108 protein-coding genes, 1 tRNA gene and 4 pseudogenes (1 of these 113 running past the window's edge) are annotated in these 115,343 nt (G+C 37.8%); 79 read left to right on the top strand and 34 right to left on the bottom strand.

Annotation, left to right across the window (positions count from 1 at the left end; genetic code table 11):
* Positions 1-1,661: the 5' portion of a two-component sensor histidine kinase BarA gene (gene barA / locus L647_RS0107540; RefSeq protein WP_024610632.1), read on the bottom strand. The gene continues 1,132 nt to the left of window position 1, outside the view; 1,661 of the gene's 2,793 nt are visible here — the first part of the coding sequence; the start codon lies at positions 1,659-1,661; its stop codon lies off the left edge, out of view.
* Between the two features lie 124 nt (positions 1,662-1,785).
* Between barA and rlmD the strand changes: the two genes are divergently transcribed.
* The 5 genes from rlmD (at position 1,786) to eno (ending at position 9,718) form a co-directional block, all read left to right on the top strand.
* Positions 1,786-3,111, top strand: coding sequence for a 23S rRNA (uracil(1939)-C(5))-methyltransferase RlmD (gene rlmD / locus L647_RS0107535; RefSeq protein ID WP_024610631.1), 1,326 nt, complete (start codon positions 1,786-1,788; stop codon positions 3,109-3,111).
* Positions 3,112-3,119: 8 nt separating this feature from the next.
* Complete coding sequence (gene relA / locus L647_RS0107530; protein WP_024610630.1) at positions 3,120-5,276, top strand: GTP diphosphokinase; 2,157 nt, start codon at positions 3,120-3,122, stop codon at positions 5,274-5,276.
* A gap of 2 nt (positions 5,277-5,278) precedes the next feature.
* The gene (gene mazG, locus L647_RS0107525; RefSeq protein ID WP_024610629.1) at positions 5,279-6,073 is read left to right on the top strand and encodes a nucleoside triphosphate pyrophosphohydrolase; all 795 of its coding nucleotides are present in this window, start codon (positions 5,279-5,281) and stop codon (positions 6,071-6,073) included.
* A gap of 637 nt (positions 6,074-6,710) precedes the next feature.
* Positions 6,711-8,306 carry a CTP synthase gene (locus L647_RS0107520; protein ID WP_024610628.1) on the top strand — a complete coding sequence of 532 codons (1,596 nt, stop codon included), beginning with the start codon at positions 6,711-6,713 and terminating at the stop codon, positions 8,304-8,306.
* Between the two features lie 113 nt (positions 8,307-8,419).
* On the top strand, positions 8,420-9,718 hold the full coding sequence (gene eno / locus L647_RS0107515; protein WP_024610627.1) for a phosphopyruvate hydratase: 1,299 nt from the start codon (positions 8,420-8,422) through the stop codon (positions 9,716-9,718).
* 198 nt (positions 9,719-9,916) lie between these two features.
* Here the strand turns inward: eno and mutH are convergent, their stop codons facing one another.
* Positions 9,917-10,588 carry a DNA mismatch repair endonuclease MutH gene (gene mutH, locus L647_RS0107510; RefSeq protein WP_024610626.1) on the bottom strand — a complete coding sequence of 224 codons (672 nt, stop codon included), beginning with the start codon at positions 10,586-10,588 and terminating at the stop codon, positions 9,917-9,919.
* 563 nt (positions 10,589-11,151) lie between these two features.
* Between mutH and rppH the strand changes: the two genes are divergently transcribed.
* The 12 genes from rppH (at position 11,152) to L647_RS0107450 (ending at position 21,380) form a co-directional block, all read left to right on the top strand.
* Positions 11,152-11,670, top strand: coding sequence for an RNA pyrophosphohydrolase (rppH, locus tag L647_RS0107505; protein ID WP_024610625.1), 519 nt, complete (start codon positions 11,152-11,154; stop codon positions 11,668-11,670).
* 30 nt (positions 11,671-11,700) lie between these two features.
* A complete protein-coding gene (gene ptsP / locus L647_RS0107500) occupies positions 11,701-13,965 on the top strand; it encodes a phosphoenolpyruvate--protein phosphotransferase (RefSeq protein WP_024610624.1) in 2,265 nt (754 codons plus the stop codon).
* An 87-nt stretch (positions 13,966-14,052) separates the two neighbouring features.
* Positions 14,053-14,862: a sulfite exporter TauE/SafE family protein gene (locus tag L647_RS0107495; protein ID WP_024610623.1), complete on the top strand. Its 810-nt coding sequence runs from the start codon at positions 14,053-14,055 to the stop codon at positions 14,860-14,862.
* Between the two features lie 13 nt (positions 14,863-14,875).
* On the top strand, positions 14,876-15,679 hold the full coding sequence (lgt, locus tag L647_RS0107490; protein ID WP_024610622.1) for a prolipoprotein diacylglyceryl transferase: 804 nt from the start codon (positions 14,876-14,878) through the stop codon (positions 15,677-15,679).
* A 13-nt stretch (positions 15,680-15,692) separates the two neighbouring features.
* On the top strand, positions 15,693-16,544 hold the full coding sequence (locus tag L647_RS0107485; protein ID WP_024610621.1) for a thymidylate synthase: 852 nt from the start codon (positions 15,693-15,695) through the stop codon (positions 16,542-16,544).
* A 25-nt stretch (positions 16,545-16,569) separates the two neighbouring features.
* The gene (gene galU / locus L647_RS0107480; protein ID WP_024610620.1) at positions 16,570-17,448 is read left to right on the top strand and encodes a UTP--glucose-1-phosphate uridylyltransferase GalU; all 879 of its coding nucleotides are present in this window, start codon (positions 16,570-16,572) and stop codon (positions 17,446-17,448) included.
* A gap of 341 nt (positions 17,449-17,789) precedes the next feature.
* Positions 17,790-18,470, top strand: coding sequence for an SPOR domain-containing protein (locus L647_RS0107475; RefSeq protein ID WP_024610619.1), 681 nt, complete (start codon positions 17,790-17,792; stop codon positions 18,468-18,470).
* 125 nt (positions 18,471-18,595) lie between these two features.
* Positions 18,596-19,186 carry an SPOR domain-containing protein gene (locus tag L647_RS0107470; RefSeq protein ID WP_024610618.1) on the top strand — a complete coding sequence of 197 codons (591 nt, stop codon included), beginning with the start codon at positions 18,596-18,598 and terminating at the stop codon, positions 19,184-19,186.
* 59 nt (positions 19,187-19,245) lie between these two features.
* The gene (locus L647_RS0107465; RefSeq protein WP_024610617.1) at positions 19,246-19,839 is read left to right on the top strand and encodes a FlgO family outer membrane protein; all 594 of its coding nucleotides are present in this window, start codon (positions 19,246-19,248) and stop codon (positions 19,837-19,839) included.
* Between the two features lie 13 nt (positions 19,840-19,852).
* Complete coding sequence (locus L647_RS0107460) at positions 19,853-20,551, top strand: FlgO family outer membrane protein (protein ID WP_024610616.1); 699 nt, start codon at positions 19,853-19,855, stop codon at positions 20,549-20,551.
* A gap of 7 nt (positions 20,552-20,558) precedes the next feature.
* Positions 20,559-21,236 (top strand): FlgO family outer membrane protein, encoded by a 678-nt coding sequence (locus L647_RS0107455; protein WP_024610615.1) that lies wholly within the window; start codon positions 20,559-20,561, stop codon positions 21,234-21,236.
* Between the two features lie 69 nt (positions 21,237-21,305).
* Positions 21,306-21,380, top strand: a tRNA-Arg gene (locus L647_RS0107450).
* Positions 21,381-21,688: 308 nt separating this feature from the next.
* Here the strand turns inward: L647_RS0107450 and L647_RS1000000125595 are convergent.
* The 8 genes from L647_RS1000000125595 to L647_RS0107410 form a co-directional block, all read right to left on the bottom strand.
* Positions 21,689-21,850 carry a transposase gene (locus L647_RS1000000125595; protein ID WP_081706970.1) on the bottom strand — a complete coding sequence of 54 codons (162 nt, stop codon included), beginning with the start codon at positions 21,848-21,850 and terminating at the stop codon, positions 21,689-21,691.
* A gap of 290 nt (positions 21,851-22,140) precedes the next feature.
* On the bottom strand, positions 22,141-23,505 hold the full coding sequence (gene pelG / locus L647_RS0107440) for an exopolysaccharide Pel transporter PelG (protein ID WP_024610614.1): 1,365 nt from the start codon (positions 23,503-23,505) through the stop codon (positions 22,141-22,143).
* A complete protein-coding gene (gene pelF / locus L647_RS0107435) occupies positions 23,493-25,010 on the bottom strand; it encodes a GT4 family glycosyltransferase PelF (protein WP_024610613.1) in 1,518 nt (505 codons plus the stop codon). Before pelF ends, pelG begins: the two co-directional genes overlap by 13 nt.
* Complete coding sequence (locus L647_RS0107430) at positions 25,003-25,986, bottom strand: hypothetical protein (protein WP_024610612.1); 984 nt, start codon at positions 25,984-25,986, stop codon at positions 25,003-25,005. The genes pelF and L647_RS0107430 overlap by 8 nt, the downstream gene beginning before the upstream one ends.
* The gene (locus tag L647_RS0107425) at positions 25,983-27,281 is read right to left on the bottom strand and encodes a PelD GGDEF domain-containing protein (protein WP_024610611.1); all 1,299 of its coding nucleotides are present in this window, start codon (positions 27,279-27,281) and stop codon (positions 25,983-25,985) included. Before L647_RS0107425 ends, L647_RS0107430 begins: the two co-directional genes overlap by 4 nt.
* On the bottom strand, positions 27,278-27,793 hold the full coding sequence (locus L647_RS0107420; protein ID WP_024610610.1) for a hypothetical protein: 516 nt from the start codon (positions 27,791-27,793) through the stop codon (positions 27,278-27,280). Before L647_RS0107420 ends, L647_RS0107425 begins: the two co-directional genes overlap by 4 nt.
* A gap of 14 nt (positions 27,794-27,807) precedes the next feature.
* Positions 27,808-31,092, bottom strand: coding sequence for a tetratricopeptide repeat protein (locus tag L647_RS0107415; protein WP_024610609.1), 3,285 nt, complete (start codon positions 31,090-31,092; stop codon positions 27,808-27,810).
* Complete coding sequence (locus tag L647_RS0107410) at positions 31,092-33,803, bottom strand: endo alpha-1,4 polygalactosaminidase (RefSeq protein ID WP_024610608.1); 2,712 nt, start codon at positions 33,801-33,803, stop codon at positions 31,092-31,094. Before L647_RS0107410 ends, L647_RS0107415 begins: the two co-directional genes overlap by 1 nt.
* Before the next feature lie 613 nt (positions 33,804-34,416).
* Here L647_RS0107410 and L647_RS0107405 point away from each other — a divergent pair.
* The 6 genes from L647_RS0107405 (at position 34,417) to L647_RS1000000126350 (ending at position 41,589) form a co-directional block, all read left to right on the top strand.
* A complete protein-coding gene (locus tag L647_RS0107405; RefSeq protein ID WP_024610607.1) occupies positions 34,417-36,084 on the top strand; it encodes a methyl-accepting chemotaxis protein in 1,668 nt (555 codons plus the stop codon).
* Positions 36,085-36,225: 141 nt separating this feature from the next.
* Positions 36,226-36,690, top strand: a complete 465-nt coding sequence (locus L647_RS0107400; RefSeq protein WP_024610606.1) for a MarR family transcriptional regulator — start codon at positions 36,226-36,228, stop codon at positions 36,688-36,690.
* 153 nt (positions 36,691-36,843) lie between these two features.
* A complete protein-coding gene (locus tag L647_RS0107395; RefSeq protein WP_024610605.1) occupies positions 36,844-37,593 on the top strand; it encodes a serine/threonine protein kinase in 750 nt (249 codons plus the stop codon).
* A gap of 301 nt (positions 37,594-37,894) precedes the next feature.
* Positions 37,895-39,247, top strand: a complete 1,353-nt coding sequence (locus L647_RS0107390; protein ID WP_024610604.1) for a magnesium transporter — start codon at positions 37,895-37,897, stop codon at positions 39,245-39,247.
* Positions 39,248-39,269: 22 nt separating this feature from the next.
* The gene (locus L647_RS0107385) at positions 39,270-40,319 is read left to right on the top strand and encodes a CNNM domain-containing protein (RefSeq protein ID WP_024610603.1); all 1,050 of its coding nucleotides are present in this window, start codon (positions 39,270-39,272) and stop codon (positions 40,317-40,319) included.
* 994 nt (positions 40,320-41,313) lie between these two features.
* Positions 41,314-41,589, top strand: coding sequence for a hypothetical protein (locus tag L647_RS1000000126350; protein WP_253948841.1), 276 nt, complete (start codon positions 41,314-41,316; stop codon positions 41,587-41,589).
* Positions 41,590-41,769: 180 nt separating this feature from the next.
* Here the strand turns inward: L647_RS1000000126350 and L647_RS01000000123820 are convergent.
* From L647_RS01000000123820 to L647_RS0107365, 4 genes and pseudogenes are all read right to left on the bottom strand, one after another.
* A pseudogene (locus L647_RS01000000123820) lies at positions 41,770-42,599 on the bottom strand (mechanosensitive ion channel family protein).
* Between the two features lie 37 nt (positions 42,600-42,636).
* On the bottom strand, positions 42,637-43,380 hold the full coding sequence (locus tag L647_RS0107375; RefSeq protein WP_024610602.1) for an LrgB family protein: 744 nt from the start codon (positions 43,378-43,380) through the stop codon (positions 42,637-42,639).
* Complete coding sequence (locus tag L647_RS0107370; protein WP_024610601.1) at positions 43,373-43,726, bottom strand: CidA/LrgA family protein; 354 nt, start codon at positions 43,724-43,726, stop codon at positions 43,373-43,375. The genes L647_RS0107375 and L647_RS0107370 overlap by 8 nt, the downstream gene beginning before the upstream one ends.
* A 72-nt stretch (positions 43,727-43,798) precedes the next feature.
* Positions 43,799-44,590, bottom strand: coding sequence for a crotonase/enoyl-CoA hydratase family protein (locus tag L647_RS0107365; RefSeq protein WP_024610600.1), 792 nt, complete (start codon positions 44,588-44,590; stop codon positions 43,799-43,801).
* Between the two features lie 254 nt (positions 44,591-44,844).
* Here L647_RS0107365 and L647_RS0107360 point away from each other — a divergent pair, with 254 nt between their 5' ends.
* The 3 genes from L647_RS0107360 to L647_RS0107350 are packed head-to-tail and all read left to right on the top strand — an operon-like array spanning position 44,845 to position 46,535.
* Positions 44,845-45,165, top strand: a complete 321-nt coding sequence (locus L647_RS0107360; protein ID WP_024610599.1) for an HI1450 family dsDNA-mimic protein — start codon at positions 44,845-44,847, stop codon at positions 45,163-45,165.
* A gap of 42 nt (positions 45,166-45,207) precedes the next feature.
* Positions 45,208-46,020, top strand: coding sequence for a DUF481 domain-containing protein (locus L647_RS0107355; protein WP_024610598.1), 813 nt, complete (start codon positions 45,208-45,210; stop codon positions 46,018-46,020).
* Between the two features lie 26 nt (positions 46,021-46,046).
* Complete coding sequence (locus L647_RS0107350) at positions 46,047-46,535, top strand: hypothetical protein (protein ID WP_024610597.1); 489 nt, start codon at positions 46,047-46,049, stop codon at positions 46,533-46,535.
* Between the two features lie 42 nt (positions 46,536-46,577).
* Here the strand turns inward: L647_RS0107350 and L647_RS0107345 are convergent, their stop codons facing one another.
* The gene (locus L647_RS0107345) at positions 46,578-47,063 is read right to left on the bottom strand and encodes a peptidylprolyl isomerase (protein WP_024610596.1); all 486 of its coding nucleotides are present in this window, start codon (positions 47,061-47,063) and stop codon (positions 46,578-46,580) included.
* Positions 47,064-47,075: 12 nt separating this feature from the next.
* Positions 47,076-47,987: a tRNA-modifying protein YgfZ gene (ygfZ, locus tag L647_RS0107340; RefSeq protein ID WP_024610595.1), complete on the bottom strand. Its 912-nt coding sequence runs from the start codon at positions 47,985-47,987 to the stop codon at positions 47,076-47,078.
* 164 nt (positions 47,988-48,151) lie between these two features.
* Here ygfZ and L647_RS0107335 point away from each other — a divergent pair, with 164 nt between their 5' ends.
* The gene (locus tag L647_RS0107335; RefSeq protein ID WP_024610594.1) at positions 48,152-48,403 is read left to right on the top strand and encodes a succinate dehydrogenase assembly factor 2; all 252 of its coding nucleotides are present in this window, start codon (positions 48,152-48,154) and stop codon (positions 48,401-48,403) included.
* 55 nt (positions 48,404-48,458) lie between these two features.
* Positions 48,459-48,800: a hypothetical protein gene (locus tag L647_RS0107330; protein WP_024610593.1), complete on the top strand. Its 342-nt coding sequence runs from the start codon at positions 48,459-48,461 to the stop codon at positions 48,798-48,800.
* Here the strand turns inward: L647_RS0107330 and nadB are convergent.
* Positions 48,781-50,388 carry an L-aspartate oxidase gene (gene nadB, locus L647_RS0107325; protein ID WP_024610592.1) on the bottom strand — a complete coding sequence of 536 codons (1,608 nt, stop codon included), beginning with the start codon at positions 50,386-50,388 and terminating at the stop codon, positions 48,781-48,783. The genes L647_RS0107330 and nadB overlap by 20 nt on opposite strands.
* Before the next feature lie 246 nt (positions 50,389-50,634).
* On the opposite strand from nadB, the gene rpoE reads away from it, so the two are divergent.
* The 10 genes from rpoE to pdxJ all read left to right on the top strand — a co-directional run bounded on the left by rpoE (position 50,635) and on the right by pdxJ (position 59,345).
* Entirely contained in the window at positions 50,635-51,216 is a 582-nt protein-coding gene (rpoE, locus tag L647_RS0107320; protein ID WP_024610591.1) for an RNA polymerase sigma factor RpoE, read from the top strand.
* Position 51,217: 1 nt separating this feature from the next.
* Positions 51,218-51,835: an RseA family anti-sigma factor gene (locus L647_RS0107315; protein WP_024610590.1), complete on the top strand. Its 618-nt coding sequence runs from the start codon at positions 51,218-51,220 to the stop codon at positions 51,833-51,835.
* A gap of 4 nt (positions 51,836-51,839) precedes the next feature.
* The gene (locus L647_RS0107310) at positions 51,840-52,790 is read left to right on the top strand and encodes a MucB/RseB C-terminal domain-containing protein (RefSeq protein WP_024610589.1); all 951 of its coding nucleotides are present in this window, start codon (positions 51,840-51,842) and stop codon (positions 52,788-52,790) included.
* 19 nt (positions 52,791-52,809) lie between these two features.
* Positions 52,810-53,262, top strand: a complete 453-nt coding sequence (locus L647_RS0107305; protein ID WP_024610588.1) for a SoxR reducing system RseC family protein — start codon at positions 52,810-52,812, stop codon at positions 53,260-53,262.
* Positions 53,263-53,537: 275 nt separating this feature from the next.
* Entirely contained in the window at positions 53,538-55,325 is a 1,788-nt protein-coding gene (gene lepA / locus L647_RS0107300) for a translation elongation factor 4 (protein WP_024610587.1), read from the top strand.
* Between the two features lie 15 nt (positions 55,326-55,340).
* Complete coding sequence (gene lepB, locus L647_RS0107295; RefSeq protein ID WP_024610586.1) at positions 55,341-56,276, top strand: signal peptidase I; 936 nt, start codon at positions 55,341-55,343, stop codon at positions 56,274-56,276.
* Between the two features lie 2 nt (positions 56,277-56,278).
* Positions 56,279-56,956: a ribonuclease III gene (gene rnc / locus L647_RS0107290; RefSeq protein WP_024610585.1), complete on the top strand. Its 678-nt coding sequence runs from the start codon at positions 56,279-56,281 to the stop codon at positions 56,954-56,956.
* Positions 56,946-57,878 carry a GTPase Era gene (era, locus tag L647_RS0107285; protein ID WP_024610584.1) on the top strand — a complete coding sequence of 311 codons (933 nt, stop codon included), beginning with the start codon at positions 56,946-56,948 and terminating at the stop codon, positions 57,876-57,878. The genes rnc and era overlap by 11 nt, the downstream gene beginning before the upstream one ends.
* A gap of 20 nt (positions 57,879-57,898) precedes the next feature.
* Entirely contained in the window at positions 57,899-58,591 is a 693-nt protein-coding gene (recO, locus tag L647_RS0107280; RefSeq protein ID WP_024610583.1) for a DNA repair protein RecO, read from the top strand.
* Between the two features lie 22 nt (positions 58,592-58,613).
* On the top strand, positions 58,614-59,345 hold the full coding sequence (gene pdxJ, locus L647_RS0107275; RefSeq protein WP_024610582.1) for a pyridoxine 5'-phosphate synthase: 732 nt from the start codon (positions 58,614-58,616) through the stop codon (positions 59,343-59,345).
* 472 nt (positions 59,346-59,817) lie between these two features.
* On the opposite strand, the gene L647_RS0107270 is transcribed toward pdxJ, so the two are convergent.
* From L647_RS0107270 to pseB, 13 genes and pseudogenes are all read right to left on the bottom strand, one after another.
* Positions 59,818-60,989, bottom strand: a protein-coding gene (locus L647_RS0107270) for an IS3 family transposase (protein WP_139015426.1) whose coding sequence is annotated in 2 segments (ribosomal slippage) — positions 59,818-60,731 and positions 60,731-60,989 — 1,173 coding nt in all. Because the reading frame shifts where the segments join, the coding sequence is not laid out codon by codon here.
* Between the two features lie 535 nt (positions 60,990-61,524).
* Positions 61,525-62,058 carry a GNAT family protein gene (locus L647_RS0107260; RefSeq protein WP_024610579.1) on the bottom strand — a complete coding sequence of 178 codons (534 nt, stop codon included), beginning with the start codon at positions 62,056-62,058 and terminating at the stop codon, positions 61,525-61,527.
* Between the two features lie 24 nt (positions 62,059-62,082).
* Entirely contained in the window at positions 62,083-62,763 is a 681-nt protein-coding gene (locus L647_RS0107255; RefSeq protein WP_024610578.1) for a PIG-L deacetylase family protein, read from the bottom strand.
* Entirely contained in the window at positions 62,756-62,965 is a 210-nt protein-coding gene (locus L647_RS1000000126760) for an SAF domain-containing protein (RefSeq protein WP_343223040.1), read from the bottom strand. The genes L647_RS0107255 and L647_RS1000000126760 overlap by 8 nt, the downstream gene beginning before the upstream one ends.
* Positions 62,966-63,058: 93 nt before the next feature.
* Positions 63,059-63,804 (bottom strand): annotated as a pseudogene (gene pseI / locus L647_RS01000000123815) (pseudaminic acid synthase); the annotation flags it as partial.
* The gene (locus L647_RS0107245) at positions 63,794-64,522 is read right to left on the bottom strand and encodes a methionyl-tRNA formyltransferase (protein WP_024610577.1); all 729 of its coding nucleotides are present in this window, start codon (positions 64,520-64,522) and stop codon (positions 63,794-63,796) included. The pseudogene pseI and the gene L647_RS0107245, both read right to left, overlap by 11 nt.
* Complete coding sequence (locus tag L647_RS0107240) at positions 64,515-65,165, bottom strand: formyltransferase family protein (protein ID WP_024610576.1); 651 nt, start codon at positions 65,163-65,165, stop codon at positions 64,515-64,517. The genes L647_RS0107245 and L647_RS0107240 overlap by 8 nt, the downstream gene beginning before the upstream one ends.
* Positions 65,166-66,293, bottom strand: a complete 1,128-nt coding sequence (gene pseG / locus L647_RS0107235) for a UDP-2,4-diacetamido-2,4,6-trideoxy-beta-L-altropyranose hydrolase (RefSeq protein ID WP_024610575.1) — start codon at positions 66,291-66,293, stop codon at positions 65,166-65,168.
* A 64-nt stretch (positions 66,294-66,357) separates the two neighbouring features.
* The gene (locus tag L647_RS0107230) at positions 66,358-67,647 is read right to left on the bottom strand and encodes an aminotransferase class III-fold pyridoxal phosphate-dependent enzyme (RefSeq protein WP_024610574.1); all 1,290 of its coding nucleotides are present in this window, start codon (positions 67,645-67,647) and stop codon (positions 66,358-66,360) included.
* A complete protein-coding gene (locus tag L647_RS0107225) occupies positions 67,647-68,468 on the bottom strand; it encodes a glycosyltransferase family protein (RefSeq protein WP_024610573.1) in 822 nt (273 codons plus the stop codon). Before L647_RS0107225 ends, L647_RS0107230 begins: the two co-directional genes overlap by 1 nt.
* A 57-nt stretch (positions 68,469-68,525) precedes the next feature.
* A complete protein-coding gene (locus L647_RS0107220; protein WP_024610572.1) occupies positions 68,526-69,515 on the bottom strand; it encodes an aldo/keto reductase in 990 nt (329 codons plus the stop codon).
* 2 nt (positions 69,516-69,517) lie between these two features.
* The gene (pseC, locus tag L647_RS0107215; RefSeq protein WP_024610571.1) at positions 69,518-70,726 is read right to left on the bottom strand and encodes a UDP-4-amino-4,6-dideoxy-N-acetyl-beta-L-altrosamine transaminase; all 1,209 of its coding nucleotides are present in this window, start codon (positions 70,724-70,726) and stop codon (positions 69,518-69,520) included.
* A complete protein-coding gene (gene pseB / locus L647_RS0107210; protein ID WP_024610570.1) occupies positions 70,723-71,724 on the bottom strand; it encodes a UDP-N-acetylglucosamine 4,6-dehydratase (inverting) in 1,002 nt (333 codons plus the stop codon). The genes pseC and pseB overlap by 4 nt, the downstream gene beginning before the upstream one ends.
* A 459-nt stretch (positions 71,725-72,183) precedes the next feature.
* On the opposite strand from pseB, the gene L647_RS0107205 reads away from it, so the two are divergent.
* On the top strand, positions 72,184-73,620 hold the full coding sequence (locus tag L647_RS0107205; RefSeq protein ID WP_024610569.1) for a sigma-54-dependent Fis family transcriptional regulator: 1,437 nt from the start codon (positions 72,184-72,186) through the stop codon (positions 73,618-73,620).
* Between the two features lie 174 nt (positions 73,621-73,794).
* Here L647_RS0107205 and L647_RS0107200 read toward each other — a convergent pair whose 3' ends face one another.
* Positions 73,795-75,891, bottom strand: coding sequence for a GSCFA domain-containing protein (locus tag L647_RS0107200; RefSeq protein ID WP_024610568.1), 2,097 nt, complete (start codon positions 75,889-75,891; stop codon positions 73,795-73,797).
* A gap of 190 nt (positions 75,892-76,081) precedes the next feature.
* Positions 76,082-76,690 (bottom strand): DNA-3-methyladenine glycosylase I, encoded by a 609-nt coding sequence (locus L647_RS0107195; RefSeq protein WP_024610567.1) that lies wholly within the window; start codon positions 76,688-76,690, stop codon positions 76,082-76,084.
* Positions 76,691-76,821: 131 nt separating this feature from the next.
* Here L647_RS0107195 and L647_RS0107190 point away from each other — a divergent pair, with 131 nt between their 5' ends.
* The 31 genes and pseudogenes from L647_RS0107190 (at position 76,822) to L647_RS0107040 (ending at position 106,627) form a co-directional block, all read left to right on the top strand.
* On the top strand, positions 76,822-77,934 hold the full coding sequence (locus L647_RS0107190; RefSeq protein WP_024610566.1) for an ATP-binding protein: 1,113 nt from the start codon (positions 76,822-76,824) through the stop codon (positions 77,932-77,934).
* The gene (locus L647_RS0107185) at positions 77,931-79,400 is read left to right on the top strand and encodes a sigma-54 dependent transcriptional regulator (RefSeq protein ID WP_024610565.1); all 1,470 of its coding nucleotides are present in this window, start codon (positions 77,931-77,933) and stop codon (positions 79,398-79,400) included. Before L647_RS0107190 ends, L647_RS0107185 begins: the two co-directional genes overlap by 4 nt.
* 157 nt (positions 79,401-79,557) lie before the next feature.
* Positions 79,558-79,890, top strand: a complete 333-nt coding sequence (gene fliE / locus L647_RS0107180) for a flagellar hook-basal body complex protein FliE (protein WP_024610564.1) — start codon at positions 79,558-79,560, stop codon at positions 79,888-79,890.
* A 20-nt stretch (positions 79,891-79,910) separates the two neighbouring features.
* Positions 79,911-81,626 (top strand): flagellar basal-body MS-ring/collar protein FliF, encoded by a 1,716-nt coding sequence (fliF, locus tag L647_RS0107175; protein ID WP_024610563.1) that lies wholly within the window; start codon positions 79,911-79,913, stop codon positions 81,624-81,626.
* Positions 81,619-82,659, top strand: a complete 1,041-nt coding sequence (gene fliG / locus L647_RS0107170) for a flagellar motor switch protein FliG (RefSeq protein WP_024610562.1) — start codon at positions 81,619-81,621, stop codon at positions 82,657-82,659. The genes fliF and fliG overlap by 8 nt, the downstream gene beginning before the upstream one ends.
* 3 nt (positions 82,660-82,662) lie before the next feature.
* Positions 82,663-83,472, top strand: a complete 810-nt coding sequence (gene fliH / locus L647_RS0107165) for a flagellar assembly protein FliH (RefSeq protein WP_024610561.1) — start codon at positions 82,663-82,665, stop codon at positions 83,470-83,472.
* A gap of 18 nt (positions 83,473-83,490) precedes the next feature.
* Positions 83,491-84,820 (top strand): annotated as a pseudogene (gene fliI / locus L647_RS01000000123810) (flagellar protein export ATPase FliI).
* Positions 84,820-85,266 (top strand): flagellar export protein FliJ, encoded by a 447-nt coding sequence (gene fliJ / locus L647_RS0107155; protein WP_024610560.1) that lies wholly within the window; start codon positions 84,820-84,822, stop codon positions 85,264-85,266. The pseudogene fliI and the gene fliJ overlap by 1 nt, the downstream one beginning before the upstream one ends.
* An 88-nt stretch (positions 85,267-85,354) precedes the next feature.
* Complete coding sequence (locus tag L647_RS0107150) at positions 85,355-86,947, top strand: flagellar hook-length control protein FliK (protein WP_024610559.1); 1,593 nt, start codon at positions 85,355-85,357, stop codon at positions 86,945-86,947.
* Positions 86,948-87,004: 57 nt separating this feature from the next.
* A complete protein-coding gene (gene fliL / locus L647_RS0107145) occupies positions 87,005-87,538 on the top strand; it encodes a flagellar basal body-associated protein FliL (protein WP_024610558.1) in 534 nt (177 codons plus the stop codon).
* Positions 87,539-87,547: 9 nt separating this feature from the next.
* Positions 87,548-88,639, top strand: a complete 1,092-nt coding sequence (fliM, locus tag L647_RS0107140; RefSeq protein ID WP_024610557.1) for a flagellar motor switch protein FliM — start codon at positions 87,548-87,550, stop codon at positions 88,637-88,639.
* Between the two features lie 20 nt (positions 88,640-88,659).
* A complete protein-coding gene (fliN, locus tag L647_RS0107135; protein ID WP_024610556.1) occupies positions 88,660-89,058 on the top strand; it encodes a flagellar motor switch protein FliN in 399 nt (132 codons plus the stop codon).
* Positions 89,055-89,438, top strand: a complete 384-nt coding sequence (gene fliO, locus L647_RS0107130; RefSeq protein ID WP_024610555.1) for a flagellar biosynthetic protein FliO — start codon at positions 89,055-89,057, stop codon at positions 89,436-89,438. Before fliN ends, fliO begins: the two co-directional genes overlap by 4 nt.
* Positions 89,439-89,442: 4 nt before the next feature.
* Positions 89,443-90,183, top strand: a complete 741-nt coding sequence (fliP, locus tag L647_RS0107125; protein WP_024610554.1) for a flagellar type III secretion system pore protein FliP — start codon at positions 89,443-89,445, stop codon at positions 90,181-90,183.
* A 41-nt stretch (positions 90,184-90,224) separates the two neighbouring features.
* A pseudogene (locus tag L647_RS01000000123805) lies at positions 90,225-90,490 on the top strand (flagellar biosynthetic protein FliQ).
* Positions 90,491-90,492: 2 nt separating this feature from the next.
* Positions 90,493-91,272, top strand: coding sequence for a flagellar biosynthetic protein FliR (fliR, locus tag L647_RS0107115; RefSeq protein ID WP_024610553.1), 780 nt, complete (start codon positions 90,493-90,495; stop codon positions 91,270-91,272).
* A gap of 9 nt (positions 91,273-91,281) precedes the next feature.
* Positions 91,282-92,412 (top strand): flagellar biosynthesis protein FlhB, encoded by a 1,131-nt coding sequence (gene flhB, locus L647_RS0107110; RefSeq protein ID WP_024610552.1) that lies wholly within the window; start codon positions 91,282-91,284, stop codon positions 92,410-92,412.
* A gap of 81 nt (positions 92,413-92,493) precedes the next feature.
* A complete protein-coding gene (flhA, locus tag L647_RS0107105; protein WP_024610551.1) occupies positions 92,494-94,605 on the top strand; it encodes a flagellar biosynthesis protein FlhA in 2,112 nt (703 codons plus the stop codon).
* Between the two features lie 21 nt (positions 94,606-94,626).
* Entirely contained in the window at positions 94,627-96,117 is a 1,491-nt protein-coding gene (gene flhF / locus L647_RS0107100; protein ID WP_024610550.1) for a flagellar biosynthesis protein FlhF, read from the top strand.
* Entirely contained in the window at positions 96,110-96,970 is an 861-nt protein-coding gene (locus tag L647_RS0107095; RefSeq protein WP_024610549.1) for a MinD/ParA family protein, read from the top strand. Before flhF ends, L647_RS0107095 begins: the two co-directional genes overlap by 8 nt.
* A 26-nt stretch (positions 96,971-96,996) precedes the next feature.
* Positions 96,997-97,707 carry an RNA polymerase sigma factor FliA gene (locus L647_RS0107090; RefSeq protein WP_024610548.1) on the top strand — a complete coding sequence of 237 codons (711 nt, stop codon included), beginning with the start codon at positions 96,997-96,999 and terminating at the stop codon, positions 97,705-97,707.
* Positions 97,708-97,746: 39 nt separating this feature from the next.
* Entirely contained in the window at positions 97,747-98,130 is a 384-nt protein-coding gene (gene cheY / locus L647_RS0107085) for a chemotaxis response regulator CheY (protein WP_024610547.1), read from the top strand.
* A gap of 16 nt (positions 98,131-98,146) precedes the next feature.
* Entirely contained in the window at positions 98,147-98,914 is a 768-nt protein-coding gene (locus L647_RS0107080) for a protein phosphatase CheZ (RefSeq protein WP_024610546.1), read from the top strand.
* Positions 98,915-98,929: 15 nt separating this feature from the next.
* A complete protein-coding gene (locus L647_RS0107075; RefSeq protein WP_024610545.1) occupies positions 98,930-101,182 on the top strand; it encodes a chemotaxis protein CheA in 2,253 nt (750 codons plus the stop codon).
* Between the two features lie 57 nt (positions 101,183-101,239).
* On the top strand, positions 101,240-102,397 hold the full coding sequence (locus tag L647_RS0107070; protein WP_024610544.1) for a chemotaxis response regulator protein-glutamate methylesterase: 1,158 nt from the start codon (positions 101,240-101,242) through the stop codon (positions 102,395-102,397).
* Positions 102,390-103,154, top strand: coding sequence for a flagellar motor protein (locus tag L647_RS0107065; RefSeq protein ID WP_024610543.1), 765 nt, complete (start codon positions 102,390-102,392; stop codon positions 103,152-103,154). Before L647_RS0107070 ends, L647_RS0107065 begins: the two co-directional genes overlap by 8 nt.
* A 5-nt stretch (positions 103,155-103,159) precedes the next feature.
* Entirely contained in the window at positions 103,160-104,122 is a 963-nt protein-coding gene (locus tag L647_RS0107060; protein ID WP_024610542.1) for a flagellar motor protein MotB, read from the top strand.
* Between the two features lie 12 nt (positions 104,123-104,134).
* Entirely contained in the window at positions 104,135-104,905 is a 771-nt protein-coding gene (locus L647_RS0107055; protein ID WP_024610541.1) for a ParA family protein, read from the top strand.
* Between the two features lie 3 nt (positions 104,906-104,908).
* Positions 104,909-105,688: a chemotaxis protein CheW gene (locus L647_RS0107050; RefSeq protein ID WP_024610540.1), complete on the top strand. Its 780-nt coding sequence runs from the start codon at positions 104,909-104,911 to the stop codon at positions 105,686-105,688.
* A gap of 24 nt (positions 105,689-105,712) precedes the next feature.
* Positions 105,713-106,207: a chemotaxis protein CheW gene (locus L647_RS0107045; protein WP_024610539.1), complete on the top strand. Its 495-nt coding sequence runs from the start codon at positions 105,713-105,715 to the stop codon at positions 106,205-106,207.
* Positions 106,208-106,225: 18 nt separating this feature from the next.
* Entirely contained in the window at positions 106,226-106,627 is a 402-nt protein-coding gene (locus L647_RS0107040; protein WP_024610538.1) for a DUF2802 domain-containing protein, read from the top strand.
* Positions 106,628-106,658: 31 nt separating this feature from the next.
* On the opposite strand, the gene L647_RS0107035 is transcribed toward L647_RS0107040, so the two are convergent.
* Both L647_RS0107035 and L647_RS0107030 read right to left on the bottom strand, forming a co-directional pair.
* Positions 106,659-106,967: an EscU/YscU/HrcU family type III secretion system export apparatus switch protein gene (locus tag L647_RS0107035; RefSeq protein ID WP_024610537.1), complete on the bottom strand. Its 309-nt coding sequence runs from the start codon at positions 106,965-106,967 to the stop codon at positions 106,659-106,661.
* Between the two features lie 2 nt (positions 106,968-106,969).
* Complete coding sequence (locus L647_RS0107030) at positions 106,970-109,108, bottom strand: flagellar hook-length control protein FliK (RefSeq protein ID WP_024610536.1); 2,139 nt, start codon at positions 109,106-109,108, stop codon at positions 106,970-106,972.
* A 113-nt stretch (positions 109,109-109,221) separates the two neighbouring features.
* Between L647_RS0107030 and ccmA the strand changes: the two genes are divergently transcribed.
* The 9 genes from ccmA to ccmI all read left to right on the top strand — a co-directional run.
* Positions 109,222-109,842 (top strand): cytochrome c biogenesis heme-transporting ATPase CcmA, encoded by a 621-nt coding sequence (ccmA, locus tag L647_RS0107025; RefSeq protein ID WP_076917044.1) that lies wholly within the window; start codon positions 109,222-109,224, stop codon positions 109,840-109,842.
* Positions 109,842-110,528 carry a heme exporter protein CcmB gene (gene ccmB / locus L647_RS0107020; protein ID WP_024610534.1) on the top strand — a complete coding sequence of 229 codons (687 nt, stop codon included), beginning with the start codon at positions 109,842-109,844 and terminating at the stop codon, positions 110,526-110,528. The genes ccmA and ccmB overlap by 1 nt, the downstream gene beginning before the upstream one ends.
* Positions 110,528-111,265: a heme ABC transporter permease gene (locus L647_RS0107015; protein WP_024610533.1), complete on the top strand. Its 738-nt coding sequence runs from the start codon at positions 110,528-110,530 to the stop codon at positions 111,263-111,265. The genes ccmB and L647_RS0107015 overlap by 1 nt, the downstream gene beginning before the upstream one ends.
* 2 nt (positions 111,266-111,267) lie before the next feature.
* The gene (gene ccmD, locus L647_RS0107010) at positions 111,268-111,471 is read left to right on the top strand and encodes a heme exporter protein CcmD (RefSeq protein WP_007377927.1); all 204 of its coding nucleotides are present in this window, start codon (positions 111,268-111,270) and stop codon (positions 111,469-111,471) included.
* Complete coding sequence (gene ccmE / locus L647_RS0107005; protein WP_024610532.1) at positions 111,468-111,947, top strand: cytochrome c maturation protein CcmE; 480 nt, start codon at positions 111,468-111,470, stop codon at positions 111,945-111,947. The genes ccmD and ccmE overlap by 4 nt, the downstream gene beginning before the upstream one ends.
* A 2-nt stretch (positions 111,948-111,949) precedes the next feature.
* A complete protein-coding gene (locus tag L647_RS0107000; RefSeq protein WP_024610531.1) occupies positions 111,950-113,920 on the top strand; it encodes a heme lyase CcmF/NrfE family subunit in 1,971 nt (656 codons plus the stop codon).
* Positions 113,917-114,486, top strand: a complete 570-nt coding sequence (locus L647_RS0106995; protein ID WP_024610530.1) for a redoxin family protein — start codon at positions 113,917-113,919, stop codon at positions 114,484-114,486. The genes L647_RS0107000 and L647_RS0106995 overlap by 4 nt, the downstream gene beginning before the upstream one ends.
* Positions 114,486-114,947 carry a cytochrome c-type biogenesis protein gene (locus L647_RS0106990; RefSeq protein ID WP_024610529.1) on the top strand — a complete coding sequence of 154 codons (462 nt, stop codon included), beginning with the start codon at positions 114,486-114,488 and terminating at the stop codon, positions 114,945-114,947. Before L647_RS0106995 ends, L647_RS0106990 begins: the two co-directional genes overlap by 1 nt.
* On the top strand, positions 114,948-115,343 hold a 396-nt coding region (ccmI, locus tag L647_RS0106985), incomplete at its 3' end, for a c-type cytochrome biogenesis protein CcmI (protein ID WP_029880401.1).

The following is a 115,343-nucleotide window of genomic DNA, read 5'->3' as shown; positions in this document are numbered from 1 at the left end:
GTTAATAATGACAAAACAGCATGATGAGTATGCTCATGTGGCTCTAAATATAAAATACGTTTACCAACAAGTGATTTGCTTGGTAAATCATCTGTAAATACATGATTGGGTAATCTAAATATACTATTAAAGGTAAAGCAGGTTCCGTTACCTGGCGCTGAGTTTAATGTTATGCGCCCGCTCATTGCTTCAACAATGTGTTTAGTAATAATTAGCCCCAAGCCAGTTCCACCAAATTTACGTGTAATACTTGAGTCAGCCTGACCAAAAGGGGTAAATAAAGAGTCTTGCTTATCCATAGGAATACCCACACCAGTATCGGTAACAGCTACCAGTACAGATGCACGTTCCTCGTCAAGTAATCGATAGCTTATATCGACCTTTATTGAGCCTTTTTCAGTGAATTTAATCGCATTACTTAATAAATTTATAAGTACTTGTTTAAAGCGAGTTGGATCGCCAGTTAAATTATCAGGTACTTGTGGATTGATATAAATAGACAGTTCAAGTTGTTTATCGTGCGCACTAGGCGCAAGTAAAGTCATTACTTCGTTAATTGCATCGCGTAATTGGAACTGAATTGATTCAAGTTCCATTGCACCAGCTTCAAGTTTAGAGAAGTCTAAAATATCACTAATAATAGTCATTAAGCTATTTGCTGAGAGCATAATAGTATCAAGATAATCTTTTTGATGTTTATTAAGAGGCGTTTTATAAAGCTGACGAGTAAAGCCCATTACACCATTTAAAGGTGTACGTAATTCGTGACTCATTTTTGCTAAAAAGTCTGACTTAACGCGGTTAGCATCTTGCGCCTCTTTTTTAGCCATAGTGAGTTCAATATTTTGAGTTTCGTATTGCTCTAGTGTTTCGCGGTAATCGCTGGTTGCTTGATCGATGTTTTTTTGCATTTCATCTTTTTGCATCACCATAGTTTGAGCAATTGTATTTAAGCCTTCACGAAGCAGTTCAAACTCACCAATCATACTATCGTTTAAGCCCGTACTTCTTTTACCTTCTACGAGTTTGTCGGTTGCGAGCACTAACTTATTTAACGGCGTCATAAACATGCGGCTTAATCTTAATGCTAAAATAGCAGCAAAAACTAACGAGATAATAATTACAATTCCGCTAATTAGCAGTGCACGCTGTTGACCTATTACAGCTTGATCTTTATTTAACTGTAAGATGACGGTGCCCAAAGGAGATTGAAATGCAGATGGGTCCCATTTTGAATCGTGAGTAGAGTGATTAATGATTGGACTGAAAAAGGTAATCAACTCGTCTGAGACTTGTATTTGAGTCGTATTTAAGTTTTGCAGCGATTTTTGATTAATTAGTTTATCAAAAGAGCGATGATAATTGCTGGTCATTAGTAGCTTGTTGTCATTATCAAAAATTGCAACCGACTTTATAGCTGGAGAGTGTTTGTTATGCGTGTAGCTAATTAAACGGCTAAGTAATTGTATGTTTTTTTCTATTAAGGGCTGCTCGAGCGCAATTGCAAGAGGCTCTGAAATAGTTGCGCCTTGCTGATATAAAATTTCATCAAGCTCAATGTAACGATTTATTGTAAAATAACCACCAAGTAGTAATCCAATGATCACCGTCGGGATCAGGGTCAGTGTTAAAACAGAATCGCGTAAGCCTAATTTGGTCATAATGGAAGCATTTTTATCATTATTAGTATGCTTTGAGTATATACGGTTCAACACCTATTCTCAAAGCATCTACGATAGCAGCAGATTAATTGTTTTAACCAATAAGCATTTAAGGTAACACCTAATGGCACAAATTTTTAAAGCCAAAAAAAAGCCACTACAAAAGCAATCCGTAGTGCTCGATATAACAGCAATGGATCATCAAGGTCGTGGTATAGCTAAACATAATAATAAAGTGTGTTTTGTTAGTGGTGCTTTACCTAACGAACAAGTTAAAGCAACTATTGTTGATGATAAAGCGCGCTATAGTAGTGCGGTTACTCAAAAGGTTATTAAAGCAAGTGAGTCACGCGTAACTCCTTTTTGTGAGCATTATAATCACTGTGGCGGTTGTCAATTACAACACTTAGATGCACGCCAACAAGTTGTTGAAAAACAAGCGGCAGTAAATCAGTTGTTTGAAAAGTTTGCTAAACAAAATAATTTAAATTGGCAAGAGCCATTATTAAGCAAGCCTACGCATTACAGACGCAGCGCTCGTATAGCGGTGATGTTTGATAAAGCAGCTAAAAAAATGAGGGTAGGTTACAGAGCAAGTGGTTCAAAAAATATTGTAAGTATTAATAAGTGCGCCATATTAAGTGAAGCGTTTGTAGATGTATTTACACTATTTGATAAAATAATTAATCAGCATAAAGCGTTGCACAGTATAAGCCATCTACAATTGTGTCAAAGTGATGAGCAAAATTTTGTTGTTATTCGCCATACAAAAGCAATACCAGATGAAATTAAAGGGTTAGTTGAGCAAACAACTGCAAATTATAAATATAATATTGTGTGGCAAAGTGAAACTGATGTAATTGATCACTCACATACAGCAATGCCATTTTATTACCTGGATGAGTTTGACCTTAAGTTTGAATTTGGTTTAGGTAACTTTATTCAGGTAAATGCGCAGGTTAATCAGGCTATGCTCAAGCAAGCCGCAAATTGGCTTAATTTAAATGGTGATGAAAATATATTAGATTTATTTTGTGGTATTGGTAATTTTTCACTAGTGCTGGCAAAACAAGCGAAAACGGTAATTGGTGTTGAAGGAGTCGTTTCTGCGGTTGCAATGGCTACTCAAAATGCGCAAACTAACTCTATTGATAATACGCAATTTCATTGTTTTGATTTAACGCAAAAAATTGAAAAAGCACAATGGTTTACTGATAATTTAAATGTACTCGTACTTGATCCATCTCGCACCGGTGCAATGGCTGTATTAGAGCAATTACCTTTAAAGCAGTTTAAAACAATTTTATATGTTTCTTGCGACCCTGTTACCTTAGCCCGTGACAGCGCTATTATTTCGCAAGCAGGCTTTGAACTTAATAAAATAGGGCTAATGAATATGTTTCCTCATACAGGACATATCGAAACAATGGCGTTATTTCAACGGAGGTAGAGCGCATTATGGTAGCTACACGTCAATCGCATCAACAAGATGAAACAGGTGATTTTGCCTCTCGTCTTAAATCACTCGACCTTTCTACCGAAAGGTCTGAGTTATTAAATCAAGCGCAAGCACTATGTGTTAATTGCGATAACGAAAGTCGACAAAATATGGCCATTGAAATGGTCGAGATTTTAGTTGAATTAAACCTTGATGCTGAATCGCTAGCTACTGCGTATTTAACACCTTATTTTTTAAGTGACTTAGTGTCGCTTGAAACCGTTGAAGAGCAGCTAGGTAATAACGTAGCAATGCTTCTAACGGGTGTAGCACAAATGGCTACAATTAGTACTTTATCGCATCAGGGTAAAGGCAATGTACAGGTCGATAATATTCGAAAAATGCTATTAACGATGGTGGAAGATGTGCGCGCCGTAGTTATTAAATTAGCTGAGCAGGTTTGCCACTTACGCAATGTAAAAGATGCCAACGAAGAAGAACGTGTAATTGCAGCAAAAGAAACGGCCGACATTTTTGCACCATTAGCCAACCGATTAGGTATAGGGCAATTAAAGTGGGAGCTTGAAGACTTATCGTTTAGATACCTTCACCCTGATATATATAAAAGTATAGCCAAGCAACTTGACGATAAGCGCTTAGCCCGAGAAGCCTATATGGAAGATATGGTTGAACAGGTTAAAAACCGCTTGAAAGAGGCAGGTATTGAGGCGCAAGTGTATGGGCGTCCTAAGCATATTTACAGTATTTACAAAAAAATGGCGCAAAAAAATTACGAATTCGATCAGCTTTTCGATATTCGTGCAATGCGAGTTGTAGTTGAGCGCTTACAAGATTGTTATGGCGCGCTGGGAATCGTACACACAAATTGGCGCCACCTTAATAAAGAATTTGACGATTATGTAGCGACGCCAAAACAAAACGGCTATCAGTCTATTCATACCGTAGTATTTGGACCTGAAGGTAAAACGGTAGAGATTCAAATTCGCACCAGCGATATGCATCAAGACGCAGAGCTTGGTGTTGCTGCGCATTGGATATATAAAGAAGGTGCACTGCCAGGGCGCGGCTCAGGTTATGAGCAAAAAATCAGCTGGCTACGTAAATTATTACAATGGCAAGAAGAAGTAGTCGATGGCGGCGATTTAGCTGAAGAGCTTAAAAACCAAGTGGTCGAAGACCGCGTATACATATTTACTCCAAGCGGCGACATTATTGATTTACCACTTGGCGCTACACCACTCGATTTTGCTTACTATATTCACTCAAACGTTGGGCACCGGTGTATTGGTGCAAAAATATTTGGTAAAATAGTACCGTTTACGCATCAACTTACAACAGGCGATCAGGTAGAAATACTGACCCAAAAACAACCAAATCCAAGTCGTGATTGGTTAAACCCGTCATTAGGGTATATTAAGTCATCTCGTGCTAGAGCTAAAATTCATCACTGGTTTAAACAGCTCGACCGCGATAAAAACTTAAGTGCGGGTAAAGATATTCTCGACAGTGAACTTCAAAAGCTCAATTTAACTTACAAAGATTTAGAGCCCGCCATTAAGCGTTTTAATTTTAAAGAACTTGATGACTTAATGGTTGCGATTGGTGCAGGCGATGTACGTCTAAATCAAATGCTTAACTTTGTAAGTGATAGGACAGAAGATGAGCCGGTTATTCGTATTAAAGCACCTAGCAAAGTAACGGGTGATAAAAATGGCATAGTGGTTGATGGCGTTGGTAGCTTAATGAGCCATGTAGCTAAATGTTGCCGCCCAGTGCCGGGTGATGAAATTATTGGTTATATAACTCAAGGGCGTGGTATTGGTGTTCACCGAGAAGATTGTGACTCGTTTAACAATTTAAAAACTCAGCACCCAGAGCGCGTAATTTCGGTAAGTTGGTCTGATGATATTAATGGCTCCTATGCACTAAGTATTAAAATTGAAGCGAGCGACAGGTCGGGTTTAATACGCGACATAAGTTCAGTGTTAGCTAACGAAAAAGTGAACGTACTTAATATGAATGTAAACACGGTAGGAGATAATCAGTTAGCAGTATTTACCATGCAAATAGAAGTGCATGATTTGTCTGGTACCAATCGTGTGCTTTCAAAGTTACACCAAATTGAAGGCGTGCACGATGCCAAGCGTGGACATTAAATATGAATAATACAGCGCTTACAAAGCTACTTAATATAATGAAAACACTACGAGATCCTAAAGACGGCTGCCCATGGGATCTCAAGCAAGATTTTAAATCTATAGTGCCACATACATTAGAGGAAGCTTACGAAGTTGCCGATTGTATTGAATCAGGCAACTTGGGTGAACTTAAAAACGAACTAGGTGATTTATTATTTCAAATAATTTTTTATGCGCAACTAGCTCAAGAGCAAAACTTATTTGATTTTAATGGTGTAGTAGAGCAGCTTAACGATAAACTTACGCGCCGTCATCCTCATGTTTTTGGCGATAAAAAAGAGCTAACAGATGAGCAGTTATCGTACCAGTGGCAATCAATTAAAGCACAGGAACGCAGCGAAAAAGTAGATAAAAGTACAGCCTCGCTTTGGCAAGATATACCTATAAATATGCCAAGCTTGAGCAAAGCTAAAAAAATTCAGCAACGTGTTGCCTCACTTGGTTTTGACTGGCCTACCTATCATGGAGCACTTGATAAAGTGAGTGAGGAAGTGCTTGAAGTAAAAGAAGCGCTCGAGCATGACCCATTTTCAGATCACACGGCAGAGGAAATAGGCGACCTACTTTTTGCTACAGTTAATGTTGCACGCCACGTAAAACGCGATCCTGAACAATTAATGCGCAACGCTAATAATAAGTTTTCAGCCCGATTTGAAAAAGTTCAAGCTTACTTAAATGCACAAGGTAAAAGTCTTGATACAGCGACTTTTGAGGAAATGGACAGCGCATGGGATGCGATAAAAAAAGCGGGCTAATTATTTAGGGCGTGTTGAACTTTGTGGATTGAAACTTATTCAATCTAGAGGCGATTAAATCGCGGCGTGAGTTTTATAACCTAGTGGGCTCGGTAACTGCTCCTGCGTTACTCTTGTAACTTACATCCATGTGAGAATAAGTAAAAATAGAGTAAAGCTCCCGCGTTCTGCTCACGCCTCTTACCTATATACATTTAGGTAACAAAGAGTTAGTAGCCCTAAAAAGAACTTAAAGGGCAGTGTATGCCTTGCCTTTATGCTGCGTTATCGTCTATTTATAGGGAAAACCACACATCACAGGTTCTGCCTTGCTTAAATACCAAATAAGCTGTTGAAAATTAAACCACCAAAGATCAACACGCCTTAGTCAATTTATATACTGTAATCGCCCATTTATAGAGAGTAGCTTATTGTACAAATTCTATTTTTTATAAAAAACCAAACTTACTGCTGTAAAGTCAATCATTATAGATAAACAAGCACTTAAATAGTGTGTGTTTTTTGTGCGTGTATTTACTAATTTTAGCTGGATTGATTAGCCGTGTTTTGGTACAATTTCGCCCCGTCTTGATGATATACCCTAAGGCTCTTCTTTGGGTGTTATATTCCTTTTAATTCCTGATATTCTAGGGTTCGCATGAGTACAAAATTTATCTTCGTTACTGGCGGNCTGGCCGCTATTTTAGAAGCCCGTGGTTTAAATGTTACCATTTTAAAGCTGGATCCTTACATCAACGTTGACCCAGGCACAATGAGCCCAATTCAACACGGTGAAGTATACGTTACAGAAGACGGCGCAGAAACTGACCTTGATTTAGGTCACTACGAGCGTTTTATTCGTACCAAAATGACTAGTCGTAATAACTTCACACAAGGCCGTGTATACGAAGACGTATTACGTCGTGAGCGCCGTGGTGAATACCTAGGCGCAACTATTCAGGTTATTCCACATATCACTAACGATATTAAGCAACGTGTATATGACGGTGCTGAAGGTTATGATATTGCTATTGTAGAAATTGGCGGCACAGTAGGTGATATAGAATCACAACCGTTTATTGAAGCAATCCGTCAGATGGGAACTGAAATTGGCCGCGAACGCGCGCTATTTATTCACTTAACGCTAGTGCCATTTTTAGGCCCTGCAGGTGAAGTTAAAACGAAACCAACTCAGCACTCTGTTAAAGAGTTACGCTCAGTAGGTATTCAACCAGATATTCTTATTTGTCGTTCAGACCGTAAACTACCAAATAATGAGCGTGCAAAAATCTCATTATTTACAAACGTAGAAGAAAAAGCGGTTATTTCATTACCTGACGTAGACAGTATTTATAAAATTCCAGCGCTATTAAAAACGCAAGAATTAGATAACTTCGTATGTCGTCGTTTTCACTTAGATCCACCTGAAGCTGATTTAGCTGAGTGGGAACAAGTACTTTATCAAGAGTCTAACCCAACGGGTGAAGTGACTATTGGTATGGTTGGTAAATACACTGAATTACCAGATGCGTACAAATCGGTTAACGAAGCCTTAAAGCATGCGGGTCTTAAAAATCGTTTAACAATAAATATTCAATACGTAGATTCACAAGATCTTGAAAGCAAAGGTGTTGAGCTGTTATCTAATTTAGACGCTATTTTAGTGCCAGGCGGCTTTGGTGGTCGTGGTGTTGAAGGTAAGATATTAGCGGCTAAATATGCGCGTGAAAACAAGGTGCCTTATTTAGGTATTTGTTTAGGTATGCAAGTAGCGCTTATTGAATATGCACGAAATGTTGCCGGTCTTACTGATGCTAACTCAACAGAGTTTAATGCAAAATCTGCGGCTCCCGTTGTTGGTTTAATTACTGAATGGCTTGATGCTGAAGGTAATGTTGAAACACGCAGCGAAAAATCTGATTTAGGTGGCACAATGCGTTTAGGTGCACAAAAATGTCATTTAACACCGGGTTCTAAAGTGCATGAAATGTACGGTAGTGATGAAATTGTAGAACGTCATCGTCATCGTTACGAAGTTAACAATAACTTTGTAGAGCAACTTGAAAAAGCAGGTTTGAGCTTCACTGGTTTATCAGAAGATAAAAAACTGGTAGAAATTATTGAAAATAAAGATCACCCTTGGTTTATTGCCGCTCAATTCCATCCGGAATTTACGTCAACACCACGTGATGGTCATCCGCTATTCGAAGGGTTTGTAGCAGCCGCTCATATCCACCAGAAAGCGTCATCATAATTTAAAAAAGCCGTGCATATTGCACGGCTTTTTTGTTTTAAGGGCTGACTAAGTTATATAAAACGTAGTAAAGTTAGTCGAACTCACCATTTTGGGAATATAGAGGAAACAAGATGTCAAAAATCGTAAAAGTAATCGGTCGCGAAATTATGGACTCGCGTGGTAACCCAACTGTTGAAGCTGATGTACATTTAGCTGATGGTTCATGGGGCCGTGCTGCAGCACCTTCAGGTGCATCTACAGGTACTCGCGAAGCATTAGAGTTACGTGATGGTGACAAAACACGTTATTTAGGCAAAGGCGTATTAAAAGCTGTTGGTTTTATCAATAACGAAATCGCAGACGCTCTAGCTGGTCAAAACGCATTAGAACAAAGCGCTGTTGATAAAGTAATGCTAGATTTAGATGGTACTGAAAATAAAGAAAAACTAGGTGCCAATGCAATCTTAGCTGTATCACTAGCGACTGCAAAAGCAGCAGCTCAATCTAAAAAAGTTGAGCTTTACGAACATATCGCTGACTTAAACGGTACACCGGGTGTTTATTCAATGCCTCTTCCAATGATGAATATCATCAATGGTGGCGAGCATGCAGATAACTCTGTAGACATCCAAGAATTTATGATCCAGCCAGTTGGTGCTAAAAACTTCCGCGAAGGCCTACGTATGGGTGCTGAAGTATTCCATAGCCTTGCTAAAGTACTTAAAGCTGACGGTCATTCAACGGCTGTTGGTGATGAAGGTGGTTTTGCGCCTAACCTTGCTTCTAACGAAGCGGCACTTGCTGCAATTAAAGTTGCTGTTGCAAACGCGGGTTACGAGTTAGGCAAAGACATCACTTTAGCGATGGATTGTGCTGCATCTGAGTTTTACGACAAAGAAGCAAACATTTACGACCTTAAAGGTGAAGGTAAAAAATTCACTTCTGAAGAGTTCAACTTCTTCTTACAAGATCTTACTACTCGCTACCCAATTGTTTCTATCGAAGATGGTCTTGATGAGTCTGATTGGGATGGCTTTGCACACCAAACAAAACTAATGGGTGATAAAATCCAATTAGTAGGTGATGATTTATTCGTAACAAACACTAAGATTTTAAAACGTGGTATCGACAACGGTATTGCTAACTCAATCTTAATTAAGTTTAACCAAATCGGTTCTTTAACTGAAACTTTAGCTGCAATTAAAATGGCTAAAGACGCTGGTTTTACTGTTGTTATTTCTCATCGTTCAGGTGAAACTGAAGACTCAACAATTGCTGATTTAGCGGTTGGTACTGCTGCAGGTCAAATTAAAACGGGTTCATTGAGCCGTTCTGATCGTGTTGCTAAGTATAACCAATTGCTTCGTATTGAAGAGCAATTAGGTGATAAAGCACCGTACAATGGTCTTAAAGAAGTTAAAGGTCAGTAATTCTATTTCATATAGAATCTGATTTTTAATTTAGATTATAAAATCCTCGCACAAGCGGGGATTTTTTATGCCTGATACTTTTATTCAAAGAGGTGAGAATAAGTTGTAGGCGTTAAACTTGCTGACGCGCGCACGCAGTGCAAACAAAGGGGACACAAAAGTATAATTATTTATTGAAGCTTTCGTTTTTTTGCGCACTTAAAGCTGAAACTGCTGTTTTAAAATATCACCAGTAAAACTCGTTTTTAAATAAAAACCACGTGGTAAGGTTTTTATTATTTGTCCATTAGGACCAATAGCATCGGTTACTATTTTGCTATGGGCCGCTTTAGGGCGAATTTGCATTACATCGCCTAAATGCCCTGATATTTCATCAATTCGACCAAGTGCAATTAACTCCATTTGCTCCTCCCAGTCACGCTGTAGCAGTGCATCTTGCGCAGGAGTAGGTTGCCATAAAAAACCGCTGCCTATCGTCCTATCAAATGGAGCTATATCGCGTTCACTTAAAATAGGTAACCATAAAACATGGTTTAGTTTTTTACGCACACTGCTGTTATGCCAAATCATGCCGGTTACATTCATGAGAGGTGTAACCGATACAAATGTTGTTTCTAGCGGTTTACCTTTATAAGAAATAGGCAGTGTTTTAAGTTCAATTCCTAAGTCTTCAAAATCGGGAAGGGGCTTTGAGCCCGCTGTAGCTCCTAAAACATATTCAATTAATTGTCCCGTCCAGCCTTTTTCTCGTAGTAAATCGTCAGGTGTTTTAAAATTATACTCATTGGCTAATTGACCAAGTGTAAGCCCTGCAATGTTATTAACGCGCTGTATTAAGTCATTAATTGAATGTGGTTTTATCGGTCTCATATCACTAATTTAAGTTGTATAAATATCATGAGCATGATAGCAAATAGCCTAAGCCGTGGATATCTTTAGGGTTGTTTGTTTTTTGTGCAGGGTGTGTGTGCTGTAATTTTATGCACACCAAAAAATGAGAAAATTAAGTTAAGTGACTGAACTACATTATTATTTTTTAAATTTGCGTTCATAATTGATTAAGCTAATTTAGAGTTGTATTGATAAATACATATGTATAAACAAGTTTATCCACAGATTCTGTGGAGAACATGGGTTTTTAGATCTTATATTGTGGATTTGTTTGCAAAATGAGCGTGTTTTACAAAAGTTATGCACAAGCTGTGAGTAAGCATAGTAAAACTACGTGTTAAAGTTATCTTAATGCACAAATTCAATTAGCATTGTTACTATTTCGAAAATGAATGCAATTGTTGTAAAGTAACACCTTGATATTAAGCCCTTGTGAAAAGCCTAATTTTAAAGCGCAACGTGGCTTGGGTATAATAGTGTTTGCCGTATTGCGGGTAATGTGGAACAATCATAAAAAATCGACTTACAAATGAGGCACTAAGGTGATTGATGCCGAAGGTTTTCGTGCCAATGTCGGAATTGTAATTTGCAATAATCAAGGGCAGGTATTTTGGGCTAGACGTTATGGTCAACATTCTTGGCAATTTCCCCAAGGTGGTGTTGATGATGGTGAAACGCCGGAACAAACTATGTACCGTGAATTACACGAAGAAGTAGGGCTGCGACCAGAAGATGTAGAAATAGTCGCAAGTTCAAAACATTGGTTACGCTATAAATTACCCAAACGATTAATCCGCCGCGACTCTAGTCCGGTGTGTATTGGGCAAAAACAAAAATGGTTTTTACTAAAATTACGTTGTGAAGACGAAGATGTAAACTTACTTAAAACTCATCATCCAGAATTTGATGATTGGCGTTGGGTTAGTTATTGGTATCCTGTAAGACAGGTAGTATCGTTTAAACGGGATGTTTATCGACGTGTAATGAAAGAGTTTGCACCTTTCGCCATGCCTTTTAACAAGAGAGAACAACATAAAGATCATTGGCGAACTAAAAGGTAGAAAACTAAGTACAAAATAAAGGAGCAGGACATGCTGGCTACACTGAGATCTATTGCTGAGTCTGTATCGCAACAAGCGAGTTTAGACAATGCTTTAGTGTGCTTTGTGCAAATGGTAAAAGATGCCATGAAAACCCAGTGCTGCTCTATTTATTTTGCTGATTATAGCCAAGATAATTTTGTACTTATGGCAACCGAAGGGCTAAACCCCGATGCGGTAGGTAAGTTTAGAATAGGTTTTACCGAAGGTTTAGTTGGTTTAGTAGCGCAACGCGAAGAACCGATTAATATTGCATTTGCTAAATCTCACCCGCGCTTTAAGCTCTCCCCCGAAGTAAATGAAGAAGGCTACAATGCTTTTTTATCTGTGCCCGTGGTACATCAAAAAAAAGTACTCGGCGTTATTGTTGTTCAACAAAAAATGGCGCGTGTATTTAGCCAAGATGAAGAATCGTTTTTAATAACTCTTTCAGCTCAACTAGCTTCACAGTTAGCACATGCTGAGATTAAAGAAGTTTTACGCCAAGATGAATCATCTCATCAAACGTCTGTTTTAAAAGGGGTATCGAGTGCTCCAGGAATTGGTATCGGCCAAGCGTTTGTGCTTCTTCCAAAGCTTGATTTTAAATCAATAGAACTTTTAAAAGATAGTGATGTAGTAGAGCAAAGACGTTTATTTACTCAAGCAGTTGCCGCCACTCGTAAAGAGTTTAATACCCTTTCAATGACACTAAGTGACTCTATACCGCATGAAGCATTAGCAGTATTTGATGTATACCAACAATTACTTGATGCTAAAAGTTTAGGTCATAATGTTGAAATGCAATTGCAAGAAGGCTGGTGTGCTAAAAGCGCTCTAAAAATAGTGATAGAGCGTTTAATATCACAATTTAATGCCATGCAAGACCCATATATAAAAGAACGTGCTGTTGATGTTAAAGATATTGGCTTGCGTGTATTACACCATCTTGTAAACACGGAGCGAGCAGTTAAAGATTACCCGCCTAATACCATTCTTATTGCTAATACAGTAACGCCCGCTATGCTTGCTGAAGTACCTAAAGGGTGTTTGTCAGGGGTAGTGAGTGTTAGTGGTTCTGTAAATAGCCATGCGTCAATTTTAACGCGAGCTATGGGTATACCGGCAATCTGGGGTATCGAAGATTTACCTTTGTTGCAGTTTAATAATAAAACAATGATTTTAGATGCATTTGCAGGGCGTTTATATATATCGCCTTCGCAAATGTTGGTCGATGAATACACTCGATTACAACATCAAGATAACCTACTTAATAATCGCTTTTTAGAAGAACAAAACTCAGAAGCTGTTACTCTCGATGGTGAGCGTATTAGCTTACGATTAAACGCAGGGCTTGAACTCAATACAGAGCAAAGTAGTGTTGATATTTGTGATGGCGTGGGGCTGTATCGTACTGAAGCGTGGTTTATGCAAAAAGGGCAGTTTCCTTCACAATTAGAGCAAGAAAACTGGTACCGAGAAGTATTAAAAAGCTACCATCCAAAACCAGTGGTTATGCGTACCTTAGACATAGGTGGTGATAAAGTACTTGATTACTTTAATATTACCGAAGAAAACCCATTTTTAGGATGGCGTGGTATTCGTATAAGTCTTGATCATCCAGAACTATTTTTAGATCAACTCAAAGCCATGCTTAAAGCAAATATGGGCTTAGGTAATTTAAAAATAATGCTGCCAATGATCAGCGGCTACGAAGAAGTAGAAGAGTCGCTCGCTTTGTTCGAGCAAGCTTATTACGAACTAAGTGAAAAATACCCAGAGAAAACCATAGAAAAACCAGCAATAGGCATTATGATTGAAGTACCTTCTAGTGTATTTATGATCCCAGAATGGTCTAAAAAAGTCGATTTTTGCTCGGTAGGCAGTAACGATTTAACTCAATACTTATTAGCGGTTGATAGAGCCAATGCGCGAGTGGCAGATCTTTTTACGTCATATCACCCTGGTGTACTTAGAGTATTAAATAAAATAGCGTGTGAGTGCGAGCAATACAAAATACCGTTTAGTTTGTGTGGTGAGCTTGGCGGTGATCCTGAAGGTGCTATTTTACTTATAGCAATGGGTTATAGGCGCTTAAGTATGAACTTATCGTCACTCAATAAAATAAAATGGGTATTAAGGCGTTTAAAAGTGAGTGATATGGATAAATTACTTACTGAATGCTTGGCTCAATCTACCGCTAAACAAGTACTGCGTTTAACGCGTAACTTTATGCTAGATCATAAACTCGGTGATTTGTTTTATACACCTAAATAATTCGGCACTTCTAAATGTTTAGAGGTGCTATATATTATGCCAATAATCCTTTAATATATGCATTCCCAATAGGTATTAGAGATAACTATGTATGACTTAGGGCTGTTGGTCGCAAGTTGCGCACTACTAGGCTGTATTGTCGGATTTTTAGCTGGATTATTAGGCATTGGCGGCGGTTTAATTATTGTCCCAGTACTCAGCGCTTTGCTACTCTTATTCGATGTAACTTCGGTAGATCATGTATTAGTGATTGCTATTGCAACATCGCTTGCCTCAATATTATTTACCTCGACGTCTTCAGCCTTGGCTCATCATAAAAATGATAACGTGCCTTGGGCAATTGCGCCTTGGGTTATGTCGGGTGTTGCTTTAGGGGCACTTATTAGTGGTTTTGCAGCCAGCCTCATACCTGAACAAATATTACGAACTGTATTTGCAGTAAGTGTTGTCTTTATTGCAGCAAGAATGGTGCTATCTACTCGTAATAAAGCTGTGTCAGAAAAACCGTTACCAGCAGGTCCTATTTTAGGTGGCATTTCTGCTGTAATGGGCGGGCTATCGGGATTAATTGGTATTGGTGGCGGGGCGCTTATTGTGCCTATGCTTAACCACTTTTCGGTTGATATTAAAAAAGCCATTGGTTGCGCTGCAGCATGCGGAATTGTAATTGCACTGTTTGGCTCTATTGGGTACATCAGTGCTGGTTGGCAGGTTACAGATTTTAAAGACGGTTTTGTTGGGTTTGTGTATCTTCCCGCATTATTTGGGATTGTAATTACATCGTGGTTTGTCGCACCTTTAGGGGCTAAAGCAACGCACTATTTACCAGTAAATACAATAAAGAAAGTTTTCGCGGTATTGCTTGTTGTTATCGCAATTAAAATGATTTTTAGCTAAAGGTTTATTTTTTATGTCACTTGAGTTTCCTCAAATCGATCCAATTATTTTTTCAGTTGGACCACTAAGCGTACGATGGTACGGATTAATGTATTTAATAGGTTTTGCATTTGCGATGTGGTTTGCTAATCGCCAAGCGTCAAAACCAAACTCTGGTTGGACTAAAGAGCAGGTGAGCGACTTCCTATTTTACAGCATGCTGGGAGTTATTCTTGGTGGACGTATTGGGTATGTATTGTTTTACCAGTTTAGTTACTTTATAGAAAACCCACTTTATTTATTTAGAATAGACCAAGGTGGAATGTCGTTTCATGGTGGAACATTAGGCGTTATAGCTGCCGTCGCTATTTTTTCGTGGACGCGTAAAAAATCACTTCTTCAAGTTGGCGATTTTGTTGCACCACTCGTACCTGTAGGATTATTAGCAGGGCGTATTGGCAACTTTATAAATGGCGAGTTATGGGGCCGAGTTACCGATGTGCCATGGGCAATGGTATTTCCTACTGGCGGGCCACTTGCGCGTCATCCATCACAGTTATACGAAGCATTTTTTGAAGGCTTAGTGCTGTTTTTGATACTACATTGGTTTATTAAAAAGCCTCGCCCAGCGGGCAGTGTAGCAGGTGTGTTTTTATTAGGTTATGGCGTATTTAGGTTCTGTATTGAGTACTTCCGCCAACCTGATGCGCAATTAGGTTTATTTGCCGACTTTATATCAATGGGACAAATACTTTCGTTGCCAATGATTGTAGGTGGTTTAGGCTTATTAATTTGGGCATATAAGCAACCTAAACAAATAACCACAGCTAAAGCATAATAAGAAGTAACCTATGAAACAATATTTAAAATTATGTCAGCGCATTGTTGACGAAGGGCAATGGGTAGAAAACAAACGTACCGGTACGCGTTGTTTAACCGTTATTAATGCCGATTTAGAATACGATGTAGCTAACAACCAGTTCCCGATGATCACGACCCGAAAAAGCTACTACAAAGCTGCCATTGCTGAGTTACTAGGGTATTTACGTGGTTACGATAGCGCTGAGCAGTTTCGTAATATTGGCTGTAAAACGTGGGATGCTAACGCAAACGATAACAACGCATGGCTTAATAATCCTCACCGTAAAGGCGAGGACGATATGGGCCGTGTGTATGGTGTGCAAGGACGTGGTTGGCAACGGCCAGATGGTTCAACACTCGATCAGCTTGCTAAAGTAATTAATAACTTAAAAAATGGCATAGATGATCGCGGTGAAATAATTACCTTCTATAATCCAGGTGAGTTTGAATTAGGTTGCTTGCGCCCGTGTATGCATACACACACTTTTTCGCTACTTGGTGATACATTATATTTAACGTCGTATCAGCGTAGCTGCGACGTGCCATTAGGGCTGAATTTTAATCAAATTCAATGCTTTGTATTACTCGCGTTGGTTGCTCAAATTACAGGGCATAAAGCAGGTAAGGCGTATCATAAAATTGCAAACGCGCATATTTACGAAAATCAGTTAGAATTAATGCGTGACGTACAATTAAAACGAGAGCCGTTTACGTCTCCACAATTAAAAATAAACCCAAAAATTAAATCGCTAGACGACATAGAAACGTGGGTTACACGAGACGACTTTGAAGTAATAGGCTATGAAAGCCATGAACCGATCCAATATCCGTTTTCGGTATAATAATTAATAAATTAAGGAAAGCATAATGAAAGCAGTTATTCCAGTAGCAGGGCTTGGTACTCGCATGTTGCCAGCCACAAAAGCAATCCCAAAAGAAATGTTACCAATAGTTGACCGTCCTTTAATTCAGTACGTAGTTAACGAAGCCGTTGCTGCCGGTATTAAAGAGATCGTACTTGTAACGCACTCAAGTAAAAACTCAATCGAAAATCATTTTGATACAAGTTTTGAACTTGAAGCTACATTAGAAAAGCGTGTTAAGCGGCAATTACTTGCCGAAGTGCAAGCTATTTGCCCTAAAGACGTAACTATAATTCACGTACGCCAAGGTGAAGCAAAAGGTTTAGGGCATGCAATTAGCTGTGCTGCACCAATTATTGGTAACGAACCGTTTGTTGTAATTTTACCTGACGTAATTATTGATGATGTAGAAAGTAACCTTAAAAAAGACAACCTAGCTGAAATGATCAGCCGTTATAACGAAACAAAACATAGCCAAATAATGGTAGAGCCAGTACCAGTAGAAGATGTTGATAAATTTGGTGTAGTTGATTTAGGCGATGTTACTTTAAGCCAAGGTGAAAGCTCACCAATTTTTAATATGGTAGAAAAGCCACCTGTAGACGAAGCACCATCAAACTTAGCAGTTGTTGGTCGTTATGTATTAAGTGAAAATATTTGGCCATTACTGGCTAAAACCCCACAAGGTGCGGGCGATGAGATTCAGCTTACAGATGCAATAGCAATGTTAATGCAGCACGAAAAAGTAGATGCATACGCAATTAAAGGTCGTAGTCACGACTGTGGCAGCAAAATTGGTTACTTAAAAGCGACAATCGAATTTGCACTTCGTCGCGACGAATTTGCAGGCGAACTTAAAACGTTTATTAAAACATTAATATAATTTAATTACTTTTTAAATTATTGAAGGCGCCTATATGGCGCCTTTTTTAATGTTTAAGTTATAACAACTCTTAATGGCGTTTTAGGCATAAAATAGAATAGTTTTATTATCTATACAGACATATTATGAAATATGTTGTAGTGTTTATATTAACTGGCATTAAATTTGTATTATGTATAGTTCTCAAGGTAGAGAGGGAACAGCTTGCATCATGTTTTAAATATGATCAGCTTGTAAAGAGCTAAGTGTTATTGCTCACAACTTAAAAGTTAAACGCTTCCTTGCAAGAATGTTTAACTGAAATGTAAGTGTAAACACACTGATTTCAGGATAACGAACACATGTTGAAATATAAAAAAAATAACAATGGGTTATTACTTAGTTTGCTTATGCTTTTTTTTGGTACGGCGTGCACGCTTCTGCCGGAAGAAAAATCATTGCAGCATGAACAAAGTGATTCACCAGAGTATGTATCTATAACTGCATTAGAGCTTGCGCAATTAAAAGATGCTGCAATGCAATGGCAACAAGCAAGATTAGGCATTGAGCGCATTTTAAAGCTCGAAAAAGAGATAACGTATCTTGTTAATCATATTGATATTATTAACACTAAAGCGCTAGCACAATCTGAGCAGGGACACGGTAATAAGTACACCCGTACGCCGCTCGAAACAAACACTACAAAACCACAACAAAGAATTAAGCCTACTAATAGCAATAAAAAACAAACTGTAAAATTAAACGCACCTAAACATGTATTTGCATTACAAGTTGCTTCAGTCGACTCTGAAAAAAGCGTAGTGAAAGCATGGCACGACCTAAATAAACAAGCGGCTCCTTTATTTAGAGACAAAATTTTGACTAATGTTGAAACAGCTAACATTAACAATAAAACGTATTACCGATTAAAACTTGGCTCATATCAAAACCTAAAAAATGCAAAAGCAGATTGTGAAGTATTTAAGCTTTATAAACTGGATTGCATTGTAAGTAATTACACCGATAAACCAGTTAAGTTATAATTAAAATCCAAACTTGCTTATAATTTTTTTATCCATAAAATACCCTCCTTATAATTAGCTGTTTAGGGCAATATTAAGTTTATTCTTCTGACAGCAATTCAAATTGGAAATTTTAGGGAAAGTGAATGCCTATAAAAATGGATTTTAAGCAAGTTGGGCTTTTGTTCACTTTAGCGTTAACTCTTAGCGCTTGTAGTACCGTAAAACAAAAAGAAAAGCCTGAAGTTAAAGCACCTGCAGTACTTATTCATAAAGCAGATTTAGAACAACTACAAAATACCGCTGAGCAATGGAAAACCGCGCAACCAAAGATTGAAAAACCACTTCAGCTAGAAGCGAAGGTATCTGAGCTTACTTCAAGTTTAGAGCAAATAGACACCCGAAACATACGTTATGAAAATGCCATTGAAACCATTTTTAATGAAGAGAGTATTTTAAAAAGCCAACAAACATTGTTTGCTATACAAGTTGCTTCATTTAAAAATAAAACTAGCTTAGAAAGTGCGCTTACTGCTTTAAGATTAAAAGCTCCTAAAATTATAAATGCAGAGCTACCTGTTAATATAGAACCAATTGTTGTAAATAACATCACCCTTTATCGTTTAAAGTTAGGTGCTTATATAAAAAAAGCCGCCGCAAAAAATGATTGCTCTATATTAAAAAAACAAAAAATAAATTGTTTTGTAAGTTATTACACCGAGCAACAACCTCAGTAACTATCTTTTAGGCATAATACTTGCTTTATTCTCTGTATATTTGAAAGAGGATGGCAACTATGCGCCTTTTATTACCCTTATTATTAGTTAACTTAGCTGCTTGTAGTTTAATACCTCAGCCAGAGCCGAGTGTGAGCACCAATGCGCCTAAAGCGGCAATGGCACCCTATACAGTAAACGACTACATAAATAACTTAACTGTGCAGCTTAGCCATATAAAAGAGCCGCTAAGTAATAATACACGAATAGGTGTAAGCAGTTTTTATTTTGCAGATGCACTCGACTCTAAGCTTATGACCGAGCAAGCATCTGGTTTAAGTCAACAAATTCAAGAAAGCCTGCTAACTCAAATGACGCAGCTTGGCTATAACACGGTAGAGTATCGATTAGCTAATAACTTAAATTTATCGACTAATGCAGATAGCGTACTTAGTCGTGATTTAGCGCAGTTACGCAAACGTCAGAATATTGACTTGATAGTCACAGGCACAGTTACACGACAACAACATGCTTATATCGTCAATGCGCGATTAGTAAATATAAATAATAAACAGGTGTTATCTGCTGGCAGTACTGAGATCCCTATTAATGTAATGTGGGGTGATGAAAAAATTCAGCAGCGCGACGGTTACTTATACCGCAGCGAATACTAACCAGGAGCACAAAATGAGAAATCTATTAATTACTTTATGTTTGCCATTAGGCTTTGGTTGTTCGCAAATATTAGGTGTAACTAACTCAGAAGCCGAGCCAATTGTTGAGCAAAGTAACCAAAATACACAATTGGTTAGTAATCAGCGAGAAGTTGCAGCACCAACCGTCAATAACAACCTGTTTCAATCTGGGTTGGTTCAACAAAATAACTACACTAAATCTACACCGTCAGTGCGTAAAAATATAAATCACTACGTGCGTGGAATAATGCAAGATATGGTTGAAAATTTACAATACGTAAATGAAAAAACACCACTCGCTGTTTCCAGCTTTGTATTTTTGGATGATGACTACACTAAAAGTAGCTTACTAGGAAACCAAATTTCAGAAAGCTTTATGCACGAACTACATAGCTTTGGCGTACCTGTTATTGATTTTAAAACAACCGACTATATGCGTGTATCACCCGAAGGTGACTTTGTATTTAGCCGTGATTATTTAGAGTTAAACCAAGATCAAACCTTTAATTATGTATTGGCGGGAACACTTGTAAGCCATCAGGGTGGGGTATTAGTAAATGCTCGTATTGTTGGTCTAAAAAGTAAAGCGGTTGTGGGTACTGCACAAGGCTTTATTCCGCAGTCAGTGGTTGATGCACTCAATAGCAATTACCGCACAGATGGCATAATGCTAAAACAAGCAAGTAAGTGAGGTTAAAATGTATTATAAACTAACCAATACCCTTGTTGCTTTTACATTATTAGGCTTGGGCGGTTGCTCAATAGCACAAACCCAAAACCATGAGCATGTAGAAACAACTAATTCACGCACTAATTTTGATGTGAACGCAGTGTATGAGCAAAAACAAATAGCGCACAATGCTCAAATACAAAATGAGTACGATTCATCAAAGCAATTTATTCCAGGCAAACATCATAAAACATTAGCTAATTACGTAGAGCAAATGGCACTTGATTTAGTCGACACTCTAGAGTCAGAAAATGATGAAGATACGCCTAACATAAACATAGCTGTAACTACTTTAGTCGATTTAGATGCATCGCTTAACAACAGCAATCAGTTAGGTAATCAAATTTCAGAAACGTTAATTCATCAATTACAAAAGTTTGGATACAGCGTAGTCGATTTTAAAACCACAGATACCATTGACGTTAATAGCCGTGGTGACTTCGCTTTTTCGCGTGATATTGCAAAGCTGAGTGAAGATCAAATGGCAAGTCATGTACTGGCAGGCACTTTAATTTATCGCCATAACGGAGTTATAGTTAATACTCGCGTTATAAACGTTAAAACAAAGCAAATTGCAGCCAGTAGCCGAAAATTAATACCGTTATACGTCCTAGATAAAGAAGATATTTACTTATCAAGCAATTAACTTCATTTGGACTTGATATAAAAAACCAGATGCCGTTATAATTCAACCCATTAAGCACACCGCTTTAGTGGCCTCTTAGTTAAATGGATATAACGGCCCCCTCCTAAGGGGCAGTTGCAAGTTCGATTCTTGCAGGGGCTACCAATAAAATCAATGGTTTACAATTTAAATTCCTAACCTCGCTCTTTATGTGTAGCACATATGCAGTATTGTTGATTAGTGCTGAAATTACAAAAGGCTTATTCGTATTTTTTAATAAAATTATTTAATCACATTCAAGACTGCTTTGAGCTATAGCCGACGGTCAGTGATTATAGCATCGGAAGCTAATAATTAATCTTATTTAGATTGAGTATCTTACATCAAGTGAAACTACTATATTAATACTACTATTTTTCGGGAGGATTACCTAACGACTTCATATGCTAATATTTTTTGCTCAGAAGCCTTAACTACTTTTTACTATAGCCTCTAAAATGACCTCGGATTTGATCAACATACATTTTCTTTAAACGTCGGTTTTCATCTTCAAGCTCTTTCATTCGCGTCATTAAAGAGGCATCCACGCCACCGTATTTTTCGCGCCATTTATAAAAGGTTGAGTTGCCCATCATATTCGCTGCATAGCTCAATATGGTGGCACACCGCTATCGGCTTACTTCAAAATAGCGAAGATCTGAGTGTCTGTAAATATGCTTTTTTCATTATTTTCTCCTGTGTATACAATAAGAGAAAATTCTATGCTTGGCATCTATTATTTTTTCGGGGGAATTACCGCGTCATTGCTCACGACTACGTATTTTTCTCATGGATATCTCCTAATTGAAATTTGGAAATAGCTTAAAAGCTTTGATGAGTGATTAGCTTGGTAGTAAAGGCTGCAAAGTGCAGCCTTTACCATATGTTATTGCAACATAAAGGTTTCGTATTCTAAGCTTTCAAATTGTCTCGATAGCCAAAACAAACCAATTACTGAGCTTACAATGGTCGCCAAAGCAAAACCATATCCATAAAACTGTGGTCCAAGAGCAACTGAGATATAGGTAAGTACAACATTAACGACTAAAAATATGCCCGCTAATACTAATACCGTAAAACGTTTATCGAGGTAAAATAAAATATTTAAAATAGATAAAAATATTACTTGCACGCCTACACCAACAACGTCAATAAATAGAAGCGTTTTATAGTTTGGGTCAATTCCGATAAAGGTGAGTATTTGCTCTCCCCACAATAATAAACAAGCGACGGTAATACCCTGAATTTTAAAAATATCGTATATGCCGCCACGAGCAGTTTGAATCATATTGTCTTTTAAAAGGTAAATTTCTTCGAGTGATGAGCCGCCGCGTATTGCTGTGTAAAAACGGTCGTATTGCTCAACAAAATCGGTTTCCATTTTCACTAAAAATACAGCCATGCCAGGGATAATAGACAGATAGGCTAAAAATATTGGTAAGTCGTAAATAGGACTTGCTCTAAGTGTGCCAATAATTTGAATAGATGTACTTGGTGAGTACCAAAAAATAATTTTATCAGCCCACACACCAATGTTATAAAATAACCCACAGAAAAATAGGCTGTAATACACGTTTTTATTATGTAAAAAATCAAAGCTTATAAGTTTTTCGCCTGGGTAGCGCCTAATAATCATAAATAAAAAGCTAAAAAAGAGTAGTGCTTCACCGGCAAAAAAAGCAAAAAATAACCCGTCCAATTGCCAGTCTCTGAGTAGGTAAGCCAGTAATACCATAAAAGCGTATCCGCTTAACATGGTAATTAAAATTAACCTATACTCTTTCATTCCAGATAAAAATATTGCACCAAGCCATTGATTACATAAGCTAATAAAGGCACCTAAAATAATTATTTTAGTAACTACCGGTATTGGTAAAAATGGCCAAACAGCTAAGCCAACAAGTAGCGCACCTATGGTGGTAATTAGTTGAGCGCCAAGTAAGTTTGGCAGAACTTTGGCTTCTTCTTTTTTAAAAAATAAATCAGCAATAAAGCGGGTGAGCATTAATTGCAAACCACCGGTTAAAATAAGTGATGCTGCCATCATGTAGGTAACAAGCGTTAAAAATTGAATGATCAGTACTTTTGGCAGCACTACGCCTAAACTTAAAATACCGATAAGCATTAAAGCGACTATAGATAATAACCAAGGACCAGAACCTATTAATCCTGCATAACCATATGCTTCAAATACTGAAAGCAGGGTATTCTTTTTGAGAATTTTACGTATCTCAAAACCTATTCCGGCCATGACATTGTATCCTTATAAAGAGTGTCGTATCGTGTAAACATATGACTCTCATCATAAAATGTTTGTACGCGTTTAAGACCGCTTGCCTGGTATTCACGCCATTTTTCATTGTCCATCAGCATATTTGATATTTGTAATGCTGTTTCGCTAGATGAGGCTATTGATACAACTTCACCGGCTTTACCCAATGCTTTATCTTCATCGGTGGAGCCTTCTATTATTTCTCGACATGAGCCCACATCACTTGCAAGCACAGGAACGCCTGCAGCCATTGCTTCTAGCAGTACTAAGGGTTGAGCTTCAGAAATAGACGTTAGTGCAACCAGACCCAACTTAGGGAGTACTTTAGTTATATCTTGCATGCCTAAAAACTTGACGTTATTTTCTAAATCTAAACTGCCTACAAGTAATTGGCATTCTTTATAATATTGCGGGTCTTCTTCATAAGGACCTATAATCCAGCCTTCTATGTTTGGCATATTAGACTGTACTTCTTTAATTGCACGTATGAAGGTTTTTATATCTTTTATAGGCACTACGCGACCAATTAATCCCACTGTTTGCGGAATTTCGTCTGAGCGCTGTGCAAGTGCATCTGTAAAGCGAGACGTTTTAATACCATTGGGAACAACAAATGCTTTCTCTGGTGTAGCACCATCTGTAATTTGTCGTTGTCGGTTTCCGTCGTATAAAGAAATTATTTTATCGGCTTCTTGATAAGTTGTTCGACCAATTTGTTCAAAAAAGCTGATCCACATACGGCGTATAAAGCCCATTTCGGTATTTAAATTTTTACCCAAACGCTGTTCAGAGTCTTTAATCCAACTAGCTTGAATAAGATCTATTTTACGCTCTTTGGTATAAATTCCATGTTCGGTTAATAAAAACGGGGTATTACTTATTACACTAGCACCTGCGCCTAAAAGCCCTGCATAGCCAGTTGATATTGAGTGAATAAGTTTAACACTTGGTAAGCCGCGAGCAATTTCGGCTATTTTAAATAGTGGTTTATACAAGTTGCGATATGACCAGAAAAAGTCGATAAACGATGATTCATCACAATAAGTTAAGTAATACTTTGAAAGCACTTGCCATGATGACTCACTATACAAAAAGTCAGCTTCGTTTATACCTTCTTTTTTAGCAAGGTTTTCAAAGGCAAACTTAAGGAGCTCTGTTGGAATTGGATCTTTACAATCACGAAAATAGTTTTGTAATTGCTGCCAAAATTCAAAGAGTTCTTTTTTATATTTAATACCATGCTTGGCTTTTATTTCGGAGGTATCGTTTTCAACCAAATAATGAACATGTAGTTTTGTTACGTTTTTAGGTAAAGTATATTGAATTTCACCATAATGCTCTGATGCACCACCTAAAAAGATAAGCTCAAAAGTATAATGAGGTAAACCTTCAATAATTTGATGAACCCAGCTCGACACTCCGCCACGTACATAAGGGTAGGTGCCCTCTAAAACCAGTAATATATCGGCGCTTGTTTTAGGCATTCCAATACTCCTGTAAATGACGTAATTCGCTCCCTTTAGCTTGCTCAGGAAGTTCTTCTAAATAACGCTTACAGTCATCTAGTTTGTTCATACAAAAAGCAACTTCGGCTTTATATGGTAAAACATGGCGACGTGCCATACCAAGCTCGGTTGCTTTTGTTAAATGCTCAAGCGCTTGCTCATATTTACCTAGTGATAAACAAAGGCGACCTAAAAAAACAAAGGTAGCTGGCTTTTTTACATACTTAATGCTTTCAAGCGATAATGCTTCGGCTTTTTCTAGTACGTATGTACGTAGAGCACCTTGTGCTAACCCTAAATAACTTAATTCCCAATACAGTTCAGCAAGTTGTTGTTGTAAATTACTTAATTTTGGCTGTTGTGTAATTATGGCTATTTCTTGTTGGTATAAGCCTATTTTTTCATTCAGCTTGGTTTCTTTGCCATCAAGTGTTGAGTAGGCCAATAAACGAATATCATCTTCTAAGTCTTTAAGAGCGAGCTTTAAAATAGGAATCGCCTTTATATCACTCATATGACGAGCAGCCATTACAGCACTCAAGCGTTTGTTGGGTTCGCTGGCATATTTTAAAATCGCTTTTAAACCACCAATTGAATAGGTTGGATTAGCTGAAACGACTCTTGCTTCGAACGGGAGTTCTGGGATTTGATGTTCTTCAATTTCAATTTCATCATTTTTAATTGGTTTACACAAAGCAAAAGTAAGAGCAAATACAACACCAATAATACCAAAAACAGGGAGTGTAAATAATAATAAAAACAACAATAAGGCACTGCTAACGAGTGTGGTTTTATACTTTAAAGGAAACAAAATATAACTAACAAAAGTAAAAAATAGACTTGCTAATGCATGCAATAAAATAGCAATGAGCCAATCAGGTGTATCAAGAATTTCTATTAAAGCAAAATACTCACATATACACCCACATATAGCCGCAATAATTATTCTTATCATGAAAGTGCTACCAGTCTCTTTATATTGTCGTTACTAATAGGAAGCGCCATTTGCTGTTCTATAATTATCTCTAACTCGGCTAAGTTTTTACCTGTACGTTCCTTGCTCCAGCTATCTACGCGAGCAATAAAACCACTTTTCTCTAACTCATCAGTCATCGGCATGAGTAGGAGTAACGTTTGTTTTTCATTATCGTATAAGTAAACATCTAAACCTCGACGAGCTTCGGTTAAATAGTCCATAAGTTGACGAGATTCTTCACTAATTTTATTTGCTTTAATTTTTAATAAATGAGAAGCAATGTTGTAACGTTTGGCTTCTTTATTTGCACGTTTTACTTGTTGAGTAAAGTAAGGTGTTTCTTCAATATTCATTACTGGGTTGGTTATTTCATGGCGTAATAAGTCACCAATATGCCCAGCCATAACAGCAAGTAAAGTCAGGGTGTTATCTTTGAGTGCAAAAAACTGTATTTTTTCAACTAAAATAGCAGCGTAAATATTATCGTTCACATCAATAAGTGGAATTGCTATGTGATAATTGCTTATACCTAAAGAAGCTTTAGAGTCTTTAACTGACACAAGTTCTTTTTCTTCAAACATCGCTATTACTAAAGGGTCTGATGTTACCGGCGGATTCATTTTACCAATAACAGCAAGAGGGGATTCTAAAATTTTATTTTTTTCAACCTTGTATAATCCCGCTTTTTCTAATGCACCATACTCTACAAATAAATTAATAATTACGTCGGCGGCACTATCTAGGCGTCTTTCTTTTAGTTTACCAATTGAAGTTCTTACTGCTTGTAATGACTCTCTTAAGCTGAGCGTATGACCTGCGAGCATTTGTTCAATACGGTCGTGTGAAGAGCTGATTAAGTGATACTGGCGCGTAAAAGTTTCTAACCTATCAGACACATATTCTAATTGAATACTTTGTTGCTGATTAGTCCGCTCCCATACATCTCTAAATTCACCGGTAATCATAATTACAATAATATAGCCAATCATAGCGTTAATATTAAACTCGCTTTGAGACGCTAAAACATTCGCTTGTAAAAGCAGTAGCTGACCAACAAGCAAAACTAATATGCTAATAAAGCCTTTTGAAAAACCATAACGTAAAGCGACTAAAAGTGGTCCTAATACGGGCCACGAAAAACCACCTTGCGTCCAAAAGGGATCCTCAGCATTAAACAGGACAGGCAGCCCTAAAGCCAATGCGGTAAATATAAATACCTCAGCCCATATCTGTAGCTCAGGAACTTCTCTTGGACGAAGGAAATGTGTTTTCACTCACTAACCTCTATATAAGAAATTAAATCGGCAATTACATCCTGTGCAGTTGCTGCAATACTATCTCGACCCCAACCACTTTTAGCAATAGTGCCAGTCCATACTGGAGTTGTTTGCCCATTTACGGTTAGTGATAAAGTAAGTGCAACTACTGGTTCGCCATCAAGACCTGCTTTATAACGCCACTCTTCGATACTGCCGCTAAGTACATAATCAGCTTGTTGAGTGCTTAACCATTGCATTGCGTTATCTAAACGGTATTGATCGTCAAGTGGTGGTAATTCTTTATTGTTATTACGTGGTGCACGAATAAGCGTTGGTAACTTATTTTGCTGCCAAATACTGGCTAAAATATCTTCTGCGCGTTCACCTGCAAGCGGTGTCTGAGCATGATTTACAAGTGGTAATAAAGCCACTGTTGTTGACGAACTAAGCTCTACATCATCAGCTACTCTACTTGTAGTACAAGCCGATAGCAGTAAAACTAAACATGGTATAACTAAGCGAAACATATTCTCTCCTAACATTAAAAATGTACGTAATATCCTAATTGTAATTGTGTATCTGAGTTACCTACTTTATTACTACTTTGGTAACCCAGCTGTAATTTAAATAAATCATCACCTAAAATAGACCACCCAGCGCCACTTGAAACCGACATATCAATATCATCGTTTATTGTTTGATATCCGGTGCTTATATCAAATAACCATGAAGGGCTTTCACCTAAATATGGAGGTTCTAACGAGCCATTTGATGCAAAAGAAGACCCTAAAGCAAAGCGTCTAAAAGGCTGAATATCTATATTTAATGGGATGTCATTACCGGTATTTAAAAGCGCATTTATACGTTCAAAATCTTGCCATTGCGCACTAAAATAAGCAGTCCAAATTGGTCTGTCTTTTAAAATACTGTATTGATACCGAGCGTTATATTCTTGTCCATTAATAAGTGAACTTCCATCATCACGTCGTGAAAAAGACATTGCCGCAGCTGATAGTTGCACACTTTGTCTGCCATCAATATTGTAGTTTACGTAGGCTGTTGCTTTATTAAGTTGCGCAAAGCTAAGTAATGCCTCTGACTGGCGGTTCTCTACGTTGTGCTCAAGCTTTAATCCAACTTGCGTACGAGAATCCCACTGGTAACGAGAGTCTAAACTAAACCCTTGGCGACTTGCTAAACTGCCTTGATGAGAGTCTATTTTTGCATCGAAATACCAACGACCCCACGTTATTTTATCTTCAATGGCAAACAATAAGCCGTTGTTATTAAAGTTTTTTTGGTTACTTAGGCTTAACTTCCATTGACCGTTCGCATATGGAAAATAAACATTAATGTCGTATTGGCTACTATTTAAACCAGCCTCTGGTGATAAGTTAATTTCAAGCGCTCTAAAGTACGAAGTACGCGCATTACGTACTAGGCTTAATTGTGATTCATCAGGCTCTTCGGTCAGCTCTTCATACCAACGTTGCATTGTGGCGTAAGGCTGCCTTAAATAGAGTAGGGCGTTTAACTCGTCTGCATCTGTTAATGTGTTTTCAGCAATAAGTTGCTTAATTTTATTAAATTCACCATTAGTCATATACAGTTGCAGTTTTTGCCACGGTTCTAATTTTTGAGCCGCTCTTCTGGCTAGCCACCAATTTGCAGCAGGTTGACCAATGGCATCAGGGGCAAGCTCATCCATTGAATTGAACTGCATCAAATGAGGAATAGCCATAGCGCCAGCCCAGCGGATCATTAATCCCCTGTAGGCATATTTATCTTTAGGTAAATGTTGTAATAAGTAATGATTAAGCTCGGTAGCGTTTGCATAATAACCTAGTAACCGCATTACATCGGCTAAATTTACAAGTGTCGTTAAATCGCTCGGATCGGCAATCGCCAATTTACGCAGGTAAAAGTAGGCGCTGTTATAAGATTTTTCATGAATAGATAAGCTGGCCAGTAATTGCGACCATGAATAACTGGTTTCGCCTTGCGAGTAGTTGTCTAAAATACGCTGTATCATAACCGTGTCGTGCATTTGTAATGCCAACCAACCTTGTGCTAACACTACATCTGGATTGTATTCACTTAATTTTGCAGCCCGATTTAAGGTCGTGTAAGCCGCATTTAAATCACTCTGATTTTGATACCAGTTTGAAAGAATTAACCACGCAGGGTAAAGTTCTTTATTATAACGTTGCTTTTCAAGCTCGCCATGAATACGAGCAACCGATTCTGCATCATCTATTTGTGTACTTAACAGAGCAATTTTAATGATCTGTCTAGATTGAAGTGGCGATTGTTTCCATAAATAATCAAGTAAACCTTTAGGATTACCTTCAAACTTTAATTGCTGATAATGAAGCATATCGCCAACACTTAACGTGCTAATCGCTTTTAGTTGCTCAAATGCATAAAGTTCTTCTTTTTTATCTTGAACGCGAAGTGCCATGTCTACTCTTGCAGTCCAAAACTCGCCGTCGGTGCTCTGCTGTTTATTTTTTAAAATAGATAATGCCGTTTTAAAGTCATCTTCAAGCCAAAAAGCACGCGCAAACCAAAGTAAATCTTTTTCTTCTTTAGGTCCTTTGTAGCTTGGCCACAGTGCTTTTAAATCTTTTAAGTTACCCGTATCGTGTAATACTTTTGCTTTCCAATATTGCGACAGAGTACTTTTACCATTAATTTGTTCAAAGCGGTTTATGTTATTTAGCTCTTGCTTAGCATTACCAATAAACTCATTCGTTTGCATCCATTTAGCAAAGCCATTACCTTTTAATTGTCTATTTTGAGCTTTATACGCGTATATATCGTTGGCATCTTGATATAAATACAAAGCGGTAGCATCATTTACGCTATCGGTAAGCATTGCAGGTGTTACAGCATGATTAGCCATCAACCATTTAAACTCATTTAATGCTTCTTTTGGTTTGTTTTGCCAGCGTTTAATTTTCCAATTAAGTAAATGAAGTTCTTTATCGTTTGGATTTTTAGCGAGTAATTTTGCTAGTAATTGCTCAGCACCTTTTGCATCCCCATTAGCTAAACGCAAATGCATAGCTTGAGTAAGGTACTGAGTACTATTTGGTTCTAATTTTAATAAGTCTTCAATTGCGTTTGCTGCATCTTCGGTATTACCAGCTAAGTTAGCTAAATAAAGTGTACGTTTAACATCCTTTTGGTCACCGTATGCTTTCCACCATGCATATGCTTGCACTGAGTCATTAGCCCCAAGTGCTGTTTCAATTGCTTTTGTTGCAATATCAGCATTTATGTTGGCTTTATAAATTAATAATGCTTTTGCTGGTTCGCCCGCGCTTAACCAGTAATTGGCAGCAAGCAGCGGCTTATTGTTTTTTTGATAATATTGCGCTACTTTTGCATTTAAACCAATTGCTTTAGCTATTGTAAGTACTTGCTCATCCCAGTTTTTAAATGCGCCAATTTTTAGAGATAGGTTTTCAAAATGGTCATCTTTTTTTGCACCACTCGCTAACCATAAAGAATAAAGTAGCTTTATTTCAAGTGCTGACTTTTTTTCACTCTTAGGAAGCTTTTCAAGCTCCCTTGTTGCTTCTGAGTATTCACTCAGCTCTATATGTAACTCCACTAATTTAGCACGCAATTTTTCGTTATTAGGGTCGGTGTTTAGCGCAGCATTAAGGTACGACTTTTCAAAAGTGTAATCTTGTGAAAGAGTGTCACCTTCTATAAATAAAGTGTGAGGAAATAGCGCATATAGTGCAAAACAGCTTACTGCCAATACGGCTAATATTGTTTTTAAAGAAATTAACTGAGGACGCTTTTTAGTGTTCATTATCGAGCGACTCCATTGCAGTTAAGATAGCCATAAAAGTTGCCAGCTGGTATTTCAAAATGAGTTAACTTACCTCGTGTAACGCCCTTAAATCGGGTTCCTTGATTAGATATAAACTGACAAGAACGTGCATTTATTAAATCAAGCGAAGCAGGTACCCAAGCTTTAAAGCTAACAGCACCGTTTACTTGCCAATTATCAATAACAACATTTGCAGAAGCTAAATACGGTTTATTAGTGCTTTTACTGTGGTCGAAGTTAAGCTGAGCTATGTCATCAATAATATGAACGTAATCACCTTTTTGAGTTACTCCTAATACACCTTGGCTTTGGGAAATATTTGGCATATCAAAATCAGTAGGAATTCGTAAAGTGCGGATATCTTTTGAACTAAATAACCATTCACCGTCACTGTTTTTGGCCAGTGCTGAAAAATAAAAGTCTTTTGCTATTTTAGCATAATGACTTAAATGTACAGGTGTATTTGGTCTTGCTTGCACGTAATCAATATTATGTTTTAAAGCATCTAGTCCTGCTGGTAATTCACCAGAGTAAAAGTGAAAATAAATAGTATATGGTTTTAATCTATAAGGCTTTTCTGTGATCTCAAATGTTTCAGTTAAGCGCTTAAAGCCATAAAAGGGTCCATGCCATAAATCTGTATATACATTTTCATTTAATATAGGAGTATAGATTTGATATAACAAATCGCGCTCTGGCCTACCTATTGGCGATACATGAGTAAGGCTTGGGTTATCGGCATTTACATCAGTATTACCGCCATTAACGTTCAGTACACCAGCATCACGAGCTAGCTCAAGTGCTTTAGGCCCAGGCGTTGCATCGCCAGACCATAGCATCATGACTGTTTTTTTATTTTTTGGCGTGAGCTTCTCATCAATGTACTTTATTGAATCTGTAATTTCTTTTTTTAAGCTTATAGTGTCATACCCCGGTACATCTAGATGAAAGCCATAATCAATTTCGTTTTCATCTACTTTTCGAAGGCCTGATAATGCAGTCCAAAAATAAGGATGGCTATATGTATGTGAAGCAATTTCTACATAAGGTAAGTTAAAAATACTGCGTGCAATACGTTCAAGCTTAGGGCTTTGCTTTGAATGCAAACCACTTTTTTCAATATCAGCCTGAATCACGGATGCCGTTAATGGAAGCTTGTAACGTTTAATTATTTCATCGCGAATTACTTCTGCAGAATATGGCTTACCAGCATAGTGCGCAACACTTGTAAATCCATCACCATCAATATGTAGTGTTAGCATTCGTCGACCGCTTTGCGTTGTTGTGTCGGGTACTAAAATAGGAGGAAGTTCCATTGCTTTAGTTAAAAGTGTACGGGGGTCAATAACCCATTTACTTCCTTCCATTGGTAAGGTGTCTATAAGCCAAGGGGCTACAACCACGGCACCGTATTTTGTTTTAGCACTTTGTACAATAATGGTATCATCAGCTGCTTTTATATTTATAAGTGCGCTAGCATTAGGTGCTAATTTAAGTAAATAAGGTTTAATTATTGCTGGAGGTGTTGTTGCTTCACCTTTTAACCACGGGGCAAAATAATTAAGTTCATAGGGACCTTCAGGTAATATATTAAGTGCCTCAATACCTAAGTTTAGTAACAATTTTGTCGACTGTGGCAATTCACCCATGATCAGCTCAGGCACAACACCTAAGTTGCTTTGCAGCCAATTGGTAATAGTTGGAGTGTAAAACTCATCACTATTAGTCCATGAAATAATCCCAGCATGTAGGCTCGGATCAACTATTGGTAAATCTCGTTTAGCTACATCAATATAATCAGGAATATACCCTAAGTACTCAATCATAGTTGCGAGTTTTAAATGTACCGTCGTGTAAATTAAAGGTTTAATATTACTGTTGTACGGTATTAATATGCGCCTAGGAACAGGGTTAATGCTTGATGTACCCCATGTTTGTAAGTGTCCATCGGTTACCCAAGGTGCATACCCTGCGGCTATTATTTTTTGTGCCATAGCTAAACGTTTATCAGGTTTTGCGTAATCAATTACCTGTACTTTAAAGCCTAAATTTTGCGCCGTACGCAATTGTGAATTTAACCATGTTTGATCGTTTTCAGTTGTTAATTTATAGCTGTTGTCTACAGGACTGTAATGGCTATATAAACCTTCGGCAACTAAGTCTGTAGCGACTCCCTTAAGTTGCGGTAGTAGCTCAAAGCCGCGATTAAGTATTAAATGTTTATTAAATGTTGTTGATAATTTTTTGATAATCGATATTAAACCGGCTTTTTGATCTTGTTTATTATGTTTTGTATCTAAAAGCTGGTAACTATCGAGAGTATCTAAAAATAAACCGCTAAAACCACGGTCTCGTAAACTAGCTGCGTTTCTTTGTAGCTGCTGTTGCCATTGCTCTGATGTTAGATCGGCAATATGACTATTCCAGTTAGGGTTAACACTAAGAGAAGATTCCCTTTTATCAAAAGATTCACCTACACTTAAATATGCATAAACAGAAATATCTCGTTGCTTAAACCAATCTAGCTCATATTTGGTTACTGATTCGGGTTGTACTACAACGCGTGAGTAAAAGGTCATTTCAGCTAGGGGCATAGGTTCAGAGTAGTAAAAGGCAATACTATTATTAGTTATTGGCTTTGCTAGCACATGGGCAGAGACTAAAAGCGCAAGATATAAAATATACTTCATTAATTATTTATTTCACTTTGTTTAAGGAGACGATTCAAAATGATGTCTGTTCCGCTTTTAATTCTAGGTAATTCGTATTAGTAATATAGTGCTATTATATGTTAATAAAAATAAAAAACCATATAATTTTTCAAGTGTTTTATTGCATTATAATTGTTAAATTGTTGTGTTTTTAATAGCTTTTTTATTGACAAATAATAATGTATATACCTAGTGGTATATTAGTTACCAAAGGTAAAACGTAGCCAATACGTAGGTTTGCTTGCTAAAGATCAAAAAAATTAAAGTGTTTTCAATTCAATATTAGTAAATTATATCGGATTAATGGGTTGCCTGTGTAGCTTTAATTAAGACTAAGGTCGCAATGTTTTAAGTATTAAAACACTTTAGCAGCGACTATAATACGTGAAAATTAGCTAATTCAATGATTTGGCTTTAATATATATTTAATTTATTACCAATGTTTATATTTTAATGTAGCAATGTAAGCAAAATGTAGTTATATAAATTGTATCCTTTATGGCAATTATAAGTGGTGGCAAAAATTCATTGATTTTTGTTATATTTATGTCATTGCTGTTCAAATTTACCGTTGTTATATTTCGGAGAAATAATGAGTAATTTAAGCTTAAAAAACAAATTATTGTTATTAGCTATTTTGCCACTTATGTTGCTTTTGATTAGTTTGATGCTGAGTTCGTACTATTTAGAATCAAAAAATCAACAGCAAAATTTTAATTCATTCAAAACTAAGTTAATAAATGACAAGCAAACTTTATTAGGCACAGAAGTTGAAATTGCCACTAAAGTTGTTCGCTATCAATTGGCACAAGGTTCAGAGCAAGATGCCAAAGATGCGTTAAGAGATTTAACTTTTGGGCAAGGTGGTTACTTTTTTATTTACGATACTAACGGGGTTAGCGTTTTTCATGCATTACTTGGTGATGAAATTGAAGGGCAAAATAAAATAGGAATGACAGACCCTAATGGTAAAAAAATAATAGTTGGCTTACTAGATCAAGCACGTAAGGGCGGCGGAGCATTTAACTATCACTTTCAAAAACCAAATACCACTGGCTTAGTCGAAAAAATGGGTTATGCCGATATGATACCAGGTACTAATTGGATGATTGGTACGGGTGCTTATATGGATGATATAGATGCCGAGTTGAATAAATACCAAGTTACAATTCAAGGTCATATGAATGACAAGGTAACGACCTTATTGCTAATTGCTTTATTTTGGGTTGTGTTAACTATTGTATGTGCACTTATTGCAGCTAACACTATGGTTAAACCAATTCAAGGAATGGTGCAAAGCCTTAATGATATAGCTAAAGGCGAGGGTGATTTAACTAAACGTTTAGAGATTCATACTCAGGATGAAATTGGTCAGTTAGGTGAAGCGTTTAACGTATTTGTGAGCAAGCTGCATGGCATTATTGCAAATGTTGTTGATGTTACACATGACGTAAAAGCAGCATCTAGCGATATTAATACGCAAACGCAGTTAATAGAAGAAAAGTTATTAAACCATAACCATGAAACAGATTTAGTTGCCACAGCAATAACTGAAATGTCGGCAACCTCACACGAAGTTGCGCAAAATACTACTCAAGTAGCGGTATCTACACAAGCGGCAACACAAGATGTTGCTAGAGCCCAAGAGTGTGTTGATATTTCATTAAGCGAAGTTTCAAAACTAATGGGTGAAATAAATATTGCAGCCAAACAAGTTGACTCTTTAAGCGATCAATCTAAAAAAATTAATAGCGTATTGAGTGTAATTGGTGGGATTGCAGAGCAAACTAACCTATTGGCACTTAATGCTGCAATTGAAGCTGCACGTGCAGGTGAGCAAGGTCGAGGCTTTGCTGTAGTTGCTGACGAAGTAAGAAGTTTAGCAAGTAGAACGCAAGTAAGTACGTTAGAAATAAGCGAAATGCTTAGCGAGTTGCATAACCTAGTAACGGCTGCAGTTGATGCAATGCAAGCAAGTCAGCATAGTTGTAACCGTTCGGTTGAATCGTCACGTGCTATTTCTGAAAGTTTAGGTGCTGTAACAAGCTCAGTTACTTCAATTAATGATATGAGTACGCAAATTGCGACAGCGGCTATGGAGCAAAGTAGTGTGTCTGAAGAAATAAACCGCAATGTGTTTGCTATACAAGAAATTGTAAATGAGCTTACTATATCAAGTAAAACAACATCGACGGTTAGTGAACACTTAGCTGGACGAGGTGAAAGTTTAGGTAATTTAGTAGGTCAGTTTAAAATTTAAAGAGCTTTAATTAAATTTATTATTTAAGCCGTAACATTTTTTGTTACGGCTTTTATTTTTGTTTTTTATAAAATTATTGAATTTTTTATTGTAGCTAAAGTCTATTGCTTGCAAATTAATATGTTAAGTAGTGAGTTGAACATGTCAAAAATACCTTCAATCAAAAGCTGTAATAATGAAGAATTAGACCTTGAGCTAGATTTAGGGCGGCTGGTGTCGTTTTTACGTTCTAGATTGGTTGCACACATAGACCTTAAGTTAGCACCTATGGATTTAACGTCCGCTCAATATATTGTTGTTGTGTTGCTTGCTAAAGGCAGCGTTAGCACTTTGGCTGAGTTATGCGAACACATGGTTTATGACCGTGGCGCAATGAGTCGGTTACTCAATCGTTTATTTGAAAAAGGTTTAATAGCCAAAACACAATGTGAATTTGATAAACGCTCTACCATTTTATGCTTAAGTGAAAAAGGTAAAGTGTTGTACCCCGAAATTTTACCAATAATAAACGATGTATATAAGCAAGCGCTGAATGGTTTTACTGATAACGAAAAAGATCAGATTGCTGGCTTATTATTTAGAGCCATTAATAACTTGGATGCTTAACCTAAACTTTTATATCGTAGTCTCTTATTCAGAATTGTTCTATCTAACATAAAAAAGTTAGCAAGCTAACTACTCACTATTATTGTGTGTGAAATACAACTTTGATAATATAGTTGCCTAGGCAAGTAAGGTTATTGTTATGTTGGGTTTGTTATGATTAAAAACGATTTGTTAGCACAATTACAACACAAGTTTCCAAAGCATATATTTGAGCAACAATATTTAAGCGTTGTTCATAAAGGACGTTTTGCTAATGCAATTGTGTATCGATATAAAGATGACAAATTTGATTTGATTGTTAAAGACTTTAGTCAAAGTCCATGGTTTATTCGTAAATCGTTTGCACGTATTTCGGTTAATCAAGAATATAAAGGTCTGAGTCGTTTAGCTGATTTAAATGCTGTAGCAAATAACTTTTGCCGTTTATCACCCATTGCGGTCGCTTATGATTACATTGAAGGTACGCCACTGCGTTCATTAATCCATGAAGATAAAACCCTACCAGTTAACTTTTTTAGCGAACTTGAGCGTCAAGTCGCAAAAATGCATCGCAAAGGTATAGTCCATTTAGATTTACGTAATATGGGAAATATTTTATGTGGCACTGATGGAAAACCTTATTTTATAGATTTTCAGTCAACGATTAGCTTTGCGCGCTTTCCGAGATGGTTACAGCGGTTTATGCGTGGCACTGATATGTCGGGCGTTTATAAAGCATGGAATAAGCTTTCAGTAGAGCCTTTACCACAAGCTAAGCAAGACTACTTAGTACGCTTTAATCATGTTCGTAAACGTTGGATATTTAAAGGTTATCCAATACAAAGAACTTACGCATGGGGGGCTGGTATTTTTGCTCAGTTTTTAAATTCTGACATAGTACGCAGTATTACAGAGCGCCTTTAGTTTTTAACATGTTTTTTAAAGCCCATGAGTTCATTTTATCGTGGGCTTTTTTATGCCTGCTATTTTAATATCAGCTTTAAAGTACGCTATTTGTAGTATTCCTCAGTGCTGTGAACTATAAAATATAGGTCATTATTCTGCTTTTTTATAAATTTAAAATAAACATTAGGGCTCTTTATTTTTTACACATACAATGCGCAAAAATAAGTAGTTAATGTTTTATAACCGTAAATATTACCAGCATTTATTTATAGCTAAGGTACACTCTTTACATAACATAATGATTTTTTAAGGCTTTAAGATGATTGAGTATCCAGTTGATCAACTTCCACAACTTATAAATGATTTGCTGCAGTGCGATACAACAGAGCGCAAAAACAAATTATTAGCTGATGCACAGTTAACGCTCTCTACTGAGCATTTGTCTTTACTTTTTGAAGCAATTCCAAAAGAGCAACGACTTGAAATTTGGCAGTTGCTTGACGAAGACACGCAACACGAAATTTTCGTTAATTTAAGTGAAGATAGCTGTTTATGGTTATTGCAAACACTAGAAGACATTGATGCATTTAAACTTCTTGACGAGGTAAACGTAGAAGAACTGCTAGAACTTGAAGAAGTTATACCAGAACGTTTTGTTGAATATGCAAAAAAACAACTCGATGAAGCACAAACTAAGCAATACGATTTAGCGCAGCAATATCCGCCAGAGCAGCTTGGTCACTGGTTAGGTTTTGACTTTTTAAAAGTGTCAGAAAAATTAACTGCGGGTGGTGCTAAAAAGTTACTGCATAAAGGTTTACCGCAATACAGTGAGGTCATTTACTTAGTAAGCCGTAAAGGCAGCTTAATAGGCGAGGTTGCGGTTAATGATTTAATTAAAGCGGGTGATGGCGATAACTTAATGACATTGGCTAATCATGACTTTTCATCGCTGCATGCCGATGACGATTTATATGAAGCCGCCGAAGTGGTGATCCACAGTGAAAAAATGGCGCTACCAGTGGTTAATGCCGATAACAAATTATTGGGTCGATTAACAATTGCCTCGGCTTACGAACTACGTCAAGAAATAGCAGATGAAGCTGCTGCTAAAGCGGGTGGTTTGAGAGAAGACGAAGACCTGTTCGCAAGTGTGCGAAAAAGTGCTAAAAACCGTGGCATATGGTTAGGTATTAATTTGGCAACGGCATTTTTAGCGTCGTGGTTTATAGGTTTGTTTGGTGCAACTATAGAACAAGTTGTAGCACTGGCTGTATTAATGCCTGTAGTTGCTTCTATGGGGGGTATTGCAGGAAGCCAAACACTAACCGTTATTGTGCGTGGTTTAGCGTTAGGTCAGGTTACAGATTCAAACCGTAGCGCGTTGCTTAAAAAAGAGTTACGAGTTGGTGCTGTTAACGGATTAGTGTGGGCATTTGTAATTGGTTTGCTTACTTTCTTATGGTTTAACGACTTAATGCTCAGTATTACCATTACCGTTGCAATATTATTAAATTTAGTAGCCGCATCACTTGCTGGCGTTGTTATTCCGTCTATTTTAGACAAAATGAAAATTGATCCTGCTTTATCTGGGTCGGTTATTTTAACGACCGTTACTGATATTGTTGGGTTTGTTACCTTTTTAGGTTTAGGCAGTTTATTGCTTTTATAAGCCTTTTTAACAGGAAAATATAATGACCTTTGAAGTCATGATTTGGTGTGCTATTGCGTTGTGTATTTCACAATCTGCAATATTTTCGGGCTTAAACTTAGCGTTTTTTTCGCTAAGCCGGTTACAGCTCGAAATGGAAAGCACAAAAGGCAACGAAGCAGCTATAAAAGTGATGGCGCTTCGAAACGATTCTAACTTTTTACTATCGACTATTTTATGGGGTAATGTAGGTATTAACGTACTGCTTACGCTTCTTTCTGATTCGGTATTAATGGGCGCAAGTTCGTTTTTGTTTTCAACAATAGCAATTACAATTATTGGTGAAATAACGCCACAAGCTTATTTTTCGCGTAATGCATTAAAAATGGCGAGTATGCTCTCACCACTTATTAAGTTTTATCAAATACTGTTTTATATAGTGGCTAAGCCAACAGCCTTAGTACTTGATGCATGGCTAGGTAAAGAAGGTATTACCTACTTTGCTGAAAGCGAGCTTAGAGGCATTATTCGAAAGCATATTGAGGCTGAAGAGGCTGATGTTCAGCATGTAGAGGGTATAGGTGCGCTTAACTTTTTTAGTTTAGATGAAATAAGCGTAACCAAAGAAGGGGAGGTAATTGACCCAGATTCTATTATATCGTTACCAACCAAACTTGATTTGCCTATTTTTCCAGAGCTTACTTTAACCGCTGATAATGAATTTTTACGTAAGTTACATAAGTCGGGTTATAACTGGGTAATTATTACTAACGAAGATGGCTGGCCGTTATTGGTTGTTGATGCTGATGGTTTTTTACGTTCTGCATTGTTTGAACCAGAAACGTTTGATCCATACCATTACTGCCATCGACCTATCATAGTGGCCGATGAGACTATGCGTTTAAGTGAAGTTATTTTAAAAATACGTGCTAATCATTCACTCGATAAATCGTTTGATGGAGCAATTGATCACGATGTAGTATTAGTGTGGAGCGATGAGAAACGTATTATTACTGGCGCAGATATATTTGGTCGATTATTGAAGGGAATGAGTGCACCTAAACTTGCCTCAAGTGATAGCAAAGCTAATTAGATAAATTATGTCTGCTTTTAGATTTAACTCATCATAAGACGATATCAGCATCGCATATTAAATCTTCAGATGTTTTTTATTGATAAACGAATAATCTATTTACCGACGGTAGTTAAATGGCTTTTTTTATAATTATATTTATAGTCTTAAAATTATTGGTTGGCAGATTCAATGATAGATATTTGTGCTAGAGAGCGAATAAAACCATCGCAGGTTATGTTTTTCTGATAATGGAAGTCGGATGAAAGGTCTTATATTATTGGCAATATTACAAGATTTAGGCATCGTACCGAAATTTAGTAGAACTATCAGTAAGTAGCAGATTCAACTTCGAAATGCATAACAGTTAGGCAGTTATTACTTCTATATGTTCAGTAATTATTGAGTTGAGGTTTTGTAATTTAGTTTCTTTTTCGGTTTGACATTAAATTATATTAAAACTACTTTCACTTCTGATTATTTTATTTTTCTGAAGTCGGTTAATTTTGGTCAATATTGCCGTAATAGTCCATTTGTATTTTCATTCAACCCGCATTTGCAAGATTAGCAAGGATCCGCGAAATAAATATCGCAATACAAAACTGTCGTTACGTACTGATGATAAGCAAACTCTTTTTCATTATTTTCAGTGGTCGTAATACAGCAATCATTGCCGTTGTGTCTGCTGATTTGTCAAAACATGGTAAACTTTTTTCACGTTCAACAATGATGATTAGCGAGCCGCCATATCCTTTGCCTATTATAAGATCAATTTTTTAATCACCAATTCTACATTTATCATCAACAACCTATGATCGCTCATTAATACTTCACTCTATTTTTATAGACCTTCGTCCTGCTTAGTTATTTTTATTACGAGATTGATATTTTTACCTTTCGTACTTGCGACGTTTTTGTAGTTAGCAGTGCTAAAGTTTTCATTTTTTCTGCATCAACGATGTTGTGTACCCAAGCCAATAGTGCGCCCTGTTACTGTATCGACCATAAGGATAGTGTGCGCCAACATCCTTTTAGAAGATCATTATTTATATATGCACCAGTATGTCCGAGCTATTTAGTCACATTATGTCGCTGGCACAATGTTGACGTATCTTCTAGTGTAAGGATTGTATTTGATGATGTTAGTGCAGGTAACCGCGAATTCAAACCGGCTACAGCGATGTTATCAGCATCAACTTTATCATTTCGAAGAAAGCGATATACGCCTTCAATGGAGATCTGTGAACAAGATGTTTTTACGGTAGAGCTTCCTATGCTGCTCGCCATTTGATGACTTATTTTTACCAGACCTTTAGTGCGTAGTTTATTACCTAACTCAGTATCTTTTCTCAGCATAACAATTAAACTCGATCGGTGTTTTTGTTATAACTGTTCTGATCGAATGATATAAATAAAGTTCAATTGAAACCTAATTTATTTGTCCATAAGAGTTAGAGCTTGATACCGGGGTTTATAAATCACTTTTATTAATTGTAATAACGCGTTGTGGGAATGGGATTTCAATATCAGCGTTATTAATTGCTTTATAAACACCACCGTTAATTGCAAGCTTGGTTTCGATGATCTTTGTAGTAGGTACCCAATATCGGTAGCTTATTGTAACGCCGCTATCGGCAAAGCGTTCAATACCAACTTGTGATAATGGAGTTTGCGCTACTAATTCATGTGCTTTAAGTACGTCTTCAATAAGGCTAATCGCGTTATCAGAGCAAGCGCTATAAGCAATATCTATTTCACCTTTTACTAATGAGTAACTAAATGAGTTATGAAGAATCTCGCCAACAATGTGTTTGTTAGGGATAGTGATCTCTACTTTTTCTTCATTAATTAAAATAGTGTATCCCAGCTCTATTGTTTTAACCTGACCACTTACATTTTTAACTTCAATAGTGTCGCCAACTACAAAAGGGCGAGTAGCTATAATAGCAAGACCGGCACCATAGTTAGAGAGCATCCCTTGCAGTGCTAAACCAGCACCTAATGATGCGGCACCAATAGCAGCTACAAAAGGTGTTACGCTTATCCCTATTTTGCCCAGCGCAATAATTATAACCATTATAATTAGCAACACTTTTACAACGCTACTCACAAAATTAGTGAGCGTAATATCAACGTTATGGCGGGNATTAAGCTTGCTACAATTTTTGCAAGCTTTTGGGCTATCCACAAACCAATAAGGACGATAAAAATAGCGCCAACAATTTGCATACTGTAGGTAACCATATACTCAGTAAGCATGGTGTAATATTTTTCAAATTGTTCAATTTCAGAACTGATCATAAAGCGCTCTATGTTTGGACTATGTGGTATTTGCTTACTATAGCAAAATGGAGATTAAAATTGGATATAACAACGGTACTATAATTGCGGTTAGTAAAGCGCTTAATGCCATTGCAACCGATGCAAATGCGCCAACTTTAGGGTGCTCTGCAATTGCAGCTGCGGTACCAATTGCATGGCATGCCGTGCCTATTGCAACACCTTGCGCTTCATGGTTATAAATTTTAAACAGTTTAAAAAGCATAAAACCAAATAAAGCACCTAATAAACCGATAAAAATAACTAACGCAGCAGCAAGGGAGCTAATTCCACCTAAGGAGTCAGTAACAATTAAAGTTATAGGGGTGGTAACGCTAAGTGCAGCAACTGATGCACTTAACTGTGTTGGTACATCAAATAACATACTTAATAAAAAAGCGACAAAGGTGGCGTTAATAATACCTAAACTGCAAGTAGTCACTATTAACAGTAAGTTTTTACGTACGTGAACAAATTGCTGATATAAGGGCAGGGCTAAAGCGACAATCGCAGGCTCTAATAGCCAACTTAATAATTTACTATGTGATGCAAACTCAGTGTAAGGTAAATTTAAATTAACGAGTAATAAAGCAATAATACTGATACTTAAAAATACAGGATTGGTGAGTGATTTTAATGCGCCGTTTTTTACACGTTGATTTATAGCTCTTAGCACTAAAAATAACGTAATAATAAAAGGGACACTGAACCACCATAAGTCAGGCGTGAGGTTTAACACTTCTTTGCTTATTAGCTCAATCATTGTTTTCTCGCCCTTTAAAATAAGCAATAACACCACTGATAAGCAATAAAGAGGTAATAGGAATTAAAACAAGAACAGAAACTAAAAAAGGCCATTGTGATTTTATTATGCCAAGGTGCTCAATAAATCCAATACCAGCAGGTATAAAAAATATAGGCATAATGTTTAAAATAGGTGAGGCGCATGGTTTTACATAATGCTCCTTTACAATACCTGATAAAAGTAAAACTAATAGAATAACCATGGCAAGTAGTGGCGCAGGAAAGCTTCCGCCAATAAAATGCATGATAAATTTAGCCAACGCTAAGCACAGTAAAATAATAGTGCCACTGAGCAAATATTTCATCAAAGTGGTTCTCAAAAAATATAAGAGCTTCACTTTACCAAACCCAAGCATTTTATGCATTGTGCATTAGTCTTACCAGCGCTTTGAGTCACTATAAGTTATATCTGTTTTTCCTTTAGCTTTAGTAATCGCCTTTTTAGTATTAGAGCTTAGTAACAAGCGGATTTGGCTTAACGTTTCTTTGGCGAGTATTTTGCGTTGCAGTGGTTTATAGCTTTGTTGAGTCACTCGTTTGATAGCTGCTAGTGTATCTGGGGAGCGCTCAAGTAATATGTTAAGCATATTTTGTGTGGCTTGTTGGGTATTATCGGTAAGTTGAGTAACTAACCCAAGTTCGTTTGCCTGTAATGCCGAAATAGGGTTTGCATGACTCGCAAGCCAAAGTGCTTGGTCACGTTTTACTAAACCACTCATCATTACATTAGCCCCCATATCGGGGCATAAACCCCAGCGAGCTTCCATAATGGCAAGTTTCGCATCGTGATGTACTATTCTGTAATCGGCACCGAGCGCAATTTGTAATCCACCACCTAAGCAATTGCCATTAATTTGTGCAATAACGGGCACACTCAGTGATTGCCAACCAAGGACAACTTTTTGTGCTAAGTTTTGATTGCCAGGTAACCATTTAAATAATAATTTTATAATATTAAATGGAGATGCCATTACCGACGATATATCAAGGCCTGCACAAAAATGCTCGCCATCACCGGTTATTACAACAGCGCGAATACTGCGATCTTTTTTTATGCTACGAATTGCCTTTTTTAACTCAATAAACATTTCAAAGCTCAGCGCATTTTGTTTTTGTGCCCTGCAAAGTGTGACAGTAGCAATTCCATTTTGTTTTTCTAATTTAATCATTACACACTCCTCTGACCTGTTGTTTGAGCTTATGTTGTTATGAGTATTAAGTAAAGGTAGGGTATTTTTATTAAAAAATGGAATTTTTTTATAAAGGAGTAGTCTTAATTAGTTGATTTTACTTATAACAAAGTAAATGCTTAATAAAGTATGACTCAGTTACAAAAAAACTGAATATTTAAATGTTTTATGAACAAAATAGTTGTCATATTTGATAATATAGCAGGACTCCAAAGCTTAAAGGTTAAGCGAATATGTCAGGTCCGCGTTTATACACTGTAGAAGAAGCAACTCATCAAGCTTATGATATTTTTTTAGAGCTAGCGCCAAATAACTTAAGCGAAAAAGATGTTGAAGACTTTAATGAGTTTAGAGAAGATCTTGGCTTTATTGAAGAAGACGAACCAGATGAGCAATGGCAAGATTTTGTAGCGCTTGAAATAGAGCCTGAGCATTTTATTCAGGTTTTAGTGGGTTTAGAATTTGAAAACGATGATGTTCTATTTGCCAAGATTTTAATTAGCCGTGATAAAGACGCGCCGTTTTGTCATATTTTATGGAAAGAAAGTGAATAAGTCAGTCTGATTTATTTATAATTATGTTCAAGAGAGAGTACTGTGCGTAAGTATTTATTATTAATTCTTTTAATTATTAGCTACCCAACCTGGGCTGTTGATCCTTTTGAGGACTTTCATGAATATGGACAACTCTCTGATGAAGAAATTCATGATTTGCATAAAGGTGAAATGCTGTACGGCGATACCGAATTTGGCTTTATTTTAAGTAAAGGCAACACCAATTCGACCAGTTTCAAGTTTAAAGGTAATTTATATCAAGACTTTGAAAAATGGCGAAACCAATTCAAAATAGATACCCTTTATAAACGTGATCACAACGACGATACAGGTGAAACCGACGTAACCGCTAACCGTATATTTTTATCGGCACAAGGTAATTATAAAGTAGGTGTTAAAAACTCTTCATTTTTTATTTACGGTGATTATGAAGAAGATGAATTTAGTGGTCTCGACTTTAAGGGCACAATCGCGACTGGTTATGGCTCACGTGTATATCAAGGAAGCAAAAATAAAGTTGATATAGACATAGGTCCTGGTTTGTATCGATCAGTTGCTGCAGATGACTCTGAAGCAAGTGAAGATGAACTTGATAAAGTAGGTTACTTAGTTCGTATTGCCATGCAATGGGAACGCTTAGTATCTAAACGCACGCGCTTTAACCAAGATGTAAGTATAGAGCAATCTCTTTCTGGGCTTAATTCTCGTTTGAAATCAGAAACGGCGCTTATTAGCCAAGTGATTGGTGCTGTATCGCTTAAATTTGCTTACATGTATCGTTATAATTCAAAACCTGAAGATGATAAACTCAAGTTCGACTCAGAGCTTAGCGCCACATTGGTATATAGCTTTTAAGTATTTATTTAATTTTAGAGAGTATTATGTATCAGCATAAGCAGTATGCGGTGTTTATCTTTTTTGTATTAGCATGGATTGGTGGCTTTGTTGCTCTTGCGTGGAATTTACTGGGCGCAGATGGACCATTAATAATATTTGCTGGCATTTTGGTGCTGGTGGGTTTTTTGTTCCATGGATTAACTGTAAAAGTAGATGATAAAACAATTAGCTGGGCATTTGGTCCCGGAGTTGCAGGTCAAAGCGTAGAGCTTCTTGATATTGCAGAAGCAAAAGCAGTTCAAAATTCGTATCGTCATGGTATTGGTATGCGTATTACCCACGATGGTTGGATATATACAGTATCTGGGTTTAGTGCAATTCAACTTACACTTAAAGATGGCACAATGTACCGAGTAGGTACTAATGATCAGCAAGGTTTATTAGCAGCCCTAAAAGAGAATAAGGTATTAATCGCGCTCCCAAAGGCACCCAAAAGCGAATCTAAAGCGGTTAAACCCAATAATATGATATAAAAAAAGCGCCTTAGGCGCTTTTTTTATCAGCTTTACATAATCTTAGTGATCGTGACCACAACCACCTTCACCATGTACGTGACCATGAGTTAGTTCTTCTTCTGTTGCATCACGTACTTCAAGTATTTCTACATCAAAGTTAAGTGTAGTGCCAGCAAGTGGATTATTGCCATCTACAATTACTTCTTCATCTTGAATGTCGATAATCATTACAGATTGGTCGCCATCATCTGTTGATGCACGAAATTGCATACCCACTTCAATTTCCATGCCTTCAAACATAGATTTAGGCACCGCTTGCATTAGATTTTCGTGACGCTCGCCATAACCTTCATCAGGTTCAACTTTTACACTTAGCGTATCGCCAGCTTGTTTGCCTTGTAGAGCATTTTCTAAACCTGAAATTAAATAGCCTGTGCCAATAATAAAAAGTAGTGGTTCACCACCGAACGAGTTATCAATGCTATTACCATCATTATCCATAACAGAATAATGCATCTTTACTACTTTGTTTTGCGCAACGATCATAGTCATTCCTATTTATTCATCTTCAAGAGAGTAAGGTAGAGGCAGAATGCTTAGCTCTACCTGAGGTGTGTGTTTTGCACGAAATACCTGAGTTACATCAGTATCGTTTGGCAACACAACAAGGCCCGTTAATCTGTTTGTTTGCTCATCAAAGCTTTGCGTAATAAGCTTGCCTGCACGACGCCAGTTTTCGCCTAATTGAATTTCTAAATCAGGTTCACTAAGCAGCCCTTCGCTTTGCCCAGTAACGATATACATTGCACGTTTGTTTTTACCTAGGTATTTCATACGTGCCACGGTTTCTTGACCTGTATAACAACCTTTTTTAAAACTAATACCATTAATAGCATGTAAATTAACCATTTGCGGTACGTACTCGCCAATAGCTTCAGAGCTTAATTGAGGTTCTCCAGCTAAAATTTCCGCTTGTTTCCATGGGGCATCTGTATCAAGAGTCGATACATTATCAGGAACACTAAATTGGCTATCAACCACTAATAATACGCGGTTACTTGCTAGTTTTAATGCTTTACCATGGCTAAAGTCGCATGCTGTAGCATCATCTTCAAAATTGATATTGAGTTGCGTAAGTATCTCGGTTAAGTCATCGCCAATAAGACCAATTAAGCGCTGTGAAGCGGCGCTTATATCAACCCTTGCAAATACGGCATATTTTTTAAGCTCAGCTAAAGATTTTTCTACTTCAGCGTCGCTACCAGCTAAATAGTAGCTGTCTTGATGGGCGAATAATTTAAACACCCCCCAAAGTTTTCCTTTTGCACTACAATGACCAGCCCATAAATAATTGCTGTTAGTTAGTTTATTGAGATCTTGAGTGATTTGTCCGTGTAAGTAAGATAATTTATCAGCACCATTAAGGCTAATAAGTTTATGAGATAATGGACATGCATAAACGCTCGACATAAAAACCTTCTTTGCAATATAAATGAAGTGACATAATAACGCAGTTAATACGTATGGTACAGACTAGCAATAGGCAGCGTCGATTTATTCTTTAATGAGAGATTAATAGCTGCTAAATAGGCTTGTATTTGTTAAACTTGGGGCAATTAAGTATGAGGTTTAAAATGGTCGAGATTCATAGTAAAGCACGTATTCGTTGGGCTTGTCGTCGTGGTATGTTAGAGCTAGATGTTTTGTTTATGCCGTTTGTTGAAGACGCATACGATTCTTTGAGCGCAGAACAACAAGCTATTTTTCAACGTTTATTAACAGAAGAAGACCCAGATTTGTTTGCATGGTTTATGGGTCATCAAGAATGTAAAGATGAGCAGTTAAATGCCATGGTTCAGCTTATTCTAGATAGAGTTCGTGTATAGATTTACGGTTACAGAAAATAAAGCAGACCACAAACCGATTGTGGTCTTTTTTTGTATGCTTGCTTTAATATTATGTTTATTTTTAAGCTCAATTACGGCAATGATTTTCTGCATCGTTGTTAATGCGTTAAGTGGGTTATTTGTTTGGCGTAAAATATTAGCTGCACACCCACTGCAAGGTACAATTATATTAGAGCCTAACCAATTTAGATTTGAAAGTACTACGTTAAAAATTCAAGGTGAGATAAGCATTAAAAGTCGCTTATTTGGTAATAGTATTTGGTTTTATATTAAAGGTTTTAATGCAAATCATTGGCTAATAATATCAGCCAATGGTGTTAATGAACAAAGCTATGTAAGGTTAAAACGTGCGTTATTTAACGCGGCGTTAAAATAGTAGGTTTTGGGTTTTTATTTTGCTTTGGATAGTCAATAGTATAATGCAAACCTCGACTTTCTTTACGTTCCATTGCACTTCTAATAATTAATTCAGCGACTTGTACTAAATTACGTAGTTCTAATAAGTTATTACTTACTCTAAAGTTAGCGTAGTAATCGTGTATCTCTTGCTGTAGTAACTCAACTCTGTGAAGCGCACGTTCTAAACGTTTGGTTGAGCGAACAATTCCCACGTAATCCCACATAAACAAACGTAATTCATGCCAATTATGAGTAATTACAATTTCTTCATCTGAGTTACTAACACGGCTTTCATCCCAGTGAGGAAGAGCAATCGGTTCTGGTGCGCGTTCAATTTTGCTTAAAATATCTTTTGCAGCAGCGTGAGCAAAAACAATACACTCTAATAGTGAATTACTTGCCATACGGTTTGCGCCATGCAAGCCCGTATAGGCAACTTCACCTATAGCATATAAATTGTCTAAATCGGTTTTACCGTTAAAGTCAGTCATTACGCCNCCGCCACAAGTATAGTGAGCAGCGGGTACAACCGGAATCGCTTCTTTTGTTATATCAAGACCTACACTTAAACATTTTGCGTAAATAGTAGGGAAGTGCTCAATAATAAATTCTTGATCTTTATGGCTTATATCAAGGTACACACAGTTAGCGCCAAGGCGTTTCATTTCAAAGTCGATTGCGCGAGCAACAATATCGCGCGGAGCAAGTTCTTCTCGTTCATCAAAGTCTTTCATAAAACGAGTGCCGTCAGGGCGTTTTAAATAAGCACCTTCGCCACGCATTGCTTCAGTAATTAAAAAGTTTTGTAATTCTGGATGGTATAAACTTGTTGGATGAAATTGATTAAATTCCATATTGGCGACTTTACACCCAGCGCGCCAAGCCATAGCAATACCATCACCACTTGAAACGTCTGGATTTGATGTATACAAGTACACTTTGCTAGCGCCACCGGTTGCAAGGGCGACAAATTTTGCTGAAATGGTTTCTACTTTTTTAGCTTTTTTGTTCCACACATACATACCTTCAATGTGTGAGCCAGTTTTACCTGCACTTTTATCTGTAATTAAGTCAATTGCGTTATATTGCTCAAGAAGCGTAATGTTTTTATGAATTTTAACTTGGCTAATTAGTGTAGTTTGCACCGCTTTACCAGTCGCATCAGCAGCATGCAAAATACGACGATGGCTATGACCACCTTCGCGCGTTAAATGAAAACGCTCTTTACCTTTGCTATCAAACTCCATATCAAAAGGCACGCCTTGATCAATTAGCCATTGCAGGCAATCATGAGCGTTACTCGCAGTATAATGAACGGCGTCTCTGTCGCACAAACCGCCACCTGCATCGAGTGTATCTTCTACGTGAGACTCAATGCTGTCATTTTGTTTATCAAATACTGCTGCTATGCCACCTTGAGCATAAAGTGTAGAGCCTTCGGTAAGCGCTCCCTTACTGATCACGGTAACGTTACAATAGTTAGCTAAAGACAAGGCAAGTGATAAGCCCGCTGCGCCGCTACCTATAATAGCGACATCTGCAATATGATGTTTATTTTGGTTCATGTCAGGGGTACTTTGCGGTTACAATGCTCGTAATAGAGCAATATTTGTTTTTAATATATGTAGTTGTACCATATTTGTCATATTACTACGTAGTGATTTTAATGGCTTAGCGTCGTTATTTAGAACTAATTTATATAAAAATAATATTAAGCAGAACTTTTTATTCATATGGAAGTCATAGTATTTGTGAACAATGGCGATAATATAAATAACAAGCAAAAATCAGACATAGGAGTACCGGCTCGAATGAGCGAGCAGGAATTGGATTTAGTGCTAGTAAAAAGGGTTCAGGAAGGCGATAAAAATGCCTTTAACCTATTAGTAAAGAAGTATCAAAACAAGATTGCAGGTTTGATCTCACGTTATGTGTCGAATCAAGGTGATGTTGCAGATGTAGCACAAGAAGCATTTATTAAAGCTTACCGTGCGCTTCCTAACTTTAGAGGTGATAGTGCCTTTTATACTTGGTTATACCGTATTGCCGTTAATTGTGCTAAAAATTACTTAGTTGCACAGGGTCGTAAACCGCCAGCAAATGATATAGACGCTGAAGAAGCAGAGTTTTATGACTGCGCGGATTCGATGCGCTCAAATGCATCCCCTGAAAATTTGCTGTTAAGCGAAGAAGTACGCGCTGTTATTTTTAGTACGATTGATAGTTTGCCTGAAGACCTTAAAACTGCGATCACCCTCAGAGAAATTGAAGGGATGAGCTATGAAGAAATAGCCGTAGTAATGGATTGCCCAGTCGGTACGGTACGTTCGCGTATATTTCGTGCCCGCGAAGCAATAGATAATAAATTACACCCATTAATAGGCGAGTCTTAGTATGACAAAAGCACACCTTAACAAGTTAGATAACGAAGCGTTATCAGCATTACTTGATGGCGAACAACATCTAACAGATGCAAAAATTGCAGAGCAAGATGTAACTACGTTTGGTCGTTATGCGTTAATTGGTGATGCGATGCGTGCTCAAAAAAATAACGACGACATACATATTGATATAAGTGACCGCGTTGCATTCGCACTTGAAAGCGAACCTGTTTATGCTGACTTTAGTCAGTCAAACAAACAACCTCAGCCAAAAAGTGATACAGAACAAGATAATAAAGTCGTTGCTTTTAATTGGCGTAAACCAGTTGCTCAACTTGCAATTGCCGCTAGCGTAGCAATGTTTGCTATTGTTGGTGTTAACACATTACCGCAAGGTAATAACGAGCAACAAAGCGAAATACCGCTACTGCAAACAACGCCTCTTGCTGGTATGGCGTCGCCAGTGAGTTACTCATCTGAACCTGCACTTGAAAATGCAGAAGAAGGCTTACGTGAATTACAGCAACAGCGTATTGGAGCACTTGTTTTAGAGCATCAACGCCAAGCTCGTGTTGCTAACTCGCTGCAAACAGCGCAAAATGATACGAAAGCACAAGAGGAAAAAAACTAATTAAATGAAAGTAATCACTTTTGTTCTGTCGTTTGCATTAAGCTTTAATGCGTTTGCGAGCGACACAAACCCCGCTAAAGATTTATTACTCAAAATGGCTGATGCTGTTCATAATCGTAATTTTGACGCTTCATTTGTAGTTGTTAAAGGTAAAACGATGGAACCATATCGCTGGGTTCATGCAAAGCAAGGTAATACCGAACTTGAACACTTAAGCTTACTCAATGGCGCAGGTCTTGAAATGGTGCGAGTTGATGATCAGGTTACTTACTTTGAGCCACAATCAGAACCTTATTCACTTAAAACAGATTCAATTGCAGGACCTATTCCTGAAGTACTATTTAAAGATATAGATCGCCTAAGTGCGCACTATGATTTTGTCCTTGGTGGCAAAGGACGTATAGCAGGGCGAGCAGCTCAATTAGTACGCATTGAATCTAAAGACGAATACAAATATAACTACTGGATTTGGCTTGATATGGAGTCGTCTTTATTATTAAAAGCGGCCTATGTAAATCATGAAGGTGATGCATTAGAGCAGCTACAGTTAACGCATATCAGCGTAACTGAGCAGCCTGCAAACATGCTTCTTGAAGTGCTAAATCGCAATTTCCCAACGCCTTTACCTGAAAGTGCTCTTGAAAATACAGAAAATGAAGCAACTAATTGGGAAATAAGCTGGGTACCTGATGGGTTTAAATTATTAAAATCTGATAGACATAAGTTAGATTTAAATAATGAATTAACAGACTATTATCTATATTCAGACGGGTTTGTTGAAGTATCAGTATTTATACAAAGACCTTTACCTGGCAAGCGTTTAAGCGGAGCATTAACTTCTGGTGCAACGACTGTATATGTGCATAATGGCGGTAATTTTGATGTATCGGTTGTTGGTAATGTACCGAGTATGACCGCAAAAGCAATTGCAGAGTCAGTAACTCGCGCGTTATAAACGATTCGTAAGGATTGTTATGATTGAACAAACACTCACCGTTGTGGCCATTAACGGCCACANCATTGCAGATTTAGAAGCAGAGCAAAAGCAAGCTTGTGCAGGCTGTAATGGTCGTTGTGGCTCACAAGTCTTTAGCAAATTATTTGGTACTGCTAAAAAAACACTTCCCTATAAATTTGACTCATCTGTTTCGATAGGTCAAAAAGTTACTTTATCGTTAGACGACAGCCATGTAGTTAAACATGCCTTTGCTGTGTACATGGTTCCACTATTTTTAAGCCTTACTTTTGCTTTAGCTGCATCTGAACTTTTTAAAGTTGCAGAAGGGTGGCAAATTTTAGCTGCTGCATTTGGCGGAATTACAGGCTTTTTTATAGCTAAAACTCAGGTTAAATCGCTTAAACACGATATAAAAGTAATAAAAATTCACCCAATTAGTATCCCTTTAACTCAAATAGATGGTGATTGACGCCAATTAAATGTAAAATTGTCGTTTTATACCAAAGTAACTTGGAAATACAGGGAGTGGTGGTTTTTAATATCGTTTTATCTTATATAACAAGGCAAGTTTATTTTATATAACTTGTTGTTTAATAATGAATAAAATATTTATAGCCCCTCTTAAAAAGCGCAAGCGGAATCTGTGTTTTACGCACTGAGTTTGTGGCATCCTACAGCAAGTATTTTCAAGTCACTTCGGTATTCATAATTAGTCCATTAAAATAGAAGTATAGAATCCAGTTTATGAAGCATATCCGTAATTTTTCGATCATCGCCCATATTGACCATGGTAAATCGACCCTTTCAGATCGTTTGATCCAAGTTTGTGGCGGTTTAACAGACCGTGAAATGCAAAAACAAGTTTTGGATTCAATGGATATTGAGCGCGAACGTGGTATTACCATTAAAGCGCAAAGTGTAACGTTGAATTACAAAGCGAACGATGGCGAAACCTATCAGCTTAATTTCATTGATACTCCAGGACACGTCGATTTTACTTATGAAGTATCACGTTCTTTAGCTGCGTGTGAAGGCGCACTACTTGTTGTTGATGCAGGTCAAGGTGTTGAAGCACAAACATTAGCTAACTGTTACACCGCTATTGAAATGGAATTAGAAGTAATTCCAGTACTTAATAAAATAGATTTACCACAAGCAGATCCTTTGCGTGTTGCAGAAGAAATTGAAGAAATTATTGGTATTGATGCATTAGATGCAGTGCAATGTAGCGCTAAAACAGGCGTAGGTATTGCTGAAGTACTTGAAATGATTGTTAGAGACGTTCCGCCACCAGTAGGTAACACAGATGGACCTCTACAAGCTCTTATTATAGATTCTTGGTTTGACCCATACCAAGGCGTGGTATCACTAGTGCGTATTAAGCATGGTGAATTACGCATTGGCGACAAAATAAAAATAATGTCGAACGAGCATATACATACAGCTGACCAAGTAGGTGTGTTTACACCTAAGCAAACTAATACCGGTATTTTAAGAACGGGTGAAGTAGGCTTTGTTATTGCTGGCATAAAAGAGATACATGGTGCGCCAGTAGGCGACACTATTACTCATCAAAAAAATGCTGCACCACTTCGTTTACCAGGCTTTCAAAAAATTAAGCCACAGGTTTATGCAGGTATGTTTCCAATTGCATCAGATGAGTATGAATCATTCCGCGATGCGCTTAATAAATTAAGCTTAAACGATGCGTCGTTATTCTTTGAACCAGAGAATTCAACAGCACTAGGTTTTGGTTTCCGTTGTGGCTTTTTAGGTATGCTGCACATGGAAATTATTCAAGAGCGTTTAGAGCGTGAATACGATATTGATTTAATAACAACTGCACCTACGGTAATCTATGAAATAGTTACTAAAGAAGGTACATTCCAGATTGATAACCCGTCTGATTTACCTGCAGTAAACGATATTTTAGAAATTCGTGAACCGATTGTTGAAGCTAATATTTTGGTACCTCAAGAATACCTGGGTAATGTTATTACCTTATGTATTGAAAAACGTGGTAGCCAAACTAAAATGACTTATCACGGTAAGCAAGTAGCTGTTACATATGAGCTGCCTATGGCTGAAGTGGTAATGGACTTTTTTGATAAATTAAAATCAACAAGTCGTGGTTTTGCGTCGCTTGACTATAACTTTAAGCACTTTCAAACATCAGATATGGTGCGTGTAGATATTTTAATTAATAGTGAGCGCGTTGATGCACTTGCGATTATTGTTCACAGAGATGGTGCACAGTCTCGCGGTCGTCAGTTAGCTGATGCATTAAAAGAGCTTATTCCTCGTCAAATGTTTGATATTGCGATTCAAGCAGCTATTGGGCAACATGTTATTGCACGTACCACGGTAAAACAATTACGTAAAAACGTAATTGCTAAGTGTTACGGTGGTGATGTGAGCCGTAAGAAAAAGCTACTTAAAAAGCAAAAAGATGGTAAAAAACGTATGAAACAAGTAGGTAATGTTGAAGTACCTCAAGAAGCGTTTTTAGCTATTTTAAAAGTTGGTAAATAAAACAAAGGATTATAAATGGCTGGTTATTTTTCAGTTTTTTTGGTGTTATTAACTTTAGGCTCAGGTTTAATATGGTTAATAGATCACTTAATATATGCACCTAAAAGGCAAGCGCTTCTAGATATGGCGCAAAAGTCTGCAGGTGCTCCGTTAGATGAAGAGACAGTGGCGTTAATAGCGCCAGAACCAGTAGTAACTGAAACTGCAAAGTCAATTTTTCCAATGATTGCAGCAATTACTATTTTTAGATCGTTTATTTTTGAACCGTTTCAAATTCCATCGGGTTCAATGATGCCTACACTGTTAGTAGGTGATTTTATTTTAGTACAAAAATACGCTTATGGAATAAAAGATCCTGTTTGGCGAACGCAGTTGGTTGATGTAGATAAGCCATCACGCGGTGATGTTGTTGTTTTTAAATTTCCGTTAAACGAAGAAATTGACTATATAAAAAGAACGATAGGCTTACCTGGTGATAAAATTGTTTATCGTGATAAACGTTTATTTATTCAGCCAAATTGTAAAGAGGGTGAAACACAACAAGGTAATTTGGTGTGTAATGAGTACAATAAAATTGATATGGAAATCATCAAAAGCGGCGAATTCAATTTGAAAGGAATGACTTCTGTACGTTTGACAGAGTCTTTAACTGACGATGTTCATGATATTTTAATTTATCCTGAACGAGCTGAGCAAAAAGGGCGATACTATAGACAACCAGGCACACCTTCTGATGAATGGGTTGTACCTGCGGATCATTATTTCATGATGGGCGATAATCGTGACAATAGTGAAGATGGTCGCTTTTGGGGTTTTGTACCAAAAGAAAACTTGGTGGGTAAAGCTGTCTTTATATGGATGAGTTTTGAATTTGAGAATGGCCCTGACGATATTTTACCAGGATGGGTTCCAACTGGTGTTCGTTTTGAGCGCCTAGGTAATATTCAGTAACAATGAAAAAAAATGTAACCGAACTATATAAAAAAATTGGCTATGAGTTTGCTGATCAAGGTTTACTTGAACAAGCAATGACGCACCGCAGCCACAAAGGTCAACATAATGAGCGACTAGAATTTTTAGGCGACTCTATTTTGAGCTTTGTAATTGCGAATGCACTTTATGCTAAATTTCCTAAAGCGCGTGAAGGTGATTTAAGCCGCATGCGCTCTACACTTGTACGTGGTCAAACTCTTGCTGAGTTTGGACTTGAATTTGGTCTGGGTGATTATTTACGCTTAGGTCCTGGCGAGCTTAAAAGTGGCGGTTTTCGTCGCGAGTCAACACTTGCCGATGCAGTAGAGGCTATTATTGGTGCTGCATTTTTAGATTCAGGTATTGATAGCTGCGGCGATCTAATATTAGCGTGGTACGAATCACGCTTGGATGCTATTTCACCAGGGCTTAATCAAAAAGATCCGAAGACCCTGCTGCAAGAGCATCTACAAGGCCGTAAGTTGCCTTTACCTGGCTACACCGTTGTTGATACACAAGGCCAAGCACACAATCAAACATTCACGGTTGAATGTATTGTTGATGGAATGGATAGCATAATTTCTGTTGGTAGCTCGCGCCGAAAAGCCGAACAAAAAGCTGCTGAAAAAGCATTGAAGATAATTAAAAATGAATCTTGATACCTTAATACAACATCGCGAAGGCGATGTAGATACGTTTTGTGGCATGGTCGCAATTGTAGGACGTCCAAACGTTGGTAAATCAACTTTACTCAATGAAATTATTGAGCAAAAAGTAAGTATTACCTCACGTAAACCACAAACAACACGCCATCGTATTATGGGTATTCATACCGAAGGTAAACACCAAGCGGTTTATATTGATACACCAGGGCTACACGTTGAAGAAAAACGAGCAATTAACCGTTTAATGAATCGTGCAGCATCTAGTTCAATTGGCGATGTAGAACTTATTGTATTTGTAGTTGAAGGCACTCATTGGAATGCCGATGACGACATGGTACTCAATAAAGTATCGCAAAGTGGTAAACCTGTGCTGTTGGTTATCAACAAAATAGACCAAGTGAAAGACCGTGATCTTGTACTACCTCATATGAAGTGGTTAGGTGATAAGTTTGATTTTATCGGCATTATGCCAGTATCAGCTAAGCAAGGTAAAAACGTTGATTTAATTAAAGCTGAAGTAACTAAGCGCTTACAGCCTTGTGAATTTTACTTTCCAGATGATTACGTGACTGACCGTTCAATGCGCTTTATGGCTGCTGAAACCATCCGTGAAAAGCTAATGCGCTTTATGGGTGAAGAACTACCGTACTCTGTAACTGTTGAAATTGAGCAGTTTAAGTGGCAAGAAAACGGTGTTTGGCACATCAATGGATTAATTTTGGTTGAGCGCGAAACACAAAAACGCATGGTTATTGGTAATAAAGGCGAAAAGCTAAAAACCATTGGTCGTGAAGCACGTAAAGATATCGAAGAAATGCTTGATAATAAAGTGTTTTTAGAGCTTTGGGTGAAAGTTAAATCGGGTTGGGCTGATGATGAGCGTGCACTGCGTAGCCTAGGTTATGGTGAAGACTAAACTCATAAGCGATATAGTTTATGGATAGCGACTTCTACACTGCTTATTTATTGCATCGACGTCCCTATAGTGACTCTCAAGTGATGCTTGATATGCTTGTAGAGGGCGTTGGTCAGCTTAGAATGCTCGCACGTATTAGTGGTCGCCAGGCTACTAAACATAAAGCACAGTTACAACCTTTCCAATCGCTGCTTGTTCATTACAATGGCAAGTACGACTTAAAATATATTAATAAGTTTGAATTACATGGCAGGTCTCTTTTTTTAAAAGGGGATGAGCTTTACTGTGGTTTCTATTTAAATGAGCTGACTAACCGAATAGTGCCAATTAATGAGCCTATTGAACAAGTATTTCACTTATATAAAACTCATTTAGAGAACTTAAATAGTGGCGCTAATTTACAAGCTGTTCTTCGCTCGTACGAATTTCAATTATTGGAGCTACTTGGTTATGGTGTTGATTTTAATTTTGATGCCAGCGGTGAGCCTATAGATGAAACGCAAACGTATAGTTATTTCCCCGAAGTCGGGTTTTTAATACAAAATGACACTCGTTCAGGTTTTAGTGGCTTGCAGCTTAATGCTATTGCAAACCATGACTTTAGCCAAAGTGATGTGTTATATATGGCTAAGCAATTAAGCCGATATCTATTAAAACCATTACTAGGTAATAAGCCATTAAAAAGCCGTGAGTTATTTACGGCCTCTCAATAAACGTAATTTTACAGGTAAAATAATGAAAGATATTCTTTTGGGTGTAAACGTTGATCACATTGCAACGCTTCGCCAAGCACGTGGTACAAGCTATCCTGATCCAGCACATGCAGCGAGCGTAGCAGAGCATGCCGGTGCAGACGGTATTACGATTCACCTACGTGAAGATCGTCGCCACATTCAAGATCGTGACGTTTATGTAATGGCCAAAACTATTCAAACCCGTATGAACCTTGAAACTGCCGTTACCGATGAAATGATAGCGATTGCACTCGAAGTTAAACCAGAATACGTATGCTTAGTACCTGAAAAACGCGAAGAGTTAACTACAGAAGGTGGTTTAGATGTTGCTGGGAATATTGAAAAAATAAAAGCAGCGACTAAAACACTCAGCGAAGCTGGTATTAAAGTATCGTTATTTATTGATGCAGACAAAGCACAATTAGATGCAGCAAAAGAATGTGGTGCGCCTTATGTTGAAATTCACACTGGTGCTTACGCTGATGCAACAAACGATATTGATTTAAGCAAAGAGCTAGAGCATATTCGAGAAGGCGTTAAATATGCAGCAAGCTTGGGCTTAATTGTAAATGCCGGACATGGACTTCATTATCATAACGTTAAACCTATAGCTGCAATGCCAGAAATTTATGAGCTTAATATTGGTCACGCAATTATTGCCCGAGCGGCAATTGAAGGATTAGATAAAGCCGTTCGTGATATGAAACGATTAATGATTGAAGCGCGTTCTTAATTAGTTTTAGTTTTGAAAAGACGTTTTTATAGAGTAATCCTGTTTATTTAAAGTAAACAATATCAGTGATATTGACGATAAAAACATCTATTTCCAGATGCTTTGAACAGCGCAAAATTTTGCTGACACATTTTTTGATCGATTCTCTTAGAAATATATTTATCAAAAATTTCGCCTATCTATATCGTGGCAGATTCAACCTTGAAGTGCGTGATAGTTACCATATGGTCAGCCATTAATTTAGTTGGTAGTGTTATAATTTAATTTTTCTCTCGGTCGTTAAGCTCTACCATCACATTTTGGGCTACCAATTTTTACTTTTGTGATGCCAGTTAATTTTGGCTAGGGGCTGTTGAACTTTGTTGTACATATATCAATTGGCCCAAATTAGTAGCCACACTATAGTAAATATCAAAGAGAGTATTGAAAGATAGTTTTGCAAGTTTTTCATACCTTGTGGTCATTGTAGTGGTCAATAAAATTTGGCCACAGTTTTAGAGTCTTTGTATCTAACCTCAGATTCATTTGGCGCTAAACCAGCATTATAATGATGCGGTCTAACGTTGTTGTAATATCCGTTGATATAATCACTAACGCTATATTTAGCATCTATAAAATTTTCATATCTAACCTTTGGCATCCATTCTGTTTTAAAGCTTCTAAAAAATCGCTCCATTGGCGCGTTATCCCAACAATTTCTACGCCTGCTCATACTTTGTGTGATTTTATATCGCCATAAACGTTGGCGATATTTTAAACTTGTATAGTGACTACCTTGATCTGAATGAAACATCAGCTCAGCCGGTTTTCCTCTACTTTCATACGCAAGTTCAAGCGCTTTTAGCGTTAAATTAGTGTCTGGCGACAACGACATTGTCCAGCCAACCACTTTGCGGGCAAATAAATCAATAACGACGGCTAAATAAGCCCAGCGATTACCTGTCCAAATATATGTAACATCACGGCACCACACGGTATCTGGCTCAACAACATCGAACCGCCTATCAAGCAGGTTTGGGATTTCAAGGTGTTCATTACCGCCGCGTTTATATGAATTTTGAGGTACTTGGCAGCTTTCTAGCTTTAATTTAATCATTAGCTTAGCAGCACGATAACGGCTTAATTCAAAATCGTTATTCGTTGCGATTGTCCTCGCACCTGCTGAGCCCCCACTCATTGTATGTATTGCTTTAACTTCAGCCTCTAACCTTATTTGTTCTGGCGTTGGCGTTTTATCGCGTATAGCCCAGTATTTATAGCTGCTACGATGCACATTAAATACACTACATAGCACACTAATTGGGTAAAGCTCTCGTTGATTTAATTTCTCAATTAACGAGAATTGTTCAGGGAGTCGGACATCAAGAGGGCGGTAGCCTTTTTTAATATATCCTTTTCTAATTCAATGCGTTGGATTTGCTTTTTAAGTTCGCGGATTTCAATTTGTTCGGGCGTCATTGGTGAAGCTAATGGTGACTGGCCATTACGTTCTTGCTTTAATTGAGTAACCCATTTACTCACGGTTGATTTACCAACACCCATCGCTTTGGCTGCTTCTTCTTGTGTATAACCGTGGTCAACTACAAGTTGAGCCGTTTCTAATTTGATTGCAGCGGAGTACGTTGCACGGTTTAATTTTGTCATTTTTTTCACCAAAATTTGTATGCAAATAGCATAACATTTCTTTCTTAATGGGTGACCAAAATCACTGTACCACTACAATTGGTCATAGACTCGCACAATGGGCGCTTTAATAGAACGGTTCACTACGACTGGCTAAATTATTATATTTACATTGATATTAGTTAGTTATAAGACAGAGCTACCGATTGGTTATGGACTTATAATAATGAACGCCCTAATATGGGCATAGGTGGAACAACACCAATACAAAAACTGAAAAAAGTTAAACAACAGAAATTCTACAGCTCGCCTCCATTAGAAATGTGGGGGATTACCTATCCAATAATAATAACAGCTCTAGCTCTCAAGCGGTCAGTTAGCTATTTATTTCGAAGGGGATTTTAACAACGTTTTTTGATTTGAAATATTTAAATTGACACAGCGTTTTGAGGAGATCTCTGATTGAATTTGATGACTGTTTAAAGTACTTTATTTTAACCAGAGGTCACATAAAATTTGTTACAAGCTCTCTATGTTATTTGATGTTAGCTACTATTTAAATAAACTTATCATCAAAGTATGAAGGGTTAAAGCAACTAACAATTACCCTATCTTGTAACTTCCCATTAAGTATATAGTGATTTTGTAAGGTACCTTCAATAATCCATCCAGCTCTAGTGTAGGCTTTTATACTACCTACATTATCACTATACATGCCACCGTTAAGTTTTCTAATATTATGTTTTTCAAACGCTAATTTATTTCCTAATTTGATTGCTTCTGAGGCAAGTCCTTTTCCCCAATAAGCCTTATTCCAAATAACAGTAACCAGATCTGATATTTTTTGTTTGTTATCTATCGGTCCTACTTTCAAATTTCCGATGTGTTGGTCATCTTCAATTAAGCAGATTGCATACATATAATAGCTTTTTGTATTAAGTCCGTTCTGTATATAAGTAGTAACAGATTCTTTCGTAAGTTCAGTATTAGTAACTTCTAAAAAAAGCAGTACATCATCGTCTTTAAAATTTTCTAGATAAGTTTCTGTAATATCTGTTTCTATTAAAGGTCTTAAATATATATTTTTCATCGGTATTCCTTTTAATTTAAATTGTTAAGTATTTAGTATACGCTCAACCTGAAAGGCTTCTGCTTTTTCAAAACCATGGCTTGCGCCGCGTAATGTTGCTAATGCTTCAACACAACGCAAGCTTCTGCTGTGTGGAAAATCTCGTAACTCTTCTTGATAACAATTTAATACCTGGATTTTCTTCTGCCAATATTGAGTTATATCAACAATATATTGAGCTTTAAAGTTCGGGTGGGTGGGGGATTGCCACTCAGTACTCGACAATATTTCGAAGGACAATATTTTTTTTACACTACTGCCTTTTATAGGACGGCAAGCTGTCATCACCGCTTGGTGAGTCAACTGGTGATCAATGTTGAGGTCATGAGCGAAATGACTATAAATTATGCTGGGTTTAAATTGATTTATTGCAGTTTCAATTACTTTTACTATCTTTAATAAAGGGACTGAGTCCATTTGATTGTCAGGAAAATCGAAGCACTGCGAATTCTTTATCCCAAGAGTAGATATTGCCTTATTCATAGCTGAAGTGCGTTCATTCTCGTTGTTTTTATCATTATCATCTCTAGATGAAACGCCGTTAGTCATAAAAATTATACTGACGGTATCTCCTTCTGCAATATGTTTGGCAATAGTACCGGCACAACCCAATGCTTCGTCATCGGCATGAGCAGCAACAACAAGTATGCTTTTATTTTTAGTCATCGTTTTTCTCCTCATTAACGATATAATCCCAAGATACTGCAGTGCCCCGTTTTATATCTTTGTTAACGCGTTTACCTAACAATGCTTGATAGTGTTTAGGAGCTAAACCGTAACCAGGACGTATTCTTCTGATATGATCTTCAGTTATTATTTGATCATGTTTAATATCATTAACAAAATAAAGGGAACGGCGAAATTTCATACTTGCATGTTCAACAGGTTTTCGCTCATAACCAGCTGAACCAATAGCTTGATAAGCTTCCTTGGTTTCTTTAACTAAGCGTTTGAACTCCTCTGGCTCTAATGAGAATTCGGCATCAGGACCTTTATCATTTCTATCGAGTGTGAAATGTTTTTCAATTAGGCTCGCACCAAGAGCGATACTTGTGACAGAAACAACAGTACCTAAACTATGATCGGAAAGCCCTGATATAACATCAAAACGTTGGCTAATATCGGCTATAGTGGCTAAATTTGCTTGTTCAACTGGCGCAGGGTAAGCGCTAATACAGTGTAAAACCACTAATTCAGTACAACCATTTTCTTTAGCAGTCGTAATTGCCTCTTCTATTTCTTCCATATTCGCCATACCAGTTGAAATGATCAGTGGCTTACCTGTTTGTGCAATACGTTTTATTAAAGGTAAATCCGTTATTTCAAAAGAAGCTAATTTATAGGCTGGNCAGCCGATTCATCAAATGGAGTGGAGAACAAGGTAATACCGACTTCTTTCGCTTTATCAAATAACTGTTGATGCCATTCAAAGGGGGTTTGTGCCCATTGATATAAATCGTAAAGTTTATAGCCATGCCATAAGCCGCCTTTAATTTGAAAATCTTCCTCATCACAATTTATAGTCATGGTGTCAGGTGTATAGCTTTGAATTTTTATGGCATCTACACCGCATTGTGCAGCGACTTCTATGCTTTTCAATGCTTGCTCTATTTTTCCGTTATGGTTCGCCGACAACTCCGCAATTATATATGGTGGGAAGTCAGGTCCGATGTTCGTGCCATTGATAGTAATAAATTTATGAGTCATTATTTTTTTCGCTCAAGTTTGTCATACGCTTTGTGATGATGACGTTTGCATTAAGTATTGGGGCTTCATTTTTTGGACAAGGGGTTAATTTTGCTTGCTCAAAAGTTAATGTGAAATCACCATAAGCTAAAAAAGCTTTAGGGTAACTATCGGCATCCATCATACGAATTAGATCATAAAGTTCTGTTAAGGTTTCGGTACCTTGAACTTTGCTTTGTTCAGGTTTTCTTCTTGTAAAGGTGGTTATATTTCCTGTTTGTGCAATGGGCATTGGCTCTATAGTGATAATGCTTTTAATCATGTCGAAAGTAAGTTTGGAGCAACGTTCAAATATTTCTTGTGCGCTACCCTCTAGTGATAAAGGTGCTTTTAAGTAAACGTCACCAGCGTCAAGTTGCTTAGTCATTTTCAACGCGGTTAACTTAGTTGTTTGATGGCCACGACAAATTAAGTTTTGCAAAGGGCTACCACCTCGACCATAAGGCACATCTGTCATATGAAAACATATACAAGTGAACTCATTAAGAATCTCTTCTGGTACCAGCCAACTCCAATGAGGAAAAAAAATATATTTAGGCTTAAGCGAGCGAAGGTTGTCTAAAGTTAGTTGGCTATGGTCATTAATTAATGTCCAGTTGCCAGGGGAATCAGAGAGAACTCGATCAAATTCTTTGATATTCCAATCTTTTATTGTTGCTACTATGTAATTGTTAGTCATGACGAGATATTTCTATTTTGTATTTGATACCATCTTTAATAAAAAAAGCAGGATAGTCACTATTACTCACCACTCTAAGTAAATTAAACTGCTCAGCTAAACTTTTATTAACATCTAACTCGCTATCTTTTTTGTTTCTTTTAGCATAGAAATTTTCTTGTCCACACTGGGCATTGGCAGTTAATGTTGTAAAATTTTCAATAAACTCTTTAGCTAGTTTTATTGTTATTTTACCTTGCTTATCACGCCATTCATCATGTAGTTCGCTACCGTTAAGCTCTATAGTGTCTTCAAGCCAGATGTTGCCACTATCAATATTCTCACTTGCTTCTAATAAGCATACAGGAATAGACATTTTTCCTTCAATAATTTGCCAGCTCATCGGGGCAAAACCTTTACCTTGAGGTAAGGCACTTTCATGAACAACAAGGTTATATTGATTGCGTTTACGTATTTCATTGGGAATAATTTGAGTACAGCCTAATAAAAAACACACATCGCCCTGTGTAATATCATCTGCATTTCTGAAAAGCTGGCACTGATAATGAGATGAAAAATATGCCACCAATGCTTCAGCGTAAGGCAAAATCCATGAATCATTATCAACTAATATACTAATCGTTTTAAAACTCTGATTTCTCATTTATGCGCTCTTTGGTAGCTCTTTGTTTAATAAGACACTGGTCACTCTTTGTGCGCCTATTCCATCACAAACATTGAAACAATTTTCGACCATCATCTGATATTTTTTAGGGTGTAAAATTAGTTGTTCTATTTGGTCACAAATCATGGAGGAGCTAATGTCTTTATACCAACCCAAGTTGATTGTTGCACCAGAATCATTTAGATTTTTAGCTATCAACTGTTGGTTTTCAGCATTGACGGTTGTTAGGCAAGGCAAACCTAAGCAACATCGCTCCCATGCGGTTGAACCGCTCGCACCAATGGCAATATCAGCTTCTATCATTTGACTAGCCATATCTTTGCTGTCAATTATTAATGTACACCATGTCAGCGTATTACAAAGACGCTGTAAAGATGTTAAATGTATCGACTGGCTTGAAATAATTAAACGTGCGCGAATATTTGGCATGTTAATGTGTAATTCTTCTAATGCTAACAATGCTATTTTCGATAAATTATCCGGATCGCTCCCTCCCATTGAAACCATAATGTGAACATTACTGTTATGGTGCACTAATTGCTCACTTCGCTTATCGCGTTGAATTTTTGCTTGAGCTCGATAGTGGCTAAATTCCTCTCTTAACAACATGTAGTCTTTACCTAACAACATTGTGCAATGTTCAGGAATTAATGCTTGGTATGGTTCGGCATTTCGATTTAAGGTTTGATCAAGTAATACATTACATAACAGGGGACGATTAGCTAAGTCATCAATAACGACAAGTTTCTTACAGTAGTTAGTAACTAAAGCATGCCATGTCGCCTCTATGGCATAATGATCTACAATAAGGTAATCAGCATACGCAATTTTTTGCATTGCTTGAATACTTTGTTGTGCGTCTTCTATTATGGTACATCCAAGCCACGTATCACTATTTTGTCGAACAATATCGTTTGCCCCTTTAGGTAAAGGGATTAAAGAATAGTTATGTTCAATAATCAGGTGGTTAATATGACCATGATGTTCTCGACTAATAAAGCTTATATCAACCCCTTTAGCCATTAATGCGTTTGCTAGTGTTAAGCAACGCATAACATGGCCATAACCAATAATAGATGAGGCATCTACCTTAAATACTATATGCATAATGATTCTAGTAATAAATTTATGGAAAGATTGTTTTTATTTTCATTCATATAAGGTGTCTGCGTTATCTAACCTTAAAAACAGGTGATAATAACTCACCGTAAAACTTGTTATGAAAATCTTTATCTTCAATAGTTTGTAAGAGTATATTGAGTACTTCTTTATAGGCAGACAGTAGTGCTTCAATATCTTCGCTTTTATGCGAGTAATTTAAGTTATGGCCGCCACCAAGTAAAAACCCACGTAATGCCATCTCTTGTAAAAACAACGATTTTAATTCAATGGCACTATAATTACCTTGGGCATTAATAACCAGAAATGACCAAGCAGGGTGACCGCTTAACGTTAACCAATGCTGTGCTTGTAGATCATTAATGATTTGCGCTAGGCCTGTTTGTAGCTTTTCTCCCATCGCTGCTAAGTGTGTAACAACATTATGCTCTGTCATAAAATCTAAAGTGGCTTTTGTTGCAGCTAACGATAAGGTTTCTCCAGCAAAAGTACCTGAGAAAAAAATATCTTCCATGAGCATCATGATATCTTTACGCCCAACGACTGCGGATATGGGATAACCATTTGCCATACCTTTTCCGAATGTGGCTAAGTCAGGGGTCACATTGAATAATTGTTGAGCACCACCCATAGAAAAACGAAAGCCAGTAATGGTTTCATCAAAAATTAATACCGCGCCGTGTTGTTGACATAAATCTTTCATTTTTTGTAAAAAATTATCTTCTGGAAAATGCGTGTTCATCGGCTCTAAAATTACGGCGGCAATTTGATTTTTTTGTTGATAAAATAATTGCTCTAACGATGAAATATCATTGTATTTAAATGTATGAGTCAGTGATTTGGTTGCTTCAGGTACACCTAAGTCTCGTGTGGTTGAACCAATGTACCAATCTTGCCAACCGTGATAACCACAAACAGCAACATGTTCTTTTTTAGTAAATGCACGGGCCAAACGAATGGCTGCGGAGGTAGCATCACTGCCATTTTTTCCAAAACGGACCATATCCGCGCAAGGTATTAACTCAACAAGTTGCTCTGCGACAATCGTTTCAAGTTGATGAGGCAAAGAAAAAGTGACGCCTGATTTTATTTGCTCAATGACGGCATCATCAACGGCTTTATTGCAATAACCTAAAGAAACTGAAAGTAGTCCACTGACAAAATCGGTATATTGATTATCATCGGCATCCCAAACTTGGCAATTTTCACCTCGTTTAATAAACAGTGGAGATACATGTTTAGGGTAAGCAATACGGCTTTTGCTAAATGTTTGCGAACCTAAAGGAATAGTTTTTTCAGCACGTTCAAGCCAGTTTGATGATTGTTGATAGCGTTTGTTCATTACGTTGCCTGCCCAGTATTTAATAGGATGTTTTTCAACTGTTGTTGATCTTCTTTTTCAGACTTCAGTAGACCTTCGTTGCGCATAATATGATGATTTATTTTCGCTAATTCAGGTTTTTCCTGCATTAACGTGATTATATCCGCTAGGGTGAAATTCTGTTTTTGGGGGTATAAATATTCATATGTTTTGGTAATAAGCTCAAAGTCTTTTGGTTCATCGACCGTCCAACGATAATGAGATAAGTCTGGCTGATGAGTGTAGTTACTCAAGGTAAACAACAGCGGGTTATTGCGAATAAAAGGTGTTACATGCTCACGTTCCGAAGGTTTTTTAGCTAGTTGATAGGCTTTCTCTAATGCATCAAAGCTAAATACTTCAACATCTAACCCATCAGGTAAAGTTGCTGGTGCGCAGTTTGAACAATAATCACTATTATTTTTTACGAATAAATCAATGACATCATCAATGATTTCAGCATCTATCAGCGGGCAATCACCAGTCACTCTTACTATATTAGTTATTTTATTTACGGTGCTATCTTTTGATTTAAACGTCATTGCAGCATGATAATAGCGCGCTAAAACGTCTGTTAAATCACCCCGAAAAAAATCGACCTTCAATTGTTGACAAAGTACTTCAATTTCGTCATCACTGGCTTCATCACTTGTTGCAATAACAAGACGATGTGGTATTTTTATTCTTTGCAGTCTAGCTATTTGATGAGCAAGCATAGGTTTGCCAAGGATTGGTAGCAACACTTTGTTAGGCAACCTTGACGATGACATGCGGGCTTGTAAAATAACTAATGTTTCATTCATGATTTCAATGGGCTCGTTTTATACGTGCTTAACTAAACTAACTTATGCTCATAAAAATTAAACAGACCATAAGCTCGGGTTAATAAAACCAAGTCGCTTATCTGCTAATGCTAAAAGCTCTGTTTTACTGATAGGTATCTCTTTCGCTAATTTATAGGCTTCCACAATATCGCTAAGTTGCTGAGTGTTACACACCCCCACAACAAGTTTTTCAATGATACTTTTGTCTATTGACTTAGTCACTTTGTCATTAACGTTTTCTTGAATAATAGTATGCGATTTCTGTGCCGTTATGTTTGCCCTGGCAATAGGTGTTGAAGTGGGCGAGCTATTCACTAACATTGCTAATGCTAAGGTCACTTTAGTGCAATTTAAGTGTTGAGCAAGTGTGGTAAAGTCATTGAGCTTTTGTTGATATGGTTGAAAGTAAGGGGCAACTTTATCTTGGTCAATAAACAGTAAGCCTTGTAAAAATAGTGATCTTGCATGTAACACGATATTTTTTTGTTGGCAAAATTTGATTATATCCGTCGCAATAAAGCGTTGATCAAATACATTGATAGGCGCTTGTACTACCTCAAGAGGGTAGTGACTGGCAATTGTTTTAAGTTGTTCAGGTGTATAAACTGATACACCAATACGTTCTATTAAACCTTGTGACTTAAGTGATAACGCTTGTTTGAACAGTGAGTCTTTTTTAGGGTGATAAAGTAAATTATCACTATGATGGAATAATAGCGTTTCAATTTGTTGCTGTTGTAAATGCTCTAATGAACGAAAAAAGGCGGTTTTAATTGAGTGTTGGTCGTTATTTAGGGCGGGTATTTTACTGATAATACTAAAATCTTCACTCAATTTTGATTCATTGAATATTTCACCAAGTAAGTGTTCACTATTTCCATAAGCGCCGGCACAGTCAAGTGTGTTTATGCCTAAGTGTTTTGCTTGCGTTAATATATCAAATACTTCAGTTTTATTTACCTGTCCTTGGGTATTACTAATACCGTAGTCTAAGCCAAACTGCACTGTACCTAAGGCGAGCTCCATGTTTAAACGCCCAAACTGTTTAATTCATCAAGTACGGTTGCAATGATGTAATTTTGTTCATCTTGGCTCAATTTCGGATATAACGGCAAGGATATTGCGCGCTGATAATACTCTTCTGCTATAGGGAAATCACCCTGTTTGAAAGCAAGCCCGTTAGCGTTTTGCTGATAATAAGGTTGTAAGTGGATTGGAATATAATGTACATGAGCACAAATGTTTTTTGCTCTCAGCGCGGTAACAATCGCTTTATGTTTTTCTTTTTGTGTAGCTTTTTCAAACGTTGGCAGTAGCACTATATAGAGGTGATAGGCAGAATATATTGATGTTGCAGGCGTTAAACACGTTAAAGATGAATCAGAAAAAGCTTGATCGTAAGTTGCCGCTAATTGATTTCTTTTTGTGACAAAAGCTTCTAAGCGTTTTACTTGGCTAAGCCCTAAAGCAGCTTGTAGCTCAGTCATTCTGTAGTTAAAGCCTAACGCAACTTGTTGATAATACCAAGGTCCATGGCTTGCTTCGCTCATGTTTTCTGGGTTACTGGTAACACCATGACTTCTTAATAACCGCATTTGCTCTGCTAGTTCTAAGTGCTGAGTTAATGCCATACCACCTTCGGCACTGGTAATTATTTTAACAGGGTGAAAGCTAAAAATTGTAATGTCGCTATAGTCACAGCTACCTACTTTACTTGCTTGGTAACGACCACCAATAGCATGTGAAGCATCTTCAATAATGGCGAAGTTATATTTCTCACTAAGTGCTTTAATCGCCTGCATATCACACGATTGCCCAGCTAAGTGCACAGGAATAATAACTTTAGGTAAGGTATTTGTTATTTCTGCTAAAGCAAGTTTTTTAGTTAGCTCTTCAACTGATATATTGCCTGTCGATATATCAATATCAACAAAATCTATAGTTGACCCACAATAAAGCGCACAATTCGCTGAAGCAACGAAAGATATAGGGGACGTCCAAACAACATCACCTTCACCCACTTTGAGTGCTAAGCATGCAAGATGTAATGCTGAAGTTGCACTGTTAGTTGCGATAGCAAAGGGAACTTGTCCTTCGTTTTTATTTATACACTGTTGAGCAACGGCTTGTTCAAATTCAGGTACTTTAGGTCCTTGAGTAATAAAATCTGACTTTAATACTTCAATAACCGCAGCAATATCTTCTGGTGATATATCTTGTTTCCCGTAAGGAATCATTGCTCAACCTGTTGATTAAAAGAATTTATTTCATCAATCGATAAAAAGTCAGGGTTGTTCTGAGAGTCATATTCATAACCTTCAGGCACGGGTTTGCCTGTTTCATTAAGTGCATTAACAGTGAAATCATTACTGCGGCTACTAAATTTTATTGCTGGTGCAATAACAAAGTGATCTGCAAACTCAAAAGTACTGTAACAAATTTCACCAGGACACATTACCTCATGAAGCTTCTCACCTGGACGAATGCCCATAATTTTTTGTGGTAAATGAGGTGCCATAGCCGTTGCTAAATCAGTTATTTTAATAGAAGGGATTTTAGGGACAAATATCTCACCGCCTAACATACGAGTAAAATTCTTTAAAACAAAATCAACGCCGTCTTGTAGAGTGATCCAAAAGCGTGTCATGTCCTTATGGGTGATTGGGAGTTCAGTTGCACCCTCAGCAATAAGCTTTTCAAAAAATGGTACTACAGATCCTCTAGAGCCAACCACATTACCGTATCGTACGACGGCAAAGGTGGTTTTATGCCCACCTGAAATATTATTGGCGGCAACAAACAACTTATCAGAAACTAATTTAGTAGCACCATATAAGTTAATAGGGTTGGCCGCTTTATCAGTTGAAAGCGCAATAACTTTTTCGACATTATGGGCAAGCGCTGCGGCAATAATATTTTCAGCACCGTTAATATTAGTTTTTATGCATTCCATTGGGTTGTATTCGGCGGCAGGTACTTGCTTTAATGCCGCAGCATGAATAACAAAATCAACACCATTCATCGCTTGAGTTAAACGTTCTTTATCGCGAACGTCACCAATGAAATAACGCATACAAGGCTGATTAAAATCTTGCTGCATTTCAAATTGTTTTAATTCATCACGTGAATAGATGATAATTTTTTTTGGCTTATGATAACGAAGTAAGGTTTTTACATATTTTTTACCAAATGAACCAGTACCGCCAGTGATTAAAATTGTTTTATTATTGAACATAGTATTACCCAAGTTATTTATTACTGGCGTTTTATCACACGCAATCGTAATTCTTTTAATAAATATCTCAATACTTTAACTACTTAGCAAACAAAGTGCCAAGTTAATTTAGTAAAAACATCGAACAACGTATAGTATTTCGCAAGTTAAGTTATAATTTAGTCAGTTAACCATTTAGTTATTATTAAAATTCATCTTTGTAAGCTTAGGTTTTAAACCAAATGAAGCAAAGTAGAAACAAATTTGTAGACTAATTAGCTATTCGAAAAGTACATTCGGCTTCAGATAATTTCATAGTGAAAATCTATCTTTTTGCTTTAGTAACAAAAACAATCGGTAGAAGCTATTCTAGATTTACCTTAGTTTTGATACTTAATGATTAACTATTAAGTATGATTGACTTAACTAGTCCGTCTGTTTTTTGGCGTTTATGTCAAAAAACTGCCGCNCTCGCTAACTATGATCTTGATTTTAGATAATAATAACAATCGCGCAATAGGTTTAAATGCATCACTCACTTTTATTGGTGAAGCAGTACAACTATTAAACGAAACAAACTTTGAACAAGAGTGTAAAAAGTATCAACAGAAAGAATGCATTGTAATTTTAGGTGCATTACAGTCGCTTGACCACGAAAGTTTAATTAAGTGCCATCCTACATTACCATTTTTGTTAATAGGTGAAACGCTTAAACCACTACTAAGCATTGCTAATGTTGTAGGGCTTATTTGTGAGCCGTTTAATCATGATGTAACAACACAGTTACTTCACGACTGCCAGCAGTATCAACGAATGCTTCCTAACGAGCATAAACATTCTAAGCCCCATAAAACCTTTGACGGACTTGTTGGTGAAACAGACGCCGTAAAAGATGTTCGCTTTTTAATTGAGCAGGTAGCAAAAACCGATGCCAATGTTTTAATTTTAGGTGAATCGGGCACTGGTAAAGAAGTGGTTGCGCGCAATGTGCATTTACTTTCAAAAAGAATTAATGGACCGTTTGTGCCTGTTAACTGTGGTGCTATTCCGGCAGAGCTTTTAGAAAGTGAATTATTTGGTCACGAAAAAGGTGCGTTTACAGGCGCTATATCGGCTCGAAAAGGGCGATTTGAACTAGCTCAAGGTGGAACACTGTTTTTAGATGAAATAGGTGATATGCCACTGCAAATGCAAGTTAAGTTGCTGCGAGTATTGCAAGAACGAAGTTATGAACGAGTTGGTGGTACTAAAGCGATTCAGGCTGATGTACGTGTTATTGCTGCAACGCATCGTAACCTCGAAACCATGATTGAAGAGGGCAGTTTTAGGGAGGATTTATATTATCGTTTAAATGTATTTCCTATTGAAAACCCATCACTTAGCGAACGCGCTGATGACATTCCGCTGTTATTAAAAGAACTAATGCGCCGCGTTAACGACCAAACAGGGTCTACTGCTAAATTTACTGAACGCGCAGTTGAGAGCTTAAAAGAGCATGCGTGGCCGGGGAATATTCGTGAACTTGCTAATTTAGTGGAGCGTATGGTTATTATGTTTCCTGAGAAAGTGGTCGATATTCCTGATTTACCAAATAAATATCGTTATATTGAGGTTGAGGCATACGAGCCTGAATACCCCGAAGAGTTAATGGAAAAAGATGCCTTTAACGACATATTTAGCACCGGCTTTAGTGATTACGACGATGAGCCTGAGGCTGAATTTAATCAAACTGGTAGTGGGTTATTACCAAATGATGGTATTGAGCTTAAAGATTACCTAGCTGAGCTTGAAATTAGTTTAATAACGCAAGCGTTAGAACGTTATGATTACGTAGTGGCTCGCGCAGCCGAAATATTAGGTGTACGTAGAACCACGTTAGTCGAAAAAATGAAAAAATATAACCTATCGAGAGACTAAGTCTGTTGATCTTTCAGAATTAAAATTTGTTCTACCTAGAAGTGATTTAATCGTAGTGTGCGGTTGTTTTCTCAACGAAAATAACCGCATGATATCAATATCTTCTTTTCTAAAGCATGTTGCTTGGTAATCCTCAAAGAGTTGTTGCTTTTAATACTTCATAAGATTTCGAGATTACTTAACGAATATTTCTTTGAACATATTAACTACTTTTGAAACTGTTTCAGGTTTTACATGTCGAGTATCAGAGTTCCAAGCATCTTCAGTGCATTCGGTCACTAACTCATAACTAGGAAGGTAGTACATATCTTCATTATTATTTACCAACTCTTCAGCAGCAACTCTTAAAACGGCTTTTGAGTGTGCATTTGCTGTAATTATATGATGAGTATCCGCTCTGCCTGTAGCTAAAAAAGGAATCGGCGAAAGACTAATTATCAGTTTAAAATCAGGATTGTATTGTTTAATAATGTCAAAAAAAGATTGAATATTATTTACGTTTTCTTCGACTGTTAGCGTTCTGTGTTTCACAAATTGATAGGTATTATTTCTAGGGTTTCTAGACATAACAGTACCATCAGGAAACTCCCAGCATTCATTTAACCCCAATGTAACGACAAACACTTTACAGCTTAAAAATGAATCTTTAACAGCTTGAATATGCTTATCGTAATCAGCCAAATAGGCTTCTTTGGTGTTAAAAAATACATTTTCACGGTATGGATCTACGTAATGGCCAGTTTCTGATTGGAATAATAATTTATCAAACTTTCTAATACCAAATGCTTTTTCGGCTAACTGTTTAAAACTAGGCGTATTAAACAGTATTCCATAATTTGCACAAAACTTGGCATACTTATCCCCAGGTTGATAACCATCTACCACTAAGCCGTTCTGTGGATTATCATTTCGCTCTGTGATTACATAGTTATATCCATCTTGTTGAAAAAATTTGGCTATTTCAAAAGCAAAGCAACTCCCTGCAGAACCAATGGGTGTACCCATATCCATAATCGGTATTTTATTAACATAAGGTAGCGCATTATATTTTGATAAAGGATGGGTAGGGTGGTCTGGATTCGGCCAAAAGACGGCGCTAGGGTCGGGTTTTTTATTTGCGTTGTAACGGACACAACTATCAACGTAGTTCCGTTCATACTCACAAATATTAGTGAGTGACTCAGACCATAATTCTTCTGTAATCGAATCAGCTTTAAATTGCTCAATGATAGATTGCTTAATAAACTTAATAAGTTCAAAAAGCGTATTGTGGTATTTAAGTTCGGGGTCATTCGTTTGAATATGTTCAAAAAACATATTTTCGACTGCATTATTTTTAATAATAGTTTTTAAAAGGTAAGCCAAATGACGCAAGTTAGTAATTTTATTATCTAATGCAATATCAATGCAATCATCGTCATTGTGTTTGGTAAATTTTTTAGTTAATTCAGGAAATCCATCGAATGTGATAGAGGTTGTCCCTGGGGGGAAATGCTCGTCGGCTACTTTCTTCCAATGCAACTCACTAGGCAAAAAGCATAACGTTAAAGAATAGCGTGCTTTCCCTTTATTCGCAGGCATTGCTTTATGGGCAAGTTGATGGGGATTAAAAATAATTGAGTCCCCTTTATTAGGTTTAATCAAACTTAGCGAATGATTGATATTATAATGTTTACATAAAGGAGCAATATCTATATTTCTTTTGTTTATATGATTAAATATATAACCAATGTCTTTGAGTTTATCTGTGGATTCTTTATCTAATACCGCAGTACTACTGCCGTGCTCATCATAACCATTTAAGTAGGTTATGAGCTTTAAGTGATTTTTAGGGCCGCCATCACAATGCCACTTTGAAAAGTAAGTATGCTTTTCAAAGTCGTCTTCAATTTTATGCATTGCCCACCACAATATGCAATATTCACTTTTAAAATAAGATCTTAAATGCTCATCTACTTCTTGAGTTAGTATGTAGGGCAAGAATGACTTTAACACAGCAGGATTTTTGATTGCTTCTTTATCTTTATCATATTCAGAAATTAAAGTATCGCACAGAAGCTCTGATACATTGTTCTTTACTACATATTTATGGGCATTTATTAATGGCGTGTCGATTATATCGCGGCGAAAAGCGTTAGTAGCTCTGTGATTTAAATTAGTATAGCCTTGGTTTATTTCATAGTGATGAGCCGTATTAACATTAGAGCTTTTAAGTAAGCAGTAACGTATATCATCTATTTCTAATATTTCTTCCGTAGTTATCTGTACCATTATTTTAGCCTTGTTCTATCAATTATAAAATTGGTTGACATTATGCATATTGCGAGCCAAAGCTATATTGCTAAATTTGAATCTTTAAGAGAGTCTCTCCCTTTTACACTAAATTTACAGAATCGTTTTTATTGAGGTTGCTGTAAGTAAGTGAGTTTAGCTTTAATATAGTAAAAAATAGTCAAGATATTTAGAGCCACAAAGTAAGCCCTAAATATTCTGAAATAATTTTTTCTTTTCTAAAACAATCATTACTGTGATCGTTAACCATACCGCATGCTTGCATATGCGCATATACCGTCGTCGGGCCTAAGAACTTAAATCCTCGTTTTTTTAAATCTTTAGCAAACGCAGTTGATACCTCTGTAATAGCAGGGGTGTCCTCAATATTATTTAAATTACTTACGAGCGGTTTGCCGCCGACAAATTGCCATTGATAATTACTAAAGCTACCAAATTCCTTTTGTATTTTAATAAAGCACTTAGCATTATTAACTGTTGCTACAATTTTTAAACGATTTCGAACAATACCTTCATTAAGCATTAATTGATCAATATCATCGGGTGTAAATTCAGCAACTTTTTGAACATCAAAATTAGCAAATGCTTTTTTATATCCATCTCGTTTTTTTAAAATAGTGTACCAACTTAAGCCAGCTTGAGCTGATTCAAGTGTTATAAATTCAAACAGTTTTGTATCGTTATAAAGTGGCACACCCCATTCTTCATCATGATAAATAACGTAGTCGGATTTGGTTGTATCAAGCCATGGGCAACGGTGTTTTACTTGCTCAATCATTTGTGTTCCTTTATGTGTGCGTCATTTTTATGTCACTTTAAATTATCTGTAACTAAATGATAAATATATAAATAAATGTTGGTATAAATTGTGCATTTAGCTATGTATCTATATCAGTTTGAGATTTGATTATGGCTCTTGCAAGCGTACTAAAACCATTATTTACTTCTGCTAATCAGTATAACCCATGTTTACTTCAAGAGGAGTATGCAGGGGAATTAAGTGAGTTGCGCAAACAAGCAAGCTGGCTTTCACATTTAGTTGATACTATGCCTGTGGGCGTGGTTGTGCTAGATGGTAAAGGTATGATAGCTAAAGCTAATCAAATAGCGATAGATATGCTTGGTGAACCGCTCGAAGGTGAAAGGTGGTTTAACGTTATTCAGCGCTCATTTCGACCACATCAAGATGATGGACATGAAGTATCTTTAAAAGATGGGCGTTTAATTAAGCTTGATATTACGGCTTTGGCACCAGAGCCTGGGCAGCTTATTTTAATGACTGATTTAACAGAAACTCGTCGTTTACAAAAACGTGTCGCTCATATGCAGCGACTAAGTGCGCTGGGTAAAATGGTTGCCTCTTTAGCGCATCAAGTACGAACGCCATTATCTGCTGCAATGCTTTATGCCGCTAACCTAGGCTCTAAGCGTTTGCCAGAAGCATCTCGCGATAATTTTCAAACTAAATTAATGTCGCGTTTAAAAGATTTAGAAACTCAAGTAAACGACATGCTTTTATTTGCCAAAAGTGGGACACAGCATGTGGTCGAGCAAGTTTCAATGCAACAATTACTGACAGAAGTTAAAGCTGGCGCAGATGCTATGGTTTCGCTTAACGAAAGTGAGTTGGATGTAAGTTTACCAGAACCAGACATACAAATTGTGGGTAATAAGACCGCGATTGCCAGTGCTATACAAAATCTTATTCATAACAGTATTCAAGTGATTGGTACGGGGGCAAAAGTGCATTTGAGCGCATCGACCGATATGCAAGATCAAGACTTTGTTCGAATCAGTGTAAGCGATAATGGACCTGGTGTTGATTTATGCCAAGCAGATAAAATATTTGAACCATTTTTTACGACTAAAAGCCAAGGCACTGGACTGGGCTTAGCTGTTGTTAGTTCCGTTGCTAATGCTCATCAAGGCAGTGTTGATGTGACTAATAATACTCATGGCGGTGCCTGTTTTAGCTTATTACTACCAATTCGTGCGACAACTAAATTAGAGGAATCGTTATGAATAACACTATTTTAGTTGTAGAAGATGATGCAGGCTTGCGTGAAGCATTAATCGATACACTTGAAATGTCGGGCATAGAATGTGTTGCGGCAAATAGTGCCGAGCAAGCAATGATCTTACTTAAAAAAGAGTCTTTTTCGCTTGTAGTAAGTGACGTACAAATGGGCGTAATGAGTGGTTTAGACTTACTGCGTAGTATTAAATTAAACCATCCCGATTTACCTGTGTTGATGATGACGGCATACGCGACAATTGATGATGCTGTAGAGGCAATGCGTTTAGGTGCTATTGATTATATGGCTAAGCCATTTGCACCCGAAGTGCTGTTAAATATGGTGAGCCGTTATCTGCCCGAAAAACCAAAAGAAACGGATGGTCCTATTGTTGCCGATGCAACCAGTATTCAATTATTAGAGCTTGCAAGTAAAGTAGCACGCTCTGAAGCAAGCGTTATGGTGCTTGGTCCTAGCGGGTCTGGTAAAGAAGTTTTAGCGCGTTACATTCACGACAAGTCGAGTCGTTGTAATGAGCCATTTGTTGCTATTAACTGTGCTGCTATTCCTGAAAATATGCTTGAAGCCACTTTATTTGGTTATGAAAAAGGGGCTTTTACCGGTGCGATTCAAGCATGCCCTGGTAAGTTTGAGCAAGCGCAGGGCGGTACTATTTTACTTGATGAAATTACCGAGATGGACTTAGGGCTGCAAGCTAAACTTTTACGTGTACTGCAAGAGCGCGAAGTAGAGCGTTTAGGTGGTCGAAAAATAATACAGCTAGATGTACGTATTTTGGCTACCAGTAATCGCGACCTAAAAGAGGCCGTTGCTAAAAATCAGTTTAGAGAAGATTTATATTATAGATTAAATGTCTTTCCATTGATGTGGCGACCATTGTGTCAACGCCCTGGCGATATAATTGTGTTAGCTAAGCATTTAATTGAACGTCATATAAGTAAAAGCAAAGAGCCAATGGCATATCTAGATAAAAATGCTGAGCAAAAATTATTAGCCCATGCTTGGCCCGGAAATGTACGAGAGCTCGATAATGTTATTCAACGTGCGCTTATATTGAGAACGGGTAATACGATAAACGAACACGCCATTTTTATCGAAAACTTAGTTTCTAGTAACTTTATAATGGAGTCATCAACGACTTCGAGCGTAACAAATACAGTAGAAGTAACACATCAAAATTCAGATGAAAATGCAGATCAAAACACACCAAGCTCTGCTTATTATGATGAAAAGTTATATGCTACAGATGAGCCTAAGCAAGGCTTACTTGCAGCAGATACTGGTAGCTATAAAGATGAGCTTAAAGATAAAGAACATCGCATTATTTTAGAAACACTTGCTCGCTGCCAAGGTAAGCGCAAAGATGTAGCCGAAACACTCGGTATTAGCCCGCGTACTTTACGTTATAAGCTAGCGCAAATGCGCGATTTAGGTATTTCACTTCCTGCATAATCCTCTTTAAACCCTAAATTTGGCTTGCTGATTTAGGGTCGTCAAAACTATGACTTCCTGTATTTTGCTCTAAGTCATTGTATTTTGTGGTTTATTTATTTGGCATGCTTTGTGCTTTATTAACTGTAATAGTTAATTGCAGTGTCAGAGATAAATTATGAAAATTCAAAATAGTGCTGTATTTCAAGAAATGCAATCAATGGCTTTAGAAGCCGGACGCAATAACCAAATTAATAAACTGCCAACCCAAGTGCAATCTACATCTTCAGCAGCATTTGGTGATATGTTGAGCAATGCGCTAAATACAGTGCATGAATTGCAACAAGATGCAGGACAAAAAGTAAAAGCAGTTGAAATGGGTGACAGAAGTGTATCGCTTGCTGAGGCAATGATTGCTTCTCAAAAATCATCAGTTGCATTTGAGGCTACATATCAGGTTCGTAATAAACTTGTTGAAGCTTACAAAGAAATCATGAATATGCCTGTTTAATTAGGTAGTGGAGAATAATTGTGGCGCAATCTAATCAATCTACAGACCTTGCACTTCCTGGTGGCGGTATTGACCAAAGCGATAGTGATGATCAACAAGAACAAAAATCAGGCTATTTAAGTGCTTTGAATGGTGTTGATGTATTACGCCAAGTGACCCTTGTTATTGCATTGGCAATTTGTTTAGCTATTGCCATTTTTATTATTATTTGGGCTCGTCAGCCAGATATGCGCCCTTTAGGTAAAATGCAAACTGAAGAGCTTATTCAAACGCTTGATTTTTTAGATGCACAACAAATTGAATATCAACTTGATGGCAATGTAGTATCGGTTGATGAAAGTGAATATCAAAGTATTAAACTACTAATGACTCGCGAAGGGTTAGAGCAAGGTCCTGCATCAGGCTCAGATATTATAATGCAAGATATGGGCTTTGGTGTAAGCCAACGTTTAGAGCGTGAACGCCTTAAGCATGGCCGTGAACAACAACTAGCGCGTACAATAGAAGAACTTAATAACATTACTCGCGCCAAAGTATTGTTAGCCATTCCTAAAGAAAACGTATTTGCTCGCAGAGAGAAAAAACCATCGGCTACTGTTGTATTAACAATTAAACGTGGACGTTCGCTTGACCGCGAAGAGGTAGACTCTGTTGTTGATATGATTGCCTCAGCAGTACAAGGTTTAGAGCCAGCCCGCGTAACGGTTACCGATCAAAATGGTCGTTTATTAAATTCTGGTTCGCAAAGCTCATTAGCAGCTCGCTCTCGTAAAGAGTACGATTTAGAGCGTAAACGCGAGCAAGAGTACCTTGAAAAAATTGATAGTATTTTAATACCTGTAGTAGGGCTTGCTAATTACACGGCACAAGTAGATTTAAGCATGGACTTTAGTGCGGTTGAAGAAACTCAAAAACGCTATAATCCAGACCTACCTGCAATACGCAGCGAAACCACATTTGAAGAAAGTAATATGGGTGGGCTAGCTGTAGGTATTCCTGGTGCATTAACAAATCAACCTCCAATTAACTCAGATATACCAGAAGTTGCTGATGGTGGTGGTGCGGGTAGCGCAACGGCGCCATCACGAAGCCATAAAGAAGCTACCCGTAATTATGAACTCGACACCACTATTTCACACAGACGGCAACAAACAGGTATTATACGTAGAATAAGTGTATCGGTTGCTGTTGACTACATTCCTAAAGTGGGTGAAAACGGTGAAACCACAATGACACCTCGCTCTGTAGAGGCATTGTCAAATATTCGTCGCTTATTACAAGGTGGTGTTGGTTTTGATATGCAACGCGGAGATGCACTTGAAGTAGTAACAGTGCCGTTTGTACGTGAAGCAACCGATTTAAACATTGAAATTCCTATGTGGGAACAAGATTGGTTTATGAAGTATGTACGCCTTGCTTTAGGTGCACTGGTTATAATTGTACTTATTATGGCTGTAGTTAAACCAATGCTTAAACGTCTTATTTATCCAGATGACACGCTTGAAGAATATGACGAAGATGCACTTAGCTCTGGCGTAGATATTGGCGACAACACGCTTGATATGCTAAATAAAGACTTTGATTCTGCTTCAATTGGTTTCTCAAGCGATGGTACACTACAGTTACCAGACCTACATGGTGACGAAGATTTACTCAAAGCAATTCGTGCCTTAGTAGCTAATGAACCAGAACTATCATCACAAGTAGTGAAAGCGTGGTTAACAGAAGATGACTGATCAAGAACAAAAACAACTACCTCCAGCATTTGATGTTGATAAGCTAGATGGTGTAGATAAGGCTGCTATATTACTTTTGAGTTTGTCAGAAGAAGATGCTGCTCAAATACTTAAACACCTAGAACCTAAGCAGGTACAAAAAGTGGGTATGGCTATGGCTGGGCTAGATGATTTATCCCAAGCTAAGATAAGTGCTGTCCATAACTTATTTATTGAACAAATTCAAAGCTTTAGCACAATTGGTTTTCAATCAGAAGACTTTATTAAAAAGGCACTTACTGCTGCATTAGGTGAAGATAAAGCAGCCAGCCTTATTGACCAAATTGTTATGGGCTCGGGTGCCAAAGGACTTGATTCGTTAAAATGGATGGACTCTAAGCAGGTTGCTAATATTATTCGTAATGAGCATCCGCAAATTCAAACCATTGTATTATCTTATTTAGAGCCAGAGCAGTCGGCTGAGATAATTGCTCAGTTTCCTGAAAAAGTACGCTTAGATTTAACAATGCGTATAGCTAATCTTGAAGAAGTACAGCCAGCAGCACTGCAAGAGCTAAACGAAATTATGGAAAAACAGTTTGCAGGTCAAGCCGGTGCACAAGCAGCTAAAATGGGTGGTTTAAAAGCCGCTGCAGATATTATGAACTACCTAGATACGAACGTAGAAGGGCAGTTAATGGACTCTATTCGTGAGCACGATGAAGAAATGTCTCAGCAAATTCAAGACCTAATGTTTGTGTTTGAAAACCTAATGGAAGTTGAAGACCGTGGTATTCAAGCAATACTGCGTGAAGTACAACAAGATGTACTAATGAAAGCGATTAAGGGCACCGATGATGCACTTAAAGATAAAATACTCGGTAATATGTCAAAACGTGCAGCAGAAATGTTTGCCGATGATTTAGAAGCAATGGCACCGGTTAGAATTAGTGAAGTAGAAGCAGCACAAAAAGAGATTTTATCAACAGCGCGTCGTTTATCTGACTCTGGTGAAATTCAACTCGGCGGTGGCGGCGGTGAGGAATTCTTATAATCCATGAGTAAGTTAAAAGGACGCCCACTTAATGCTGAAGAAGCAGATGAATTACTAAAAAATTGGGCAACGCCTGATTTAGCCCCTGATGAGAAAAGTTTTGGCAACCGCTCTACTGCATTTGGCACGCCACTTTCTGATTTATATAAAAAAGAAATGGCAGAAGGAATGCCAATGGATGATGAGGTAGAAGAGCCTGAATTACCTTCACTTACTATGGTTGAGCTTGAACGCATTAGGCAAGATGCTTATGAAGAAGGGCTTAAACAAGGGCATGAGCAAGGTTATATTGATGGCTTTGATAAGGGTGTAACCGAGGGTAAAGAAGCTGGTTACAAAGAAGGAATCGAAATTGGTAAAACTCAGGGTCATGAAGATGTAAAACCGTTAATTGAAGAGCAGTTAACCGCCTTACGTACTATTTTAGATAGCTTAACTAATCCGCTTAATGAAGTGGATGACCAAGCTGAAAAGCAATTAGTGCAATTAGCGGTAATGCTGGCTGAAGCAATAATTTATCAAGAAGTAAAAACGTCCCCTGATATTATTTTGCACACACTTAAACACAGTATTGATTCACTTAATGCTGATGAAGAGAAAGTGCGAATACATCTACACCCCGAAGATGTCGATCTTATTAAAGCCAGTTATGGTGAGCAAATGATTACTGATAATAATTGGCAATTAATAGCAGAACCAACACTTGAGCGTGGTGGTTGTGAAGTTAAAACAGCTCAATCATCACTCGATATGACATTAAAAACGCGTGTCAAAGAAACGTTGGATAGTTTTTTGCATAATAGTGGTATCTAACTACTTTTTTGGCGTGTTATGCCTACTCAAGATGCTTCTTTAAGCGAACGCTTATCTCAATATCAACAACATGTTAAAGCTCCTACACCCGCTGTAGCGGGTATTTTAACACGAGTTGTAGGCCTTACTCTTGAANGGCTTGCGCGCACCTGTTGGTAGCCAATGTAAAATAGAGACCATGAATGGCTTTGTTGATGCAGAAATAGTTGGCTTTAACGATCAAACTCTTTATTTAATGCCTAACGATCATATTTCGGGAGTATTACCTGGCGCACGTGTGATCCCACAAGTAAACAACCTAGGCTTACCTGTAGGCATGAGTTTATTAGGGCGTGTTGTTGATGGCTTAGGTCGTCCGCTCGATGGACTTGGCAAAATAAACGCAGAACACTATTTAAAATTTGCACAAAATACTATAAATCCACTTTCTAGACGACCAATAAGTAAGCCTATGGATGTAGGTGTACGCGCAATTAATTCAGTCATTACAGTAGGACAAGGTCAGCGAATGGGCTTATTTGCGGGCTCTGGTGTAGGTAAGTCGGTACTACTTGGCATGATGACGCGCGGTAGTGAAGCCGACGTTATTGTAGTTGGGCTTGTAGGCGAGCGTGGTCGAGAAGTAAAAGAATTTATTGAAGAAATACTAGGTGTAGAAGGTCGTAAACGCTCTGTTGTTGTTGCAGCTCCTGCTGATTCATCTCCACTTATGCGTTTAAAAGGTTGTGAAAGTGCAGTGACGATTGCAGAGTACTTTCGTGATCAAGGTTTAAATGTACTTTTACTTTTAGACTCCGTTACTCGCTACGCCATGGCTCAGCGTGAAATTGCACTTGCTGTAGGTGAGCCACCAGCAACAAAAGGTTATCCGCCTTCGGTGTTTGCTAAATTACCTGCGCTGGTGGAGCGTGCTGGTAATGGTGGTGAAGGTCAAGGCTCAATTACTGCCTTTTTTACAGTTTTAAGTGAGGGTGATGACATGCAAGATCCTATTGCCGATGCAGCGCGAGCGATATTAGATGGACATATTGTACTTTCGCGGGATTTAGCTGATAGCGGTCATTATCCTGCCATAGATATCGAAAAATCAATTTCGCGTGTAATGCCTCAAGTAGTTTCTGAATCGCACATGCAGCAAGCTCGGGTTCTTAAACAAGTGTATTCAATGTATCAACAAAACAAAGATATGATTACGCTAGGTGCCTATCAAAAAGGTACTGACCAGATGCTTGATCAAGCAATTAATATGATGCCAAGAGTAAACGCATTTTTGCAACAAGGTATGCGTGATGTAATTAGTTATGATGATGGCTTGAAAGGTCTTGCTCAGTTATTAGGACAAGCATAATGGCTAAAAATAAACTCGATTTATTACTAAAAATTGAAAATGAGAAAGAAGAAAATTTGCGAATGAGTTACTTGCAAGCAAACCAAAATTTGCAAGCTAACCAACAAAAGCTACAAGGTTTGAATAACTTTAGACTGGAGTATACACAGCAATTGCATGTAAAAGGTCAGTCGGGTTTATCAAGTGCAGGGTTTAGTCAGTACCATGCTTTTATAGCAAAAATAGAAGAAGCAATTCGCCAACAAGCAGGAACTGTAAGTACAGCAAAGCAGGTGGTAATTCAACGTAAAGCTATATGGCTAAAGCAACAAATTAAAGCCAAAGCAGTTGCAAAACTAATCGAAAAGCAAAAATTAAAAGCGGATGTTTTAGTCGCTAAAAATGAGCAAAAAATGTTGGATGAATTTTCATCAAATCAATTTTTTCAACGTCGTAAAAGCTTGTAAATTAGGCACGTTAATTGCTTTACTGAACAGTGTATTTAATTTTTTGGTGATGTGCGGTGGTGCATTGCCGCCTATTAATGGGTGATTTATGGCGATGAATGACATCTCAACTGTAATAAGGTCTGAAAAAGACACTTACTTAGCTATTAAAGACAATGGTTTAAGTGAAAGTAGTGAAAGTACGGGCGTTGAATTTTTAAGCCAATTATATAATGCCCACAATTCATCTGAGCCAAAAACGAAGGAGCTTGATAGCTCTACGCATAAAGAACCTGAGGAAAGTGATACGTCAGATGGAAAAAAAACTGATAATGATTCACTTTTATCCGGCGATAATATGCTGGCACAAATTAATTCAGCTCAGGCTATAGACACCTCGATTAAAAAGCATGTTGGTGAAAGTACACAACCAATAAGTACGGGTTTAAATAAAGCAAATATAGTAACTAATGACGCTGAGCTTGACGTTTTGGCTCAAGGAGATAGCAAGGTAGTTACTGAACAATCTGAATTAGCAAAAACAGATAGCTCCAAAACCACGGCTATCGAATCATTACTCAATAAAGATGCTAGCTTAATTAAATCAGACAAAACACTCGCAAGCTTGACTCCTGAGCAGCGTGAGCAATTAAACACACAAATTCAAGCGATGGATAAACCACAAAGTAACGACAACGTAACTGCACTCAAGCAGATGCTCGCACAATATATTACTGAGAATGAGCAGTCATCAACAGCGGTATCAAAACAAAGCGTTAGTTCAGAAGTGGATGCATTAACAACAACTGAAAAACAAGCATTACTTTCTCAATTAAACAGCTATATGAAAAATGCAGAGCCAAAAGGTGAGCAATTAGTATCTCTTAAAGAAACTATAAGTGATTTAAAAGCCTCTATTGATAAGTCAAAAACAATTAATGAAGTACAAAAGCAAGACTCAAAATTAGATGGTAATGAATCAAATAAATTGATGAGTAATTTATCTAAAGACGAGGGGCTAGAAAAACAGTTTGATACTCTTCAAAAAGAAAGTACTCGTAGCAATAGCGCTGATCAGCCTACAAATAAAGTGACCAAATTGCTAGCACAAATAACGGGTGGTTTTAGTACGTCACAAGCAAATACCCTAAGTGATAACAATATACTTAGCTATGAAGAGTCCGTTATAGATATGCAAGCATTGCAATCTCAAGCTCTACAAAGTACAGCTCAAGTTAAACAAGTTAGTATTGACCCTGGTGTGATGGAAGCTATAAATATAATTAAAAGCGACGCAGCTAAACTGCTTCAAGAGCGTGTTAGTTCAATGCTCAGCATTAATAATAAAGAAGCTGAAATACGACTTGACCCACCAGAAATGGGGAGCATGCAAATACGGATCAGAAGTGATGCAGAACAAGCTCAAATAAACTTTGTGGTACAAAATCAACAAGCAAAAGAAGCGCTAGAGCAATCGCTTCCGCGTTTACGTGAAATGCTTGCGCAGCAAGGTATAGATTTAGGCGAGAGTACAATCTCTTACGGAGGTTCAGGAAGTGAAGGATCAGAGCATAATGAAGGTGATTCGAAAAGTGCTTTTGCTAATAAAAATGCAGTTATTGATGAAAATAATGATACAAAGGGTGGCGAACTACAAGGTTCTCACCAACAAACTTCATCATCAATAGATTACTATGCCTAAGTACTGCTATTATAATAACTAAAACAAGTAAGTACCTTTAAGAATAAAGGAAATACAATGGCTGAAGACACTAGTTTAGAAATTGAAGAAACAGGTAAAAGTAAAAAGAAATTAATAATTATTATTGTCGCTGTTTTACTTGTTGTAGGTGGCGCTGCAGGTTATTTTTTAATGTCGGGCTCTGACGCTCCTGCTGAAACACTTGATGAAGAGACTACAGTGTCTGAAGAAACCTCAACAGCTGTGGAATCTGGTTCGTCTGCCGAGATGGGCAGCGCGCTTTATGTCGCGATGCCAAGACCTTTTGTTTTTAATGTTCCCGGCTCAAGCCGTGATAGAATTGTACAAATTAAAGTTCAGTTATTAGTACGTGGTGATATTAATGAAGAAACAGCAAAGAAACATATTCCACTTATTGAAGGTAAGTTATTAAGCGTCTTTTCGACTACAACAGCAGATGAATTAGGAACCAGTGCCGGTAAAGAAACTCTTCGTTTTACTGCACTTGAAAAAGTACAAGCTGCATTAATGGATGTAGAAGGCAGTAAAGTAATAGAGCGGGTGCTATTTACCGGCTTTGTGATGCAATAAGGGGTTAGCGTGAGCGATTTATTATCCCAAGAAGAAATTGATGCGCTATTACATGGTGTTGATGATGTCGAAGAGGAAGATACACACGATGGTGAAGATGGCGGGAAGAGTACGCTTCAGTACGATTTTTCCTCGCAGGATCGAATTGTGCGTGGTCGCATGCCGACACTGGAAATTGTTAATGAACGTTTTGCCCGCCACATGCGAATTAGCCTATTTAATATGATGCGTCGCACCGCTGAAGTGTCTATTAACGGCGTTCAGATGATTAAGTTTGGTGAATACGTTCATACTTTATTTGTGCCTACTAGCTTAAATATGGTGCGCTTTAGACCATTAAAAGGCACTGGGCTTATCACCATGGAAGCACGACTTGTGTTTATTTTGGTTGATAACTTTTTTGGTGGTGATGGTCGCTATCATGCAAAAATTGAAGGGCGCGAATTTACACCTACAGAACGCCGAATAGTGCAAATGCTACTTAAAATAATCTTTGAAGATTATAAAGAAGCGTGGGCACCCGTTATGGATGTGTCTTTTGAGTATCTTGATTCAGAAGTAAACCCAGCTATGGCTAATATTGTTAGCCCTACTGAGGTTGTTGTTATTAGTTCTTTCCATATTGAGCTTGATGGTGGTGGTGGCGATTTTCATATTGCTTTGCCTTATTCTATGCTTGAGCCAATTAGAGAGTTGTTAGATGCGGGTGTTCAGTCTGATACTGAAGATACCGATTTACGCTGGAGCAAAGCGCTTCGCGATGAAATAATGGATGTAGAGGTTGAGATGTCGACTCAATTACTTGAAGTTGATTTAACCCTAAAACAAATTATGGAACTTAAAGCAGGTGATATTATTCCAGTGGAAATGCCTGAACACATAACCGTATTTGTTGAAGAGTTACCTACATTCAGGGCTAAAATGGGACGCTCTCGCGACAATGTTGCCCTACAAATTAGTGAAAAAATTAAACGTCCTGATTCAGTTAAGTCTGAGCTGCATGTATTTACTAAAGGCGGCAAGAAAATTGATTCAGATGCAGAATTAGCAGAACTAGAAGATGATTTACACCTCTCTGACGGTGTAGACTTAGACTGGTAATTGATTAAAAGGTTAAATGTATGAGCGATGATCAAGATACGATGGACGAGTGGGCAGCAGCATTAGCAGAAGCCGAAAGTCCAGAAAACGGTGCTGAGGCACATGTTGCTGAATTAGACGAGTTAAGTGATTCAAAACACGAAATCAGTGGTGATGAAAAACGTAAACTGGATACTATTTTAGATATCCCCGTTACTATTTCGATGGAAGTGGGGCGCTCTAAAATTAATATTCGTAATTTATTACAGCTAAATCAGGGGTCAGTTGTTGAACTTGACCGTGTGGCGGGTGAGCCGCTAGATGTACTTGTTAATGGTACTTTGATTGCTCATGGAGAAGTCGTTGTAGTTAATGATAAGTTTGGTATTCGTTTAACTGACGTAATTAGCCAAGTAGAGCGGATCAAAAAGCTACGATGAATGCATTTATTGCTTTAACGAGTTCCGTTTTTTCAAAAGCAGACGTAGCAACGCCAACAGGAGACATACTCTCTATGGTGTTGTCACTTGTTATGGTGTTAGTACTCATTGTGGTACTTGCTTTTTTTGTTAAAAAGCTTAATCCAAATTTAGCAAATAGTGATGAATTTAAAGTTGTGCGTAGTTTGCCGTTAGGTTCACGCGAACGTTTATTGGTTGTTGAAATAGATAACGCACAGCATTTATTAGGGGTAACCCCTCATAGCATTAACTATTTACATAAATTAGAAACTCCATTAAGCGAAAAAGAACTACCTGAGCTGGCAAAACGCTTTAGTAAACTCTTAAATCCACAAACAAACCAAAATAAAAAGAAATGATATTATGACAAAGTGGCTGCTTATTATTTTAGTTATTGTGTTTGCACCCAACGTAAGTGCCGAAGGTATTGATGCACTGACTATTACAACAAACGCTGATGGCACGCAAGATTACTCGGTAACATTACAAGTTTTAGCTATTATGACGGCGCTGAGCTTTATACCCGCCGCTATAATTATGATGACCTCGTTTACACGTATTATTGTTGTGCTTGCTATTTTACGCCAAGCAATTGGTTTGCAATCAACTCCTTCCAATCAAGTGTTATTAGGTATGTCGCTTTTTTTAAGCATTTTTATAATGTCGCCTATTTATCAACAAGTTAATGAGCGCGCGATAGAGCCATATTTAAACGAGCAAGTAACATCGGTACAAGCGCTTGAGCTTGCTAAAGAACCTATGAAAACGTTTATGTTGTCGCAGGTTCGAATCAAAGACTTAGAAACATTTGCTAAAATAGCCGGTTACGATCAGTTAGATTCGCCCGAGGATACACCTTTAATCGTGTTGATCCCTGCATTTGTAACCAGCGAATTACAAACAGCTTTCATTATTGGCTTTATGTTTTTTATCCCGTTTTTAATCGTTGATTTAGTCGTTGCCTCCGTTTTAATGGCAATGGGTATGATGATGCTTTCCCCAATGATTGTATCTCTCCCATTTAAAATTATGCTATTTGTACTTGTTGATGGTTGGAGCTTAGTTATGGGGACTTTAGCTAAAAGCTTTGGTTTAGGAACATGATGATGCTTAATAAAAAGCAAATGCCTAACTAGGAGTACAGAATGGAACCAGAAATTTTTGTTGATATTCTTAGTGACGCTCTATTTTTAATTATTAAGTTGGTTTCTGCTATTGTAGTGCCTGGCTTAATTATTGGCTTAGTGGTTGCTGTNAAGCCGCAACCTCTATCAATGAACAAACATTAAGTTTTTTACCTCGTCTATTAATTACAATTAGCGCCTTAATTGTTGGTGGGCATTGGATTACGCAAGAATTGATGGACTATTTTACTCGCTTAGTTTTACTTATTCCTGAAATTGCAGGCTAAATGTGGAGTATCCATTTTCAGTTGTAATTCAATGGTTGAGCGATTTTTTACTGCCTCTAATACGTATCAGCTCAATGATCATGATTATGGCGGGTTTGGGTGCTAAAAATGTACCTGCACGAATAAAAATGGGTTTGTCTGTTGTTGTAACCTTTGTTGTTGTGCCTGTCCTACCACCATCTACTTTTACTAACTTGTTTTCGTTTGAAATGATTTTAGTTGTCATACAACAAATGCTGATAGGGACTGCTATTGGCTTCGCTTCTATCCTTTTATTAAATACCTTTGTATTAGCCGGGCAAATACTAGCAATGCAAACCGGTTTAGGTTTTGCTTCTGTTATTGATCCCTCAAATGGTGCAAGTGTTCCTGCTGTTGGACAATTTTTTCTTATTTTAGCGACACTTTTATTTTTTGTATTTAATGGTCATTTAATGATGATTCAAATGGTTGTGCATAGCTTTGATGTATTGCCAATTGATGGTAATTGGTGGTCTGTAGATCATTACTGGGACATAGTGACATGGGGCAGCTGGATGTTTACTACGGCGCTTGTGCTTTCACTTGCGCCTCTTACCGCTATGCTTGTTATAAATATGTCGTTTGGCATTATGACGCGTGCAGCACCGCAGCTAAATGTTTTTTCTATTGGCTTTCCACTTACTTTGGTTGCTGGGCTTATTATTATTTGGGCTACGCTGGGCAACTTTGTATCTCAATTTGAGTTTCAGTGGTTAAAAATGATTGAGTTAATGTGTAGCTTAGTTGGTTGTTCGCCTTAGGAGAGAGTAATGTCTGAAGATTCAGGACAAGAAAAAACAGAAGAACCCACATCCAAAAAAATCGAAGAATCCAAAAAGAAAGGTCAAATAGCCCGTTCAAAAGAACTTGGAACTATGTTTGTTCTTATTTTTTCTGCAATTTCATTATTAATGTACGGCCCTGAAATAGGCAAAGCTTTATACAATATTATGGGCAGGACGCTCAGCCTTAACCGAAGTGAAACTTACGATACAACAAAAATGTTTGCTGTATGGGGAGAGGTTTCAGATGCTTTAATGTTTCCGATGGCTATGTTTGTATTAATAATTGTTTTTGCAGCATTTATTGGTAATACGCTATTAGGTGGCTTTAATTTTAGTTGGGAAGCCGCTGCGCCAAAAGCGAGTAAAATGTCACCAATGAAAGGTTTTAAACGCATGTTTGGCCCACAAGCGGCTATTGAGCTTGTAAAGTCACTTTTAAAGTTTGGTTTGGTTGCTAGTTTTGCTGTTTTTTTAATTAATACTTATTTTGATGAGATACTTCATTTAAGTGTAGAAAGCGCACCGGGTAATATTATTCATGCCTTAGAGATTTTAGGATGGATGTTTTTAGGGCTCTCTTGCACGTTAATTGTTATTGCTGCTATTGATGCACCATTTCAAAGCTATAACCATAACAAACAACTTAAAATGACGTTGCAAGAAATTAAAGATGAGTATAAAAATTCAGAGGGTGATCCTCAAATAAAAGCTCGAATAAGGCAAACGCAAAGGCAAATGTCGCAAAAGCGTATGATGCAAGATGTACCAGATGCCGATGTTATTGTTACTAACCCAACGCATTACTCAGTGGCATTAAAATACGATACAGAGCGAGCAGGTGCCCCTATTGTGCTTGCCAAAGGCGCAGACGAAATGGCGATGCAGATACGTAAAGTCGCTATTGGTAATGAAGTCCCTATAGTTGAATCACCTATGCTTACTCGGGCACTTTATCATACGGCAGAAGTGGGCGATCAAATTCCAGATCAGCTTTTTACCGCAGTTGCTCAAGTTTTAGCTTATGTCTTTCAGCTTAAGCGCTTTAATAAGGGGCGCGGAAAGCGTCCAACTAAGCTTAAGAGCAAGCTTCCTATACCCGATGCTTATAAGTATTAACATCTTAATACAGCTAATTTATTAACTTGGAATAGTTATTGCTAATTCTACGTAGTGTCAATTTTTTGAAATTGTAGAATTATGAGTTTTAAAGCTGTATTACAACAACTTAACAGAGATAAAAAAGAATATGCTAAAGGGGTCGGTACACCTTTACTTGTTCTTGCTGCCTTGGGGATGGTTATTTTACCATTACCTCCTTTCTTACTTGATATCCTTTTCTCGTTCAATATAGCTTTAGCCCTAGTGGTTCTTTTGGTTACCGTATATACCATGAAGCCTGTCGAATTTGGTATGTTTCCGGCTGTGCTGTTGATTGCAACGATTATGCGCTTAGCCCTTAATGTGGCCAGTACACGTGTTGTGTTACTTGAAGGTCATAATGGTGGTGATGCCGCTGGTAAAGTAATTGAAGCCTTTGGCTCAGTTGTTATAGGCGGTAACTACGCAGTTGGTTTGGTTGTATTCTTAATTTTAATCATTATTAATTTTGTGGTAATTACGAAAGGTGCAGGGCGTATTTCAGAAGTATCTGCACGTTTTACCCTTGATGCAATGCCTGGTAAACAAATGGCAATTGATGCTGATTTAAATGCCGGTTTTATTAGTGCTGAGCAAGCACGTGACCGACGCGAAGAAGTAACGCGCGAAGCCGATTTTTACGGCTCAATGGATGGTGCGAGTAAATTTGTAAAAGGTGATGCTATTGCTGGCATCATTATTTTGATTATTAATATAGTCGGTGGTTTATTTGTTGGGATGATTCAACATAATTTAAGCTTTGGTCATGCGATGGAAGTTTATACATTACTTACTATTGGTGATGGGTTAGTAGCTCAACTTCCTTCTTTACTACTTTCAATTGGTACTGCGATTGTTGTAACGCGCCAAAATGAATCACTCAATATGGGTGATCAATTTAAGAAACAACTTGGTAACGAAAAATCATTATTTATTGCATCAGGTATTTTAATAATAATGGGTTTGGTCCCTGGCATGCCACATTTTGCTTTTTTAAGCTTAGGTGCACTTTTAGGGTATTTAGCTTATTACACGCAACAAGTTAAAATTAAAGCCGCTGCTGCAGAAGCAGAAGAGGCTGCTAATGGAGGACCTGTAGGAACAGGCGTTGCAAATAAACAAGAGCAAAAAGAGCTTGGCTGGGATGATGTTCAACAGGTTGATGTAATTGGCTTAGAAGTAGGTTACAGATTAATTCCGTTGGTAGATCAATCTCAAGGTGGAGAGCTATTAAACCGTATTAAAGGCGTTCGTAAAAAGCTTTCTCAAGAATTAGGCTTTTTAGTACCGCCGGTTCATATTCGCGATAATTTAGAGTTAGACCCTAATGCATACAGAATAACGCTAATGGGTGTTTCAACTGGTGAAGGGGAGCTAAAACACGGTGATGAGCTGGCTATTAACCCGGGGCAAGTTTTTGGTCCTATAAAAGGGGTTGAAACAAAAGACCCCGCATTTGGACTAGATGCAGTGTGGATTAAGCCAGATCAAAAAGATGAGGCGCAATCTTTAGGGTATACCGTAGTTGATTCAGCGACCGTTGTTGCTACGCATATTAGTCAGTTATTAACAAACAGTGCTGCGTTATTACTTGGTCATGAAGAAGTTCAAAACTTACTTGATATGCTAGCCAAAAGTCATCCTCGTTTAGTGGAAGGGCTAGTGCCAGATGTGCTTCCTTTAACTGCAATTGTAAAGGTATTACAGAATTTATTAAACGAAGGTGTTGCAATACGCGACATGCGCTCAATAGTACAAACCCTTGTAGAGTACGGTCCTCGAAGCCAAGACCCTGATGTATTAACTGCTGCGGTACGTATTTCATTGCGCAGATTAATAGTTCAAGACGCTGTTGGTATGTCTTCAGAAATCCCTGTCATAACCTTGGCACCTGAGTTGGAACAGATGTTGCATCAGTCATTACAGAATGCAGGTGACGAAGGTGCCGGAATAGAGCCAGGTCTTGCAGAGCGACTTCAAATATCATTAAGTGAAGCGCATCAAAATCAAGAAATGGCTGGTGAACCTTCGATATTGCTGACATCAGGAATGTTACGCACTGTGTTATCTCGTTTTGTTAAGTACACCATTCCAGGATTGCGAGTGATGTCTTACCAAGAGGTACCAGACGAAAGACAGATTAAGATTGTTAGCTCGGTAGGCCAACAATAAGATTTCAACAGGGGTTAAATAATGAAAATTAAACGTTTTTTTGCTAAAGATATGCGCACTGCACTTAAAGAAGTTAAAGATGAGTTAGGTGTTGATGCGGTTATTATGTCAAACAAAAAGCTTGCCAACGGTGTTGAGATTGTTGCAGCTGTTGACTATGAAAAAGCAGCCCCTAAAGCAGTAGCCCAACCACAAAATGCACCGCCAGAGCGTGCCAATCGTATGGCGCAATCACAAAGTATGCATAACTTTGTGAAACCAGAGCCTCAACGTTCAAAGCCTGTACAACAAGCAAAAGTTGCTGATAGCCTAGAGGCTTTATTAGAGCGTCAATCACCACGCCCTCGCTCTCCTGAACTTGCATCTATGTTTTCACAGTCAGGAATCGATACTACCGAAAATTATCAAGAGCCTGCAGTAAAACAACGCCCTACAAATAATATGTTTGCACGTGAAAACTCTGCACCAGCAAGACCACATACTCAAGCCGATAGTTTAGGTTTTGACGATTTAGACCGTGATTTTGATGATTTAGAGAGCCCTGTTACTGCACGCCAAACAGTTAAAAATAATGAAAGTGAAGAAATGACTTCAATGCGTGAAGAGATGAATGCAATACGTCAATTATTAGAACACCAAGTATCAGGATTAATGCAGCAAGATATGGCACGCCGCGACCCAACTCGTGCATGTATGATTGACCGCTTAGTTGGTATGGGAATAGATAAAGAAGTTGCAGAGCAAATGGCATGCTTTGTTCCTGATGATGTTTCTCGTCAGCAAGGCTGGAAAGCTTTATTGACTATGGTCGAAGACCAAATGCAAACAACCAATAATGAAATACTACGCCAAGGCGGTGTTTACGCATTAGTAGGACCAACAGGAGTTGGTAAAACAACAACTGTAGCTAAATTAGCAGCCTTAGGAGCACAAAAATACGGTGCCGATAAAGTTGCGTTAATTACCACCGATACATACAGAATTGGTGCATATGAACAGCTTGCAACTTATGGTCGAATCATTGGTTGTGGTGTAAAGCAGGTTAAAGATGCTAATGAATTAGCTGAAGTTTTATATCATTTACGAGATAAGCGTCTAGTATTAATAGATACAGCGGGTATGAGCCAACGAGACTTACGTTTGACAGAGCAGTTAAATACGCTAATGCGTAATCAGCGTGTTGATATTCGTAGCTATCTTGTACTAAGTGCAACAGCACAAATAAACGTATTGCAAGAAACAGTAAGGCATTTTAAAAAAGTACAGTTAAGTGGTTGTATTTTTACTAAATTAGACGAATCTTTAAGTTTAGGTGAGATTATTAGTATTGCGATTCAAAACCGCCTCCCAATAGGGTATCTTACTAATGGTCAACGAGTTCCTGAAGACATTCGTGTTGCAAATGCCGAAAAACTAGTAAAAAAAGCTGAGCAATTGTATTTAAAAAGAATAAAAGCACAACATTCAAGACACCAATCAGTGGCGTCGAGCACAGTAGGGATGTATGATTAACACAGTATTAGATCAAGCAAGCGGCCTGCGCAAAATGAGTCAAAACAATAACAACGGCGTAAAAGTTATCGCTGTGACCGGTGGTAAAGGTGGTGTAGGTAAAACAAATGTTTCCCTTAACACCGCAATAGCACTTGGTCAGCAAGGAAATCGAGTATTAGTACTTGATGCCGACTTAGGTTTAGCAAACTGTGATGTGATGCTTGGACTGCGTGTTGAACGTAATTTATCGCACGTATTATCTGGCGAATGTGAACTCGATGAGATTTTAGTTGAAGGTCCAGGCGGAATTAAAATAGTACCAGCAACATCAGGCTCTCAAAGTATGGTTGAGTTATCACCATCAGAGCATGCTGGCCTTATTCGTGCTTTTAGCGAATTAAATACCGAATTTGATATATTAATTGTAGACACTGCCGCCGGCATTTCAGATATGGTGCTAAGCTTTTCACGTGCAGCACAAGATGTAATGGTTGTCGTTTGTGATGAACCAACATCGATAACAGATGCATACGCACTTATTAAAGTTTTAAGTCGTGAGCATGGTGTATATAAATTTAAGATTGTTGCGAATATGGTTCGCAGCATGCGCGAAGGTCACGAACTATTCGCAAAACTTTCCAAAGTAACCGATCGCTTTTTAGATGTGTCTATGGAGCTGGTGGCTATTGTTCCTTATGACGAAAATATGCGTAAAGCAACGCGTCGTCAAAAAGTCATTGTAGAATTATTTCCAAATTCACCTGCGGCATTAGCTTTTAAAGCACTCGCGACGAAAGCTGTAAAATGGCCTATACCTAATCAACCCTCTGGGCATTTAGAGTTTTTTATTGAGAAGCTGGTTAACGGCTAACTATGACAATATTGGTAAATAGAGCTATGGGATATCAATCAACACAAAACTTAAATGTGATTGTTGAAAAGCATGCATCACTTGTCAAAAAAGTGGCGTGTCACTTAATTGCTCGCTTGCCTCCTAGTGTTCAGCTCGATGATTTAATTCAATCAGGCATGATTGGTCTGATAGAGGCATCAAAAAACTTTGATGCGACTAAAGGTGCAAGTTTTGAAACGTTTGCTGGTATTCGTATTCGTGGAGCAATGCTTGATGAAATGCGACGCGGTGACTGGGCTCCTCGCTCAGTACACCGTAAAAGCCGCCTTGTAGCCGAGACTATTACTACATTAGAAAAAGCGTTAAATCGTGAGCCAACAGATACAGAAGTTGCTGAAAAACTTGAAATTTCGCTAAATGAGTACCATCATATTTTAAATGATGTAAATTCAAGTAAAATTTTAGGCATTGAAGACTTGGGAATAGATGACGATGTTATCACTCCAGCGGGTCAAGATTTAACGCTAGACAAACCCTTTAATAATGTTAAAAATGAACGCTTTAATGAATCATTGTTAAGTGCAATAAAGTCATTGCCTGAGCGAGATGCGATGGTACTCTCTTTGTACTATAACGATGAAATGAATTTAAAAGAGATAGGGCATATACTCGATGTAAGTGAATCGCGTGTAAGTCAGATACATGGTCAGGCGATGATTAAGCTCAAAGCAAAAATCAATGACTGGATAAACTAGTAGTAAGTAAACAAGGTTAAGACCTCACCGGAGGATGTTTTGGATAAAAACATGAAAATTCTTGTTGTTGATGATTTTTCGACAATGAGACGTATTATTAAAAATTTATTGCGTGACTTAGGCTTTACTAATGTTCAAGAAGCAGATGATGGGTCAACTGCTTTACCTATGCTACAAAATCAATCATTTGACTTTGTAGTTACAGATTGGAATATGCCTGGAATGCAGGGTATTGACCTTTTAAGGGCAATTAGAGCTGATGATAAACTAAAGCACTTACCTGTTTTAATGGTGACTGCAGAAGCTAAAAAAGAACAGATAATAGCTGCGGCTCAAGCTGGTGTTAATGGTTATATTGTTAAACCATTTACGGCTGGAACATTAAAAACAAAGCTAGAAAAAGTGTTTGAACGCTTAGGTTAATGAAGGGGAGAGGCTTATGTCAGCACTTGCTGCGCCTCGAATAACGTTAGAACAAGCTCGTCAGCTCGTTGTTTTTTTAGAAAACGATGAGCAAGATAAAGCAGATGAACTAATTTTAGATACGGCGTCTAAAGAGCAATCAGAAATTTTTGCTGAAGTTGGAAAATTAACTCGTCAATTACACGAAGCTTTAAAAAGCTTTGAGCTTGATACGCGTTTAACCAATATAACAACAGATGCTATTCCAGATGCTCAAAAGCGGCTTAACTATGTTATAGAAATGACAGAAAACGCTGCTAATAAAACAATGGATGCGGTTGAAGCTGGGTTACCAATAGCTCAAGAGTTAGCTAATGAAGTGGCCCATATTAAACCGACATGGGATCGTTTAATGAGCCGCGAAATTGATCTTGGCGAATTTAAAACACTATGCCACAGCATCGATAAGTTTATGAATAACTCTCATCATAAAACTGATGAATTACAAAGCTTAATGACCAATATACTCATGGCTCAAGATTACCAAGATTTGACAGGGCAAGTTATTCGTCGAGTTATGGAGCTTGTAAGAGAAGTTGAAGAAAGCTTACTCCATCTGTTAACAGCTTTTGCTGCGCAAGATGTGAATACTGCTGACACAATAGAACAACAAAAAACAGAAGACCCGGTTAGCGCACAAACATTAGCAGGACCAGAAGGCCCTATTATTGATAAAGAATCGCGTAATGATGTTGTATCTGATCAAGATGAAGTCGATGATCTTTTATCAAGTTTGGGCTTCTAAGAGGAGAGTAACTGCATGTTTGAAGTCGATGAAGATATTTTACAAGACTTTCTTGTAGAGGCAGGAGAAATCCTTGAGCTTTTATCTGAACAGTTAGTTGAACTGGAGAACAATCCAGAAGATACAGAGTTACTGAATGCTATATTCAGAGGCTTTCATACCGTAAAAGGTGGTGCAGGATTCTTAGCAATGACGGAGTTGGTTGATGCTTGTCATGGCGCAGAAAATGTATTCGATTTACTCAGACAGGGTGTACGCACAGTAAACTCTGAATTAATGGATGTTATTTTACAAGCACTCGACACCATTAATGAAATGTTCGCAACGATTCAAAATCGCGATAAGCCAGAACCCGCAGATCCTCAATTACTTCAAGTTTTACATAAATTAGGCTTACCACCAACAGAGGAAGAACTCACCGGTTCATCTTCAGAGGTTGATATTGAGCAACCTCAAAATGAAATAGTTGAAGCCCCAGAATTAGATGACGAAGACCCATTTGCTTTTGATGAGTTATTTAACCCTCCTACAGGGTCAACTGCATCTACTTCTGATACTCAAATTGATGAAATAACGGAAGATGAATTTGAAAACTTACTTGACGAATTACATGGAAAAGGCAAAAGCCCTACCATTCAAGGGTCAATAAGTAGCAATGATTTGAGTGGTGATATTACAGATGATGAGTTTGATAACTTATTAGATGAGTTACATGGCGTGGGTAATTTTGGTGCTGTCGAAATAAAAAATGACTCAATAGCGACTCAAAATACGAGCCCAACTAATAAAGGTACAGAACAAAAATCATCGTCAGTTACTAATGCTATAGACTCTTCAAATGATGAAATTAGTGATGATGAATTTGAAGCTTTGCTTGATGAACTTCATGGCAAAGGAAGTGCACCTAAATCGATTGAAAACGTTTCGGCTGCACCTAAAAAACCAGCATCTGCGAAAGTCGCTCCAGTAGTACAAAATAAAAAAGCTGAACCGGCAAAAGCACCAGTTGTAAAAGCAGCAATAAAACCGGAAGTAAAACCAGTAGGTAAACCGGTTGTTAAAGCGCCGAGCACACCTGCTGTTAAAAAAGCAACACCACCGGCAGCAGAAACTACAGTACGTGTTGATACTAAGCGCCTTGATCAAATTATGAACATGGTAGGTGAGTTGGTATTGGTACGTAATCGTTTGGTTAGCTTAGCGACTAATTCAGATAGTGAAGCAATGGGTAAAGCAATATCTAACTTAGATGTTGTTACAGCTGATTTGCAAGGTGCGGTTATGAAAACACGCATGCAGCCTATCAAAAAAGTATTTGGTCGTTTTCCTCGCGTTGTTCGAGATTTAGCGAGAACTTTAAATAAAGACATTAATTTATTACTAATCGGTGAAGAAACCGACTTAGATAAAAACTTAGTTGAAGCTCTTGCCGATCCGCTAGTGCATTTAGTGCGAAATTCAGTTGATCATGGTATTGAAATGCCTGATTTACGCGAAGCCGCAGGAAAACCAAGAACAGGTACTGTTACCTTATCCGCTTCTCAACAAGGCGACCATATTTTACTTACCATTCAAGATGATGGTGCTGGTATGGATGCTGAAAAGCTGAAAAAAATAGCAATTAACAAAGGCGTACTTGATCATGACCAAGCAAGTCGACTTTCTGATACTGAAGCATATAACCTAATTTTTGCGCCTGGCTTTTCGACTAAAGAAGAGATTTCGGATATTTCAGGTCGCGGTGTAGGTATGGATGTAGTTAAAACCAAAATCATTCAACTTAATGGCTCTGTAAGTATTCAATCTGAACTAGGTGTTGGTACTATTTTAGAAATAAAAGTACCGCTAACACTGGCTATATTACCAACCTTAATGGTTATTGTTGGTGAGCAAACATTCGCATTGCCTCTGGCTGGCGTTAGTGAAATATTTCACTTTGATTTAAATAAAACAAATGTAGTGAATGGTCAACTAACTGTTATTGTTCGTAAAAAAGCAATTCCACTATTTTACCTAGAACATTGGTTAGTGAAAGGTGCCGACCGCTCACAACGTAAGGCCCAAGGACACGTTGTTATTGTGCAAATAGGCACGCAACAAGTAGGCTTTGTTGTTGACTCATTGATCGGGCAAGAAGAAGTAGTTATAAAACCACTTGATGCTCTATTACAAGGTACACCAGGCATGGCCGGTGCGACTATTACTTCGGATGGTGGTATAGCGCTGATTTTAGATGTTCCTAACCTGTTAAAACATTACGCTGGCTGATAATAAAGTAGATGCACTGTAAGGTGCATCTACACTTAAATTAAATAAGAGAGCTAAATGGCCGTTAAAGTTTTAGTTGTTGACGATTCAAGTTTTTTTCGCCGCAGAGTAAGTGAAATTCTTGAGCAAGATAGCGATATTGAAGTTATAGGCTTTGCCGTTAATGGTAGAGAGGCTGTTGATAAAACAGCTCAGCTACGTCCTGATATGATTACAATGGATGTAGAAATGCCTGTGCTTGATGGTATTAGTGCGGTTAAAGAGATCATGGCGAGTAATCCAACGCCTATTTTGATGTTTTCATCTTTAACACGTAATGGAGCAACAGCAACACTTGATGCTTTAGACGCTGGTGCAATGGATTTTTTACCTAAAAAGTTTGAAGATATTGCGCGTAACAATGAAGATGCTATAAAACTTTTACAAACAAAGGTTAAAGAAATTGGTCGTAGACGCATCCCGCGTTCTTTTAAGCCTCTTACACCAACAAAGCTTACATCCAATACCCCTGTAACACCCTCAAGCTTAGCTAAAAATACAAGTATAAAGCAGCCAGATAGAAGCTTTCAACGTGAAGAATCTACAACTGTTGCTCATTCTAGAGCTAATACACCGTCAATACGCGCGAGTGGAAAGCAGTATAAACTTGTTGTTATTGGAACTTCAACAGGAGGGCCTGTTGCATTACAAACAATATTAACTCAATTACCAGCTAACTTTGCGCATCCTATTTTATTGATTCAGCATATGCCCGCTGCATTTACACCGGCATTTGCGGCTCGCTTAAATGGGTTGTGTCAAATTAAAGTAAAAGAGGCACAACAAGGCGATCGCCTACAACCGGGTACTGCTTATTTAGCGCCTGGTGGACAACAAATGATGGTAGAGGGACGCGGCTCAGCTAAAACATTACGAGTATTTGAAGATCATAGTGAGCGAATTAGTTACAAGCCTAGTGTAGATGTAACGTTTGCAAGCGTTGCAAAAGCGTACCAAGGCGATGTACTTGCTATTGTTTTAACAGGTATGGGAGCTGATGGACGCGATGGCGCAAGAATGCTAAAACAAACTGGTGCAACTATTTGGGCACAAGATGAGAAAAGCTGTGTTGTTTATGGAATGCCACAAGCAGTTACTAATGCTGGCTTAGCGAGTGAAAGCTTGCCTTTAGCTGAGGTGGCAACGCGGATTAAAAGAGAGATAGGTTGTGGATAAGCTTTCGGTACTTGGTTTATTTATTGCTCTTGGCGCTATAGCTATAGGCTATTCGTTAGAGGGGGGTGATGTATCTGCATTATTTAACGGACCTGCGCTTATAATTGTACTTGGTGGTACGCTTGGTGCCGTGATGCTACAAACATCAACAAGTACATTTAAAAAAATGTTAAAGATAAGTCATTGGGTTTTTATATCTCCACAATATGATATTGACGAGGCTATTGAGCAAGTTAAACGTTGGTCTCAAAAGGCGCGTCAAGAAGGCTATCTTGCTCTTGAAAATGAAGCGCTTACTCATCCTGATGCGTATGCGGCAAAAGGGTTAAGTTTACTTGTAGATGGTTGCTCAGAACACAAAATAAGAGATACGCTAGAAATTGACTTATTATTAGAAAGAGACCGTTTATTAGAGGCTGGTCGCGTTTATGAAGCAATGGGAGGTTACAGTCCTACTATTGGTATTTTAGGTGCCGTGCTTGGTCTTATTCAGGCTATGTCTTTTATTACAGATCCACAAAAGCTAGGTGCAGGTGTAGCAACTGCATTTATAGCCACTATTTATGGTGTTGGTTTAGCTAATTTATTATTTTTGCCAATGGCAAATAAGCTAAAACAACGTGTTGAACAAAAAATGCTTTACCATGAAATGCTCGCTGAAGGTGTCATTGCAATAAGCTTAGGTGAAAGCCCGATAAATATAGAACTAAAGCTTGAGGCTTATCGTGTAGAACGCCCTAACTTAGTGGACGAATAACGGCTATGTTACGCCGACGTTTACGCAACAACACTGCCTCAAAAAGTCAGCATACTGAGCGTTGGCTTGTATCCTACGCTGATTATATGACAATTATGTTTGCCTTTTTTGTTGTTTTGTATGCTATAGCTATTAATAAAGAAGAAAAGTTTCAAATTTTATCGGATTCACTCGAACAAGTTTTTGATAAATCTGCACGCCAGCACTCCCAAAAAGGGGAGGGAGTTAATGGTGATGGTATTCTTACCGATAGAGTAACACCCGAACAAGAGATACTTTATGGTGAGAGTATTCAAAAACAGGAGCAAGGACCTCTCTTGCTTGACGGTCAAAGTGATACCAGCAATATAAAGCAAAAGTATTTAGGAAAGCCTTTAGATAGCTTATTAACAAAATTACAATCAGCACTCATTGATGAAATCCGAGATGGTGAAGCAAGTTTAGAATTAACTGAAGATTGGTTGATAATAGAACTTAGCTCAGGAATGTTATTTTCAAGTGGTAGCTCTGTTGCACACTCTCGTGCAAAGCAAGTGGTTAAAATAGTTAAAGATATTATTGCTCCTGTTGATAATTATATTAGAGTACGTGGTTATACTGATGATGAAACAATCCGAAATGAAATTTTTAGATCAAACTGGGAGCTGTCGGTTGCTAGGGCAACATCAATTTTGGTTGAACTTGAAACGTTAGGGATTGACTCTGCTCGAATGGCAATAGAAGGGTATGGTCAATATTCTCCTTTTGCAGATAACGAAACACGTGAAGGTCGAGCTGAAAATCGCAAGGTTGTTATAGCACTTTCAAAATATGGATTACCCCCTAAACTTGAAACGAAAATATCAGAAAAAACAAATAAAGATATGCAGCCAGAACCAGAAGTTGAGCTACCTTCAGATGACGATACAATAAAAATACTTCGTTTGCCTCATGGTGGAATTCGTATAACTACACGCAATAAACAGTAATTAGGATGTAATGTGAAGATTTGGACTGTAGCAAATCAAAAAGGTGGAGTAGGTAAAACAACAACTGCTGTTAGCCTTGCTGGTATTCTTGCATTGCAAGGTAAGCGCGTATTGCTTATAGATACAGATCCCCATGCATCACTCACATATTACTTTGGTATTGACTCAGAAGATTTAGAAATTAGTGTATATGATATTTTTGCACGCGGAACGAGTATGCAAAGCGAGGAAATACTCCAAGCATTATGCCCATCAACACTCGAAAACCTTGATATTTTACCTGCGACTATGGCAATAGCCACATTAGATAGAAGTATGGGAAATAAAACCGGGATGGGATTAATATTAAAAAAAGCGCTTGCAAAAATTAGTGAACATTACGATTATGCCATTCTTGATTGTCCTCCTGTACTGGGGGTATTAATGGTGAACGCACTTGCGGCGAGTGAACGTATTTTAGTGCCTGTACAAACAGAGTTTTTAGCCTTAAAAGGCCTCGATAGAATGATGCGTACTATGGAGTTAATGCAAACCTCTCAAGCGAAAAACTATCAATATACTATAATTCCTACTATGTATGATAAGCGTACAAAAGCATCGTTAGAAGCATATAAAACACTGCGAGATACATATAAAGATAAAGTTTGGCCGGGTGTAATTCCGGTTGATACAAAGTTTAGAGATGCAAGCTTTGCACAAAAAGTCCCTGTTGAGTTTTGTCCTCGCTCTCGTGGTGTATTTGCGTATAAAGCATTGCTAGATTATTTAATTGAACAAGGTTAATAAATGAGTAAGCAATTATTTGCTAATGAAAAAGTAATGACTCAATACTTAGGTGCGTTGTTATGTGACGATGAGCCCGAAGATAACCTTGAACCGGTTGCTAAATTACTCGAACAAGTGCCGGAGGCCGCTCAGCAAGAGCAAGTTAATTTAAAGCCTAAAGAGCAGGCAGAAAAAATTGTTCAACAAGATTTAAAAATAACTGAAGTAGAGCCTTTAATTACTCAAAGTGATGATGTAGTTGCCGATACTGTTGTTGATGTTATTGACGATACTGCAATGCAATTATCTGAAGAGCCTGAGCAGTTACTTAAAACACAAAACCAAGAAGATTATTTTGAAGATGAATTTCAAGCGTTATTTTTTGAAGTTGCAGGACTAACGCTTGCTGTACCTTTAAAAGCACTTGGCGGGATTCATCATTTAGGTGAGGTAAATCATTTGTTTGGGAAGCCTAAGTGGTTTAAAGGCGTTATGCTTAATAGAGATGAAAAGCTAAACGTGGTTGATACTGCACGGTGGGTTATGCCTGAAAAGTATAATGAAGAACTCGAAGCATCACTTAACTATCAATATTTAATTACTTTAGGTGACAGTCAATGGGGACTTCAAGCCGAAAAGTTGATAAATAACATTACATTAAGAAAAGAAGATGTAAAATGGCGTACAAACAAAAGTAAGCGCCCATGGCTTGCTGGCGTAATTAAAGAAAAAATGTGTGCTTTAATAGATGTAGATAATTTAAACGTATTATTGGAGAAAGGCTTAGATAGTCGTCAATAATAATGATCATTACGGGGTAACAGCATGAATCAAGAAAAATTACTGTCAGCGAACAAAAATGCAGATAACGATGAAATATTACAATGGGTTACGTTTAAGCTAGAAGAGGAAACTTATGGCGTAAACGTAATGCAAGTACAAGAAATATTACGTTACACCGAAATTGCGGCTGTGCCGGGCGCGCCGTCTTACGTGATTGGCATTATTAACTTACGTGGCAACGTAGTAACCGTTATTGATACTCGTGCGCGTTTTGGTTTAGATGCTACTGACGCTACTGATAATTCTCGTATTCTAATAATTGAGGCTGAAGAGCAAGTTATTGGTATTTTAGCAGACAGTGTATCTGAAGTTGTTTATTTACGTAGTTCGGAAATAGACAGTGCACCAAACGTTGGTACCGAAGAAAGTGCTAAGTTTATTCAAGGTGTTTGTAATCGCGAGAATGAGTTGCTTATTTTAGTCGATTTAAACAAGTTACTCAGCGATGATGAATGGGATGAGTTAAGCGATTTATAAGCTTAATTATTAAAAATTATGCTGTTACTTAGTATCGCAATAGCAGCGTTAGCTGTCGGGTTTATATCGCTGGCGCTAATTGTTGCATTAAAAAACAAACAAGCTAATGAGCTTGCCTCTGTCATGCAGCAACTTAAAGACACTTCAGAGCAAACACATATTTTGAGAAGTGAGATTTCAGAGTTACGCACAGGTCTTTTAAGTATAGGCAAACGCGTACTTGAAGTTGAGCAACAAAACCAAGACCTAGTTCAACAACAAGCGGCTCAAAAGTACGATGACCCTGACGCTAAAATTTATTCTCGAGCTGTAAAAATGGTAGGGTTAGGCGCTGATTTAGATGAAGTGATTCGTGAGTGTGAATTACCTAGAGCAGAAGCCGAATTACTGTTTTCATTACATAAACAAAAAGGCGCTTAGCGCCTTTTTAGTTATAAATTTATAACTAAACTCATGCTTTAATATTTAACTTTCCTTGGAAGTCCTTCCAACCAGGTGGAAATTGACCTCTTAATACATACGAAAACGCAATAAGCTCTGCAATTACATAATAAAGTTCTTTTGGAATTTCTTCCCCTAACTCTAAATGCGATAACGTTTTAGCAAGCGCTGCATCTTCGTGGATCATAATGCCTTTTTTCTTGGCCGCAGCTATTATTTCGTCAGCTAATTCACCAAAACCTTTCACACTTACAGTGGGGGTGTTACCTGCTTCATATAAAAGTCCAATGGCTGATTTATTTGTTGGTATATCACTCATAGCTAAACCTTAATATTAATAATTGCGTGTGATTTATAAAATGCCTGATTGTCTGCATCGCCTCGTTTTAAATTAAGCTCGCCAACTTGTAAGCCATGTTTAGCTAGTTTTGATCTTAAGTTATCTAGGTGAGGGTGAGCAATTGCACTTACCTCTTGGCTTGATGCTAATAGCTGACAATCAAGTGCTTTATCCATTAATTCAGCAGTGATTTGGAGTTGACCTAGTTCAGCATAATCGAAGTTTAACCTTACAAACCACACATTTTTATCTTCTAATTTATCTACACTTTGCTTTTTATATTGCCCTAAAGTTATTTCTGTTTGGGCTGCTTCTGGTGGCAATTTCATTGGTAGTAAAAATTGTACTAAAGGATTTGAATCAGGCTGTTGATTAGGTGTTGTAATTTGGATTTGAGTTAACGTGCTTTTAACTTGAATTAGTTCGCCTGCAAGTGCTTGAATTTGAGGTTGTTGTAACTGTTCAAGTAGCTTTGCTGTTGTATTTCCTGTTTTAAATGTGGGCATTAAGACTTGAAGTAATGCATCTACACCAGTGTGATTATTTAAGCTAATAGGGGAGACCGATTGATTAATAATTGGTGCAGCTAAAATACTTACAGCAATCTGCTCTAAGCCTTTAGTAAAACTACTTTGTAAGGTGTCGTTAGTCAGTTGTGAGGGCTGTATTGCAGCAAGTATTTCACGCTGCATGGTAGTAGGGTGTGTATTACTACTTGATACCATACGATTAAATGCCTGATTAATGAGGCGCGTTAAATCGGGTGTATCCTTTACTGCTTTATTTGTTATGTCGGTTATTTGACTACTCAAAAGTGACTTGTTATTAATGATCGTTTGGGTAGACGTTACTGCACTAAATTGCTTTAACAGAGGTGAAAGTAACTTTTCTTCTATTGGTAGTGGTATTTGATTGCGAGAAATATTTTCAGGTACTGTTTGCCATGCATTAGCACTAGCCTTTATAAGTTGAGTTAGCTGTACCAAAGGAGGGAGTTGAGTTAAGTCTTTAGAAAAGCCATTTAATAAGTTAGATGGTTTACTTTCAGTGTCGGTAATTATCGTATTTATATTTTGAGTAATATTTACTTTTTGATTAATTGCTTGTTGTTTTAACTCTGTTGCAAAAGGCTTATTTTCAAAATACTTAACAGCATCATTAATTCTGGTTTTAAAATCACTAAAGCTATTTTGAATCCACGACTTTATTGGGCTATCAGACGTAAGCAGTGGGCTTGCTTTGATAGTGGACGCAGAAAAAGGTATTTCAGAGGCACTGCTTTTTTGAGCTAAAAGTAACTCGTTAAACGGTTTAGAAAATGAGTTATTAAGCGTCACTTTTATATTATCAGTTTCGGTTTTAATTAATAACTTATCTGCCTGATTCACTAAGTTTACTTTAATAGGTGTATTAGGTAGTTCAGTAACCTGTTGATTAGTAATCGGCGTTGTAAACGATCCTGACTTTTGTGCATGAGTTAAAATAGCCAGTTTAGGGGTTGCTTGTAGTTGTGCGTTTGGTAATAAAGCCACAAGCAATTTGGTAAGTTTAGTTTGACTAAGCGGTTGTGTATGAACCGTATCAGCAAAGCGATTGATTACATTAAGCTGTGTGCCTTTGTTAGTAGTGCTAACAACTACTTTTAAAGGCTGCTCGGTTACAAGCAGTTGGGCTACCTCTTTATTTATTGCAATACTGGCGTTGAGTTTATCAATGACTAATTTTGGGGTAGGGGACATAACCACTTGTACATCCATTGGTTTACTTTGTACCTCAGTACCCGTGTTAACATAATTTAGTAAACGCTGTAATTGAGCCGGCTTGTTTAAAGTAATAGTTGTACTGTTTGGCGTAATATTGAGTTGTTTGCCATCTGGGTTGAGCTGTATGTTAGCGCTGGCTATTTTTTGTAAGTTTTGAGGAGCGTTTGTAGTGCCAAGCCTTAATGTTTGCCAATGCTTATCAATAAATACATCAAGCGTAACTGAGTCTTTCGAAAATTGAATGTTTTTAGCCGCAAGTACCTCATTAGGTAATTGCGATAACTCATTGGTTTGAGGGTTAGTCGATTGATTGATAACCAATGAATTAGATAATGTTATTTGCGTTGGCGTATTCATTATTTTAAATCAAGTTTTCTCTATTTTAAGTGAATCGATTTTAAAGCAATATTCGTATTACCCTATCATTATGGTAGACTAACGCCTAATTTTTGGCAGAGAGAATCGTCATCTTGTTACACATTAAGTCCGTCACCTGCATCAAGCAAGATCGTTGTTTGTTTGCGGATCTTAATTTTAGCCTTAATAGCGGTCAAATCATGCAATTAGCGGGTCCTAATGGGGCTGGTAAAACATCGCTGTTGCGTATTATCGCTGGCTTTTCTGTGCCTGATGAAGGGGCTGTTTTATTTCAAGAGCAACCCATATCTAAGTACTATGAAGAGTATGCGAGAGAACTGCTATTTATAGGTCATAAAACAGGTGTAAATACTCAGCTAAGCGCAGTTGAAAATGTTCGCCATTGGTTACACATAAATGGCTACATAAACGAGCCTGATTTATACCCTATTTTAGCTAAAATTGGTCTTGTTGGACTTGAAGATGTACCCGTTAGAATGTTATCTGCTGGACAACAACGACGTGTAGCTTTGGTAAGGCTTTGGTTAAGTGATGCTAAATTATGGGTACTTGATGAGCCATTTACTGCGCTTGATAAAAGCGGTGTTGCCTTTTTACAGCAGCGATTTACCGAGCATTTATTAAACGGTGGAGCTATTTTGTTAACGACCCACCAAGATTTAACGACCCACTTTAGTAACTTACAAACGGTTACATTGGAGTATCGCCACTAATGACTCGTCAACACTCTTATTGGTTGCTATTTAGTGCGGTATTTACCAAAGATGTAAAGCTTGCGTTTCGTCAGCGCGCCGAAATTGTAAACCCTATTTTATTCTTCTTAATTGTAATTTCATTATTTCCGTTAGCAATTGGACCTGAGCCCGGTCTACTGGCGAGAATGGCGCCGGGAATTATTTGGGTTGCCGCATTACTCTCTACCATGTTGGGTTTAGATAAGCTGTTTAGAGATGATTTTAACGATGGCTCATTAGAGCAGTTAATTGCGTCGTCTTACCCGTTATCGTTAACTGTACTCGCTAAAGTGGCTGCTCACTGGGTAGTAACAGGTTTACCGCTTGTATTAATGACTCCGTTATTTGCGTTGTTATTAAACCTAGAAAGTACGGCGCTAACAGCGACCGTTTTAACATTATTATTAGGCACACCACTATTGAGCTTTATTGGCGCAATTGGTGCTGGGCTTACTGTGGGGCTACAAAAAGGGGGTATTTTGATGAGTTTACTCGTACTGCCTTTGTATATTCCTGTTTTGATTTTTGCAACGTCGGCTATCGATACCAGTACAATGTCGCTGGATTATAGTGGGCAGCTTGCCATCCTTGGTGCAATGTTACTTCTTGCTATTATTAGCGCACCAATTGCCATATCGTCAGCTTTAAAAGTGAGTGTAAGTTAATGTGGAAGTGGTTACATCCCTATGCTAAAGCAGAGCGTGCATACCAGTTATGCAATACGTTACTGCCTTATTTTGCCGTAGTTACCGTAGTTAGTATGATTGTTGGATGGGTATGGGGGCTTGGTTTTGCACCTGCCGATTACCAACAAAAAGACAGCTACCGTATCATTTTTATTCATGTTCCTTCCGCCATTTTATCTATGGGCGCTTACTCCTCAATGGCAATTGCCGCCATTGTTGCACTTGTATGGCAACTGCGAAATGCCGAACTTGCCGTTATTGCTATTGCGCCTGTTGGTGCATGTATTACGGCTATAGCGCTAATTACTGGCGCTGCTTGGGGTAAACCTATGTGGGGTGCTTGGTGGGTATGGGATGCGCGTTTAACGTCTGAACTTATTTTACTATTTTTATATCTTGGCGTGCTTTCGCTTTATCATGCATTTGAAGATAAGAAGTCAGCAGGGCGTGCGGCTTCTATTTTAGCGATTGTGGGCGTAATTAACTTACCTATTATTCATTACTCAGTTGAGTGGTGGAATACGCTACACCAAGGTGCAAGCATTACAAAGCTAGACACCAAAGCAATAGACCCAAGTATGTTTTGGCCTCTTATGGTTAATATTTTAGCCTTTGCTGCTTTTGTAGGAACAGTGACTTTAATTCGTCTTAAAAATGAAATTTTGCAACGCGAAAAGCACCGACCGTGGGTGCGTTTGTTGTTAAATAAGGGGTAATTATGCAGTTCGACTCTTTTTCTGATTTTATTGCAATGGGAGGCTACGGGTTTTATATCTGGCTTTCTTTTGGTACATGCGCACTTATTTTACTCGGTATTTTAGTGAGCTCTTTAAGAGATACTAAACGTATTATGGCTTCAGTAGAGCAACAAATAATACGTGAAGCGCGAATTAAAAAAGCTAAACAGGAACAAGTATCATGAATCCAAGACGTAAAAAGCGCCTATTGGTAATTATTGCCGTACTGTTTGGTATTGGTGGTTCAATTGGTTTAGTGCTTTATGCACTCCAAGAAAACATTAATCTTTTTTATACGCCAAGCGAGCTTATTGATGGCAAAGGTCCAAATAAAGAAAAACCATTTATTGGGCAAAAGCTACGTATTGGCGGCATGGTTGTACCAGGCACCGTTAAGCGTAATGAGCAAAGCTTACAAGTAAGCTTTAAGCTAATTGATACAGGTCCATTAGTGACCGTGCGTTATCAAGGTATATTGCCAGATTTATTTCGTGAGGGGCAGGGTATTGTAGCGCAAGGCGTATTAATAGAACCTAATGTAATTGAAGCCTTTGAAGTCCTTGCAAAGCATGACGAAGAATATATGCCAGCAGAAGTTGCCGAGGCAGTTAAAGGTATTAAGCACGAAAAACCAAAATACAACTTAGATAGTGGTAATTAGCTATGATCCCAGAAATTGGTTATTTTTCTTTAACGCTTGCCATGGTGCTAAGCGTTTTACTGTGTATTTTTCCTCTTTGGGGAGCGCATACCGGTAATCTTCGATTAATGCGTGCGGCTCCATCTTTAGCAATAGGGCAATTCGCTTTTGTATTAATCTCTTTTGCAGCACTTATTTATGCCAGTGTAACGGATGATTTTACCGTGTCGTACGTGGCGTATCACTCAAGTAGTACGTTGCCTTGGTATTATAAAATCACCTCTACGTGGGGCGGTCATGAGGGAGCCATTTTATTATGGTTAGTAATGCAAGCCGGTTGGACTGCAGTTGTAGCTGCGCGTTCTAAATCATTGCCTTGGGTGTTACGTGCTCGCGTGTTAGGTGTGCTTGGCTTTTTAGGTGTGGGTTTTATGATGTACACCTTGCTACTTTCAAGCCCGTTTGAGCGCCTACTTCCTTATTTTCCGGTAGAAGGGCGTGATTTAAATCCGTTACTTCAAGATCCGGGTATGATTATTCACCCGCCATTACTGTACATGGGTTATGTAGGGCTATCAGTTGCTTTCTCTTTTGCTATTGCTGCGTTGTTAACCGGCAAGCTTGATAACACATGGGCTAAATGGTCACGTCCGTGGACAATGACTGCATGGGGCTTTTTAACTCTTGGAATAACAATAGGTAGCTGGTGGGCGTATTCAGAGCTTGGCTGGGGCGGCTGGTGGTTTTGGGATCCAGTAGAAAACGCATCATTAATGCCATGGCTTGTGGCAACCGCATTACTGCACTCATTAAGCGTAACTGAAAAGCGCGGTGTATTTAAATCGTGGACTGTATTATTAGCGATAGCAGCGTTTTCGTTAAGCTTATTAGGCACCTTTATTGTGCGCTCAGGTATTATTGTATCGGTGCATGCTTTTGCTACAGACCCTGATCGTGGCTTATTTATACTCGCCTTTTTAGGCATTGTTGTTGGTGGTGGTTTGACGTTATACGCGCTGCGTGTATCGCAAGTACATAGTGAAGGTCGATACAAATTTGTATCACGCGAAGTGGCATTATGGCTCAATAATATATTTTTAGTGGTTGCTACATTAATTGTATTACTTGGTACGTTATTACCTATGGTTCATAAAGAAATGGGCTTGGGCAGTATTTCTATTGGCGAACCGTTTTTTAATAAGATGTTTGCAATAATTTTAGTCCCGTTTGCTATTTTGATGGGAATAGGACCATTTTTACGCTGGAAGCAAAATAAGTGGGCTTTTTTACAAAACAAAATATTAATGGGCGTATTAGCCAGTGTTGTTATTACCTGTGCTTGGTTGTTTTCAAGTTACGACTTAGTAAAACCACTTACGCTATTAGCTACAACGCTTGCAGTTTGGATTGCAATATCAACAGGGATTGATATTTACACTAAATCAGCTGTACACGGCACCTTAAAAGAAGGTTTAAAACGCTTAGGTGTAAGTTACTGGGCTATGGTGCTTGGGCATATTGGTATTTCGTTTGTTATTGCGGGTGTAACGCTTACATCGGCGTATTCAGTTGAGCGTGACGTATCGATGAAGCAAGGCGACACAGTTCAGCTTAACGAGTATGAATACCGCTTTGATGGTGTTAAAACTATTCGCGGACCAAACTACAGCGGTCATGCTGGTGTTGTATCGGTACTTAAAAACAATGAGCTAGTAACACGCTTACACGCCGAAAAACGTAAGTATGATATCGGTATGCAATTTATGACTGAGGCGGCAATAGATGCAGGCTTTACACGTGATTTATACTTAGCGTTAGGTGAACAGTTGAGTCAAGGTGCCTGGTCACTTCGCATTTATCATAAACCGTTTGTTCGCTGGATGTGGATTGGCGGTGTGCTTATTTCCCTCGCAGGATTTATGATTTTATTTGATAAACGCTACCGTACATCAGCTAAAACAGCTCGTAAAGCTGCGTCGGAGAGTGTTTTATGAACCGTAAAATTTTAGCTATTGCGCCGCTTTTAGTGTTTGCTTTTGTATGTGTATTTTTATACCAAGGCCTTTTTGCTAACCCTCGTGAAATTCAAACGGGGCGGTTAGGTCAAGAAATGCCAGCATTTAATCTACCCGATTTAATGCAAGACAATAAACAGTGGACTAACGAGTCGTTAAAAGGTGAGGTTTACTTACTAAATGTGTGGGGTACTTGGTGCCCAACATGTTTAGTTGAGCTTGGCTATTTAACTAAGTTGCGTGAGCAAGGCGTTAAAATTATTGGGCTTTATTACGTACAAGGTTACGACGCTGACTTTGATGGTCCATTTAATATGCAATCACTTCGCACAGAAGTGACCGATATGCTGCAACGTGCAGGTGACCCATATCAATTTAATATATTAGATTTACACCGTACTTTGTCGTTGGATTTAGGTGTTTCGGGTGCGCCTGAAACATTTTTAGTCGATAAAAACGGCACTATTTTGTTGCATCACACGGGTGATATAAACCCGCGAGTATGGCGAGCTAAATTTGCGCCAATTATGCAGGAGCTTAAATAATGAAGTGGTTACTACTTACTCTTAGCCTTTTTGTAAGCATAGGTGCGTTTGCAGAACAAGATCGCTATCAATTTGATAATAACGAACAAGCAATACTGTTTGAAGAGCTAACTAAAGAGTTGCGTTGCCCTAAGTGTCAAAATCAAAACATTGCTGACTCCGACGCTGTTGTTGCCAAAGATTTACGCGATAAAGTACTCGCATTGGTTAAAGAGGGTAAGAGCAAAGACGAAGTGATTGACTACATGATTGACCGCTTTGGCTATTTTGTTCATTACGATCCACCGGTTACACCTGCAACTTTAGTACTTTGGGTACTGCCTGTGCTAATTGTAATAGTCGGCTTTGGCTTTATTGTTATTCGCCAGCGAAAAGCATCAGTAAAGCAAACGTGGAGCAGCGACGACGAAATGCTGCTAGCCAAGTTAATTGAACAAAATAAACGTCAGGAGCAAAGTTAAATGATTTTAATGTGGGCATGTTTTGCTTTACTCACACTTGTTGCTCTTGGTTTTGTTATGTTGCCTTTTTTAAAAAAAGAGCACGTTAAAACAATTACTCATAATGCCAATGCGGATCTAATTAGTATTTATGAGCAGCGTTTAGTTGATTTACAAACTGATTTAGATAATCAGCGTATTGATACCGTAAATCATGCAGAATCAATTATTGAATTAAAACGCCGTTTATTAAACGAGTTATCACCAGAAAAATCACTTAATAGCAAAGGTAATAACCGTATTTTTGCTTTGACAGGTGGCGCGTTTGTTCTTGCTTTAACTGGTGTTTTTTATGGCTTAACGGGTAGTCAACAGCAAATTTCAGCTTGGCATGATGCCATGGATAATTTAGCTGAT

This window comes from Pseudoalteromonas sp. TB64 (assembly GCF_000498095.1).
Lineage (GTDB): Bacteria > Pseudomonadota > Gammaproteobacteria > Enterobacterales > Alteromonadaceae > Pseudoalteromonas.
The sequence above is the reverse complement of the archived record's forward strand: the minus strand, read 5'-3'. Positions and strand labels throughout refer to the sequence as shown.

Bases quoted from the DNA above. Each gene is read 5' to 3' on its own strand.
- rlmD (WP_024610631.1), top strand. From the start codon at position 1,786: ATGGCACAAATTTTTAAAGCCAAAAAAAAGCCACTACAAAAGCAATCC.
- relA (WP_024610630.1), top strand. From the start codon at position 3,120: ATGGTAGCTACACGTCAATCGCATCAACAAGATGAAACAGGTGATTTT.
- mazG (WP_024610629.1), top strand. From the start codon at position 5,279: ATGAATAATACAGCGCTTACAAAGCTACTTAATATAATGAAAACACTA.
- eno (WP_024610627.1), top strand. From the start codon at position 8,420: ATGTCAAAAATCGTAAAAGTAATCGGTCGCGAAATTATGGACTCGCGT.
- mutH (WP_024610626.1), bottom strand. From the start codon at position 10,588: ATGAGACCGATAAAACCACATTCAATTAATGACTTAATACAGCGCGTT.
- ptsP (WP_024610624.1), top strand. From the start codon at position 11,701: ATGCTGGCTACACTGAGATCTATTGCTGAGTCTGTATCGCAACAAGCG.
- L647_RS0107495 (WP_024610623.1), top strand. From the start codon at position 14,053: ATGTATGACTTAGGGCTGTTGGTCGCAAGTTGCGCACTACTAGGCTGT.
- lgt (WP_024610622.1), top strand. From the start codon at position 14,876: ATGTCACTTGAGTTTCCTCAAATCGATCCAATTATTTTTTCAGTTGGA.
- L647_RS0107485 (WP_024610621.1), top strand. From the start codon at position 15,693: ATGAAACAATATTTAAAATTATGTCAGCGCATTGTTGACGAAGGGCAA.
- galU (WP_024610620.1), top strand. From the start codon at position 16,570: ATGAAAGCAGTTATTCCAGTAGCAGGGCTTGGTACTCGCATGTTGCCA.
- L647_RS0107475 (WP_024610619.1), top strand. From the start codon at position 17,790: ATGTTGAAATATAAAAAAAATAACAATGGGTTATTACTTAGTTTGCTT.
- L647_RS0107470 (WP_024610618.1), top strand. From the start codon at position 18,596: ATGCCTATAAAAATGGATTTTAAGCAAGTTGGGCTTTTGTTCACTTTA.
- L647_RS0107465 (WP_024610617.1), top strand. From the start codon at position 19,246: ATGCGCCTTTTATTACCCTTATTATTAGTTAACTTAGCTGCTTGTAGT.
- L647_RS0107460 (WP_024610616.1), top strand. From the start codon at position 19,853: ATGAGAAATCTATTAATTACTTTATGTTTGCCATTAGGCTTTGGTTGT.
- L647_RS0107455 (WP_024610615.1), top strand. From the start codon at position 20,559: ATGTATTATAAACTAACCAATACCCTTGTTGCTTTTACATTATTAGGC.
- L647_RS1000000125595 (WP_081706970.1), bottom strand. From the start codon at position 21,850: ATGATGGGCAACTCAACCTTTTATAAATGGCGCGAAAAATACGGTGGC.
- pelG (WP_024610614.1), bottom strand. From the start codon at position 23,505: ATGGCCGGAATAGGTTTTGAGATACGTAAAATTCTCAAAAAGAATACC.
- pelF (WP_024610613.1), bottom strand. From the start codon at position 25,010: ATGCCTAAAACAAGCGCCGATATATTACTGGTTTTAGAGGGCACCTAC.
- L647_RS0107430 (WP_024610612.1), bottom strand. From the start codon at position 25,986: ATGATAAGAATAATTATTGCGGCTATATGTGGGTGTATATGTGAGTAT.
- L647_RS0107420 (WP_024610610.1), bottom strand. From the start codon at position 27,793: ATGTTTCGCTTAGTTATACCATGTTTAGTTTTACTGCTATCGGCTTGT.
- L647_RS0107415 (WP_024610609.1), bottom strand. From the start codon at position 31,092: ATGAACACTAAAAAGCGTCCTCAGTTAATTTCTTTAAAAACAATATTA.
- L647_RS0107410 (WP_024610608.1), bottom strand. From the start codon at position 33,803: ATGAAGTATATTTTATATCTTGCGCTTTTAGTCTCTGCCCATGTGCTA.
- L647_RS0107405 (WP_024610607.1), top strand. From the start codon at position 34,417: ATGAGTAATTTAAGCTTAAAAAACAAATTATTGTTATTAGCTATTTTG.
- L647_RS0107400 (WP_024610606.1), top strand. From the start codon at position 36,226: ATGTCAAAAATACCTTCAATCAAAAGCTGTAATAATGAAGAATTAGAC.
- L647_RS0107395 (WP_024610605.1), top strand. From the start codon at position 36,844: ATGATTAAAAACGATTTGTTAGCACAATTACAACACAAGTTTCCAAAG.
- L647_RS0107390 (WP_024610604.1), top strand. From the start codon at position 37,895: ATGATTGAGTATCCAGTTGATCAACTTCCACAACTTATAAATGATTTG.
- L647_RS0107385 (WP_024610603.1), top strand. From the start codon at position 39,270: ATGACCTTTGAAGTCATGATTTGGTGTGCTATTGCGTTGTGTATTTCA.
- L647_RS0107375 (WP_024610602.1), bottom strand. From the start codon at position 43,380: ATGATTGAGCTAATAAGCAAAGAAGTGTTAAACCTCACGCCTGACTTA.
- L647_RS0107370 (WP_024610601.1), bottom strand. From the start codon at position 43,726: ATGAAATATTTGCTCAGTGGCACTATTATTTTACTGTGCTTAGCGTTG.
- L647_RS0107365 (WP_024610600.1), bottom strand. From the start codon at position 44,590: ATGATTAAATTAGAAAAACAAAATGGAATTGCTACTGTCACACTTTGC.
- L647_RS0107360 (WP_024610599.1), top strand. From the start codon at position 44,845: ATGTCAGGTCCGCGTTTATACACTGTAGAAGAAGCAACTCATCAAGCT.
- L647_RS0107350 (WP_024610597.1), top strand. From the start codon at position 46,047: ATGTATCAGCATAAGCAGTATGCGGTGTTTATCTTTTTTGTATTAGCA.
- L647_RS0107345 (WP_024610596.1), bottom strand. From the start codon at position 47,063: ATGATCGTTGCGCAAAACAAAGTAGTAAAGATGCATTATTCTGTTATG.
- ygfZ (WP_024610595.1), bottom strand. From the start codon at position 47,987: ATGTCGAGCGTTTATGCATGTCCATTATCTCATAAACTTATTAGCCTT.
- L647_RS0107335 (WP_024610594.1), top strand. From the start codon at position 48,152: ATGGTCGAGATTCATAGTAAAGCACGTATTCGTTGGGCTTGTCGTCGT.
- L647_RS0107330 (WP_024610593.1), top strand. From the start codon at position 48,459: ATGCTTGCTTTAATATTATGTTTATTTTTAAGCTCAATTACGGCAATG.
- rpoE (WP_024610591.1), top strand. From the start codon at position 50,635: ATGAGCGAGCAGGAATTGGATTTAGTGCTAGTAAAAAGGGTTCAGGAA.
- L647_RS0107315 (WP_024610590.1), top strand. From the start codon at position 51,218: ATGACAAAAGCACACCTTAACAAGTTAGATAACGAAGCGTTATCAGCA.
- L647_RS0107310 (WP_024610589.1), top strand. From the start codon at position 51,840: ATGAAAGTAATCACTTTTGTTCTGTCGTTTGCATTAAGCTTTAATGCG.
- lepA (WP_024610587.1), top strand. From the start codon at position 53,538: ATGAAGCATATCCGTAATTTTTCGATCATCGCCCATATTGACCATGGT.
- lepB (WP_024610586.1), top strand. From the start codon at position 55,341: ATGGCTGGTTATTTTTCAGTTTTTTTGGTGTTATTAACTTTAGGCTCA.
- rnc (WP_024610585.1), top strand. From the start codon at position 56,279: ATGAAAAAAAATGTAACCGAACTATATAAAAAAATTGGCTATGAGTTT.
- era (WP_024610584.1), top strand. From the start codon at position 56,946: ATGAATCTTGATACCTTAATACAACATCGCGAAGGCGATGTAGATACG.
- recO (WP_024610583.1), top strand. From the start codon at position 57,899: ATGGATAGCGACTTCTACACTGCTTATTTATTGCATCGACGTCCCTAT.
- pdxJ (WP_024610582.1), top strand. From the start codon at position 58,614: ATGAAAGATATTCTTTTGGGTGTAAACGTTGATCACATTGCAACGCTT.
- L647_RS0107260 (WP_024610579.1), bottom strand. From the start codon at position 62,058: ATGAAAAATATATATTTAAGACCTTTAATAGAAACAGATATTACAGAA.
- L647_RS0107255 (WP_024610578.1), bottom strand. From the start codon at position 62,763: ATGACTAAAAATAAAAGCATACTTGTTGTTGCTGCTCATGCCGATGAC.
- L647_RS1000000126760 (WP_343223040.1), bottom strand. From the start codon at position 62,965: ATGAAATTTCGCCGTTCCCTTTATTTTGTTAATGATATTAAACATGAT.
- L647_RS0107245 (WP_024610577.1), bottom strand. From the start codon at position 64,522: ATGACTAACAATTACATAGTAGCAACAATAAAAGATTGGAATATCAAA.
- L647_RS0107240 (WP_024610576.1), bottom strand. From the start codon at position 65,165: ATGAGAAATCAGAGTTTTAAAACGATTAGTATATTAGTTGATAATGAT.
- pseG (WP_024610575.1), bottom strand. From the start codon at position 66,293: ATGCATATAGTATTTAAGGTAGATGCCTCATCTATTATTGGTTATGGC.
- L647_RS0107230 (WP_024610574.1), bottom strand. From the start codon at position 67,647: ATGAACAAACGCTATCAACAATCATCAAACTGGCTTGAACGTGCTGAA.
- L647_RS0107225 (WP_024610573.1), bottom strand. From the start codon at position 68,468: ATGAATGAAACATTAGTTATTTTACAAGCCCGCATGTCATCGTCAAGG.
- L647_RS0107220 (WP_024610572.1), bottom strand. From the start codon at position 69,515: ATGGAGCTCGCCTTAGGTACAGTGCAGTTTGGCTTAGACTACGGTATT.
- pseC (WP_024610571.1), bottom strand. From the start codon at position 70,726: ATGATTCCTTACGGGAAACAAGATATATCACCAGAAGATATTGCTGCG.
- pseB (WP_024610570.1), bottom strand. From the start codon at position 71,724: ATGTTCAATAATAAAACAATTTTAATCACTGGCGGTACTGGTTCATTT.
- L647_RS0107205 (WP_024610569.1), top strand. From the start codon at position 72,184: ATGATCTTGATTTTAGATAATAATAACAATCGCGCAATAGGTTTAAAT.
- L647_RS0107200 (WP_024610568.1), bottom strand. From the start codon at position 75,891: ATGGTACAGATAACTACGGAAGAAATATTAGAAATAGATGATATACGT.
- L647_RS0107195 (WP_024610567.1), bottom strand. From the start codon at position 76,690: ATGATTGAGCAAGTAAAACACCGTTGCCCATGGCTTGATACAACCAAA.
- L647_RS0107190 (WP_024610566.1), top strand. From the start codon at position 76,822: ATGGCTCTTGCAAGCGTACTAAAACCATTATTTACTTCTGCTAATCAG.
- L647_RS0107185 (WP_024610565.1), top strand. From the start codon at position 77,931: ATGAATAACACTATTTTAGTTGTAGAAGATGATGCAGGCTTGCGTGAA.
- fliE (WP_024610564.1), top strand. From the start codon at position 79,558: ATGAAAATTCAAAATAGTGCTGTATTTCAAGAAATGCAATCAATGGCT.
- fliG (WP_024610562.1), top strand. From the start codon at position 81,619: ATGACTGATCAAGAACAAAAACAACTACCTCCAGCATTTGATGTTGAT.
- fliH (WP_024610561.1), top strand. From the start codon at position 82,663: ATGAGTAAGTTAAAAGGACGCCCACTTAATGCTGAAGAAGCAGATGAA.
- fliJ (WP_024610560.1), top strand. From the start codon at position 84,820: ATGGCTAAAAATAAACTCGATTTATTACTAAAAATTGAAAATGAGAAA.
- L647_RS0107150 (WP_024610559.1), top strand. From the start codon at position 85,355: ATGGCGATGAATGACATCTCAACTGTAATAAGGTCTGAAAAAGACACT.
- fliL (WP_024610558.1), top strand. From the start codon at position 87,005: ATGGCTGAAGACACTAGTTTAGAAATTGAAGAAACAGGTAAAAGTAAA.
- fliN (WP_024610556.1), top strand. From the start codon at position 88,660: ATGAGCGATGATCAAGATACGATGGACGAGTGGGCAGCAGCATTAGCA.
- fliO (WP_024610555.1), top strand. From the start codon at position 89,055: ATGAATGCATTTATTGCTTTAACGAGTTCCGTTTTTTCAAAAGCAGAC.
- fliP (WP_024610554.1), top strand. From the start codon at position 89,443: ATGACAAAGTGGCTGCTTATTATTTTAGTTATTGTGTTTGCACCCAAC.
- flhB (WP_024610552.1), top strand. From the start codon at position 91,282: ATGTCTGAAGATTCAGGACAAGAAAAAACAGAAGAACCCACATCCAAA.
- flhA (WP_024610551.1), top strand. From the start codon at position 92,494: ATGAGTTTTAAAGCTGTATTACAACAACTTAACAGAGATAAAAAAGAA.
- flhF (WP_024610550.1), top strand. From the start codon at position 94,627: ATGAAAATTAAACGTTTTTTTGCTAAAGATATGCGCACTGCACTTAAA.
- L647_RS0107095 (WP_024610549.1), top strand. From the start codon at position 96,110: ATGATTAACACAGTATTAGATCAAGCAAGCGGCCTGCGCAAAATGAGT.
- L647_RS0107090 (WP_024610548.1), top strand. From the start codon at position 96,997: ATGGGATATCAATCAACACAAAACTTAAATGTGATTGTTGAAAAGCAT.
- L647_RS0107080 (WP_024610546.1), top strand. From the start codon at position 98,147: ATGTCAGCACTTGCTGCGCCTCGAATAACGTTAGAACAAGCTCGTCAG.
- L647_RS0107075 (WP_024610545.1), top strand. From the start codon at position 98,930: ATGTTTGAAGTCGATGAAGATATTTTACAAGACTTTCTTGTAGAGGCA.
- L647_RS0107070 (WP_024610544.1), top strand. From the start codon at position 101,240: ATGGCCGTTAAAGTTTTAGTTGTTGACGATTCAAGTTTTTTTCGCCGC.
- L647_RS0107060 (WP_024610542.1), top strand. From the start codon at position 103,160: ATGTTACGCCGACGTTTACGCAACAACACTGCCTCAAAAAGTCAGCAT.
- L647_RS0107050 (WP_024610540.1), top strand. From the start codon at position 104,909: ATGAGTAAGCAATTATTTGCTAATGAAAAAGTAATGACTCAATACTTA.
- L647_RS0107045 (WP_024610539.1), top strand. From the start codon at position 105,713: ATGAATCAAGAAAAATTACTGTCAGCGAACAAAAATGCAGATAACGAT.
- L647_RS0107040 (WP_024610538.1), top strand. From the start codon at position 106,226: ATGCTGTTACTTAGTATCGCAATAGCAGCGTTAGCTGTCGGGTTTATA.
- L647_RS0107035 (WP_024610537.1), bottom strand. From the start codon at position 106,967: ATGAGTGATATACCAACAAATAAATCAGCCATTGGACTTTTATATGAA.
- L647_RS0107030 (WP_024610536.1), bottom strand. From the start codon at position 109,108: ATGAATACGCCAACGCAAATAACATTATCTAATTCATTGGTTATCAAT.
- ccmB (WP_024610534.1), top strand. From the start codon at position 109,842: ATGACTCGTCAACACTCTTATTGGTTGCTATTTAGTGCGGTATTTACC.
- L647_RS0107015 (WP_024610533.1), top strand. From the start codon at position 110,528: ATGTGGAAGTGGTTACATCCCTATGCTAAAGCAGAGCGTGCATACCAG.
- ccmD (WP_007377927.1), top strand. From the start codon at position 111,268: ATGCAGTTCGACTCTTTTTCTGATTTTATTGCAATGGGAGGCTACGGG.
- ccmE (WP_024610532.1), top strand. From the start codon at position 111,468: ATGAATCCAAGACGTAAAAAGCGCCTATTGGTAATTATTGCCGTACTG.
- L647_RS0107000 (WP_024610531.1), top strand. From the start codon at position 111,950: ATGATCCCAGAAATTGGTTATTTTTCTTTAACGCTTGCCATGGTGCTA.
- L647_RS0106995 (WP_024610530.1), top strand. From the start codon at position 113,917: ATGAACCGTAAAATTTTAGCTATTGCGCCGCTTTTAGTGTTTGCTTTT.
- L647_RS0106990 (WP_024610529.1), top strand. From the start codon at position 114,486: ATGAAGTGGTTACTACTTACTCTTAGCCTTTTTGTAAGCATAGGTGCG.